At 64.7% G+C, this 98,929-nt stretch carries 85 protein-coding genes and 2 pseudogenes; 30 read left to right on the top strand and 57 right to left on the bottom strand.

The genetic code is table 11. The features are described 5' to 3' along the window. Positions 1-607: 607 nt before the first annotated feature. The 3 genes from AC0L21_RS08425 to AC0L21_RS08415 all read right to left on the bottom strand — a co-directional run bounded on the left by AC0L21_RS08425 (position 608) and on the right by AC0L21_RS08415 (position 2,988). Positions 608-820 (bottom strand): hypothetical protein, encoded by a 213-nt coding sequence (locus AC0L21_RS08425; RefSeq protein WP_473260079.1) that lies wholly within the window; start codon positions 818-820, stop codon positions 608-610. A 149-nt stretch (positions 821-969) separates the two neighbouring features. Beyond that, positions 970-1,146 (bottom strand): hypothetical protein, encoded by a 177-nt coding sequence (locus AC0L21_RS08420; RefSeq protein WP_007590638.1) that lies wholly within the window; start codon positions 1,144-1,146, stop codon positions 970-972. Positions 1,147-1,251: 105 nt separating this feature from the next. Beyond that, the gene (locus AC0L21_RS08415) at positions 1,252-2,988 is read right to left on the bottom strand and encodes an adenylate/guanylate cyclase domain-containing protein (RefSeq protein WP_473260077.1); all 1,737 of its coding nucleotides are present in this window, start codon (positions 2,986-2,988) and stop codon (positions 1,252-1,254) included. A gap of 322 nt (positions 2,989-3,310) precedes the next feature. Between AC0L21_RS08415 and AC0L21_RS08410 the strand changes: the two genes are divergently transcribed. Beyond that, on the top strand, positions 3,311-5,500 hold the full coding sequence (locus AC0L21_RS08410) for a transglycosylase SLT domain-containing protein (RefSeq protein ID WP_473260075.1): 2,190 nt from the start codon (positions 3,311-3,313) through the stop codon (positions 5,498-5,500). A 97-nt stretch (positions 5,501-5,597) separates the two neighbouring features. On the opposite strand, the gene AC0L21_RS08405 is transcribed toward AC0L21_RS08410, so the two are convergent. The 16 genes and pseudogenes from AC0L21_RS08405 to eno all read right to left on the bottom strand — a co-directional run bounded on the left by AC0L21_RS08405 (position 5,598) and on the right by eno (position 22,399). Next, on the bottom strand, positions 5,598-6,566 hold the full coding sequence (locus AC0L21_RS08405) for a tripartite tricarboxylate transporter substrate binding protein BugD (protein WP_473260073.1): 969 nt from the start codon (positions 6,564-6,566) through the stop codon (positions 5,598-5,600). A gap of 87 nt (positions 6,567-6,653) precedes the next feature. Next, positions 6,654-7,895 (bottom strand): threonine synthase, encoded by a 1,242-nt coding sequence (locus AC0L21_RS08400; protein ID WP_473260071.1) that lies wholly within the window; start codon positions 7,893-7,895, stop codon positions 6,654-6,656. A 191-nt stretch (positions 7,896-8,086) separates the two neighbouring features. Further along, a complete protein-coding gene (lpdA, locus tag AC0L21_RS08395; protein ID WP_473260069.1) occupies positions 8,087-9,505 on the bottom strand; it encodes a dihydrolipoyl dehydrogenase in 1,419 nt (472 codons plus the stop codon). Positions 9,506-9,523: 18 nt separating this feature from the next. Then, entirely contained in the window at positions 9,524-9,751 is a 228-nt protein-coding gene (locus AC0L21_RS08390; RefSeq protein ID WP_473260067.1) for a hypothetical protein, read from the bottom strand. Between the two features lie 20 nt (positions 9,752-9,771). Next, the gene (locus tag AC0L21_RS08385; RefSeq protein WP_473260065.1) at positions 9,772-11,115 is read right to left on the bottom strand and encodes a pyruvate dehydrogenase complex dihydrolipoamide acetyltransferase; all 1,344 of its coding nucleotides are present in this window, start codon (positions 11,113-11,115) and stop codon (positions 9,772-9,774) included. A gap of 60 nt (positions 11,116-11,175) precedes the next feature. After that, positions 11,176-11,628, bottom strand: a complete 453-nt coding sequence (locus tag AC0L21_RS08380; protein ID WP_007590624.1) for a nucleoside deaminase — start codon at positions 11,626-11,628, stop codon at positions 11,176-11,178. A 2-nt stretch (positions 11,629-11,630) separates the two neighbouring features. Continuing rightward, positions 11,631-11,933 (bottom strand): DUF5076 domain-containing protein, encoded by a 303-nt coding sequence (locus AC0L21_RS08375; RefSeq protein ID WP_007590623.1) that lies wholly within the window; start codon positions 11,931-11,933, stop codon positions 11,631-11,633. A gap of 3 nt (positions 11,934-11,936) precedes the next feature. Beyond that, positions 11,937-13,325 carry a pyruvate dehydrogenase complex E1 component subunit beta gene (locus tag AC0L21_RS08370; RefSeq protein WP_473260062.1) on the bottom strand — a complete coding sequence of 463 codons (1,389 nt, stop codon included), beginning with the start codon at positions 13,323-13,325 and terminating at the stop codon, positions 11,937-11,939. Positions 13,326-13,354: 29 nt separating this feature from the next. After that, positions 13,355-14,377, bottom strand: coding sequence for a pyruvate dehydrogenase (acetyl-transferring) E1 component subunit alpha (pdhA, locus tag AC0L21_RS08365; RefSeq protein WP_473260060.1), 1,023 nt, complete (start codon positions 14,375-14,377; stop codon positions 13,355-13,357). 267 nt (positions 14,378-14,644) lie between these two features. Further along, positions 14,645-16,161: pseudogene (gene adh, locus AC0L21_RS08360) on the bottom strand (aldehyde dehydrogenase). Positions 16,162-16,455: 294 nt separating this feature from the next. Then, positions 16,456-17,418 (bottom strand): helix-turn-helix domain-containing protein, encoded by a 963-nt coding sequence (locus AC0L21_RS08355; protein ID WP_473260058.1) that lies wholly within the window; start codon positions 17,416-17,418, stop codon positions 16,456-16,458. Positions 17,419-17,573: 155 nt separating this feature from the next. Continuing rightward, positions 17,574-17,891: an FtsB family cell division protein gene (locus tag AC0L21_RS08350; RefSeq protein ID WP_473260056.1), complete on the bottom strand. Its 318-nt coding sequence runs from the start codon at positions 17,889-17,891 to the stop codon at positions 17,574-17,576. 210 nt (positions 17,892-18,101) lie between these two features. Further along, positions 18,102-18,653, bottom strand: a complete 552-nt coding sequence (locus AC0L21_RS08345) for an NADPH-dependent FMN reductase (protein ID WP_473260054.1) — start codon at positions 18,651-18,653, stop codon at positions 18,102-18,104. Positions 18,654-18,828: 175 nt separating this feature from the next. Continuing rightward, a complete protein-coding gene (locus AC0L21_RS08340) occupies positions 18,829-19,827 on the bottom strand; it encodes an MBL fold metallo-hydrolase (RefSeq protein WP_473260052.1) in 999 nt (332 codons plus the stop codon). 120 nt (positions 19,828-19,947) lie between these two features. Continuing rightward, positions 19,948-21,081, bottom strand: a complete 1,134-nt coding sequence (locus AC0L21_RS08335; RefSeq protein WP_473260050.1) for a zinc-binding dehydrogenase — start codon at positions 21,079-21,081, stop codon at positions 19,948-19,950. Between the two features lie 34 nt (positions 21,082-21,115). After that, positions 21,116-22,399 (bottom strand): phosphopyruvate hydratase, encoded by a 1,284-nt coding sequence (gene eno / locus AC0L21_RS08330; RefSeq protein WP_473260048.1) that lies wholly within the window; start codon positions 22,397-22,399, stop codon positions 21,116-21,118. A 126-nt stretch (positions 22,400-22,525) separates the two neighbouring features. On the opposite strand from eno, the gene queF reads away from it, so the two are divergent. Continuing rightward, positions 22,526-23,002 (top strand): preQ(1) synthase, encoded by a 477-nt coding sequence (gene queF / locus AC0L21_RS08325; protein WP_473260045.1) that lies wholly within the window; start codon positions 22,526-22,528, stop codon positions 23,000-23,002. A gap of 34 nt (positions 23,003-23,036) precedes the next feature. Here the strand turns inward: queF and glsA are convergent, their stop codons facing one another. From glsA to AC0L21_RS08305, 4 genes are all read right to left on the bottom strand, one after another. Further along, on the bottom strand, positions 23,037-24,911 hold the full coding sequence (gene glsA, locus AC0L21_RS08320; protein WP_473260043.1) for a glutaminase A: 1,875 nt from the start codon (positions 24,909-24,911) through the stop codon (positions 23,037-23,039). 105 nt (positions 24,912-25,016) lie between these two features. Continuing rightward, positions 25,017-26,222, bottom strand: a complete 1,206-nt coding sequence (locus AC0L21_RS08315; RefSeq protein WP_473260041.1) for an MFS transporter — start codon at positions 26,220-26,222, stop codon at positions 25,017-25,019. Beyond that, complete coding sequence (gene kdsA / locus AC0L21_RS08310; RefSeq protein WP_473260039.1) at positions 26,222-27,085, bottom strand: 3-deoxy-8-phosphooctulonate synthase; 864 nt, start codon at positions 27,083-27,085, stop codon at positions 26,222-26,224. The genes AC0L21_RS08315 and kdsA overlap by 1 nt, the downstream gene beginning before the upstream one ends. A 125-nt stretch (positions 27,086-27,210) precedes the next feature. Beyond that, entirely contained in the window at positions 27,211-27,537 is a 327-nt protein-coding gene (locus AC0L21_RS08305) for an NIPSNAP family protein (protein ID WP_473260036.1), read from the bottom strand. Between the two features lie 195 nt (positions 27,538-27,732). On the opposite strand from AC0L21_RS08305, the gene AC0L21_RS08300 reads away from it, so the two are divergent. From AC0L21_RS08300 to AC0L21_RS08290, 3 genes are all read left to right on the top strand, one after another. After that, the gene (locus AC0L21_RS08300) at positions 27,733-28,407 is read left to right on the top strand and encodes a response regulator transcription factor (RefSeq protein WP_473260034.1); all 675 of its coding nucleotides are present in this window, start codon (positions 27,733-27,735) and stop codon (positions 28,405-28,407) included. Next, positions 28,404-29,780 carry a sensor histidine kinase gene (locus AC0L21_RS08295; protein WP_473260032.1) on the top strand — a complete coding sequence of 459 codons (1,377 nt, stop codon included), beginning with the start codon at positions 28,404-28,406 and terminating at the stop codon, positions 29,778-29,780. Before AC0L21_RS08300 ends, AC0L21_RS08295 begins: the two co-directional genes overlap by 4 nt. A gap of 103 nt (positions 29,781-29,883) precedes the next feature. Then, positions 29,884-30,546, top strand: a complete 663-nt coding sequence (locus AC0L21_RS08290; RefSeq protein ID WP_473260030.1) for a class I SAM-dependent methyltransferase — start codon at positions 29,884-29,886, stop codon at positions 30,544-30,546. 5 nt (positions 30,547-30,551) lie between these two features. Here AC0L21_RS08290 and AC0L21_RS08285 read toward each other — a convergent pair whose 3' ends face one another. The 3 genes from AC0L21_RS08285 to tpiA form a co-directional block, all read right to left on the bottom strand. Next, complete coding sequence (locus tag AC0L21_RS08285; protein WP_007590604.1) at positions 30,552-32,183, bottom strand: CTP synthase; 1,632 nt, start codon at positions 32,181-32,183, stop codon at positions 30,552-30,554. 166 nt (positions 32,184-32,349) lie between these two features. Beyond that, entirely contained in the window at positions 32,350-32,736 is a 387-nt protein-coding gene (secG, locus tag AC0L21_RS08280) for a preprotein translocase subunit SecG (protein WP_007590603.1), read from the bottom strand. Between the two features lie 140 nt (positions 32,737-32,876). Continuing rightward, positions 32,877-33,632, bottom strand: coding sequence for a triose-phosphate isomerase (gene tpiA / locus AC0L21_RS08275; protein WP_473260027.1), 756 nt, complete (start codon positions 33,630-33,632; stop codon positions 32,877-32,879). 223 nt (positions 33,633-33,855) lie between these two features. On the opposite strand from tpiA, the gene AC0L21_RS08270 reads away from it, so the two are divergent. From AC0L21_RS08270 to moaC, 4 genes are read left to right on the top strand one after another with little or no spacing between them, the layout of a single operon-like run. Then, positions 33,856-35,754, top strand: a complete 1,899-nt coding sequence (locus AC0L21_RS08270) for a peptidylprolyl isomerase (protein ID WP_473260024.1) — start codon at positions 33,856-33,858, stop codon at positions 35,752-35,754. A 14-nt stretch (positions 35,755-35,768) separates the two neighbouring features. Beyond that, positions 35,769-36,782, top strand: coding sequence for an anthranilate phosphoribosyltransferase (gene trpD / locus AC0L21_RS08265; protein ID WP_473260022.1), 1,014 nt, complete (start codon positions 35,769-35,771; stop codon positions 36,780-36,782). A 7-nt stretch (positions 36,783-36,789) separates the two neighbouring features. Beyond that, complete coding sequence (gene trpC, locus AC0L21_RS08260; protein ID WP_473260019.1) at positions 36,790-37,608, top strand: indole-3-glycerol phosphate synthase TrpC; 819 nt, start codon at positions 36,790-36,792, stop codon at positions 37,606-37,608. Then, positions 37,608-38,120, top strand: a complete 513-nt coding sequence (moaC, locus tag AC0L21_RS08255) for a cyclic pyranopterin monophosphate synthase MoaC (protein WP_473260017.1) — start codon at positions 37,608-37,610, stop codon at positions 38,118-38,120. The genes trpC and moaC overlap by 1 nt, the downstream gene beginning before the upstream one ends. Before the next feature lie 9 nt (positions 38,121-38,129). Here moaC and AC0L21_RS08250 read toward each other — a convergent pair. Further along, positions 38,130-38,272, bottom strand: a pseudogene (locus AC0L21_RS08250) (Flp family type IVb pilin). Positions 38,273-38,384: 112 nt separating this feature from the next. Here AC0L21_RS08250 and AC0L21_RS08245 point away from each other — a divergent pair. Further along, on the top strand, positions 38,385-41,117 hold the full coding sequence (locus AC0L21_RS08245) for a bifunctional diguanylate cyclase/phosphodiesterase (RefSeq protein ID WP_473260015.1): 2,733 nt from the start codon (positions 38,385-38,387) through the stop codon (positions 41,115-41,117). A gap of 144 nt (positions 41,118-41,261) precedes the next feature. On the opposite strand, the gene AC0L21_RS08240 is transcribed toward AC0L21_RS08245, so the two are convergent. Further along, positions 41,262-42,599 carry a S41 family peptidase gene (locus AC0L21_RS08240; RefSeq protein WP_473260013.1) on the bottom strand — a complete coding sequence of 446 codons (1,338 nt, stop codon included), beginning with the start codon at positions 42,597-42,599 and terminating at the stop codon, positions 41,262-41,264. A gap of 302 nt (positions 42,600-42,901) precedes the next feature. Here AC0L21_RS08240 and AC0L21_RS08235 point away from each other — a divergent pair, with 302 nt between their 5' ends. From AC0L21_RS08235 to AC0L21_RS08210, 6 genes are all read left to right on the top strand, one after another. Further along, positions 42,902-44,035 (top strand): alpha-hydroxy acid oxidase, encoded by a 1,134-nt coding sequence (locus AC0L21_RS08235; protein ID WP_473260011.1) that lies wholly within the window; start codon positions 42,902-42,904, stop codon positions 44,033-44,035. 8 nt (positions 44,036-44,043) lie between these two features. Beyond that, positions 44,044-44,676 carry an HAD family hydrolase gene (locus tag AC0L21_RS08230; RefSeq protein ID WP_473260009.1) on the top strand — a complete coding sequence of 211 codons (633 nt, stop codon included), beginning with the start codon at positions 44,044-44,046 and terminating at the stop codon, positions 44,674-44,676. A 154-nt stretch (positions 44,677-44,830) separates the two neighbouring features. Further along, complete coding sequence (locus AC0L21_RS08225; RefSeq protein ID WP_473260006.1) at positions 44,831-45,022, top strand: hypothetical protein; 192 nt, start codon at positions 44,831-44,833, stop codon at positions 45,020-45,022. Between the two features lie 209 nt (positions 45,023-45,231). Beyond that, positions 45,232-46,443 (top strand): molybdopterin molybdotransferase MoeA, encoded by a 1,212-nt coding sequence (locus AC0L21_RS08220; RefSeq protein ID WP_473260004.1) that lies wholly within the window; start codon positions 45,232-45,234, stop codon positions 46,441-46,443. 175 nt (positions 46,444-46,618) lie between these two features. Beyond that, positions 46,619-47,320, top strand: a complete 702-nt coding sequence (gene lexA / locus AC0L21_RS08215) for a transcriptional repressor LexA (protein ID WP_106945054.1) — start codon at positions 46,619-46,621, stop codon at positions 47,318-47,320. Positions 47,321-47,793: 473 nt separating this feature from the next. Further along, a complete protein-coding gene (locus AC0L21_RS08210; RefSeq protein WP_473260002.1) occupies positions 47,794-48,231 on the top strand; it encodes a hypothetical protein in 438 nt (145 codons plus the stop codon). A 138-nt stretch (positions 48,232-48,369) separates the two neighbouring features. On the opposite strand, the gene AC0L21_RS08205 is transcribed toward AC0L21_RS08210, so the two are convergent. From AC0L21_RS08205 to AC0L21_RS08190, 4 genes are all read right to left on the bottom strand, one after another. Then, a complete protein-coding gene (locus tag AC0L21_RS08205) occupies positions 48,370-50,649 on the bottom strand; it encodes a ComEC/Rec2 family competence protein (protein WP_473260000.1) in 2,280 nt (759 codons plus the stop codon). Positions 50,650-50,744: 95 nt separating this feature from the next. Continuing rightward, the gene (locus tag AC0L21_RS08200; RefSeq protein ID WP_007610829.1) at positions 50,745-50,978 is read right to left on the bottom strand and encodes a DUF2171 domain-containing protein; all 234 of its coding nucleotides are present in this window, start codon (positions 50,976-50,978) and stop codon (positions 50,745-50,747) included. A gap of 85 nt (positions 50,979-51,063) precedes the next feature. Next, entirely contained in the window at positions 51,064-51,450 is a 387-nt protein-coding gene (locus AC0L21_RS08195; protein WP_473259998.1) for a nuclear transport factor 2 family protein, read from the bottom strand. A gap of 9 nt (positions 51,451-51,459) precedes the next feature. Beyond that, positions 51,460-53,136, bottom strand: coding sequence for a glutamine--tRNA ligase/YqeY domain fusion protein (locus tag AC0L21_RS08190; RefSeq protein ID WP_473259995.1), 1,677 nt, complete (start codon positions 53,134-53,136; stop codon positions 51,460-51,462). 156 nt (positions 53,137-53,292) lie between these two features. Here AC0L21_RS08190 and gltX point away from each other — a divergent pair, with 156 nt between their 5' ends. The 8 genes from gltX (at position 53,293) to AC0L21_RS08150 (ending at position 62,564) form a co-directional block, all read left to right on the top strand. Next, a complete protein-coding gene (gene gltX / locus AC0L21_RS08185; protein ID WP_473259993.1) occupies positions 53,293-54,720 on the top strand; it encodes a glutamate--tRNA ligase in 1,428 nt (475 codons plus the stop codon). A 183-nt stretch (positions 54,721-54,903) separates the two neighbouring features. After that, a complete protein-coding gene (gene gltA / locus AC0L21_RS08180) occupies positions 54,904-56,208 on the top strand; it encodes a citrate synthase (protein WP_018458093.1) in 1,305 nt (434 codons plus the stop codon). A gap of 179 nt (positions 56,209-56,387) precedes the next feature. Further along, a complete protein-coding gene (locus AC0L21_RS08175) occupies positions 56,388-57,566 on the top strand; it encodes an ROK family transcriptional regulator (RefSeq protein WP_473259991.1) in 1,179 nt (392 codons plus the stop codon). Positions 57,567-57,623: 57 nt separating this feature from the next. Beyond that, the gene (locus AC0L21_RS08170; protein ID WP_473259989.1) at positions 57,624-58,910 is read left to right on the top strand and encodes an ABC transporter substrate-binding protein; all 1,287 of its coding nucleotides are present in this window, start codon (positions 57,624-57,626) and stop codon (positions 58,908-58,910) included. Beyond that, complete coding sequence (locus AC0L21_RS08165) at positions 58,907-59,830, top strand: carbohydrate ABC transporter permease (protein WP_473259987.1); 924 nt, start codon at positions 58,907-58,909, stop codon at positions 59,828-59,830. The genes AC0L21_RS08170 and AC0L21_RS08165 overlap by 4 nt, the downstream gene beginning before the upstream one ends. Further along, a complete protein-coding gene (locus tag AC0L21_RS08160; RefSeq protein ID WP_473259985.1) occupies positions 59,823-60,680 on the top strand; it encodes a carbohydrate ABC transporter permease in 858 nt (285 codons plus the stop codon). Before AC0L21_RS08165 ends, AC0L21_RS08160 begins: the two co-directional genes overlap by 8 nt. A 10-nt stretch (positions 60,681-60,690) precedes the next feature. Continuing rightward, on the top strand, positions 60,691-61,800 hold the full coding sequence (locus AC0L21_RS08155) for an ABC transporter ATP-binding protein (protein WP_473259982.1): 1,110 nt from the start codon (positions 60,691-60,693) through the stop codon (positions 61,798-61,800). Next, positions 61,797-62,564 carry an SDR family NAD(P)-dependent oxidoreductase gene (locus AC0L21_RS08150; RefSeq protein WP_473259980.1) on the top strand — a complete coding sequence of 256 codons (768 nt, stop codon included), beginning with the start codon at positions 61,797-61,799 and terminating at the stop codon, positions 62,562-62,564. The genes AC0L21_RS08155 and AC0L21_RS08150 overlap by 4 nt, the downstream gene beginning before the upstream one ends. Before the next feature lie 134 nt (positions 62,565-62,698). On the opposite strand, the gene AC0L21_RS08145 is transcribed toward AC0L21_RS08150, so the two are convergent. The 4 genes from AC0L21_RS08145 to lpxA all read right to left on the bottom strand — a co-directional run bounded on the left by AC0L21_RS08145 (position 62,699) and on the right by lpxA (position 66,660). Further along, positions 62,699-63,664: an alpha/beta hydrolase family protein gene (locus AC0L21_RS08145; protein ID WP_473259978.1), complete on the bottom strand. Its 966-nt coding sequence runs from the start codon at positions 63,662-63,664 to the stop codon at positions 62,699-62,701. A 146-nt stretch (positions 63,665-63,810) separates the two neighbouring features. Next, positions 63,811-64,995: a lipid-A-disaccharide synthase gene (lpxB, locus tag AC0L21_RS08140; RefSeq protein WP_473259976.1), complete on the bottom strand. Its 1,185-nt coding sequence runs from the start codon at positions 64,993-64,995 to the stop codon at positions 63,811-63,813. Next, complete coding sequence (locus AC0L21_RS08135) at positions 64,992-65,849, bottom strand: LpxI family protein (protein WP_473260118.1); 858 nt, start codon at positions 65,847-65,849, stop codon at positions 64,992-64,994. Before AC0L21_RS08135 ends, lpxB begins: the two co-directional genes overlap by 4 nt. 19 nt (positions 65,850-65,868) lie before the next feature. Beyond that, positions 65,869-66,660, bottom strand: a complete 792-nt coding sequence (lpxA, locus tag AC0L21_RS08130) for an acyl-ACP--UDP-N-acetylglucosamine O-acyltransferase (RefSeq protein ID WP_473259973.1) — start codon at positions 66,658-66,660, stop codon at positions 65,869-65,871. Between the two features lie 175 nt (positions 66,661-66,835). On the opposite strand from lpxA, the gene AC0L21_RS08125 reads away from it, so the two are divergent. Continuing rightward, entirely contained in the window at positions 66,836-67,180 is a 345-nt protein-coding gene (locus AC0L21_RS08125) for a KTSC domain-containing protein (protein WP_473259971.1), read from the top strand. Between the two features lie 6 nt (positions 67,181-67,186). Here AC0L21_RS08125 and fabZ read toward each other — a convergent pair whose 3' ends face one another. From fabZ to AC0L21_RS08045, 16 genes are all read right to left on the bottom strand, one after another. Next, positions 67,187-67,603 carry a 3-hydroxyacyl-ACP dehydratase FabZ gene (fabZ, locus tag AC0L21_RS08120; RefSeq protein WP_051058562.1) on the bottom strand — a complete coding sequence of 139 codons (417 nt, stop codon included), beginning with the start codon at positions 67,601-67,603 and terminating at the stop codon, positions 67,187-67,189. Between the two features lie 41 nt (positions 67,604-67,644). Then, on the bottom strand, positions 67,645-68,712 hold the full coding sequence (gene lpxD / locus AC0L21_RS08115; protein ID WP_473259969.1) for a UDP-3-O-(3-hydroxymyristoyl)glucosamine N-acyltransferase: 1,068 nt from the start codon (positions 68,710-68,712) through the stop codon (positions 67,645-67,647). 124 nt (positions 68,713-68,836) lie between these two features. Beyond that, positions 68,837-71,368, bottom strand: a complete 2,532-nt coding sequence (bamA, locus tag AC0L21_RS08110; protein ID WP_473259967.1) for an outer membrane protein assembly factor BamA — start codon at positions 71,366-71,368, stop codon at positions 68,837-68,839. Positions 71,369-71,555: 187 nt separating this feature from the next. Next, positions 71,556-72,707 carry an RIP metalloprotease RseP gene (gene rseP / locus AC0L21_RS08105; RefSeq protein ID WP_027567151.1) on the bottom strand — a complete coding sequence of 384 codons (1,152 nt, stop codon included), beginning with the start codon at positions 72,705-72,707 and terminating at the stop codon, positions 71,556-71,558. Positions 72,708-72,751: 44 nt separating this feature from the next. Continuing rightward, positions 72,752-73,975, bottom strand: coding sequence for a 1-deoxy-D-xylulose-5-phosphate reductoisomerase (gene dxr / locus AC0L21_RS08100; protein WP_473259965.1), 1,224 nt, complete (start codon positions 73,973-73,975; stop codon positions 72,752-72,754). 4 nt (positions 73,976-73,979) lie between these two features. Then, a complete protein-coding gene (locus tag AC0L21_RS08095; protein WP_473259963.1) occupies positions 73,980-74,765 on the bottom strand; it encodes a phosphatidate cytidylyltransferase in 786 nt (261 codons plus the stop codon). 53 nt (positions 74,766-74,818) lie between these two features. After that, positions 74,819-75,577, bottom strand: a complete 759-nt coding sequence (locus AC0L21_RS08090; RefSeq protein ID WP_473259961.1) for an isoprenyl transferase — start codon at positions 75,575-75,577, stop codon at positions 74,819-74,821. A gap of 114 nt (positions 75,578-75,691) precedes the next feature. After that, positions 75,692-76,255 (bottom strand): ribosome recycling factor, encoded by a 564-nt coding sequence (frr, locus tag AC0L21_RS08085; protein ID WP_007603628.1) that lies wholly within the window; start codon positions 76,253-76,255, stop codon positions 75,692-75,694. 67 nt (positions 76,256-76,322) lie between these two features. Then, positions 76,323-77,039, bottom strand: coding sequence for a UMP kinase (gene pyrH / locus AC0L21_RS08080; RefSeq protein WP_473259959.1), 717 nt, complete (start codon positions 77,037-77,039; stop codon positions 76,323-76,325). A 60-nt stretch (positions 77,040-77,099) separates the two neighbouring features. Next, positions 77,100-78,023, bottom strand: a complete 924-nt coding sequence (tsf, locus tag AC0L21_RS08075; protein ID WP_473259957.1) for a translation elongation factor Ts — start codon at positions 78,021-78,023, stop codon at positions 77,100-77,102. Positions 78,024-78,154: 131 nt separating this feature from the next. Next, positions 78,155-79,147, bottom strand: a complete 993-nt coding sequence (locus AC0L21_RS08070) for a 30S ribosomal protein S2 (RefSeq protein ID WP_007610895.1) — start codon at positions 79,145-79,147, stop codon at positions 78,155-78,157. A gap of 221 nt (positions 79,148-79,368) precedes the next feature. Continuing rightward, positions 79,369-81,861, bottom strand: coding sequence for a caspase family protein (locus tag AC0L21_RS08065; protein ID WP_473259955.1), 2,493 nt, complete (start codon positions 81,859-81,861; stop codon positions 79,369-79,371). Between the two features lie 191 nt (positions 81,862-82,052). After that, positions 82,053-82,793 carry a carbonic anhydrase gene (locus AC0L21_RS08060; RefSeq protein ID WP_473259953.1) on the bottom strand — a complete coding sequence of 247 codons (741 nt, stop codon included), beginning with the start codon at positions 82,791-82,793 and terminating at the stop codon, positions 82,053-82,055. A 109-nt stretch (positions 82,794-82,902) separates the two neighbouring features. Then, a complete protein-coding gene (locus AC0L21_RS08055; RefSeq protein WP_473260116.1) occupies positions 82,903-83,421 on the bottom strand; it encodes a hypothetical protein in 519 nt (172 codons plus the stop codon). Positions 83,422-83,535: 114 nt separating this feature from the next. Further along, complete coding sequence (dnaE, locus tag AC0L21_RS08050) at positions 83,536-87,039, bottom strand: DNA polymerase III subunit alpha (protein WP_473259951.1); 3,504 nt, start codon at positions 87,037-87,039, stop codon at positions 83,536-83,538. 452 nt (positions 87,040-87,491) lie between these two features. Continuing rightward, the gene (locus AC0L21_RS08045; RefSeq protein WP_473259949.1) at positions 87,492-88,217 is read right to left on the bottom strand and encodes an outer membrane protein; all 726 of its coding nucleotides are present in this window, start codon (positions 88,215-88,217) and stop codon (positions 87,492-87,494) included. Between the two features lie 253 nt (positions 88,218-88,470). Between AC0L21_RS08045 and AC0L21_RS08040 the strand changes: the two genes are divergently transcribed. Together AC0L21_RS08040 and AC0L21_RS08035 are read left to right on the top strand one after the other, a co-directional pair. Continuing rightward, positions 88,471-88,791: a DUF3551 domain-containing protein gene (locus AC0L21_RS08040; protein WP_473259947.1), complete on the top strand. Its 321-nt coding sequence runs from the start codon at positions 88,471-88,473 to the stop codon at positions 88,789-88,791. Between the two features lies 1 nt (position 88,792). Beyond that, positions 88,793-89,032 carry a DUF3551 domain-containing protein gene (locus AC0L21_RS08035; RefSeq protein WP_473259945.1) on the top strand — a complete coding sequence of 80 codons (240 nt, stop codon included), beginning with the start codon at positions 88,793-88,795 and terminating at the stop codon, positions 89,030-89,032. A gap of 154 nt (positions 89,033-89,186) precedes the next feature. On the opposite strand, the gene map is transcribed toward AC0L21_RS08035, so the two are convergent. Both map and AC0L21_RS08025 read right to left on the bottom strand, forming a co-directional pair. Beyond that, the gene (gene map / locus AC0L21_RS08030; RefSeq protein WP_473259943.1) at positions 89,187-89,936 is read right to left on the bottom strand and encodes a type I methionyl aminopeptidase; all 750 of its coding nucleotides are present in this window, start codon (positions 89,934-89,936) and stop codon (positions 89,187-89,189) included. Between the two features lie 78 nt (positions 89,937-90,014). Beyond that, complete coding sequence (locus tag AC0L21_RS08025) at positions 90,015-93,164, bottom strand: GAF domain-containing protein (protein WP_473259941.1); 3,150 nt, start codon at positions 93,162-93,164, stop codon at positions 90,015-90,017. A 326-nt stretch (positions 93,165-93,490) separates the two neighbouring features. On the opposite strand from AC0L21_RS08025, the gene AC0L21_RS08020 reads away from it, so the two are divergent. Further along, complete coding sequence (locus tag AC0L21_RS08020) at positions 93,491-94,300, top strand: hypothetical protein (protein WP_473259939.1); 810 nt, start codon at positions 93,491-93,493, stop codon at positions 94,298-94,300. Positions 94,301-94,329: 29 nt separating this feature from the next. Continuing rightward, on the top strand, positions 94,330-94,794 hold the full coding sequence (locus tag AC0L21_RS08015; protein WP_473259937.1) for a hypothetical protein: 465 nt from the start codon (positions 94,330-94,332) through the stop codon (positions 94,792-94,794). 36 nt (positions 94,795-94,830) lie between these two features. Here the strand turns inward: AC0L21_RS08015 and AC0L21_RS08010 are convergent, their stop codons facing one another. Continuing rightward, a complete protein-coding gene (locus AC0L21_RS08010) occupies positions 94,831-95,604 on the bottom strand; it encodes a helix-turn-helix transcriptional regulator (protein WP_473259935.1) in 774 nt (257 codons plus the stop codon). A 108-nt stretch (positions 95,605-95,712) separates the two neighbouring features. Between AC0L21_RS08010 and AC0L21_RS08005 the strand changes: the two genes are divergently transcribed. Continuing rightward, positions 95,713-96,792 carry a zinc-binding dehydrogenase gene (locus AC0L21_RS08005; RefSeq protein WP_473259933.1) on the top strand — a complete coding sequence of 360 codons (1,080 nt, stop codon included), beginning with the start codon at positions 95,713-95,715 and terminating at the stop codon, positions 96,790-96,792. Between the two features lie 78 nt (positions 96,793-96,870). On the opposite strand, the gene AC0L21_RS08000 is transcribed toward AC0L21_RS08005, so the two are convergent. After that, complete coding sequence (locus tag AC0L21_RS08000; protein ID WP_007603608.1) at positions 96,871-97,572, bottom strand: ABC transporter ATP-binding protein; 702 nt, start codon at positions 97,570-97,572, stop codon at positions 96,871-96,873. Between the two features lie 7 nt (positions 97,573-97,579). Then, positions 97,580-98,860: a lipoprotein-releasing ABC transporter permease subunit gene (locus tag AC0L21_RS07995; protein ID WP_473259931.1), complete on the bottom strand. Its 1,281-nt coding sequence runs from the start codon at positions 98,858-98,860 to the stop codon at positions 97,580-97,582. Positions 98,861-98,929: the final 69 nt, after the last annotated feature.

The following is a 98,929-nucleotide window of genomic DNA, read 5'->3' as shown; positions in this document are numbered from 1 at the left end:
ATCAAGACGACAACGAGATCGCCCCTCAAGGATGAGCCGGGATGAGCGACACATACGCCGTTTCCGAATTTCGGTAAAGTGGAATATTTTTGCGTGAGCGGATTGACACGGGCGCATCGAGAAATGGTCAGATGTTTTGCCCGACGGACAACCGCGACAGCTTCGTGGCGCCTGGCGGTTCGGATTCGTCGAGACGGCCCCGACGGTGCGTCGCCTCTTGTCCTTAAACGGGCGGGCTACGCTCGCCCTCTTGCGCGCTGGGCTTGAGCCCAAGCCGCGGTGACGTCGCGCGGCGGGACGTCGACGCGCCGGATCGGCGTCAACTCGCCGGAGGCGGAGATGATCGCAGTCTCCTCGCGACGGCAACGCGGGCACACGAAGCGGACCTCGTTAGGTGAAGCCGACCAGCTCGAACGTTTTACATTGGCCGCCATCGGCCAGGCTGCGCAGTGAGAGCATGACACCAGGAACCGACCGGGATCGAGCATACCCATTCCAAAGGACTCCGCGTCCTGCCATCCCCTTCAATGATTAATCCATGTGAATCGTTCCGGTGCCAAAACACCGCCAAAGAAACCGTCAGGCCCAAACCATGAGGCGGAGCGGCTCAGCGGGCGCCCTTGAGCGTGCAGGACGTGGTGCAGGTGACCGTGTTGCCGTGGTCGCACGCCTTGCAGGCGGCAACGCACTGGTTCATGTCGCGGGGATTGAAGGAGGTGTAGTTCCGCATCGCGCAGACCGGGGTCGAGCCTGTGATGTCCTGCTCCGGGTTGCAGGCTGCCGTCATGAGTCCAAACACGATGACCGCAAGGAGGCGCATGGGATCGCCCTGTGAGGCACGACAAAACAATCTCGCGAGGCGCCGCCGCACCGCAACAAGCCCGGCATTCCCACAGCGGAGAAGCCCAGCAAACGTCCCCGCATCTGCATTGAGGATGCGCGCCAAGTGTTAAGAACGGATTGCCGGCGTCAGGCCGCAGCTTTGCTCGCGATGGCCTGGCGCATGTCCACAGCCAATTGGCGGTACTGCTCCGAAAGCTTCAGATAAAACTCGCGCTTGGTGCTGTCGGTGGCGAGCCTGGCGATCAGCTCGCATTCGGCGGTGAGCGTCTCGAACCGTTCGAGCCTGTTCTCAAGTTCTGTCATCGGCGTGTCCCCGTCAAACGCCTCAAGGACACCAAACCTAAGCCCGGGAAATAGGTCACGGCGAACATCGTTATCGAGTAGAATCAATTTTTCCCGCGCCGCCAGCTATTTCTGCTCCAACCGCCAGGCGCCGTCCCAGCCCTCGTCCGGCGGATTGGCTTCGAACCGCGCGATACGGGCAAGCAGCGCGCGCGAGGGGCCGTCGGCGGGGACGGCTTCGAGTGCCGCGTTGAAGGCGGCACGGGCTTCGTCGAAGCGGCGGGCGCGATAGGCGGCGAGGCCTCCGGCGTAGTGCGAACGCAGGCCCTCATGCGCGGCAGTGAGCACGCCTGCCCGGCCCATCACCTCGAAGATCGCTTGCGGCGCGCTCTGGCCGGCGACCGCGAGACGGTCGACCTCGCGCAATTCGAGGTGCGAGCCGATCGCGTCCGCCGTCGCCTGCGAGATCAGAATACGGGTGCCATAGGTCTTGTTGACGGCCTCCAGCCGCGAGGCGAGATTCACCGCATCGCCCATCACGGTGAAGCTCATCATCAGCTCGGAGCCAATGCTCCCGGTGAGGACCTCTCCGGTCGCGATGCCGATGCGCAGATCGCAAAGCCCCGGCATGGCGCGGATGCCGAGGAGATCCGGCAATTGCTTCTGCAGCGCGGGCACCTGATCGGCCATGTCGATGGCGGCAAGCCCTGCGAGCAGCGCCGGCTCGTCCTCCTCGATGAAGGGCGGGCCCCAATAGGCCATGATGGCGTCGCCGATATATTTGTCGATGATGCCGCGGTTGCTCCTGATCGGACCGGACATCATCGTGAAATAATGGTTCATCACCCTGACCAGGCCGCGCGGGGTCATGCCCTCGCTCATCGCGGTGAAGCCGCTCATGTCGCAGAACATGATGGTCATCACTCGGCGCTGGCCGTCGATGGCGACCTCGGGCCGGTCGATCAGGCCTTGTACTACCTTGGGATCGATGTAGCGACCGAACGTCTCGCGGACGCGCTCGTTGTGCCTGAGCTGTTCGGTCATGCGGTTGAAGGCTGCAGCCAGCTCGCCGATCTCGTCCTGGGTGGAGACGGTGATGGTCTTGTCGAAGCGGCCGGCCTCGACCTCGCGGGTGCCGGCGAGCAGCAGCCGCACCGGGCGGGTAATGCCGCTGGACACCAGGAGCGCAAAGGCAAATCCGAGCACCGCTGCCAGCAAGGTCACGACTCCCGACACGATAATCGCCTGGTATTGCCGACTGATCACCTGCGACGTCGAGAAGAAGACCTGCGTCAGCATGTCGCCGCGGATCGCGTCGACCTTCCGGTTGAACGCATCGCGCAGCGAGTCGAGCTGTTCCAGCGTGCCGCGGGCCTCGGACATGTCCTTGGTCTCGATCTGCTTGAGCAGTTTCGTATTGCCCTCGTCCAGATTGCGCCGCAGCTCGGTGACAGCGCTCTCGATTCGAACGTCGAGCCGTGCCAGTGCGGCGTTGTCGGAAGGGGTCCTGGGGTCGTCGATGATGGCGTTGATGAGCTTGCGCGCGGTCTCGGCCTCCTCCTCGAACTTGCGGTCCAATGCCTCGAAGTCGCGAAGCCGCGCCGCGTAGGCCTCCTCGTCCGACGCCGATCCCATCCTGGTCATGACCATTCGCCGCAGCGCCAGCGCACGCTCCAGCGAGCGGATATTGGCGCGGGCGAGATGGCTATAGGCCGGAATGTAGCGGTTGGTCAGTTCGTCGAGGAGGACGCCGACCTGGCTCGACATCACCATCGACAGGATCGAGGTGACCAGCATCAGGACGATCAATCCGAGGGCGATGCCGACGATTTTGCGCCGGATCGACTGGTTGAAAAGCGGCATGGGTGTGAGGCAATGGGCTGCAGGAACGGCTATGGACCCCAATACACCGTATCTGGACCAGGGAACACGCACAATCAGGCCGCTGTGGCGCCAAGGAGCCGCCCGCAACCACCGCGCGAGCCTGAATGGTTAACAGAGGTTAAGAGCCCCCTCTATCCGCCGTTGCACAAGTTCCCTCGCTCCATCCGTATTTCGCCGCATTGTTGGAACAGCTTGAGGATGCGAAACGACGTCGTGTCACCGTTTTTGACGCCGTTTCGATTCTCGAGCCGCATACCGTCGCGGACTTTGGTTTGTACTGGTTTCGCAGGGGGACCACGGAATGAACCAGTGCCTACGCTCGCTCGCGTGTGTCGTTGCCGTGGCCGCTTTGGCCTTCATCCCTACCGAGCTGGCAGCGAAGAGCAGTCACAAATCGTCCGCGCCGAAGAAGTCGCATGAGGCGAAAACCGGCAAGCAGCGCCACGCCTCCGCCGGCAAGGCTCGACCCGGCAAGCATGCTGAGGCCAAGCGCAAGTCGAAGAAGCAGGACGACGCGCCCTCGGACAAGCCGGCAGCCCCGCCGCTGACCGGCGATCTCGCCGCGCTGAAGGATGCCATCGATCTCGCGCGGAAGGGCAAGACCGAGGATGCGAGCGCGGCGCGCGACCGCATTGCCGACCCGGCGGGGCAGAAGCTCGCCGACTGGTTCATGCTGCGCCATTCCGAAAGCACGGCGAATTTCAAGCGCTACGCCGCCTTCCTCGCCGCCAATCCGGACTGGCCGAGCAGCGCGCTGCTCCGCCGCCGCGCCGAGGCGCGGCTGTGGCAGGAGAAGGCCGACGCGGCGACCGTGCACAAATTCACGATGGACCGGCCGACCAGCGCCAAGGGCAAGTTCGCGCTCGCCCGCGTGCTGATGACCGAGGGCGATAGCGACAGGGCCGCGCGTCTGGTGCGCGATGCCTGGCGCACCGACGAATTGTCCGAGCGCAGCGAGGAAGATTCCTACGAAGCGTTTCGCGATCTCCTGACCACCGAGGATCATCGTGCCCGCATGGACAAGCGCCTCGGCGCCAAGGACTACGCAGGTGCGCGGCGCGCAGCCAAGCGGCTCGGCGAGGATGCGCTCGCGATCGTCAAGGCCTGCGCCGCCGTCACCGGCAAGGCCGGCAAGGCCAAGGATTATCTCGAGGACGTCTCGGCCGAGGCGCGCCGCGACCTCGGCTATGTGCTGTGCCGCGCGCAATGGCATCTCCAGAATGACCGCATCGACGACGCGGCCGAGGTGATCCTGGCCGCCGCGCCCGATACGATGGCGGCGCAAGACACCGACGCCTGGTGGCGCGAGCGCCGCCTGCTCGCGCGAAAGCTGCTCGACCAGGGCAAGTTCAAAACCGCCTATGATGTGGTGCGCTCGGCGGCCGTGCCCGCGATGGAAGTCTATCGCGTCGACTATCACTTCATGTGCGGCTGGATCGCGCTGCGCTATCTCGATGATCCCAAGGCGGCGATGACGCACTTCGCCGCGATCGACGAAGGCTCGGCCAACCCGATCGCGCTGTCGCGCGCGCATTATTGGCGCGGTCGCGCGGCGGAGGCGATGAACGCAACCGCCGATGCGCGCCTGAGCTATCAGGCCGCGGCGCGCTATCCGACCGCCTATTACGGCCAGCTCGCCCGCGCCAGGCTCGGCCTCGACCGCATCGAGCTGCGCGCGCCCTCGCCCGTGCTGGCAGCAGCCGACACGCCGCCCGCGGACGACCGCGTGCGCGCCGCCGACATGCTCTACGGCGTCGGTGAGCGCGACATGGTGTTTTACTACGCCGAGGATTTCGCCAAGGAGAGCACCGACGTGGCGGCACTCGAAGCGCTCGGCGAGCTCGCCGGCCGGCGCAATGATGCGCGCGTGATGCTGGAGGTCGGCAAGTCGGCGCTGGCGCGCGGGCTCGCACTCGATCACTACGCCTTCCCGACCATCGGCATCCCTGAACACAAGCAGGTCGCGCCTGCAATCGACCCCAGCGTGATCTATTCGGTGGCGCGCACCGAAAGCTCGTTCGACCAGCGCGACAAGTCGGCCGCCAACGCGGTCGGTCTGATGCAGGTGACGCCGGAAGCCGGCCGCGACACCGCAAAGCGCTTCGGCCTGACCTATGATTGGGACAAGATGGTCTCCGATCCCGTCTACAACACGCAGATGGGCGCGGCCGAGCTCAGCGCGCTGATGTCGGAATACCGCGGCAACCAGATCATGACCTTCGCCGGCTACAATGCCGGCCGTGGCCGCGTGCGCGAATGGGTGCAGGCGCGCGGCGACCCCAGGGATCCCAAGGTCGATCCGGTCGATTGGGTCGAGCGCATCCCGCTGTCGGAGACGCGCAACTACGTCCAGCGCGTGATCGAGAACGTTCTGGTCTACCGCGCCCGGTTCGAGGGCAGCGGCATGATCGCCGGCAAGAGCGACCAGCGCGTGGTGACGAAGGACGCGGCGGCCGTGGCGACGCCGGTGGGCTATACGGGAACGGAATAGCCGCAGCTTCGTAGGGTGGACTAGCGAAGCGTAATCCACCAGCCTTTTCGCCGCAAAGAGGTGGATTACGCTTCTCTAATCCACCTACCAGAACGCCTCAATCCACCTTGATGTTGGCCGCCTTGATCATCGGCCACCACTTTGCGATCTCCGCCTTCTGGCGCGCGCCGAGGGCCTCGGGCGTGAGCTGATCCTGCGGCGTCATCTCCAGCCCCTGGCTTTCGAGCTGCTTCTTCACGCCGGGATCGTTCAGCGCTTCCACGGCTGCGGCATTGAGTTTGGCGACGATCGCCTTCGGCGTGCCCTTCGGCACCCACATGCCGGACCACAGCGTCATGTTGAAACCCTTCAGGCCCGCCTCCTCCGCCGTCGGGATGTCGGGCGCCGACGACAGGCGCTTGTCGTCGGTGATGGCGTAAGCGCGAATGGTGCCGGCGCGGACCTGGTTGATGGAGTTCGACGTCTGGTCGACGATGACGTCGATCTGGCCGGCGATGAGATCGTTCAGGGCGGGCGCGGTGCCGCGATACGGCACGTATTGCAGCTTGATGCCGCTGATGCTCTCAAAATAGACCCCGGCGATGTGGCTGCCGGAACCCGCGCCGGCGGTGCCGGCGGTCGGCGGTGATGGCCGCGACTTCAGCCAGTCCAGCAACTCCTTCAGCGAGGTTGCGGGCACCGCGTTCTTGCTGACGACGATCATCGGATTGCTCGGCAGCAGCACCACCGGCTCCAGGTCCGCGACCAGGTCGTAATTGAGCTTGTAGACGGCGCCGTTGGCGACGTGGGTGCCGAGATGGCCGAACGAGATCGTGTAGCCGTCGGGGGCCGAATGCAGGGCACGGCCGACGCCAATCGAGCCGCCCGCGCCAGTGACGTTCTCGATCACCAGCGGCTGGCCGAGCGCCGTGCGCATCCGCTCGGCAAGCACGCGCGCCATCGCATCCGACGGCCCGCCGGCGGCGAAGGGCACGATGATGGTGATGGGACGTGACGGATAATCGTCGGCGCGCGCGGCGCCTGCAACAGCGAGAATAGCAAACAGCGCAGCCCAGGCGGCCTTCATTGTTGTCTCCCCAGCAATGTCATTGTTGTTCTTGTCCCTTCCCGCGTACGGGAAGAGGGATCGTTCGTGAAGAGACGAAATGCCGCGTTAGAACTGCGAATAGTCGATCGGCTTGTGGCGATCGAGCGTGCGGTTGACCGGCGGCAGCGGGTATTTCAGGCCGGTGGCGCAGTTGAACAGCATCACGCGGTCGGTCGTGCTGACGCGGCCGTCGGCGAGGCTGTCCTTGTAGGCGGCGTAGGTTGCAGCACCTTCGGGGCAGAGCAACAATCCCTCCTCGCGCGCGACCTCGTTCAGCGCCGACGAGATCTTGTCATCGTCGACCGCGATGGCAAAGCCCTTGCTCTCGCGGACAGCGCGCAAAATGAGAAAGTCGCCGATCGCCTGCGGCACGCGGATGCCTGACGCGATGGTGTGGGCATCTTCCCAGCGCGTGGCATGCTCGGTGCCGGCTTCATAGGCACGCACCATCGGCGCGCAGCCGGAGGCCTGCACCGCAACCATGCGCGGGCGCTTCGAGCCGATGAAGCCGATCTTCTCGAGCTCGTCGAAGGCCTTCCACATGCCAATCAGGCCGGTGCCGCCGCCGGTCGGATAGAAGATCACGTCGGGCACGTCCCAGCCGAGCTGCTCGGCGAGTTCGAGCCCCATCGTCTTCTTGCCTTCGATCCGGTACGGCTCCTTCAAGGTCGAGGTGTCGAACCAGCCGACTTTCGCCTTGCCCTCGCCGACGATCTTGCCGCAATCGTCGATATAGCCGTTGACGCGGTAGACGGTCGCGCCCTGAAGCTCGATCTCGCTGACGTTCACCTCGGGCGTATCGGCCGGGCAGAAGATCGTGGTCTTGATGCCGCAGGAGGTCGCATAGGCCGCGAGCGCCGCACCGGCATTGCCGTTGGTCGGCATCGCCATGTGCTTGATGCCGAGCGCCTTGCCCATCGACACCGCCATCACGAGGCCGCGCGCCTTGAACGAGCCGGTCGGCAGCCGCCCCTCGTCCTTGACGATGATCTCGCCGCCGCCGAGCTTCTTGCCGAGCTTGGGCAGCCGGATCAGCGGCGTCGTGACCTCGCCGAGCGAGACAATGTCCTGGCATTTGCGCACCGGCAGCAGCTCGCGGTAGCGCCACATGTCGGCGGGGCGCTGCGCAAGCGCGTCCCTGGTCAGCGCCTTCTTCACGCCGGCGAGGTCGTAGCGCACGAGGAGCGGCTTGCCGGCCTTGGAGAGGTTGTGGACCTGGTCGGCTGCATAATGATCGCCTTCCATCGCGCATTCGAGATGGGTGACGAAGCTCGGGCGTTCGATGGTGAGGTTGTCGTTGTCTTGCATGGGGTGGTTTCCTTCTTGTTCTGGTGTTCTCAATGTCTATCCCGTCACCCCTGCGCAACGGCGAAGCCGTTGTCGCTGGAGGTGCCGGAGCGAAGCGGAGGCCTCGAAGGGCGACGAGCCCGGCTGCTGTATCTCGGCCGTGCATCCTTCGAGGCTCGCTGCGCTCGCACCTCAGGATGACGGGTCTGATGTCAAATATTCAGTACCCGTCCATACGCATCCAGCACGGCTTCCTTCATCATCTCCGACAGGGTCGGATGCGGGAACACGGTGTGCATCAGCTCTTCTTCCGTGGTCTCCAGGTTCATGGCGACGACGTAGCCCTGGATCAGCTCGGTGACCTCGGCGCCGACCATGTGGGCGCCGAGCAGCTGACCGGTCTTCTTGTCGAAGATGACCTTGACCAGGCCCTGGTCCTCGCCGAGCGCGATCGCCTTGCCGTTGCCGACGAAGGGGAAGCGGCCAACGCGGATCTCGCGGCCATTCTCCTTGGCCTTGGCTTCGGTCAGGCCGACCGAGGCGACCTGCGGGTTGCAATAGGTGCAGCCGGGGATCATCAGCTTGTCCATGGGGTGCGGATGCAGGCCCTTGATGGCCTCGACGCAGATCACGCCCTCATGCTCGGCCTTGTGGGCCAGCATCGGGGGACCCGCGACGTCACCGATGGCATAGATGCCGGGAACGTTGGTCTTGCCGTAGCCGTCGATCACGATGCAGCCGCGCTCGGTTTTGACGCCGAGCTTTTCGAGACCGAGATTCTCGATGTTTCCGACGACGCCGACGGCAGAGATCACGCGCTCGAACTCGGCGGTCTGCTTCGCCTTGCCGTCATCGAGCGTCGCGACCACGCTGTCGCTCTTCTTCTCCAGCTTCGTCACGCCCGTATTGGTGAGGATCTTGATGCCCTGCTTCTCGAGGCGCTTGCGGGCAAGAGCGGCAATCTCGGCGTCTTCGACCGGCAGGATCTGCGGCAGCACCTCGACCACCGTGACGTCGGAGCCCATCGTCTTGAAGAAGGATGCGAACTCGATCCCGATCGCGCCCGAGCCCATCACCAGCAGCGATTTCGGCATCCGCTCCGGCACCATGGCTTCGAAGTAGGTCCAGATCAGCTTCTTGTCAGGCTCAAGTCCCGGCAGCACGCGCGGCCGCGCGCCGGTCGCAACAATGATGTGCTTGGCCTGATAAGCCCCCTCGCCCAGCGTGCCTTTGGGGCCGTCGACGTCGGACTTCTTCACCGTGACCTTGCCGGGCGCGTCGATCGAGGCCGCGCCCCAGATCACGCTGACCTTGTTCTTCTTCATCAGGAAGCCGACGCCGTCGTTCAGCCGCTTCGAGACGCCGCGCGAGCGCTGCACCACGGCCTTCGGATCGAACGAGACGTTGTCCGCCGACAGACCGTAATCCTTGGCGTGCTGCATGTAGTGGTAGATCTCGGCCGAGCGCAGCAGCGCCTTGGTCGGGATGCAGCCCCAGTTCAGGCAGATGCCGCCGAGATAGGATTTCTCGACGATCGCGACCTTGAAGCCGAGCTGGGCGGCGCGGATCGCGGTGACATAGCCGCCGGGACCGGAGCCGATGATGATGATGTCGAAGGATGTCTCGGCCATGGCGGCTCCCCATTCAACTCAAGAGGCGCCGCGGACGCGGCGCCTGGAAATCAAAACCCTGACCAGCCATTCGAGCAGGATCGCGCCGGCCATGATAGCCAGCGCGATCATAACGACCGCCTGGCCGATGCTCCGTGCCAGCTGCTCGCCGGCAAAGAACGCGGAATGCAGAATATCGAGCCCGACCGGATTGAGTGCAACCACGGCCGAGAGCAACAAGGAGATCCAGGGCCAACGCGTTCGCATTCACCCCGCGCCTCCCCGAGCTACACCATCATCATGACGGGATTTTCGATCAACTGCTTGAAGGCACCGATCAGCTCGGCGCCGAGCGCGCCGTCGATGGCGCGGTGATCGCACGACAATGTCACGCTCATCATGTTCGCGATCTCGATCTTGCCGCCGCGGACCACAGGCCGCTCCTCGCTGGTGCCGACTGCGAGGATGGTGGCATGCGGCGGATTGATCACGGCGGTGAAGTGGCTGATGCCGAACATGCCGAGGTTGGAGACCGCCGTCGTGCCGCCCTGGTACTCTTCGGGCTTCAGCTTGCGCGAACGCGCGCGGGTCGCAAAATCCTTCATCTCGTTGGAGATGGTCGACAGGGTCTTGGTCTCCGCCTTCCGGATGATCGGCGTGATCAGGCCGCCGGGCATCGCCACCGCAACGCCGACGTCGGAATGGTGGTGCTTGACCATGCCGCTTTCGGTCCAGCTCACATTGCAATTCGGAATTTTCTGCAGCGCGACCGCCATCGCCTTGATGACGAAATCGTTGACCGAGATCTTGTAGAGCGGCTTCTTCTCCTTGTCCTTGGGAGCAGCCGCATTGATCTCCTCGCGCGCGGCGAGCAGCTTGCCGATGTCGCAGTCGATGGTGAGGTAGAAGTGCGGGACGTTCTGAATCGACGCGGTCAAACGTTGGGCAATGGTGCGGCGCATCCCATCATGCGGGACGACCTCGTAAGAGCCCGGTTCGAACAGCGACAGAATCTGCTTGTCCGACATGGTCGGCGCGCTCGAGGGCGCGCCCGACGGCGCCGCGGCGGGTGCCTTGAGACCCTTGCCGGACTTGGCCTGCTCGACGTCGCGTGCCACCACACGGCCATGTGGGCCGGTGCCGGTCACCATCGCAACATCGACGCCGGCTTCCTTAGCGAGCCGGCGCGCCAGTGGTGAGGAGAACACGCGGCCGGCATGGCCGTTGCTCTGCGCAGCCGGCGCTGCGGCCTGCGGTGCAGGTGCGGTGGCGGGCGCCGGCGCAGCCTTGGTGGCTGCCGGCGTGGGCGCCGGTGCGGCAGCTTCAGCAGCTTTCGGAGGTGCGGCCGAAGCGCTCGGCTTGGCGGCACCTGCCGCCTTCACGTCCTCCCCCTCGCCGGCCAGCACCGCGATCACGTCATTGACCGGGACGTCCTGCGTGCCCTCTGGCACGAGGATCCTGGCGATCGTGCCCTCGTCGATCGCCTCGACCTCCATGGTCGCCTTGTCGGTCTCGATCTCGGCGATGACGTCGCCGGATTTGACCTTGTCGCCTTCCTTCTTCAGCCACTTGGCGAGGTTGCCCTTCTCCATCGTCGGCGAAAGAGCGGGCATCAGGATGTTGATGGGCATGCTGACCTCAAGAAGAACTTTGCAAAAATCCGTCTCCGGACCGAAGACAGACAGACCAGGTTAGTTGCCGATGTCGCCCTGCCACAGGCGCTCATTGGCAGGGATGGAACGCCAGTTCTTCATCATGGTGATGGAGCGGTCGTCCGCAAGATCGATCCAGGGGATGCCGAACTTGTCGAGGATGTCCTTGGAGCCCTCGAAAGTGACGGACTCTCCGATCACCACGAGCTTGACCTTGAACAGCGCGAGCGCACCGGCACACATCGCGCATGGCGACAGCGTGGTGTACATGACGGTATCGTGGAACGAAATCGCACCCGCCTCGCGCAGGCAACTCATCTCGCCGTGCAGGATCGGGTTGTTCTCCTGCACGCGGTTGTTGTGGCCGCGGGCGATCACCTTGTTGTCGCGGGTCAGCACGGCGCCGATCGGCAGACCGCCTTGCGCGATCGAGGCTTCCGCCTCGCGGATCGCCTCCAGCATAAAATCGAAATGATAGGATTCGATCGCCACGGTCAGTGCCCCTTCCCGCGCGGCGTCGTGGTGCCGGTGTCGGTGGGACGCTCGATCTCGGCCTGGAACATCTCGATGATCCGGTTCAGCGCGTCCTCCTCGGTGTATTCGCTCTCGCGCGCATAGGCGCGCGCGGCGTGACGCGCGAGATCGACGAGCAGCAGGCCCCACATGTCCGGCTCGTCGAAGGCCCGCTGGAATGCCATCGACAGCCCGCCGTCCAGCACGAACACGCGCAGGATCTCGACCGCATCATCGCGGACGAGGACGTCGGGTGGTAATGGCTGCTCCTTCGGACCCGCCATGGTCTACCTGTAGCAGACGGCTTTGGCCGCCTCGACAACTTCGGCAGCCGAAGGCAGCGCGAGCTTTTCCAGGTTCGCGGCATAGGGCATCGGCACGTCCTTGCCGGAGACGCGGGTTACAGGCGCATCCAGATAGTCGAAGGCATGCTCCATGATCCGCGCGGCGATCTCGGCGCCGACGCCGCTCTGGGCCCAGCCCTCTTCCACTGTGACGGCGCGGCCGGTCTTCTTGACCGAGTTGATGATGGTCTCGGTGTCCATCGGGCGCAGCGTGCGCAGATCGATCACTTCGGCCTCGATGCCGTCCTTGGCGAGTTCGTCGGCGGCCTTCAGCGCGTAGCTCATGCCGTTCGACCATGAGATGATCGTGACATGGCTGCCCGAGCGCACGATGCGCGCCTTGCCGATCGGAATCACGAAATCGTCGAGCTTCGGCACCTCGCCGGTGTGACCGTAGAGCATCTCGTTCTCAAGGAAGATCACCGGATTGGGATCGCGGATCGCAGCCTTGAGCAGGCCCTTGTAATCAGCGGCCGAGAACGGCGCGACGACCTTGAGGCCCGGAACGTTCGAATACCAGGACGAATAATCCTGGCTGTGCTGGGCGGCCACGCGGGAAGCGGCGCCGTTGGGCCCGCGGAACACGATCGAGCAGCCCATCTGGCCGCCGGACATGTAGAGCGTCTTGGCCGCGGAGTTGATGATCTGGTCGATTGCCTGCATGGCGAAGTTGAAGGTCATGAACTCGACGATCGGCTTCAACCCGCTCATCGCGGCGCCGACGCCGATGCCGGCAAAGCCGTGCTCGGTGATCGGCGTGTCGATGACGCGCTTGGCGCCGAATTCCTGAAGCAGGCCTTGCGTCACCTTGTAGGCGCCTTGGTATTCGGCGACTTCTTCGCCCATCACGAAGACGTCGGCGTCGCGGCGCATCTCTTCGGCCATGGCATCGCGGAGGGCTTCGCGGATGGTCTGCGTCACCATCTCGGTGCCGGCGGGCACTTCCGGATCGGGCTCTGCGACGACCTGCGGCGCCGGCGCAGCCTTGGGAGCTGGAGCCTCGGCCTTCGCGGCGGCGGGGGCGGCGGACTCAGCAGCCTTCTGCTGCTGGGCAGGCGCGGGCGCCTTGGCGAGATCGGCGGCACTCTCGCCATCGGCCAGAATCGTCGCGATCGGCGTGTTCACGGCCACGTCGGCGGTGCCCTCGGGGATCAGGATCTTGCCGAGCGTACCTTCATCGGTCGCCTCGACTTCCATGGTCGCCTTGTCGGTCTCGATCTCGGCGATGACGTCGCCGGACTTGATCGTCTCACCCTCTTTTTTCAGCCATTTGGAGAGGTTGCCCTTCTCCATCGTGGGCGACAACGCGGGCATCAGCACTTGAATTGGCATATCGACTCCAAAAGAAAGCTTGCGCGCGTTCAGCGGTAAATATCGGTCCAGAGCTCGGCGGCATCCGGCTCGGGATCATGCTGGGCGAAATCGGCAGACGCGTTGACGATGTCGCGCACCTCGGCGTCGATCGCCTTCAGATCCTGCTCGCTGACCTTGGCGGCCAACAGGCGGTTGCGTACCTGCTCGATCGGATCCTGGTCGTGGCGGACTTTTTCGACCTCCTCGCGCGTTCTGTACTTGGCGGGGTCGGACATCGAGTGGCCGCGATAACGGTAGGTCTGCATCTCCAGGATGAAGGGACCCTTGCCGGCCCGGCACCACGCCGCCGCCTCGTCGCCGGCGGCCTTGACGGCGCGGACGTCCATGCCGTCGACCTGCTTGCCGGGAATGTTGAAGGAGGCGCCGCGCTTGGAGAAATCCTGCTGCGCCGAGGCGCGCGAGACCGAAGTGCCCATGGCGTAGCGGTTGTTCTCGATGACGTAGATCACCGGCAGCTTCCAGAGCTCCGCCATGTTGAAGCTCTCATAGACCTGGCCCTGGTTGGCCGCGCCGTCGCCGAAATAGGTGACGCTGACATTGTCGTTGTCGCGATAATGATTGGCGAAAGCGAGCCCGGTGCCGAGCGAGACCTGCGCACCGACGATACCGTGGCCGCCATAAAAGTGCTTCTCCTTGCTGAACATGTGCATGGAGCCGCCCTTGCCCTTGGAATAGCCGCCGCGACGGCCGGTGAGCTCGGCCATGACGCCGTTGGCCTCCATGCCGGTGGCGAGCATATGGCCGTGATCGCGATAACCGGTGATGACCTGATCGCCCGGCTTCAGGGCCATCTGCATCCCGACTACCACGGCCTCCTGGCCGATATAAAGGTGGCAGAAGCCGCCGATCGCACCCATGCCGTAGAGCTGGCCGGCCTTTTCCTCGAACCGCCGGATCAGGAGCATGTCGCGGAGCGCCTTGAGCTCCTGCTCTCTGGTGAATTCCGGGGGCGAACCGCCGTCGGTCTTGTCCTGTGCAGTGCTTGCGGCGGCTTTCTTGGGTGCGGCCATGGGAATTCCGGGTCAGAGAAAACTTCAGCCCTCTCTAACCCAAGTCAAACGCCCTTGGAAAGCACCGCGGCGGCATGGCACGACTTTCATTATGCCGCACTGCAACGTGATCGTAATATTGCAAAATCTTTGACGCGGATCGGGCAACAAATCGACACGGTCGCCGCACCCGCAGATTCGTGCCCGCGTCAAGCAACGTTGAGCCAACGCGATCCCGACATTTGGAACGGGCGGCGCAGAACAGCGCCGCCCTCTCCGCCCGACCGATCAGAAGAAGCCGAGCTTCTTGGGGCTGTAGCTGACCAGCAGATTCTTGGTCTGCTGGTAGTGATCGAGCATCATTTTGTGGGTCTCGCGCCCGACGCCCGACTGCTTGTAGCCGCCGAAGGCCGCATGCGCGGGATAGGCATGGTAGCAGTTGGTCCAGACCCGGCCGGCCTGGATCGCCCGGCCGAAGCGATAGCAGCGGTTGGCGTCGCGGCTCCAGACGCCTGCCCCCAGGCCATAGAGCGTGTCGTTGGCGATCTCGAGCGCCTCTTCGTCGCTCTTGAAGGTCGCGACCGAAACCACCGGGCCGAAGATCTCCTCCTGGAAGACGCGCATCTTGTTGTGGCCCTCGAACACGGTCGGCTGGACGTAGAAGCCGCCGGCGAGATCGCCGCCGAGCTCGGCGCGTCCGCCGCCGGCCAGGACCTTTGCGCCCTCCTGTTTGCCGATGTCGATATAGGAGAGGATTTTTGCGAGCTGCTCGCCCGACGCCTGCGCACCAATCATGGTGTCGGCCGCACGCGGATCACCCTGCTTGATCGCGGCGACGCGCTTCAGCGCCCGCTCCATGAAGCGGTCATAGATGTCGGCATGGACCAGCGCCCGGCTCGGACAGGTGCAGACCTCGCCCTGGTTCAGCGCGAACATGACGAACCTTCGATCGCCTTGTCGAAGAAGTCGTCGTCTTCGGCGGTGACGTCGCTGAAGAAGATGTTCGGCGACTTGCCGCCGAGCTCGAGCGTGATGGGAATGAGGTTCTGGCTGGCATATTGCATGATCAGCCGGCCCGTCGTGGTCTCGCCGGTGAAGGCGATCTTGGCGATGCGCGGGCTGGACGCGAGCGGCTTGCCGGCTTCCAGGCCAAAGCCGTTGACAATGTTGAGGACACCGGGCGGCAGAATGTCACCGATGATCTCGGCCCAGACCATGATCGAGGCCGGGGTCTGCTCGGCCGGCTTGAGCACGACGCAATTGCCGGCGGCGAGCGCGGGCGCGAGCTTCCAGCAGGCCATCAGCAGCGGGAAGTTCCAGGGGATGATCTGACCGACCACGCCGAGCGGTTCGTGAAAATGATAGGCAACGGTGTCGTGATCGATCTCGCCGATCGAGCCTTCCTGGGCGCGGATGGCGCCGGCGAAATAGCGGAAATGATCGATGGCGAGCGGGATGTCCGCTGCGCGGGTCTCGCGGATCGGCTTGCCGTTGTCCCAGGTCTCGGCGATGGCGAGACGCTCGAGATTGTCTTCCATACGGTCGGCGATCCGGTTCAGCATCGCTGCGCGCTCGGCGACGCTGGTGCGGCCCCAGGCGGCCTTCGCGGCATGCGCAGCGTCGAGCGCTGCCTCGACATCCTGCGCGTCGGAGCGCGCGATCTTGCAGACGATCTGGCCGGTCACCGGCGAGGCGTTGTCGAAATACTTGCCGGAGATCGGCGCGACGAACTTGCCGCCGATGAAATTGTCGTAGCGTTCGGCGAAGGGAATTTTGCTGACGCTGAGGAATTCTACCTTGTTCATTGATCACTCCCGATGTTTGCTGTTTGCGCAATTCGTCGCGTGGTCGCGACTTGCGCCGACGATGTCGCGGGAGGGATCTTCTGTCAGCCCTGATAGGAGCGATGACGGAGCCGACCTGTCGCAGTTCTGCGACAGGTGACGAGGCTGCACGTCGTGCCGCCGCACATACTGACCTCATCCCGAGGAGCGCGCTCTTGCGCGCGTCTCGAAGGACGGCTGGGGATGACGTCAGGGCCTCTTGTGATTCCAGACGACCGCTTCGCGGTCTCCTCACCATGAAGATCTACCAGCAGCTCAATGCGCGTTCAGCTCGAACCGCTTGAGCTTCCTGTGCAGCGTTGCGCGGCTGACGCCGAGGGCCTTGGCGGCAGCCGAGACATTGCCGCCGGCGCGCAGGAGAGCCCGCTGCAACACGGCGCGCTGGCCGCCAGCGAGGTGGTCGTGCACAACATCGCCGCCGAGGAGATCGGCCGCAGGCGCTGGTCGCAACGCCCGGCCCGGCGCGAGCCCCAGTCCCGCCCGGGCAGTCCTGGTCGCGCCAATCACGAGATCGTCCGCATCGACCGCGACGAGGCCGCCGCATTGGCCGTCCGCCGCTTGCGTCAACACGATGCGGGCATGGGCGAAGGCCCTGCGAAACAGATCGGCCTCGATACGTCTGGCCGCCTCACCGGCCGCGAGCGCGATCAGATTGGAAAACACGTCGGTACGATCGGCGCGGCAGGAGGAGACGTCGAGCACGCCGGCGAACGCAGCCTCATGGTCGTAGATCGGAACGGCGGTGCAGCTCAGAAGCGTGTTGCGGGTGAAGAAATGCTGGTCGCGGTCGATCGTCAGCGGACGCTGCTCGACGAGGCAGGTACCGATGCCGTTGGTGCCCTCATGCTCCTCGCTCCAGAGCGCGCCGGTCCAGAGGCCCCAGGACTGAAATGTCGCATCGTCGGCCGGGGTGCCGCGACGATCGACCGGCACGCCCTCCCCGTCGGCGAGCAGCACGCAGCAGCCGCTGGCGCCGACCGCCTGGTAGAGCCGGTCCATCGCACCTCGCGCCGCGGCGAGCAGCGGCGCGACGCGCTCGCGCGCGCGGTGCAGTTCGGCTTCGCTCAGCCGGTTCGGCGAGCCACGGCCGGCGGGATCGAGACGATGCAATCTGGACGAACGGCGCCACGAGGCCACGAGCGACGAGCGTGCCGCCTGGCCTGACGCAATGGCGGCCTCGACACGGGCCGCGTGATGCCGGGGGCATTGCCCATTCATCACTGTGTTTCCTCCGGGTGGCAATCTAGAGCGTGCCGGCACGGCCTGGTTGATCTGCGTCAACCCAGGCCATGGTGATAGAAGCCATGAGCCGGTTGCCGCGATCCCGTCAAGGCGGCAATCCGGTTCCAGTCCTTCAACTTTAGGAAGAGTTGTCAGTTCGCCGGGATCGTCCGGACCAGATCGCGCGGATTGACGTAGTCGAGTTGGAAGCGCGCCCGCTCGTCCAGCATGTCGGGGTCGATCTTCGCGGAGCGCAGCAGCGAAACGCGCTGCTCGCTCCTGGCGCGCTCCCGCTTGAGCTGGGCCAGCTCGCTGGTCAGCGCCACGATCTCCTGGTCGAGCTCCTGACGGGCGTTGAGGCCGTATTTGCCGGTATAGGCGTTGACACCGAAATAACCGACGATGGCGACCGCCATCGCATAGAGGGCAAGACCGGTCAGGATCGATTTGAGGCGCGCGCGGGAGACCATCTTGGGAAGATGGGACAGGTTGGTTAAGGGCGTGCTAATGGCCCCCGCGCGCATCGCGTTCCCATGCCTGACTCAGCCGTCATGCCGGGCCTTGTGCCGGGCATCCACGTTCTTCGTCAGTTCAGCAAGGACGTGGATGGCCGGGACACTTAGCGCGAAGACGCGCTTCGCGCCTTTGCCCGGCCATGACGAAGTCCTGGGAATCGCGCCTCAGCCGTGATGCTTCGCGACGTGCACCGCAAACGCGTCGATATAGGCCTGGATCACAGGCTTCAGGGACTCCTTGGTCAGGTTGCCCTCAGCATCGAAGGCGTCGCCCACTCCGTTCAAATAGGCCTCCGGCTGCTGCATGATCGGGCCGGAAATACCCGGCAGGATGTTCTGCAGCGTCTTGGCGGCGCTGACGCCGCCGAGCGGGCCCGGCGAGTTCGCGATGATGCCGACCGGCTTGCCATTAAACGAGCTCTTGCCATAGGGCCGCGAGGCGACGTCGATGGCGTTCTTCAGCACGCCCGGGATCGCGCGATTGTATTCCGGCGTGACGAAGATGACGCCGTCCGATTTCTGGATCTTTTCGCGGAAAGACAGCCAATCGGCCGGCGGCGCGCCCTCGAGGTCCTGGTTGAAGAACGAGATGCCGGCCGGCGTGATGACCTCGAGCTTGAGCGAGGCCGGCGCGAGCTTGGCGAGCGCATGGGCGATCTTCAGCGAAAAGCTGTCCTTGCGCAGGCTGCCGGCGATCGTGACGATATTGTAGGCCATGGAGTGTCCTCGAAATCTTCAGCGGGAGTGCCGGGTCGGCACTTAAGCGATCCCGAGTGATGGATGCAAGTGCATGGACCAGTCGGATTTGGAAACGCTGCGTTTCTGAACGGTTGCCCAAACAATCAGGCCGCCAAGTGACGGCCTGATCCTCGGCAAAAATCTGCAAATCGGCTCAGATCGTCGGATTCCACGCCGACGGGATCAGGCGATACTTGGCGCCGTCCTTCTCGACATGCCCGACCGAGGCGAAGGTGAAGTGGAAGCCGATCACGGTCGCCTTCTCGGCCGCCGCCATGTCGTAGAACTTGTGACGCGTCTCCTGCGCCAGCGCAGCATCGGTGTCGAACACCACATGCCAGTCCGGATTGCGCAGGAAGAACTCGGGGATGTTGGTGACGTCGGACTGGATCAGCACCTTGGCATCGCCCGAGGCAACCGCGAATGAGGTGTGCCCGGGGGTGTGGCCGGGCGTCGCGATCGACGTGATGCCCGGCGCGACCTCCTTGCCCCACTGGTACTTCGTGACCTTGGACTCGAGTCCGGCAAAGGTCTTCTTCACATTGGCGAAGTAGTTCTTCATCATCCCGTTCGACTCGGCCTTGGCGGCGTTGTCCTCGCTGGTCCAGAACTCCCAGTCCTTGCCGGGCACCATGATCTCCGCATTGGGGAAGGCAAGCGCGCCGTCGGCGAGACGAATGCCGTTGGTGTGGTCGGGATGCAGATGCGAGAGCAGCACGACGTCGATGCTCTTGGGGTCGACGCCGGCGGCCTGGAGATTCTGCAGCGTGCGACCGACCGCGCCCTTGCTGGGCTCGAGATTGGCGACACCGTTGCCGGTATCGATCAGCACGAGCTTGGAGCCGGTGTTGATGAGCTGCGGGTTGAACGGCACCGTGACCATGCCCTTCGGCATGTAGGCCGCCTCGCCCGCGGCCAACGCTTCCTCCTTCGGCGCGTTGACGACGAACTTGTCCGGCATCGGGAAAGTGCGCGCACCGTCATTGATCGAGGTGCACTCGTAGCTGCCGACCTTGTAGCGATAGAAGCCCGGCGCCTGCGTGCCGGCTTGCGGCACCGCGGCATTGGCGGCGGTCGATCCAAGCTTGGTCACGGCCGCCGCACCGAGGACGGCAGCACCTGCGAGCAAATGGCGGCGATTGAGATCGGTCATGGAGAAGTCCCCTTCTGAGCGCGCCTTGCGGTTTTTCCGCTTTCAATGGCGGCGGAATAATCTCCCGCTTCGCTCAGAAGGCAAGACCTTCTTTGGGTGACGAGCCGTCGCACGTGCCGATTATTTATTTGGGTTGATGAGGAATTTTTCGCCAGTGGCGCGTTTGGCATAGACCGCGATGTTGGCAGGATCGAGCGCCTCGGAAAGCGACACCACCTTGGTGTAGTGGCTGGCAAACGTGGTCTTCAGTTCGTCGACCACGCGCTGGCGCAGCCTGGCCCCGTCCGCCTGCCCGATCTTCATGAGGAACGGAAACAGCAGCCAGCCGCCGACGCCCCAGGCCATGCCGAAGCCGCGCGGCAGCTCGATCGGGCGAACATCGAGCGCGCCATAGACGTAGACCTGCTTGTGCACGTTGGAGCCGTAGCGGCTGTATTCCTTCGCAGTCTTGTTGATCGCGACTTCCATGCAGTTAAGGATGTCGCCGGCGAGCTTGCCGCCGCCGATGGCGTCGAAGGCGATGGTGGCGCCGGTCTCGACCAGCGCGTCGGTGAGATCGCCGAGGAAGCTCGGCGCGGTGGAATTGACGACATATTTGGCGCCGATCTTGTGCAGGATGTCGGCCTGCTCCTTGCTGCGCACGATGTTGACCAGCGGGATGCCATCCTTGATGCAGATCTTGTTCAGCATCTGGCCGAGATTGGATGCGGCCGCGGTGTGCACCAGCGCCTTGTGACCCTCGCGCCGCATGGTCTCGGTCATGCCGAGCGCGGTGAGCGGATTGACGAAGCAGGAGGCACCTTCGGCCGGCGTGGTGCCTTCCGGCAGCGGCAGGCACTCGCGCACTTTCAACGTGCGATACTGGGTGTACATCGCGCCGCCGATCATGGCGACGGTCTTGCCCATCAGCGCCTTCGCGGCATCCGAGGAGCCGGTCCCGATCACGACTCCCGCGCCCTCGTTACCGACCGGCATGGACTCGTCGAGCCGGCCTGCCATCGCCCGCATCGCGCCCTCCGGCACCTTCGCGGTGATGACGGGAGCGCCCTTGTCGCCGGAAGCCTTTGCCGTGCTCATGTCGGCCGCGCCGATCAGGAGCCCGAGGTCGGACGGATTGATCGGCGCCGCCTCGACGCGGACGACGACCTCGTCCGCGGCGGGTTCGGGGGTCGGCACGTCGAGAAGCGAGATCTCGAGCTCACCGCTCGTCTTGATCAGCGAACGCAGTTGCAGTCCGGTCTTGCCGTCGCTCATGTCGATCCTCCCCTGTTTTTGTCCGACCGCCGGCTTATGCCAGCGCCTTCAGTGCCGCCTTGCCGCCGTAGAGCGCCTGCTTGCCGAGCTGCTGCTCGATACGCAGGAGCTGGTTGTATTTGGCGGTGCGATCGGAGCGTGCAAGGGAGCCGGTCTTGATCTGTCCGCAATTGGTGGCGACCGCGAGGTCCGCGATGGTGGAATCCTCGGTCTCGCCGGAGCGGTGCGACATCACCGAGGTGTAGCCGGCCTTGTGCGCCATTTCGACGGCGGCGAGCGTCTCGGTCAGCGTGCCGATCTGGTTGACCTTGATCAGGATCGAATTGGCCCGTCCGGCCTTGATGCCTTCGGCGAGGCGCTTGACGTTGGTGACGAAGAGATCGTCACCGACGAGCTGGCACTTCTTGCCGACGAGGTCGGTCAACTCCTTCCAGCCGTCCATGTCGTCTTCCGACATGCCGTCCTCGATGGTCACGATCGGATAGCGCGAGACGAGGTCAGCAAGGTACTTGGCCTGCTCGGAGATCGAGCGGGTCTTGCCCTCGCCTTCGTAGACGTATTTGCCATCCTTGAAGAACTCGGTCGAGGCGCAGTCGAGGCCGATCACGATGTCGGAGCCCGCCTTGTAGCCGGCCTTGCCGATCGCGTTCATGACGAATTCGAGCGCGGCGTCCGCCGACGGCAGGTTCGGGGCGAAGCCGCCCTCGTCGCCAACATTGGTGTTGTGGCCTGCCTTCTTCAGCTCGGACTTCAGCGTGTGGAACACTTCCGCGCCATAGCGCAGACCCTCGGCGAAGGAGGATGCGCCGACGGGCAGGATCATGAACTCCTGGAAGTCGATCGGGTTGTCGGCATGCATGCCGCCATTGATGATGTTCATCATCGGCACCGGCAAGAGACGCGCCGAGGTGCCGCCGACGTAACGGTAGAGCGGCATGTCGAGCGAGTTCGCGGCCGCCTTGGCGCAGGCGAGCGACACGCCGAGGATGGCGTTGGCGCCCAGCCGGCTCTTGTTCGGCGTGCCGTCGAGGTCGATCATGATCTGGTCGATCTGGGCCTGCTGCTCGACATCGAGGCCGCTCAGGGCCTCGAAGATCTCGCCGTTGACGGCGCCGACCGCCTTGGTGACGCCCTTGCCGAGATAGCGGGCCTTGTCGCCGTCGCGCAATTCCACCGCCTCATGGGCGCCGGTGGAGGCGCCTGACGGCACCGCGGCACGACCGAGCGCACCATCTTCCAGCACGACGTCGACCTCGACGGTGGGATTACCGCGGCTATCGAGGATTTCGCGGCCGATGATGTCGATGATGGCGGTCATGAGAGCCTCTTTTCGGGGACCAAAGGGGGCAGTTGGCGGTGCTTCTACCGCAATGCGTCGAAGTGGAAAAGGCCGGGTGACGGCCGGGTCGCGATTGGCTAAGAGGGCCGCTACGGAGGCGGCCCGATGTCGAAAAAACCCAGCAAATCGAACAACTCCCCTGCTTTGCAGCTCGGCCGCGCCGTGGAATGGCCGGATACGCCCGAGAAGGCGAAACTGGACCGCGTGCCCAATCCGCAAGGAGGCACCGATTATCTGGTCCGTTTCACCGTGCCCGAGTTCACCTCGCTCTGTCCGGTGACGGGCCAGCCGGATTTCGCGCATCTGATGATCGACTACGCGCCCGGCCAATGGCTGCTGGAGTCGAAATCGCTCAAGCTCTACATCGCGAGCTTCCGCAATCACGGCGCCTTCCACGAGGACTGCACCGTGATGATCGGCAAGCGCATCGCCAGCGAGATCAAGCCGAAATGGCTCCGCATCGGCGGCTATTGGTATCCGCGCGGCGGCATTCCGATCGACGTGTTCTGGCAGACCGGCCGCGTGCCGAAGGGCCTGTGGGTGCCGGAGCAAGGCGTCGCGCCCTATCGCGGCCGCGGCTGAACGTCTCCAGTCTCCAGGAAGCAGTGCGTTGCGGCTAATAAGCGCTGAGCAGGTCGACCTTGGCGTTGGCCGCCACCAGCCGCCGCGCCAGGATCGCGGCGAGGTTGCGCATGATCTTCAGCGCGGTCTCGGGATGCAGCCGGCGGTAGTCGGCAAAACTGTCGAGCGGCAGTTCGAGGCAGGTCACGAGCGTATCGGCGAAGACATCGGCGCTGCGGCTTCTCTCGAGGATTGCCATCTCGCCGAACTCCATGCCGGGGCCGAGCGAGGCCAGCCGCACGCCGCTTCGCAATTTGACGCTGACCATGCCGCTCTGGAGGAAGAACAGGGAATTGGCGAGCGTGCCGGCCGCGACGATGCGCTGGCCGGCATAGTAGTGGCGCGTGGTCGAGAGCTTGACGATGGCGGCGATCTCGTCGGCGTCGAGCTCGGCCAGCAGCGCTTGATCGCCGAGATGCACGCTCTCCTTCATGTCGGTAAAGCCGCCGAAGCGATAGATCACCCGGTCCTCGGCCCATTCGATCGCATCGTCGAGCAGCGCAAAGCGCCGCAGCCTTCGCGGATCCGCCGTGCGCGCGGAAATCGCGGCCCATACCGCGGACGTCTCCTCGATGCCTGATAGAACCGTGGTGATGCCTGCATTGTTGAGCGCCGTCAGCGTCTCACCCAGAAGCTCTGCGCCGGCTGCGGTGATGTCGGGGACGCGGCGGAAATCGATTATCAGGAGCGGCGCGTTCGGCGGCTCACTGGTGAGTCTTCGTGTGACGTAGTCAATGGTGCCGAAATTCAGCGCGCCGACGAGCTCGAGGATGCGGATATCGCTGTGGCGATCGTCGAGAATCTGCTGCTCGTGCGGCTGGCGGCTGCGACGCGACGAGATGCCGTAGATATCATAGTCGGCCATGACGCTGCTGCGTACGTCGGCGTTGCGGTTGAGCATGTGCAGGTCGAACCGCGCCGACAGCGCCTCGCAGACCTTGAGGCCGCGCACGCTGTTGAAATGATTGTCCAGCAGCGGCGAAAAGGTGCCGAGCCCAAGTTGCGAAGGTAGCGCCGCGACGATACCGCCGCCGACGCCGCTCTTGGCGGGGATGCCGACGCGGTAGGTCCACTCGCCGGCATAGTCGTACATGCCCGAGCTCGTCATCACCGACAACGTGCGCGCGACGATGTGCGGTGTGATCACCTGCACCCCCGTCACCGGATTGATGCCGCGGTTGGCGAGCGTGGCCGCCATCACCGCCAGATCGCGCGCAGTGACCAGGATCGCGCATTGGCGGAAATAGACGTCGAGGACCGCATCGACGTCGTCGGGCAGCACCGCGTAATTCCGCAGCAGCCAGGCAATGGCCCGGTTGCGGTTGCCGGTCGCGGTCTCGGAGACATGCACGGCCTCGTCGACGCCGAGCTCGCGGCCGGCGAACTGGCCGAGCTTCGAGCGGACGCGCTCGAAAGCGCCCTTCCCGTCCACCTCGTAGATCAGGCCCGAACAGGCGATGGCGCCGGCATTGACCATCGGGTTGAAAGGACGGTTGTCATTGGTAAGCCGGATCGAATTGAAAGCTTCGCCGCTCGGCTCGACGCCGATGGTGGCCGCGACGCGATCTTCGCCGACCATCTCCAGCGCCAGTGCGAACACGAAGGCCTTCGAGACCGATTGGATCGTGAACGGCACCGCGCTGTCGCCGACCTCGTAGACATGGCCGTCGATGGTGACGAGCGCGATGCCGGAATGGTCGGGGTTGGCGCGCTTCAGCTCGGGGATGTAGTCGGCAAGTTCGCCCGAATTGTCGGCCCGGAATTCTTCGTAACAAGAGGTCAGGAAGCGCCGGAGCGGGGGCTTGGTGGGATATCCCGTCGATCGGGGCACGCTGGCTGCACTGGGCGAACGGCTGGTCTGGGCGTCCACGATCTCACACCTCGCTTTGCCTAAAATCAAAGCAATTCGTGTGCCATGTATACGGGACCGGCGGTGTCGTGGTGGGGCCGATCCCAGTTGAGGGACCGAATAGCCTCAGCGCGCGTCGGACGGCGCGCGCTGCTTCAACAGGCGCGCGCAGACAAGGCCCAGCGCCACCATGATCGCGGCGCTCGTGAACAGGGTCGGCATCTTGCCGCCATGCTGCAGGCCAAGGCCATAGGCGAGCGGCCCGAGCGTCTGCCCCATGAAGAAGAAGAACGAATGCAGCGACAGCGCGGTGGCGCGTGCTTCGACCGAGAGTTCGCTGGCAAACATCTGAAGGCAGCCATGGGCGATGTAGAAGCCCCATCCCATCACGATGAGATTGAGTGCCTGCACTTCCCAGCGCGGGCCGAAGGCGACGACCACGAGCTGCGAGGCCACCAGCGTCATGCCCGCGATCATCATTCCCTTCATGCCCAGCCATGGCAGCAGGCGCGACACGGTCAGCGTGTAGAACAAGCCGCCGACCGCAAAGCCCGCGATAACGATGCCCGCGATCGAGAGCGAGGTCTGACCGAGCTCGAACAGGAACGAAGCGATGTAGGGAAACAGGCCGAGCACGCAGCAGCCTTCGATGAACACCGCCGAATAACAGACATAGGCGTTCGGGTTGGTGAAGATGGTGCGATAGCCGGCCTTCAGCGCCGACAGGCTCGTCTTCGGCGGATGCTTGACCTTGGCACCACGAAAACCGGCGGCGACCGCGACCGACGCAACGATCACGAGCCCCCCGAGCACCGCCAGCACGCCGCGCCAGCCGAGGAAATCGCCGATCAGGCCGGAAGCGGAGGCGCCGAGCAGATTGCCCGTCATCGCGCCGGCGAGCGTGCGGCTGATCGCGACCTGGCGTTTCTCCGGACCGACGAGGTCGCTGGTCAGGCTGAGCGCCACCGGAAACACGCCGCCGGAGCCGATGCCGGCGAGGATACGGGTCGCGAACAGAACCGAGAACGAGCTCGAGAGCGCCCCCAGGATGTTGGCAAGGCCGAGCAGCGCGAGGCAGCCGATCATCAGCCGCGTCTTGCCGAACAGATCGGCGGCGGCGCCGACGATCGGCTGGATGATCGAGAAGGTGAAGGCGAACACCGCGGCAAACCCGGCAGCTGTCGCGATGCTGACGCCAAAGTCCTCGGCGACGTGCGGCAGCACCGGATCAAGCGCGCGCGCGGAGAGTGCCGCGGCAAAGCTTGCACCGGAAATGACGTAGAGCGCGGCCGGCAGGCCATGATCGTGCGGCCGCGCTGCGCCTTGCTGCATCAGCGCGGGTCGGCTTTGGTCGAATCTTTGGCGAGCGCGTCGAACGCCATCAGTCTTCGGATCAGCGCCTCGAACTCGCGCAGCGGCACCATGTTGGGTCCGTCGGACGGCGCGCTGTCGGGGTCGGGATGGGTCTCGATGAAGACACCGGCAACACCGACAGCGACGGCTGCGCGTGCGAGCACCGGCACGAATTCGCGCTCACCTCCGGAAGAGGTCCCCTTTCCGCCCGGCTGCTGTACCGAATGAGTGGCGTCGAAGATCACGGGTGCGCCGGTGGTGCGCGCCAGGATCGGCAGTGCGCGCATGTCGGAGACCAGCGTGTTGTAGCCGAAGGACGCACCGCGTTCGGTCACGAGCACGTTGGGATTGTTCGCGCTCGTGATCTTGGACACGACGTTGCCCATGTCCCAGGGCGCAAGAAACTGGCCCTTCTTGACGTTGACGACCTTCCCGGTCGCAGCGGCTGCCAGCAGCAGATCGGTCTGGCGACACAGGAAGGCCGGGATCTGCAGGATGTCCACCGCCTGCGCCACCTCGGCGCACTGCGCGGCGTCATGCACGTCTGTCAGGACCGGCAGGCCGAGCGACGATCGGATTTCGGCGAAGATCGGCAGCGACTGGGCAAGCCCGAGGCCCCGCGCAGCCGACGCGCTGGTGCGATTGGCCTTGTCGAACGAGGTCTTGTAGACGAGGCCGATCTGCAGCCGCGCGGCGATCTCCTTCAGCGCGGAGGCCACTTCCAGCGCATGCTGGCGGCTTTCGAGCTGACACGGCCCGGCAATGATCGAGATCGGCAGATCATTGCCGAATTTGACCTTGCCAATGGTAACGACCGGCGCCGCTGACGTCGAAGAGCTCAAGGCAAATCCCTCGTTTCGGCGAGACCATAGCCGCGATGAAGGGCGGATCAACCCCATTCGGCCTGGGCTCTCAGAATATCAGGGTTGCGCCCAGGCCCTCAGCGATTGCCTCGCGCCGGCAGCCTCTACTTCACCGCCGAGAAGGCGGTCGGCGCCAGGATCTGGCTGACGATGTTGCCGACGATCTGGCCGTCCGCCTCGCTCTCGGCGCGCCCTTTCATCCAGTCCGGATCGGCCATGAAGGCGGCCCACTTCTTCTCGCGCTCGGCGAGCGACTCCCAAGCCAGGAAATAGGTCAGCTCCTGATTGGATTCACCGATCAGCGTAGTGAAAAACCCGGCCTGCTTGATGCCGTGCTTTTCCCACACCTTCAGCGTGACGGTCTCGAACCGCTTGAGCAGTGCCGGCAGGCGGCCGGGCACGCAGCGATAGATGCGCATTTCGTAAATCATATCGTTCCTCCCTGATCAGGTGCGGCGGTTATAACGGCTGGTCCCGACGGTGTCTTGAGGCCCGCTCGGCCGCCCCCGGTGGCGTTCCGCGCATGGCTAGAGTCCGCTCAAGCCGCTTCTCGAGAGCCGGTTCCCGCAATGCTGCCGCAATGATACGGCCGCTAGATTGGCGCGATTGAGGTTGAGGTGCGGATCATGCGGATTTTGCTCGTCGAGGACGAGGCCGAAATGGCCGACGCGCTGGCGTCTGCGCTGAGGCGTTACGACATGGTGGTGGACCACGCCCCCACGCTCGCCGAGGCGGAGGAGGCCATTTCTGCCGACGTCCACGCCGCCGTCCTGCTCGATCGCCAGCTTCCCGATGGCGACGGTCTCACCCTGATCCCGAAACTGCGGGCGCGTGCCGACGGCGTGCCGATCATCGTGTTGACGGCGCGCGGCGAACTCGCCGACCGGGTCGCCGGACTGGACTGCGGGGCGGATGATTATCTGTCCAAGCCGTTCGCGGTGGAGGAGTTGCTGGCGCGGCTGCGCGCCGTGCTGCGCCGGCCCGCCGGGATGCAGCCCGACATCATGCACGCCGGTCGCATCGCCTTCGATTTCGGCCATCGCGAGGCAAGCATCGACGGGGCTCCGCTCGAGCTGCCGCGCCGCGAGCTCCTCGTGCTGGAAGCCCTGGTCCGTCGCATGGGCCGAACCGTACTGCGCTCGGCACTGGAAGAAGCCGTCTACAGTTTCGACGACGAGATCCAGTCGAATGCGCTCGATACGCACGTGTCACGACTGCGCCGCAAACTCTCGGAAGCCGATGCGCGCGTGGAGATCCACGGCATCCGCGGCGTCGGCTATCTCTTGAAGAAGCTGCCATGAGCAAGCACCACGATCCCTATTGCCTGCGCTCGCGGCTGAGCTGGCGCCTGCTGTCGCTCCAGGCGGTGCTGCTGACGGCGCTCGTTGCCGTCGTCGTCGGGGCATTGAGCGCGTCGGGGTTCGTGATCGCCGGGCGCGACGAAGATCGCGTGATCGACATCGTCCAGCGCGCGCTCGCGCGCGACGCGCAAGGCGACCTGGTCCTGCGGTCGACGACCGAACTGAAACAATTGCGCAGCGAGACCCCCGATCTCTGGTTCCTGGTCCGCGACAGGCAGGGACATTCACTCAGCGAAGGCGCCGTGCCGGCCGAATTCGCCGCCATCGGCAGCAGCCTCGACCAGATCAGCCAGGCGCGGCTCGGTTGGCAGCTGTTGGAGGACGACCCGCGTAAGCCCCCGGCGCGGCTGAAGCGGGTCGACACCGACGCCGGCAATGTGCAGATCATCACGGCGACGCAAGGCAAGCTCACCGGCGCCAAGGCTTTGTTCATGACTTCGCTTGCATTGCTCGGCATCGCCCTGCCCGGCCTGCTCCTCATGGGAACGGCGACGTTCATCGCCACACCGATGATCGTGCGGCGCGCCTTCGAGGCGCTCGATGCAACGGCGGACCAGGCGCGGCGCATCGACATCCATCAACGCGGCGCCCGGCTGTCGCTGGACCGAATTCCGCTGGAGGTCGTACCGCTCGTGACCGCGGTCAACGACGCGCTGGCGCGACTAGACCAGGGCTATGCCCGCCACAAGCGATTCGTCGCCGATGCCGCACACGAGTTGCGCACGCCAATCGCAATCCTGAACACGCGACTGGAGTCGCTCCCCGCGGGGCCGGACAAGACCCGGCTGCTGGAGGATTCCGCGCGGCTGGCTACGCTTGCCGAGCAACTGCTGGACATTCAGCGGCTCGACCGCTGCGGCCATCCCTTCACGCGCGTCGACCTCGTTGCAATCGCGCAAAGCGCGGCCGCGGATCTCGCGCCGCTGGTCATTGCCGCCGGCTACGAGCTGGCGCTCGACGCCCCCTCCACGCCGGTCGAAACGATCGGCGATGCGGCGGCGCTGGAGCGCGCGCTGACGAACCTCGTGCAGAATGCGATCCAGCACGGCCCTCGCCGTGGTACCATCGGCATTCGTGTCAGCAGGCCCGCGAGCATCGAAGTCACGGACGAAGGCGCCGGCATCCCGGCCGATCAGCGCGAACAGATATTCGAGCCGTTCTACCGGCTGTCACCGCTCGATCGCGGTGCCGGCCTCGGCCTCAACATGGTGCGCGAGATCGTGCTCCTGCATGGCGGCCACATCTCGGTCGCGGACGCAGCGATCGGCGGCGCGTGCTTCAGCATGTCACTGCCGCCAGTCCGGGAGAATTGACGCAATCAGCGTGCGGCACGCAATGCTGTCGCAATGCACTCAAGCGATTGTTCGGCCGCCTCACCGCTGATCTGCGAGGCGCAACCAAGATGCCGGAGTGCGCATGCCCAACGATTTCCTCTCGTTCTTCCTGTCATGGATGTCAGCCCCGCGCCGCGTCGGCGCGATCGCGCCGTCAGGCGCGGCGCTGGCCGATCTCATCACCCGCGAGATCACCGCATCGACCGGTCCTGTTCTCGAGCTCGGCCCCGGCACGGGCGCATTTACCTACAAGCTGCTCAAACGCGGCGTGCGTCAGCAGGACCTCACGCTGATCGAATACGGCTCCGACTTCATGAAGGTGCTCCAGATGCGTTTCCCCAACGCGCGCGTCTTGTGGATGGATGCGGGGCGGCTGGCAACGGAGCGCCTCTATGAGGGCGCGCCCGTCGGCGCGGTCGTGAGCGGCCTGCCGCTGCTCAACATGTCGACGCGCAAGGTCGTCTCGATCGTCGGTGGCGCGTTCAGTCACGTCCGCCCCGGCGGCGCGTTCTACCAGTTCACCTACGGCATGAGTTGCCCGATCCCGCGGCCCGTGCTCGATCGGTTAGGCTTGCGCGCAAAGCTGGTGGATCGTGCCCTGCTGAACGTGCCGCCGGCCGCCGTCTACAAGCTGACGCGGCGGCCGCAGATGAAGCTCGTCACGGGATCGCTTGCGCCTGATACGTCCATGCCGGCCGCGCCGGAGCCGATACATCTCGGGCGTGACTGCACCGCCACGCCCTGAGCCGATTACACCAGGCGGCTCTGCACCATCGCTGCCCGAATGAACGACGCGAACAGCGGATGCGGCTCGAAGGGGCGCGACTTCAGTTCGGGATGGAACTGGACGCCGATGAACCAGGGGTGATCTTCGTACTCGACGATCTCCGGCAGCACGCCGTCGGGCGACAGGCCGGAGAATTTCAGCCCGTGCTGCTCGAGGCGATCCTTGTAGGCGGTGTTGACCTCGTAGCGATGGCGGTGGCGCTCGGAAATCTCGGTCGCGCCGCCATACACCTCGGAGACGCGGCTGCCGCGATTGAGCGCCGCGGGATAGGCGCCCAAGCGCATCGTGCCGCCGAGATCGCCGGCGTTGGTCCGCTTCTCAAGCTCGTTGCCGCGCAGCCATTCCGTCATCAGGCCGACCAGGGGCTCCTTGGTCGGGCCGAACTCGGTGGAGTTGGCCTCCTCGATCCCGACAAGATTCCGAGCGGCCTCGATCACCGCCATCTGCATGCCGAAGCAGATGCCGAAATACGGCACGTCGCGCTCGCGCGCGAACTGCGCCGCGCGAATCTTGCCTTCGGCGCCGCGCTGGCCGAATCCACCGGGCACCAGAATGCCGTTGACGTGCTCGAGGAACGGCGCGGGATCTTCCTTCTCGAAGATCTCGCTTTCGATCCAGTCGAGATTGACCTTCACCTTGTTGGCGATGCCGCCATGCGAGAGCGCCTCGATCAGCGACTTGTACGCATCCTTCATGCCGGTGTATTTGCCGACGATGGCGATGGTGACGTTGCCCTCGGGATTGCGGATGCGCTCGTTGATCTGCTGCCAGCTCCGCAGCTCCGGCGGAATCCGCGAGCCGATGCCGAAGGCGGCCAGCACTTCGTCGTCGAGGCCTGCCGCATGGTAAGCCTGAGGGACCGCGTAGATGCTGTCGGCGTCGCGCGCCTCGATGACGGCGCTCTCGCGCACGTTACAGAACAGCCCGAGCTTGCGCCGTTCCTCCTTGGGGATCTCGCGATCGGTACGGCAGAGCAGGATGTCCGGCTGGATGCCGATCGAGCGCAGCTCCTTGACGGAGTGCTGCGTCGGCTTTGTCTTCAGCTCACCGGCGCTCGGGATGTAAGGCAGCAGCGTCAGATGAATGTAGATGGCGTGATCGCGCGGCAGCTCGTTCTTGAGCTGGCGGATCGCCTCGAAGAACGGCAGGCCCTCGATGTCACCGACGGTGCCGCCGATCTCGACCAGCACGAAGTCGTAATCGTCATTGCCGTCGAGGACGAAATCCTTGATGGCGTTGGTGACATGCGGAACCACCTGGATAGTCGCGCCGAGATAATCCCCGCGCCGTTCCTTGGAGATGATGTCCTGATAGATACGCCCGGTCGTGATGTTGTCGGCCTTGGTCGCTGGCCGCCCGGTGAAGCGCTCATAGTGACCGAGATCGAGGTCGGTCTCCGCGCCGTCATCGGTCACGAACACTTCGCCGTGCTGATACGGCGACATCGTTCCGGGATCGAGGTTGAGATAGGGGTCGAGCTTGCGGAGGCGGACCTTGTAGCCCCGGGCTTGCAACAGGGCACCGAGTGCCGCTGAAGCCAGACCCTTGCCGAGCGAAGAAACCACGCCGCCGGTGATGAATATGTACCGCGCCATGGGGCTTAACCTCTAATCCCTCGAATTCGATTCGCCAAAGCGATTCGTATTCCGCCCCAAACATTTTGCGGGGCTGTGGGTGAGCCAGAACTGAGAGTGGTGACAGAGCCTTGATGGGGATTGTTGATGCAGGACGGTAGAAGCCGCCCTGCATGGCCCCCCTGCTTTATTGCGAACGCGGTACCTGCGGGCCGCTCGGTGCCGGCGCCTGCTGCTGCTCGTCGGCCTTCTTCAGCGAATCCAGGATGCCGCCCGAGGTCGGCGGCGCGATAGGCCCGCCACCGGCCGGCTGGGTCTGCGACGCCGGCGCGCCGATGATCGACGACGGCTTGCGGTCGTAGCCGGCATACCAGGACAGGAACAGGCTGGTGAGGAAGAAGCCGACCGCCAGGATCGCGGTGGTCCGCGTCAGAAGGTTCGCGGTGCCGCGGCTCGACATGAAGCCTGCGCCACCTCCCATGCCAAGGCCCCCGCCTTCGGACTTCTGGAGCAGGACGGCGCCGATCATGACGGTGACGATCATGAGGTGAATGACGATGACAACAGTCTGCATAGTGTCCTTCCGTCACAAGCCGACAGCGCCGAGACGGCGGCCAATCGTGCTTCGCGGGTTTTCCTGAAGTTGCGCGGTGTTACACGATCAGACGGGTCATTGCCACCCCCGATCGGCCGGGTCCTAAGGTTTGAAGTTAGCTAGGGACAGCCCTGCGCAATCGCAAGGAAATCGACCGCCTTCAGGCTGGCCCCGCCGACCAGCGCGCCATTGACGTTCTTCACGGCCATCAGCTCCGCCGCGTTCGACGGCTTGACCGAGCCGCCATAGAGGATCCGCATCCCGGCGCCGTCGGCCTTGAACCTGGAGGTCAAGAATTCCCGGATAAAGCCATGAATCTGCTCGACATCCCGGGATGTTGGGGTCAGGCCGGTGCCGATTGCCCAGACCGGCTCATAGGCCACGACCAGATTGGCGGCGGTCGAGCCAGCCGGCAGCGAGCCGTTGAGCTGGCCGCGCAGGATATCGAGGGTGTGCCCCGCATCGCGCTGGCCTTGCGTCTCGCCGATGCAGACGATCGCCGTCACCCCGGCGCGCCAGGCGGCCTCGGCCTTCTGCCGGATCAGGGCATCGCCCTCGCCATGGTCGGCGCGGCGCTCGGAATGGCCGACGATGATCGCGGTCGCACCCGAATCCACAAGCATTTCGGCGGCGATGTCGCCGGTATGGGCGCCGGAGGCCTTGGGGTGGCAATCCTGGGCTCCCACCGCGACCTTCTTGCCGCGGGCCTTTTCGGCGAAAGCTGCGATCAGGGTCGCCGGCGGGCAAACCAGCAGATCGGCTTTGCCGGCCACTTCTGCCGCACCATTGAGCATGGCGTCGAATTCGGCAGTCGAGGCCTTCAGGCCGTTCATTTTCCAATTGCCGGCGATCAGGGGGCGGATGGCATCGGTCATGTCAGATTCCAGCAAAATTTGGCTTGTTCATGCGCTAGCAGAGGTCCCGTGGCAGTTCCAGAGACCAGGGGCTTTTAACCGCAGGGATCGAAAGCCTGCCGGACCCGAGGTTGCGGGGGGAAAGCCACCACTTTATGATGATTGATCAATTTGGTGACGCGCTTTTGCGGAATCTGCATTAAGACGCGCTCCCGTTCCCCTCCTGCCAAACAAGTTGGACCAAATGCTTCGAGGAATGCGTAAGGCCTCATCAAACTGGCTCGGCAAGACCATTATGGCCGTTGTGATGGGCGTGCTGATCATCAGTTTCGGCGTTTGGGGCATTGCCGACATCTTCAAGGGCTTTGGACAATCCACCGTGGCCAAGGTCGGCGGCACCGAGATTTCGCTGAACGAGTTCCGCCAGATTTACACCGATCGCCTCCAGCAGATCAGCCGTCAGTTCGGCCGGCCGCTGTCGCCTGAACAGGCGCGCGCCTTCGGCCTTGACCGTCAGGTGCTCCAGCAGACGATCGCGGAAGCCGCCCTCGACGAAGAGGCGCGCCGGCTCGGGCTCGGCCAGTCCGACGACCAGATCCGCCAGCTCATCATGAACGACCCGAACTTCAAGGGCGTCGGCGGCAACTTCGATTCGAACCGCTTCCAGTCCGTGATCCGCAATTTCGGCTATACCGAGCTGCGCTACGTCTCGGAGCAGCGCAAGGTCTCGCTGCGCCGACAGATCACCGGCACGATCGGTGCCGGCCTCGAGCCGCCGAAGGCGATGCTCGACGTGCTGACGCGCTTCCAGAACGAGCAGCGCGCCATTGAATTCGTCAGGCTCGACGCAGCCCAGGCAGGCACCATCGACGCGCCATCGCCCGAGGCGCTCGCGGCCTATTTCGAGGATCACAAGGTCCAGTTCCGCGCGCCCGAATATCGCAAGATCGCGTTCGTCGTGGTCTCGCCGGAGGAGATCGGCAAGTGGAGCGAGGTGTCGGACGAGGACGCCAAGAAAGCGTTTGACCAGCGCAAGGACCGGCTCGGCACGCCGGAGAAGCGCCAGATCCAGCAGATCGTATTTCCCAACGCCGCCGAGGCGCAGGCCGCGCGCGAGCGGCTCACCAGCGGGACGTCGTTCGAGGACCTCGGCAAGGAGCGCGGACTGAGCGCGTCCGACGTCGATCTCGGGCTCGTGACCAAGTCGTCGCTCGATCCCGCAGTTGGAGACGCCGTCTTCGCGCTTCCCGCCGGTGAAATCAGCCAGCCGATCCAGGGCCGTCTCGGCACGTCGATCGTTAAGGTCGAAAAGATCGAGCCGGGCGTGGAGGCGAACTACGCGAGCGTTGCCGCCGACATCAAGCGCGAGATCGCCACCGAGCGCGCGCGCGTCAAGGTCGCCGATCTCCGCGACAAGATGGAAGACGAGCGCGGCGGCGGTGCCAGCGTGGTCGACGCGGCGCAGAAGCTCGGCCTCACTGCCGTGACCATCGACGCCGTCGACCGTTCCGGTCGCGCCCCGAGCGGTCAGCCGGTCACCGGCATTCCGCAGGGCCTCGACGTGGTGTCGCAAGCCTTCAACACCGATGTCGGGGTCGACAACGACTCGATCTCTTTCAAGGGCGGTTATGTCTGGTACGACGTGCTTGCCATCACGCCCTCGCGCGACCGCAATCTCGACGAGGTCCACGATCAGGTCGAGGCGCGCTGGCGCCAGGACCAGATCGCGACCAAGCTGAAGGCCAAGGCGACCGAGATGGTGCGGAAGCTCGAATCCGGCGCCAAGCTCGCCGACGAAGCAGCCGCGATCGGCGCCAAGGTCGAGACCGCCACCGGCTTCAAGCGCGACGACTCGCCCGCCAGCGTGCCCGCAGCCGTCGTGTCGGCCGCCTTCCGCGTCGCCAAGGACGGCGTCGGGCAGACGGCAGTGACCGGCGGCACCGAGGTGATCGTGTTCCGCGTTGCCGAGATCATCGATCCCACCGTCGATGCCGCTTCCGATGCCGTCAAGAAGCTGAAGGACAGTCTCGACCGCGCGCAGACCGAGGAGCAGGTCGCTTCCTACGTCAACAAGCTTGAAACCGACATCGGGACCACCATTAATCAGGCCGCCTTCGCGCAGGTGACCGGCGCGAACCAGTGAGTTGAAAGCACGCGATGGACGACCTGAAATCGATCATTGGAAAAGTGGCGACCGGCGCCAGCCTGTCGCGTGACGAAGCGGCTTCCGCCTTCGACGCCATGATGTCCGGCGAGGCTACGCCCTCGCAAATGGGCGGCCTGCTGATGGCGCTGCGGGTGCGCGGCGAGACCGTGGACGAGATCACCGGCGCTGTCTCGGCAATGCGCTCCAAGATGCTCACGGTCGATGCGCCCGCGGACGCGGTCGACATCGTCGGCACCGGCGGCGACGGCTCCGGCTCGGTCAATGTTTCGACCTGCGCCTCCTTCATTGTTTCGGGCGCCGGTCTGCCGGTGGCCAAGCACGGCAACCGCGCGCTGTCGTCGCGTTCGGGCGCCGCCGACGTGCTGGCTTCGCTCGGGGTGAAGATCGATCTGAGGCCCGAACAGGTCGGCCGCTGCATACGCGAATGCGGCATCGGCTTCATGTTCGCCCCCGCCCATCATCCCGCCATGAAGAACGTCGGCCCGACCCGGGTGGAGCTTGCGACACGCACGATCTTCAACCTGCTCGGTCCTTTGTCCAATCCGGCCGGCGTGAAACGGCAGATGGTCGGCGTGTTCTCCCGGCAATGGGTGCAGCCGCTGGCGCAAGTGCTCAAGAACCTTGGCTCCGAATCCGCTTGGGTCGTGCACGGTTCCGACGGCCTCGACGAAATCACCCTCACCGGCCCGACCTTCGTCTCCGCGCTCCACAATGGCGAGATCCGGAATTTCGAGGTGACGCCGGAGGACGCGGGCCTGCCGCGCTGCGAGGCCGGAGCACTCAAAGGCGGCGACGCCGACGCCAACGCTATCGCCTTGCAGAGCGTGCTCGACGGCAAGCCGAGCCCCTATCGCGACGTCGCGTTGATCAACGCCGCTGCCGCATTGGTCGTGGCGGGGCGTGCCAGGGATCTCAAGGAAGGTGTCGTGATCGGCGCAAAATCGCTCGACAGCGGCGCGGCGAGCGCGCGGCTGAAACATCTGATCGCGGTCTCGAACGGCTGAGCCTGACATGTCGGACATCTTGACCAAGATTGAAGCCTACAAGCGCGAGGAAATCGCGGCGGCCAAGCGCGCGCACCCGCTGTCGGCGGTGGAGGCGAAGGCCAGGGCGCAAGCAGCACCGCGCGGCTTCGTGCACGCGATCAAGGCCAAGCACGCCAATGGCGACTTCGCGCTGATCGCGGAGGTCAAGAAGGCCTCGCCGTCAAAGGGCCTGATCCGCGCCGATTTCGATCCGCCGCTGCTGGCCAGGGCCTATGAGGCCGGCGGCGCTGCCTGCCTGTCGGTGCTGACGGACACGCCCTCGTTCCAGGGCCATCTCGACTTCATGGTGGCGGCCCGCGCGGCAACGTCACTGCCGGTGCTGCGCAAGGATTTCATGTTCGACACTTATCAGGTGGCGGAGGCCCGCGCGCACGGCGCCGACTGCATCCTGATCATCATGGCGGCGCTCGATGATGCCACGGCCAAAGAGCTCGAGGATGCCGCCATCGCCTATGGCATGGACGTGCTGATCGAGATCCACGACCGCGCCGAGCTTGACCGCGCGCTGAAGCTACGTTCGCAGATGATCGGCGTCAACAATCGCAATTTGCGCACCTTCGAAACCACCCTTGCGACCAGCGAAACATTGGCGCCGCTGATTCCCGGCGACCGGCTGATGGTCGGCGAGAGCGGCATCTTCACGCCCGCCGATCTCGCCCGGCTCGAGCGCGTCGGCATGTCGACCTTCCTGGTCGGCGAGAGCCTGATGCGGCAAGCCGACATTGCCGCTGCGACCCGCACGCTGCTGGCGCGCGAGACCGCGCGCGCCACGGGCACGAACTGATGGCGCGTAAGCCCGCAAAGGCCAAACCGACCAAGGCCGGCCCTGCCCTCACCCATATCGGCGCCTCCGGCGAGGCGCGGATGGTTGACGTGTCGGACAAGCCCGCGAGCGAGCGGCTCGCGGTCGCGGAAGGACGTGTCGTGATGACCAGGGCGACGCTTGACCTGATCGTGTCCGGCAACGCCAAGAAGGGCGACGTGCTCGGCACCGCCCGCATCGCCGGCATCATGGCCGCCAAGCGCACCGCGGAACTGATCCCGCTCTGCCATCCGCTCGCGTTGTCGAAGGTGACGGTCGAGATCGAGCCCGACGCGAAGCTGCCGGGCTGCCTCGTCCGCGCCAGCGTGAAGGTCACCGGCCCGACCGGCGTCGAGATGGAAGCCCTCACCGCCGTCTCGGTCGCCTGCCTCACCATCTACGACATGATCAAGGCGGTGGAACGCGGCGTGCGGATCGAAGGCATCCACCTGGTCGAGAAGCTCGGCGGCAAGTCCGGCCACTACCGCGTCTGATTGGCGCTGCTACGTCAGCGACGCGCTGATCGAGCCGAATTTGAATTGAGCTTGCTGCCCAGGCAGTTCACGACAGCGGTAATCGCAAGCGCGATGCCGGCGGCGATCAGGCCATACTCGATCGCATATTGATTGCTTTTGTAAGCGTCCATTCACGGCGCATTAACCCAGCTTGCTAACTTCGCCTCCACTCCGTTCCCGTAAACCAACGGATGTTTCCGGGGCCAGGAATTGACCCTGACGTGTGCACGACAACGATCGATCATGATGACGGGATTCGGCAGTCGCCTTTTGGACCAGGCCTTCGTGCGCAGCGGACCAATCCGCTGGCTGGTGGTGGGCGGCACGCTGCTGATCGCTGCGATCGCCGTCGGCGCGACGCTGATGGCGCAGAATTTCCGCGAACGTGCGTTGCGCAGCTCCGGCCGCGAGCTGGAAAACACCGTGCTGATGCTGGCCCATCATTTCGACCAGCAATTGCAGGATTTCGCAGTCATCCAGAAAGATTTCGTCGACTACGTCCGCGCGAGCGGCATCACCAGTGCGGCGGACTATCGCAAACGCCTCTCCGGCCAGGACCTCCACCGGATGCTGCGTTCGAAGATCGAGGCGCTGCCCTACATAGGCGGACTCAATATCATCGATGCCGAAGGCAATTTGATCAATTCGTCGACGGCATGGCCGGCCCCGAACGTGAGCGTTGCCGATCGCGCCTATTTCCGGACCTTCCGGTACGATCCCAACGCTCCCGAAGTCCTGATCGAACCACTCTACAGCCGCATCTCCGGCGCCTGGACCATCCTGATCGTGCGCAAGGTCGTCGGACCGAACGGTGAATTCATGGGTGTGGTCGGACGCGGCATCGAGCCGGCAAACTTCGAAAAATTCTTCGAGTCCGCCGTGCTCGGCGAAAGCACGACGATCTCCATGCTGCACCGGGACGGCACGATGCTCGCGCGTTATCCCCATTCCAACGAATTGATGGGGCGGAATTTCAAGAACGGTCCGTTCGCGCATCAAAGGGTTTTCGGGCTCGACCATTTTGCCGGCCGCTTCATGAGCCCCGTCGACGGCGAGGACCGGCTGATTTCCTCACACGCCCTGCCTCACTTCCCGATCCTGATGATGGCCACCACGGCGCGCGCGACGGCCCTCACGGACTGGCGCGAGCAGATCGGCATCCTGATCTCGGTTGCCGCCTCTTCCGCGCTCGCCATCGCGGGCGTGCTGATCGCGATCGTACGCAAGCTCCTTGAGCAGCATCGCCTTTCGCGGGAACGGCTGACGCTGGAAAAGCAGCGCCTCGACCGCGCCGTCAACAACATGACCCAGGGCCTGCTGCTGTTCGACGCCTCGCAGCAGCTCGTGATCTGCAATCAGCGCTACATCGAGATGTACGGACTGTCGGCCGAAATCGTGAGACCCGGCAGCAGCTTCCACGACATCATTGCGCACCGCAAAGCCACCGGCTCGTTCACCGGCGATGTGGACCAATATGTCGCGCGGGTCCTGCGCGACATCCATGTGCGCAATTCCATGGTGGTCGAGACCTCCGACGGTCGCTCGATCCAGATCGTCAACGAACCGCTCACGGACGGCGGCTGGGTGGCGACGCATGAGGACATCACGGAGCGCCGGCGCATCGAGGAGCGCATCACCCATCTCGCTCATTACGACGCGCTGACCGACCTGCCCAACCGCACCATGTTCCACGAGCATCTGCGTCAGGAACTCAATCTGGTCGCCGGGGGCGAACAGCTCGCGGTGCACTACATCGACATCGACGAGTTCAAGGGCGTCAACGACGCGCTCGGACATCTCGTCGGCGACGAGCTCCTGAAGTCGGTCGCGCAGAGCCTCCGGCGGTGTGCGAGTCCGGCGGACTTCGTGGCGCGCCTCGGCGGCGACGAATTTGCCATCGTCCAGAGCGCGGTAACGTCGCTGGATCAGGTCAACGAGCTCGTCGCGCGGGTGTTCGAGGCCATCCGCGCGCCGTTCGACTGCATGGGACATCATCTTGCCACCGACGCCAGCATCGGCATCGCGCTGGCGCCGCAACATGGAACGGCGCTGGACCAGATCCTGAAGAACGCGGATATGGCGATGTACGCGGCCAAAGCCGCAGGGCGTCGCACCTATCGCTTTTTCGAACCGGAGATGGACGCCAAGATCCACGAGCGGCGGCAGCTCGAGATCGACCTGCGCCACGCCATCGCTCAAGGCGGGCGCGAAGGCGGCCTCGAAGTTTATTACCAGCCATGCCTCAGCCTGAAGGACGACCGCATCACCGGCTGCGAGGCGCTGGTGCGCTGGCGCCATCCCGTGCGCGGCATGGTCTCGCCGGCCGAGTTCATCCCGATCGCCGAGGACACGGGCCTGATCAACGAGATTGGCGAATGGGTGCTGGCGACCGCCTGCCGGGACGCGGCGAACTGGCCCGACGACATCCGCCTCGCCGTCAACGTCTCGCCGGTGCAGTTCAAGAGCGGCACGCTGGCGCTGAAGATCATGGCGGCGCTTGCCGCCTCCAATTTGCCGGCGAGCCGGCTCGAGCTCGAGATCACCGAGGCGGTGCTGATCCGCGACGACGACACCGCGCTTGCGATCCTGCATCAACTCCGCGCCATCGGCGTCCGCATCGCGCTCGACGATTTCGGCACCGGCTACTCCTCACTGAGCTATCTGCATCGCTTCCCGTTCGACAAGATCAAGATCGACCGCTGCTTCGTCGACGACATCGCCGGCCCCGATGGCTCCGCCAGCATCGTGCAGGCCGTCGTCAATCTCGCGGCCGCCCGCCGCATGACCACCACGGCCGAGGGTGTCGAGACCGAGGAGCAGCAGCGTCTGCTGCGCGCGCTCGGCTGCTCCGAGATGCAGGGCTATCTGTTCAGCGCGGCGAAGCCGGCCGACAAGGTGCTGGAGCTGTTCGCGGTCCATCGCAGCCGTCTCGCACAGCGCGGCGGCAACGAAGGCCGTCGCCGCGAGGCAAGCTAGTCATCCGTTGGAATGTGTGAGGAAGCGCTTCGTAGGTGGGCAAAGCGAAGCGTGCCCACCTCTTGTCTCGCCGCGGATGCAGAACCGGTGGGCACGGCGCTTACGCTCCTTTGCCCACCCTGCGGCATCTCGACAGGCGATCAATTAGTTCGGCACCGCAGCCTTCGACGCCGGCTTGGCGGCGACCGCATTCGCGGTTTGGCCGTGCAGGAAGTCGTAGGCCGTATGCAGGGCCTTGTCGTCTTTGGCTTCCGGCGGGACATAGGACTGCGACCCGGTCTGCTCGGTGCCATCGGCCGCCTGGAGATGACCGCGCATCTGGGACTCCGCCATGGTGTCCATCCGGCCCTTCAGCTCGGCCGGCACGTCCTGGAGGATCTCGATGTCGGGCGCGATGCCCTGGGCCTGGATCGAGCGGCCCGAAGGCGTGTAGTAGCGCGCCGTGGTCAGCGCCAGCGCGCCGTTGCCGGTGCCGAGCGGAATGATGGTCTGCACCGAGCCCTTGCCGAACGAGCGCGTGCCGATCAGCGTCGCGCGCTTGTGGTCATGCAGGGCGCCGGCCACGATCTCCGAGGCCGAGGCCGAGCCGCCGTTGACGAGAACCACCAGCGGCTTGCCCTTGGTGAGGTCGCCACCATGCGCGGTGAAGCGCTGGGTCTCTTCCGGATTGCGGCCGCGGGTCGAGACGACCTCGCCACGCTGCAGGAACGCGCTCGACACCGATACGGCCTGGTCGAGCAATCCGCCTGGATTGTTGCGCAGGTCCATCACGTAGCCCACCAGCTTCTCCGGCGGAACCTCCTTGGCGATCGATGCGATCGCCTTCTTCAGGCCATCGGTGGTCTGCTCGTTGAACGAGGTGACGCGGATATAGCCGATATCGCCGTTCTCGACATGGAAGCGCACCGGGCGCACATGGATGATCTCGCGCTTGATCGCGACGTCGAGCGGGGCGTCGGCCCCCTTGCGCACGATCGTGAGCTTGGTCTGGGTCTCGACCGGCCCCTTCATCTTGTTGACGGCCTGCTCGAGCGTCATGCCCTGCACGGCATCGCCGTCGATCTTGCTGATGAGGTCGCCGGACATGATGCCGGCCTTGGAGGCCGGCGTGTCGTCGATCGGCGAGACGACCTTGACCAGCCCCTCCTCCATCGTGACCTCGATGCCGAGCCCGCCGAACTCGCCGGAGGTGGTCTCCTGCATCTCGGTCCAGGCCTTGTCGTTCATGTAGCGCGAGTGCGGATCGAGCGAGGTCACCATGCCGGTGATCGCGCCTTCGATCAGCTTGGCATTGTCGGGCTTCTCGACATAGCTCGCCTTCACCCGCTCGAACACTTCGCCGAACAAATTGAGCTTGGAATAGGCGTCATCCGCGCTCGCTGCCGCCCGTGCCGCCCATACGCCGCCGTGCGGACTGGCTACCAAAAGGGTCAGACACGCTCCGGTGAGCGCGCCCAGTGGAAACAGCAGGGTTTTCCGCATGAATAGGCTGGCCTTTTTGCTTCGCGGTTCGGTGGGGCTGGAGAGCCGCCATGCAAATGGCGATCCAGCCTGCTTCTCACAATACCATTCTGGTTTCTTCAAGGCCGGGATGCCACGCCGGCGGGTACACCGTAAAAATCCCCTCGTCCGGACCTAAACTTTCGGCAACGTTGCAGGACCCGGTTCGTGCGCAGCGGGGGGCGGCCGGCCCACGCCTCGCAGCCATGCCATTTTAGGATGGTTTTGGCGCCCCGGACGGGTTAGGCGATGAGGGAAGGCTTCAAATTCTCGGGAGGATAACAATGAACGAGGCACCCCGCATCCAACCGGAAAGGAACGTCGAGCTCGGCGCCAGCACCGAGCCGTTCCAGAATCTGCATGAATTCATCCGGAAAGCCCGCGCCAACCTCAACCAGAATGCCTGGGACTATATCGTCGGCGCGGCCGAGACCGAGACCACGATGCGTCGCAACCGCACGGCGCTGGACGAGATCGCCTTCCGCCCGCGCGTGCTGCGCGATGTCCGCAAGGTCACCGGCTCGGTCGAGCAGTTCGGCCGCAAGATGCGCCTGCCGGTCTTGCTCGCCCCCGTCGGCGCGCTCGAGATCTTCGACCCGGATGGTGCGGCGAGCGTGGCACGCGCCTGCGGCACTTTCGGTGCGGCGCACATGCTCAGTTCGGTGTCCGAGCCCGGCCTGGAAAAGACCGCCGAAGCTGCGCCCGACGCGCTGCGCCTTTACCAGCTCTATGTGCGCGGCGACGACGCCTTCGTCGCCGACGTCGTCAGCCGGGCCGAGAAGAACGCCTATGCCGCCTTCTGCCTGACCGTCGACACCGCTCATTACAGCCGTCGCGAACGTGACATCGCCAAGCGCTACGTTCGCGAGAGCCGCCTGCGCGCCACCGGCGGCGACTACCAGAAGGGTCTGGAGTGGCGGACCGTGAAGATGATCAAGGACAAGTTCAAGATCCCGCTGATCCTCAAGGGCATCGCGACGTCAGAGGACGCACTGATCGCGATCGATCACGGCGTCGAATGGATCTACGTCTCCAACCATGGCGGCCGTCAGCTCGATCACGGTCGCGGCGCCTTGCATGTCCTGCCCGAGATCGTTGACGCCGTGAAGGGCCGCGCCAAGATCATGGTCGATGGTGGCGTCTGTCGCGGCACCGACATCGTCAAGGCAATCGCGGCGGGCGCCGACCTCGTCGGCATCGGCCGGCTGCAATGCTGGGCGTTGGCGGCCGCCGGCGAAGCCGGCGTGGCGCGCATGCTGGAGCTGCTCGAGGACGAAGTGCTGCGCTGTCTCGGCCTCCTGGGTGCGACCTCGTTCGCCGAGGTCAACAAATCCTGCCTGCACCAGGCGACCGCAACCAACGCGCCGAGTGTGTTCAGCGCGTTTCCGCTGTTCGACCACGAGCCATATCGATACTGAGTGAAAGGATGCAGGTGACATCGCTGTCTCCCGGAGCTGCGGATGCGCTCCTGTTCGATCTCGGCCGCGTGGTGCTCGATATCGATTTCTCCAAGGCAATCGCCTGCTGGGCGGGACATGCCGGTTGCGAGCCCGAATCCATCGTCGCGCGCTATGTGCGGGACAGCGAAGCCTATCGGTTGCACGAGATGGGGAAGATCAGCGATGAGGACTATTTCGCCTCATTGCGAGCCTCGCTCGGAATCGGCATTTCGGATGCGCAGTTCCTGGAAGGCTGGAACGCGATCTTCGCCGGCGAAATGCCTGATATCGCCGAGCTGCTGCCGCGGGCAGCGAAGCAGATCCCGCTCTACGCCTTCTCCAACACCAACCGGCCGCATGTGGACCATTTCTCGAGGGAATATGCCGACCTCCTCGGCCATTTCCGCGAGCTGTATTTGTCGTCCAGCATCGGCCTGCGCAAGCCGGACGCGAAGGCCTTCGACCACGTCGTTGCGGCGATCGGCGTGCCCGCCGGGCGTATCGTGTTCTTCGATGATCTTGCCGAAAATATCGAGGGAGCGCGGGCGCGCGGCTTGACGGCGGTGCATGTGACCTCGCCCCGGGACGTCGGGAACGCATTGAAGGCATTGGGCATCTGACGACTATCTGTCGTCGCGAAACCCGACGGGAACAATTTTGAAAAAATTGAGGAACCCGATCACTTTGTGCATTTTTGTACAGAGTTCCCGGAACGGAATACCGCCTTCCGGACTCTTAGAGTCCGCTGGGACTTCTACGGACGGATGCATCATCGTGTTGGGCAAGACCTACCTCACCAAGCAGGCCTCTCTTCTTCTTGAATTCGCCAGGACAACTTCAGATTCGGATCTTTCCGCCAAGCTTGTGAGCAAGGCCGCCGATCTGAAATCCCAGGCCGATCCGTTGCCCGACAAGGATAAGGGATCCAAGGCGCCCGACGTAACATCCGGGCAGGCAGGCAGCTGATCGATGCAGGCCGGTGATTTCGTGGCTTCGATGACCACTTTCCTGCCGATCTCTCACGTTCTTCGGATCATGCCGCGACGCGCTTGATCCCGGCTTCCGGAACGATGCGAAGCGGCGGGATGACTGCCCCCGTTTTTGCCTCTGCGCCCGCGCTCGGCTAGAAGACTTGCGGAACATTCGCCCGAACGTGCCGAGCAGGAGTTTTCGCCGTGGCCTTGATGCCGGTTTCCGACGCGCTCGCCGCGGTGCTGGCGGATGCAGAGCCACTGCCGGAAGAAATGATTTCGCTCGACGAGGCCTACCATCGCGTGCTCGCGCGTGACGTCGCGGCGCGGCGCACGCAGCCGCCGCAGGCGATGTCGGCGATGGACGGTTACGCGGTGCGGGCGGCCGACGCCGCGACGATCGATTCGGAGCTCACCGTCATCGGCGAAGTCGCGGCGGGCCGACCGTTCGCCGGGAGGGTCGGCGCCGGCGAGGCCGTACGGATCTTCACGGGCGGCGTCATTCCCGGTGGCGCGGATGCCGTCGTGATCCAGGAAGACACTGTTGTCGCCGGCAAACGTATCACGATCAAGGAAGCCGCGATCGCCGGACGGCACATCCGCCCAGCCGGTATCGATTTCCGCGAGGGCGACGTGCTCCTGCGCAAGGGAAGCCGTCTCACCGAGCGCGACCTCGCGCTCGCCGCCGGCATGAATCATCCGCACCTTGCCGTTTTCAGGCGTCCGAAAGTCGCGATTCTCGCCACGGGCGACGAGCTGGTGATGCCGGGCACCACGCCCGGCCACGGCCAGATCGTCTATTCCAACGGCTACGCCCTGCACGCGCTCGCCCGCAGCGAGGGCGCCGAGACCATCGACCTCGGTATTGCCGCCGACACGCTGGAGGCGACCACCGCCGGCATCCGCAGCGCCCGTGAGAGCGGCGCCGACGTCCTGATCACGACCGGCGGCGCATCGGTCGGCGACCACGATCTGGTCCAGCAGGCGCTGCGGGACGAAGGCATCGCGATAGCGTTCTGGAAGATCGCGATGCGGCCAGGCAAGCCGATGATGCACGGACGGCTCGGCGCAATGGGTGTGATCGGCCTGCCGGGCAATCCCGTGTCGTCCTATGTGTGCGCTTTCCTGTTCATGGTGCCGCTGATTCGCGCCCTGTCGGGCCGTTCGGTGATTCACCATCACCGTGAACGCGCCGTGCTCGGCCGCGACGTCGGCACCAACGACCAGCGCGAGGACTATCTGCGCGCGCATCTGGAGGAGCGTGACGATGGCACGCGCGTCGTTCTTCCCGTCAATCATCAGGACTCTTCGCTGCTTGCGAATCTCGCTGCAGCACAGGTACTTCTCGTGCGCGCACCGTTCGCGCCGAAGGCCGAAGCCGGCACGGCTTGCGAAGTGTTGCGGCTCCCCGTCTGAGCGTCCGGCAATGCGCGTTCCGCGAACTTTGCTCTGTTCACGGTAAATTAAGCAGTTGCGGAACATGTATCGAACATATAGTGTCCGTTCATGATTTGTTTCGAGCATGTAGCGGCTTATAGCCGAATTCAGCGTCTCGGAATCGGACGACATCAACCGGGGGACTTTGGTCGAGATGTTAACGCGCAAACAATACGAGCTTCTGCGGTTCATCAGTGAACGTCTGAAGGAAAGCGGCGTGCCGCCCTCCTTCGACGAGATGAAGGATGCGCTCGATCTGCGCTCGAAGTCGGGCATCCATCGCCTGATCACGGCGCTCGAGGAGCGTGGCTTCATCCGACGCCTGCCCAACCGCGCCCGTGCGATTGAAGTCATCAAGCTGCCGGAGCTCCAGGCAGCCGCAGGCAGCCGACGCGGCTTCACGCCGAGCGTCATCGAGGGCAATCTCGGCAAGGTGCGTGCGAGCTCCAGCCTGCCGGCTGACGAGGGCGAGCGTCCCGTGGCGGTGCCGGTGATGGGCCGCATCGCGGCCGGCACGCCGATCGAGGCGTTGCAGACCCGCAGCCATACTATCAGCGTACCGCCTGACATGCTCGGCTCCGGCGAGCATTACGCGCTCGAAGTGCGCGGCGATTCCATGGTCGAGGCCGGCATCCTCGACGGCGACATGGCGCTGATCCAGCGCAACGAGAGCGCCGATACCGGTGACATCGTGGTGGCGCTGATCGACGACGAGGAAGCGACGCTGAAGCGCTTCCGCCGTCGCGGCGCCTCGATCGCGCTCGAGCCCGCCAACGCAGCCTATGAGGTCCGCATCCTGCCGCCCAACCGGGTGAAGATTCAGGGCAAGCTGATCGGGCTTTACCGGAAGTACTGATACCGGAAGTGCTTCATACCTGAAGTGCTTGGCGCCTCGCGCGCTTCCGACCGGCATCGCCGGTCAGAGATTGGAGCGGATCATCGTCCGCTCCGGCTGGATAGTCGTTCTGGTTCTGCACAGACTATCCGGCCCCTCCTCCGGCGCTGGCTCCTCGCGACGCCCAGGAAACAGCACCGAAACAGCACCGCTTCAAATGGCACCGCGTCGCGGCTCGCGTGTTCGAGGAAACACCATCCAGCGATCAAGTTCGCCCGCCGCAGCCAAGCCGGCAATATTCGCGCATGCGCCTCCCGAATGCATCGCAACGGGCTTTGTTCCTATTGAATTCGGGAAAGATAATGTGATCGCGGCTTGCGGAAGCCAGCCGCAGATTTGCCCACAACCAAGCAGAGCTTTCGTGCTTCCACTCTGATAGAGGCCTGCGCCTCGATAAGAGACGCGGGTTGCTATCCCAGCATGAGGAGCACCCGATGTGTGACTACAGCCTACATGCCGTCGCGTCGCGCCCCGCCGAAGTCGGCGAGACGATCGTCACGACAAGCTTCCGCGGCACCTCGACGCGCGGCTTCGCCTCCGCAGCCGATCCGTCCGTTGCCGTCTGCCTGCTGCCGGGAACGGAGCTCGCCTTCGCCGACGACGTCCGCTACGACAATCGCTGGATCTGGACGCGCACCATCAATTCCCGCGTGGGCAAGTTCGGCAAAATCGATCCGCACGTTCCCGACCGCCATCACGACGCGATCGAATTCCCCGACGGCAAATATGTCCTGGTGACGCAGCTCGTCGAAGGCCAGCGGGCGACCGTGCTGCAACTGCCGGTGACTCAGTCGGTCACCGAGCGCGAGCACAAGGCGCAGATCATCGCCGACAGCAGGCAGCCTACCGTCACGCACCTGCCGATCGGCTGAAACAGCCGCCCTCCGGCTACGAGGTCGGAGGTCAGGATTGAATCGCCATCGCCGGCCGTGGCCGGCGAGATGGTGTAGTTTGCGCCCAGCGAATCCGAGCGGACGCACCGATCCACTGCGTTGCTCCGCACCATCAGATCAATCGTCGGCCTGCAAGTCCGTCTCCGCCGGCGTTGCGTCCTTGATGCGGGACGCGGTCGTCTTTGGCGCGAGGCTGCCGTCGAAATCACCCTCGCCGGCGCCGGCCGGCAACCAGGGGCGGCTCGTGCCTCTCGCCCTCACCGCCTGAACCGCAAAACCGTCGCCACGCTGCGCCAGCGCCAGCGCGCTCTGGCTGGCGAGCCGCCGCCGATCGACCACCATCGCGGCGCAATCGGGCGGCGCGGGACGTGTCGTCACCACCAGCACGGCCCGACTGCAATCGTCCGCGAGAGCGTCGACGCGGAGTGCCAGCGCGACCAGCCTCCCGTCGGCCAGTGGCGTCACGCAGCCGGATTCGTCACAGGACACGCCATCGGCCAGCGAGGCTCTGCCCGCATCGCGGGGATCGGCGTCGGCAGCGAGCCATTCCCTCAGCAGAAAGCTGTCCTTGTTCGTCCTGATCAGGTGCAGATATCCGTCCTTGCCCCGCACGGCGACGCTCGCGCCATCCCCGGCAATCAGGATGTCGGGCTGCCGCGCCGACAGTCCCCAGAGGATCGCTGCCAGCAGCACCAGGGCGCCGGACCAGCGTAGCGGCGTCCGCAACAAGCCCAGCACGATGATTCCCAGGCTCGCCACGATCAGCGGCGCGATTCCGAACGCCGGGATGCGGCCGACCGCGCCCGGCAAGGCCGCGACCCAGCGCGAGACCGCGACCATCCAGTCGATGCCGATCCCCATCAGCCACCAGAACACGCTGTCCAGCCCGAACGGAGCAGCAAGCAGCCCCAACAGTCCCGCCGGCATCACCAGCGCCGAGACCACCGGCATCGCGCCGAGATTGGCGAGCACGCCGAACGGCGTGACACGGTGGAAGTGGAAAGCGGCGTAGGGTGTGGTCGCAAGTCCCGCAATCAGCGAAGCCATGAACAGCATCGCGATCTCGCGGCCGCCCCACATCGCAATGCGCGCGGTCGCCGAATGGTCCGGCGAGGCAAACAAATTCGGCATGCCGATCTGCACCAGCGCCACCAGGCCGAGGGTTGCCGCAAACGACATCTGAAAACTCGGATGCACCAGCGCTTCCGGCGCGACCGCCAGCACGATCAGCGCAGCCACAGCAAGCGTGCGGAAGGTGATGGCGCGGCGATCGACCATCACCGCAATCAGCACCACCGCCGTCATGAAGAGCGATCTTTGCGTCGCGACCTCCGCGCCCGACAGCAGCAGGTAGAACGCAGCAGCGACCAGCGCGGCGGCGGCCGACCATTTCTTGATGGCGAAGCCCGCCGCCAGTCCCGGAATCAGAGCGAGCAGCGCGCGTACCGCGAAGAACACGACACCGGCAACGACGGCCATGTGATAACCGGAGATCGAGAGCACGTGGCCGAGGCCGGAGATGAACATGGCGTCGTTGACCGGCGTGGTGATCGCATCGCGCCGCCCGGTGAGCAGCGCGGTCGCGATCGCCCTGTTGTCACCGTCGAGCGTCGCGCGGATGCGGGCATCGATCGCATCGCGCAGGCCTTGCATGAAGGCCGCGTAACGCAGCCGCAAGCCGCCGGTCTCAGGCGGCGGCGCCACCGTGATTGCGCCCATTGCAAAACCGGAGGCGCCGATGCCCTGGAAGAACATGTCACGCGAAAAATCGTAGCTGCCGGGTCGCACCGGCGCGAGCGGCGGCATCAGCCGCGCCTTCAGCTGAACGAAGCTACCGACCTCCGGTGCGGTGCCTTTGCGGACCGACAGGCGCACGCGCTCGAGCCTGACGTCGCTGCGTTGCGCCTCCATCGCGGTGACGCGCAGCACGAAACGATCTGTCCGCTCGCGGATGTCACGAGCCTCGACGAAGCCCGACAACGACACCGAATAGAGCGACTTTGCCAGCACCGGGTGGGCGATGCGCGCCGTCTTCCAGGTCGCGACGGCAAAGCCGGCCGCGACCGCTGCGATCATGATGGCCGGGGCGAACAGCCGGCTCCGCCGCAACAGAGCCGCGCCAAGCAAGAGCGCGCTGGCGGTCGTTGCAACGACCCACAGCACCGGCTCGTGATCGGCAGAGAAATAAAGCGCGATGCCGCAGCCAAACGCCACGGGCACCCACGGCAATAGCCGCCCAGCGCCAGCCTCGGCGCGTAGCCACGCGCGCAAGGTCTCGGCGAGCGATGTCCAGAGGTCGAGGCCTGCAGGCGCGAGGCCGCCCGCGGACGCGGCGCGGCCCGCGGGCCACGTCCCCGCGATCCCCTGCGACCGTAGCGGCCGGCCCGGCTCCGCCATTCTCTGCACTCGGTGATACGCAACGAAGTCAGAAGCTACCGGAACGTGCAGGCGGGCGGATAGCGGTACGGATCAGGAACGAAAGGGCGCGATCGCTACTTTTCCTCTTCCATCGTCACGGCCACGTCCGCCTTGGCCGAGAGCCGGACCTTGTTGCCCTCGATATCGGCGACGAGGCCCTTGTCGATGAAGTGATGATGCCCCTTGTGGCTGCCCTCGCCGCTGTCCTTCTTGGTCAGTTTGATGCGATTGCCTTCGACCTTGTCGACTGTGCCGATATGGACGCCGTCGGCGCCGATGACTTCCATATGTTCTGCGATGTTCTGCATGGTGGGTTCCTTGTTGGGCCCACCCCAACGCGCGAGGTGCATGTTCGTTCTCTCACGAGAATGACGATGCCGTGTGCCCCACGGGTCAGACCAGCGGCGCCTGCGACGAGGCGTGGTGATTGACGATCTTCCAGTCGCCGTCCTCGCGAATGATGACCCAGCTCATCTTGACCGAGAAACCGGGGCGTTCGCCGGCGAGATCGAACGAGATGGTCGCGGCCATATTGATCAGATCAGGACCTGCCTGCGCCGCCTTCACCTCGGAAAACAACGCGCTCGGCTGACGCCAGCGCGGCAGGCCGTTGAAATAGTCTGCGACGCCATCCCTGCCCCGGTAGAGCTTCGGGTTGGAGCCGAAGAAGAACGTATTTTTCCCATAAAGCGACGACAGCGCGGCCGCATCGAGCGTGGCGAAGCCGGCGCACCATTTCGCGATGATGGCGGAAACGATCGCGTCGGCTTCGTCGCTCATTGTGGTCCCTCAGCCTTTGGCAACTTCCTTCGCGAACGTGTCGCGCAGGCCGATGGTGCGCGAAAACACCGGCTTGCCGGGCGTCGAGTCCTTGTCGCGGACGAAATAGCCTTGGCGCTCGAACTGCATCGGCTCGGTCGAATTGCTTTCCGCAACCGATGCCTCGACCCGGCCATCAGCGAGAATTTCCAGCGACTGCGGATTGAGGTCGGCCGCGAAGTTCGAGGCGTCCGGGCTCGGATTGGCAAATAGCTGGTTGTAGACGCGGATTTCCGCAGGCACGGATGTTGCCGCCGACAGCCAGTGCATTGTCGCCTTGACCTTGCGGCCATCGGGCGCGTTGCCGCCCTTGGTCGCGGGATCGTAAGTGCAGCGCAGCTCCACCACTTCGCCGGCATCGTTCTTGATCACGCCGGTGCACTTGACGAAATAGGCATAGCGCAGCCGCACCTCGTTGCCCGGCGACAGACGGAAGAACTTTTTCGGCGGGTTCTCCATGAAGTCGTCCTGCTCGATATAGAGCTCGCGGCCGAACGTGATCTTCCGGGTGCCGGCCGAGGGATCGTCCGGATGATTGATCGCCTCGAGCTCCTCGGTCTGCCCTTCCGGATAGTTCTCGATCACGACCTTGAGCGGCTTCAGCACCGCCATCCGCCGCTGCGACGTGCGGTTCAGCTCCTCGCGGATGCAGAACTCGAGCATGCCGACGTCGACGACGCTGTTGGCCTTCGCCACGCCGATGCGCTTGACGAATTCGCGAAGGGCGGCCGGCGGCACGCCGCGGCGGCGCATCCCCGCCATGGTCGGCATGCGCGGATCGTCCCAGCCCGCGACATGGCCTTCGCGGACGAGCTGGGTCAGCACGCGCTTGGACAGCAGCGTGTAGGTCAGGTTGAGCCGCGCGAATTCGTACTGGTGCGGCTTCGACGGCACCGGCAGCTTCTCGATGAACCAGTCGTAGAGCGGCCGGTGGTCCTCGAATTCCAGCGTGCAGATCGAGTGCGTGATACCCTCGATGGCGTCCGACTGGCCATGAGCATAGTCGTAGCTCGGATAGATGCTCCACTTGGTCCCGGTGCGCGGATGGTGCGCATGCAGGATGCGGTACAGCACGGGGTCGCGCAGATTGATGTTGCCCGCACCCATGTCGATCTTGGCCCGCAGCACGCGCGCGCCGTTCGGGAATTCGCCCGCCTTCATGCGTCGGAAGAGATCGAGATTTTCATCCACGCTGCGATCGCGGAACGGCGAGTTCTTGCCGGGCTCGGTCAGCGTGCCGCGCGAGGCGCGGATCTCCTCCTGGGTCTGGTCGTCGACATAGGCGAGCCCGTCGCGGATCAGCTGCTCCGCCCATTCGTAGAGGCGGTCGAAATAGTCCGAGGCGAAGAACAGGTTCTTGCCCCAGTCGAAGCCGAGCCAGCGCACGTCGGCCTGGATGGAATCGATATATTCCTGCTCTTCCTTCACCGGGTTGGTGTCGTCGAAGCGCAAATGGCAGCGGCCCGGAAACTCCTGGGCGATGCCGAAATTGAGCGCGATCGACTTGGCGTGGCCGATATGCAGGTAACCGTTCGGCTCCGGCGGGAACCGGGTCACGATCTCCTTGTATTTGGCCTGCTCGAGGTCGGCCTGGATGATGTCACGAATGAAATCGCGCCCAACCTCGTTCGCCACCGGTTCTGTCATTACGAAAATCCTGTAGGGAAATCAGCGGCCCTTCTGCCAAATTCGGGACGCTGAGCCAAGGGCTTAAGCAAGGCCTTAAGCCGTCCGCTGCCGGGCTTTAGTTATGTACCGGTCCTGTTATATACCACCGCCTCCAATGCATAGGCCTTGCCAAGAATGACCTCTCCCGTCGTCACCCGCTTCGCTCCCTCGCCGACCGGCTTCCTCCATATCGGGGGCGCGCGCACGGCCCTGTTCAACTGGCTCTATGCGAAGAAGCACGGCGGCAAGATGCTGCTCCGGATCGAGGACACCGACCGGGAGCGCTCCACCGAGGCCGCGATCGGCGCCATCCTCGACGGCCTGAAATGGCTGGAGCTCGGCTGGGATGGCGACGTCATCTACCAGTTCAGCCGCGCCGCCCGCCACCGCGAGGTCGCCGAGCAGCTGCTCGCCGACGGCAAGGCCTATCGCTGCTACGCCACCGCCGAGGAGCTGACCGCGATGCGCGAGAAGGCGCGCGCAGAGGGGCGTACCCGCCTCTATGACGGTCTGTGGCGCGACCGCGATCCGGCGACGGCCCCAACCGACGTGAAGCCCACCATCCGGCTCCGCGCGCCGCAGACCGGCGAGACCGTGATCGACGATCAGGTCCAGGGCCGCGTGGTCTGGCAGAACGAGAATCTCGACGACCTCGTCCTGCTGCGCGGCGATGGCAACCCGACCTACATGCTCGCCGTGGTGGTCGACGACCACGACATGGGCGTCACCCATGTCATCCGCGGCGACGACCATTTGATCAACGCGGCCCGCCAAAAGCAGATCTACGATGCGATGGGATGGACGCTGCCGAGCATGTCCCACATCCCCCTGATCCATGGCCCGGACGGTTCGAAGCTCTCCAAGAGGCACGGCGCGCTCGGCGTCGATGCCTACCGCGCCATGGGATACCTCCCGTCCGCGCTCCGCAACTATCTCGTCCGGCTCGGCTGGAGCCATGGCGACCAGGAAATCTTCTCGACGGAGGAGATGATCGCGGCGTTCGACCTCGCCAGCGTCGGCCGCGCAGCTGCGCGCTTCGATTTCGCCAAGCTGGAAAACCTCAACGGCCACTACATCCGCAATGCCGACGATCAATCACTCGTGAAGATGTTCGAGGACGTGCTCGACCACGTCGTGCCCAGCCGTGACGAGCTTAAGGCCAAGTTAAACGACACCACGCGCGCGCAGCTCCTGAAGGCCATGCCGGCCCTGAAGGAGCGCGCCAAGACGCTGATCGAGCTGATCGACGGCGCCTATTTCATCTTCGCCGACCGGCCGCTGGAGCTCGATCCGAAGGCGGCAGCGCTGCTGACGCCCGAGAACCGCAAGCTGATCGGCCAGCTTCATTCCGCGCTGGAGAAAGTCGAGACGTGGAGCGCGGCCGATGCGGAAGCCGCGCTGCGCGCCTTTGCCGAGGAAAATGGTCTCAAGCTCGGCGCGGTTGCCCAGCCGCTGCGGGCGGCGCTGACCGGCCGGACCACGTCGCCCGGCATATTCGAGGTTTTGGACGTCCTGGGACGCCAGGAAAGCCTGGGCCGGCTTAAGGATCAGGCCAAGGACTAGGCCAAGGACCGGGGCCAAGAACCAGGCTACGACGTAAGTCGACCATGCGTGGCGCCATCTTGCAGCGCACACAGCAATAATATACCCATCTCACCCGTACCTTCTGGAACATCCGGCCTGCCCCGCGATATCTCATCGGGGCCTCCGGGTCCGGCCCGTTTCACCATACATCGGGGACCTCTGATGGACGCAAAACCAAGCAATAAGACCGCCACACTGACGGTCGGAAACAAGAATTTCGATCTTCCGATCCACAGCGGCAGCGTCGGGCCCGACGTCATCGATATCGGCAAGCTCTACGGCCAGTCCGGCCTGTTCACCTACGACCCGGGCTTCACCTCGACCGCGAGCTGCCAGTCCAAGATCACCTATATCGACGGTGACGCGGGCGTGCTGGAATACCGCGGCTATCCGATCGAGCAGCTCGCCGAGAACGGCGACTTCCTCGAGACCTGCTATCTGCTGCTGTTCGGGGAGCTTCCGACCGCCGCCCAGAAGAAGGATTTCGACGACCGCGTGATCCATCACACGATGGTGCACGAGCAGATGGCCCGCTTCTTCCAGGGCTTCCGGCGCGATGCCCATCCGATGGCGATCATGGTGGCGGCTGTCGGCGCGCTCGCCGCGTTCTATCACGACTCGACCGACATCAACGATCCGAAGCAGCGCATGATCGCCTCCATGCGCATGATCGCCAAGATCCCGACGCTGGCTGCGATGGCCTACAAGTACACGGTCGGCCAGCCCTTCGTGTATCCGAAGAACTCGCTGAAGTTCGCCGAGAACTTCCTGCATATGTGCTTCGCCGTGCCGTGCGAGGACTACAAGATCAACCCGGTGCTGGCTGACGCGCTGGACAAGATCTTCATCCTGCACGCCGACCACGAGCAGAATGCCTCGACCTCGACGGTGCGTATCGCGGGCTCCTCCGGCGCCAACCCGTTCGCCTGCATCGCCGCCGGCATCGCCTGCCTGTGGGGCCCGGCGCATGGCGGCGCCAACGAAGCAGCGCTCGCAATGCTCGCCGAGATCGGCTCGGTCGACAAGATCCCCGAGTTCATCGCCAAGGTGAAGGACAAGAACTCTGAAGTCCGCCTGATGGGCTTTGGTCACCGCGTCTACAAGAACTATGATCCGCGCGCCAAGATCATGCAGAAGATGTGTCACGCCGTGCTCAAGGAGACCGGCCATGGCGACGATCCGATGCTGAAGGTGGCGCTCGAGCTCGAGAAGATCGCGCTCAGCGACCAGTACTTCATCGACCGCAAGCTCTACCCGAACGTCGACTTCTATTCGGGCATCACGCTGAAGGCGATGGGCTTCCCGGTCTCGATGTTCACCGTGCTGTTCGCGGTCGCCCGCACCGTCGGCTGGATCAGCCAGTGGAGCGAGATGATCGAGGATCCGCAGCAGAAGATCGGCCGGCCGCGCCAGCTCTACACCGGCGTCACCCGCCGCGACTACGTCGCGATCAACAACCGGAAGTAAGGTCGAGCCCATCACGGCTTTCGAAGCGGCGCCATCTCCGGATGGCGCCGTTTTTATTTTTGCGCCGACACAATCTTGCTGCCGCGCACAACAACAAGTCGGCGCAAAGCGTCGGCCGACGCTTGACGTCGAAACGCTTCGCGCGCAAATTCTTACACTAAGTAAGAATGACGACAGGGATGGAAATGCCGGAGCAGCCGAGAAGTCGGCGGCAGACGCGTGCTGCCATTTTGACTCATCTGCTTCAGTCAGGCGGGTCGTTTCGCCCGCCGCTGGCCAAGGCCGTGCGGCTGTCGGAAGCGAGCCTGTCGCGCATCCTGTTCGACCTGAAGGCCGAAGGCCTGATCGAAGAGGTGCGGCGCCCTGCCCCTTATGTCGGTGGCCCGACCGGCCTCGTGTCGCTCGATGGGGCGGTGGCGCTCGCGGCTTTCGAGCTGACCAGCCAGCGGCTCAGCGTCGGCATCGGGGGCCTGTCGGGCGAACTGCACGACGTCGGGCATGTGCCGCTGCCGGCCGCGCCGACCGCCGCGACGGTCGGCCGGGCGTTTCGCGAGGCCATGACATTGCTGCGCGACTGGACGCGGCACCGGCGCATCCCCCTCGCGCAGATCGGCGTCTCCATTCCGGGCCTCGGCCGGCTGGGCGCGTCAGGCAATCCGATCATTCCCTGCGACATCGGGCGTATCAGCGAGATGTTCGGCGGGACGTTTGCCGGCGTGCCGGTCGAGTTCACCAATTCGGTCGTCGCGCACGCCATCTTTCACCGTTGCCGCACGGAGAACTATCCATTCAGCGGCGCGCATCTGTTCGTCTTCGTCGGCCAGGGCGTCGCGGGCACCTGGATGGATGATCCGATCGAGGACGATGCCCTCCAGCCGGTCGAGCTCGGCCACATGGTGTTCGGAGCCGACGGACCAATTTGCCGCTGTGGTCATCATGGCTGCGTCGAAGCCTATACGTCGCTTCCCGCCCTGGCCGGACTTCTTGGCGTCGCCGAAGCGGAGTTGCTTCAACTCGGCAGCGAATGGGTAACCGCAATACTGCTCTCGTCGCGCGTGCGGCAGGAATTGCGCCGGCGGCTGTTCCGGCTGGGGCTTGCGATCGGCAACACGCTGAACGTGAAGCCATGCAAGGGCGTCGCGATCAGCGGCTGGCCATCGCTTCTCGCCGAGGACGATCGCAACGCGCTCGTCGAGGGGATCGACGCCTGCCTGTTGGGCGGCCGCAAGCACGCGCAAGTGTCGCTCGCTTTCGTGCCGCCGTCGCATGGCAACGATCCGCGGGCGGCGCTGGCATTCGCGGCTTTCTGCCTCGCTTGCCGCGGCGGCATGCCGGCCGCATCGATCGAGGCCGCCTGAGATACCTGATGCCGCGCGGCTCTCGCGCGAAAGAGTTCACACCGGGAGGAACTTGCCATGCCGATCACGACAACAAGGCGCCAACTGCTCGCCGGATCTGCCGCCGCGCTCGGGCTGCCGGCATTTGCCCGCGCACAAGGCGGGATCAAGCCGCGTCTGACTGCGATCTCGCAATGGTCCGCAGGTAGCGATGGGGCCGCCATCACGGCGCTCGGCAAGAAATTCGAGGAGAAGGGCGGGGTTTGGCAGCACTCGCCCGTCCCCGGCTTCACTACCGAGATGATGAACAAGCTGCGTGCCCAGATCATGGCCGGCGATCCACCGGCCTGCTCGCAGCTCAAGGGCCCCGAGATCGCGGCCTGGTCGAAGATTGCCCCAACCGTCGATCTCGATGCCGTCGTCGCTGCCGCCGGATACGAAAAGGTTGTCGCTCCGGACCTTGCAAAATTGCACAAGCCGGCGGGCAAGTGGATTGCGCTGCCGTTGCAGATCTACAGCACCAACATGCTGTTTCTCTCCAAACGCGCGATGGACAAGGCCAAGACCGACAAGGTCCCCGTCACATGGGCTGAGTTCAACGACCTCGCCGAAAAGATGAAAGCAGGCGGAGTCCCCTATCCCATCGCCAACGGTGGCACCCGCCCGGACGACGGCCAGAAATTCGAGGCCGCTTTGGCAGGCATCAGTCCCACTGCATATCGCGCAGCCATCATGAATCTCGACAAGAAGGCCCTGGAGGGCCCCGAGATAAAGGCTGCCTTCGTCCAGGTGCGCAAGATCGCCGACTGGATGGACCCCAATGTCGGCGCCCAGCACTTTTCAACCAACCTGAAGCGCTTCGTCGACGGCGACATGGGCATGATGATCATGGGCGGGTGGGCGCAGGGCGTTTTGCGCAACGCCGGCTTCAAGTTCGAGGACTTCATGATCGCTCCGGGCCCGAGCGACAATAGCAAGCCGGTCTTCCTGTTGAATGCCGATGCCTTCATATTCTGGCAGCGCAAGGAGGCCGACCTGCAAGCCGGCCAGACGCTGATGGCCCAGCTCGTGATGGATCCAGCGATCCAGACCATGTATTCGCAGATCACGGGATCGATCCCCGTGCGCACCGATGTCGATCTGTCGGGCGAAGGCTGGTCGGACGGTCAACGGCGGACGGCAGCAGCCCTGAAAGACGCGATCGCCAGCAATCAGGCCGTCCTCAGCCTCGCGCACAACATGGCGCAGGAAAACGGCATGACCGCAGCGATGATCGACGTGATCACGGAGTACGTGAAGAACAAGACGATCAAGCCCGAGCAAGCGGCCATACGCCTCGCCGAGGCCGTCGAGAGCTCACGTTGACCATCGCCGTCTCGACAACACCGGGCCGGCCGGCGGCCTTTGACTGGGTACGCCGGCTGCCGGAATATTTGACGATCTGGGTGCCGCTGCTGCTGTCCGCCGCGCACCTCATTGCGTTTACGCTCTGGACGATCTGGATATCGTTCACGCCGTCCACTCTGGTCCCGGTCTCGGGCTGGGTCGGTTTGCGCAACTATTCTTCGGTTGCAGCATCGCGGAACTGGCAGATTGCCTTGGACAATCTGCTGCTGTTTGGCTGCGCCTTCGTGTTGCTGAGTCTGGCGGCCGGCCTCATCCTTGCAATCCTGCTCGATCAGCGCATTCGCGGCGAGAACCTGCTGCGGTCCATCTTCCTCTATCCTCTGGCGGTGTCATTCGTGGTCACCGGCACGGTCTGGAGTTGGCTGCTCAATCCTGGCCTCGGGATCCAGAAGCTGGTCCGCGATCTCGGCTGGACCTCGTTCCGGTTCGACTGGCTGATCGATCGCGACATGGCGATTTGGACCATTGTCATCGCTGCGATCTGGCAGTCCTCCGGTTTTGCCATGGCGCTGTTCCTCGCCGGTCTCCGCTCCGTCGACGCCGACCTGATCAAGGCCGCGCAGATCGACGGCGCCGGACCGATCCGAATGTACCGGCGGGTCATCCTGCCGACCCTCTGGCCGATCACGATCACCGTCATCGTCATCCAGCTGCAGTTCGCGATTTCGACCTTCGACCTCGTCCGCGCGCTCACCAATGGTGGGCCCGGGATCGCCACCCAGCTGCCGGCTCTCGTCGTCTACGACCTGATGTTCCAGCGCAGCCTGCTCGGACGGGGAGCGGCGGCGGCAGTGCTCATGTTGCTCATTCTTCTCGCGGTTTTGCTGCCCTATGCAGCGTGGCGTTACGTCCAGCGGCGGCGGGCGATCCATGCGTGAGCGAACCATCGCACCAGGCCGGATACTGATCTATCTCGTGGTGTCGCTGGTCGCTGCAGCGTGGCTCGCGCCACTGGCTGTTGTCGTGCTGAATTCGCTCCGTACCAATGAGGAGATCGCACAGGCCTCGATGATCGGCTGGCCGAAGCAATGGGCATGGAGCAACTACGCCGCCGCCTGGAGCGGCTTCTGCGTCGCCGAGACCTGCGCCGGCATCCGGCCGTACATGCTGAACTCCGCGCTCGTCACGATTCCCGCGACGATCTTCTCGACTCTGCTGGGTGCTGTCGCCGGTTACGCCGTATCGCTCTGGCGTTTTCGCGGCGATAGCTGGATCTACGGCATCGTGACCCTTGGCCTCTTCCTTCCCCAGCAGATGCGCTTGCTTCCCTGGACCATCGTGTTGCGCGACACGGGCCTGATGAACACGCTAACTGGCCTGGTCGTGATCCACACGATCCAGGGACTCTCCTTTACCGTCTTGTTCTGCCGAAACTACTACACTGCCATCCCGCAGGATTTGATAAGAGCTGCGCGCATCGATGGCGCAGGGTTCTTTCGTATTTTCTGGCGCATCATCCTGCCACTCTCGCCGCCCATTCTGGTCGTCACCGTGATCTGGCAGTTCACGCATATCTGGAACGAGCTTCTCTACGGCGTGACATTCACGACCGGTCAGCAGCAGCCGGTCACCGCCGCACTGATCGCGCTATCGGCCGCCGTTGCCGACATCCCGCAGCATGGCGTGCAAAGCGCGGCGGTGATGATCGCCGCCTTGCCAACCCTGCTGATCTATCTGATCGGTGGCAAGTATTTCGTACGCGGCCTCACCGCCGGGGCCGTGAAATGATCGGATTGTCATGGCAGCACTAAGCATTCGCTCCCTTTCCAAGCGCTACGCCAATCTGGAGGTGCTCAAGGGCATCGATCTCGACATCGAGAGCGGTGAATTCACCGTGCTCGTCGGCCCATCCGGCTGCGGCAAATCCACGCTGCTCAACATTATCGCAGGGCTCGACCTTCCGAGCGCAGGCACCGTGGAAATCGGCGGACGTGTCGTCAACGACATTCCGCCGAAGGACCGCGACATCGCCATGGTGTTCCAGTCCTACGCGCTCTATCCATCGATGACAGTGCGCCAGAACATCACCTTCGGCATGGAATGCCGCCACGTACCGAAGCCGGAGCAGGAAAAGGCGCTGGCGAATGTCGCCAAGCTGCTCCAGATCGAGCCGCTGCTCGGTCGCAAGCCCTCGCAGCTCTCCGGCGGCCAGCGCCAGCGTGTGGCAATGGGCCGGGCGCTGGTGCGCGATCCCCTGCTCTTCCTATTCGACGAGCCGCTTTCCAATCTCGACGCCAAGCTGCGCGTCGAGATGCGGATGGAAATCAAGCGGCTGCACCAGCGCATCGGCGCCACCATCGTCTATGTCACCCATGACCAGATCGAGGCGATGACGATGGCGACGCGCATCGCCGTGATGCATCGGGGCGTGGTGCAGCAGTTTGCCGACCCTGACACCGTGTATCGCTATCCCGCCAATCTGTTCGTGGCCCGTTTCATGGGTTCGCCGCCGATGAACACGATGCCGGCGCGGCTCGAGGCCGATGCCGGCGGCCCGGTGATCGTGATCGGCGCGGGGCGGCCGGACGAGGTCCGCCTCCGCCTTGGCCAATACGACGCGGCGGCCCCCTTCGTCGGCCGTGACGTGGTGGTCGGGATCAGGCCGGAATGCATCGCCGAGGGCAGCCGCGTGTTCTCCGCCGATCCGCCCGTCGTCGTCAATGCGCCGGTGGAGATGGTCGAGCCGACCGGAGCCGAAACGATCGTGCTGCTGCGGCTTGGCGGCGAGCCTGCGCTGGCGCGCATCACGCCGGACATCCGCCCCACACCGGGCGCCGCCGCCCCGTTCGCGCTCGACACGCGCCGCATCTGCCTGTTCGACCCCGAGACGGAGCGACTGATCGCATGACAAGAACGAGCTATGCCGGTCTTAGGGATCGCGTGGTGTTGATCACCGGTGGCGCCAGCGGCATCGGTGCCGCCTTCGTGCGGGCGTTCGCAGCCCAGGGGGCTCGCGTCGCGTTCCTGGATCTCGATGAAGCAGCCGGCCGGGCGCTGGTCGCGGAAGTGAAGGCCGCGGCTGGAACCGCACCCTTGTTCGTGCCCTGCGACCTCCTCGACATCGACGCCTTGCGCGGCGCCATGGCGCAGGTGCACAGATCGCTTGGCGATGCCGCGGTTCTCGTCAACAACGCCGCCAATGATCAGCGTCAGGTGCTGGCCGAGGTCACCCCGGCCGAGTTCGACTGGATGATCGGCGTCAACCTCAAGCACGTCTTCTTTGCCGCGCAAGCGGTGGTGCCGCAGATGCAGGCGCGCGGCGGCGGTTCGATCATCAACATGTCGTCGATTGCCTGGATGCGCGGCGCGCCGGGGCTGCCGGTCTACGCCGCGGCGAAGGCCGCGATCGTCGGCTTCACCAACTCCCTGGCCCGGTCGCTCGGGCCCGACCGCATCCGCGTCAATGCGATAGCGCCGGGGATGGTGATCACGGAGCGTCAGCGCCGGCTGTGGTATCCGGACGACCAGGCGATCGCCGAGCTGCGCACGCGTCAGGCCATTCCCGACGCGGTGACGCCCGACGACATCGCCAACATGGCGCTGTTCCTCGCCTCCGACGACAGCCAGCGCATCACGCGCCAATGTTTTCAGGTCGATGCTGGTCTCGGCTAGAGCGTGTACTCACAACCGGAGCTGCCTCGTAGAGGTCCGCTCCGTATCCGATAGCGGTCGCGTTGGCGTACCTCTCCCTGAGTCCGAGATGGGCCCAGAAGCCGACTTGCTCTACAGAGCCTTAGCGGTAGCTGTCAGTTGCCTTCAGGCAGTTGCTCATGGAAAAATCGCGCGACGCTCACGTTAAATTCACGATGGAACGCTGACCTATCAAATCCAGCGGGCTTGTCGGTGCAGGGGCGAGGCAGCGCGGCCGTGAGTTGCGGCGAGCATGGCGCTAGGAACGCAAAGTGGCTAGCAGGCACGTTGTGAATTTCCGGCGTTCCGGGCAGCGCACGGGCTACCCGCGCCGTGCCTTGCGGATCGATAATCCCGATTCCGACCTCCGCTCGCCAGAACTGCACCGGAATCTTGATCGCGGCGAGATTTGATTGCGTGAAGAAGGCTGGTACCGGATCGACGATCACAGCGGCGCGAATGCGCGCATCCTGCGCTACAGCGGGAATGACGTCGCTACGAAGTTGCTCGCAGATCTTCGACGCATCCGTGCAGCCTTGCGCATAACGGTCGAAGTCGGGTGCTGCCCCGATCAGCGCCAGACCAGTGTAACCACCCATAGAGAATCCGAACAGTCCGATCCTTGTCGGATCGACAACGGCCCAATCTTTCCAGTCATGCAGCATAAAATCGAGCAGACGGACCATGTCTGCTGGGCGCGACGAGAAAGTCGACAGATCGTATTTCTTCGAGGAGTCCTTCGCGCTGTCGCCCGGATGATTGATTGCCGCGACGACAAAGCCGGCATCAGCTAGCGCAACTGCTGTATCATGATGCCCACCGAACCATCCGACATTACCATGGGAGACGATGACTAGCGGCAGCTTCGCGCCTGTGACCTGGCAATCCTTCACGCCGATGAGACCATAATCGACGCCCACTCCTAGGTCGCCGAGCTCAACATCTTTCGGTTGGGCCTTGCATGGATACCAGATCGCGCCCGACAAGTTCGGGCCATGGTTGAAAAGCTGGATACCAGCGGCGTCGGCGGAAGAAGCCGAGCAGAGAACCACAACAACTAAACACCAAAAGGCCTTGCGCAAATAAGCCCCCCAATCTTTGAAAGGTAGGAACAAGGGAAGCAACGCGGGCTAAATTATGTCCGCAACGGGTCACAAACCGCCGATCACGCCCAAGGTTAGGAGGCTTCCGCTTTGCGCTGGCAAGCCGACGTTTATGAGTACACGTTCTAGCTAGCCTGCCTGCCCTTGCGCATCGTCGCCAATACGATATCCGCTGCGAGTACGCTCGGCGACTTGTTGCCGGTCGACATGATCGTATCGAGCTGCGCGAACGCTTCCACCTGCTGCCGGCGCAGCGGTGAATCCGTCAGAAGCTGCGAGAGCGCAGGCGCCAGCTTCTCCGGCGTGCAGTCTTCCTGCAGGAACTCCGGGATGACATCCTTGCCGATCACGAGATTGGCGAGAATCACCGAGGAGACGCGGATCGCGCGGCGCAGGATGAAGGCTTCGATCGCGCCGACGCGATAGGCCGTCACCATCGGAATGCCCGACAGCGCGAGCTCCAGCGTCACCGTGCCGGATTTTGCCAGTGCCGCGCGCGCGATGCGGAAGGCGGCGCGCTTCTCGTTCTCGCCGACCACGATTTGAGGCTTGACCGGCCAGTTCGCGATGCCTTCGCGGATGGTGGCCTCGAGATGCGGCATGGTCGGCAACATCAGTTCGAACCCGCGGCCGTCCGTCTGCAATCGGCCGAGCGTCGCGCCGAACACGTCGAGATGGTGCCTGATCTCGCTGCGGCGGCTGCCGGGCAGCACCAGCAAGACCGGCGGCTCGCCGTCGCGGCGCGCCTGCTCCTCAGCGTTCGGCCGCAGCGAGGGCAATTGCTCGATCAGGGGATGGCCGACATAGCTGCATGGTGGCCCGCCGAGCTTGCGATATTCCTCCGGCTCGAACGGCAGCAGGCCGAGCACATGGTCGACATAGCCGAGCATGGTCCGCGCCCGTCCCGGCCGCCAGGCCCAGAGCTGCGGCGAGACGTAGTCGACGATCGGGATCGCCGGATTCCGCGCCCGCACGCGGCGGGCGACACGATGGGTGAAGTCGGGACTGTCGATGATGACGAGCGCGTCCGGCGCGGCTTCGGTCACGGCCTCCGCGGTCTCGCGGATCAGCCGCAGGATTTTCGGCAATTGCTGCACGACCGCGGCGAAGCCGACGATCGAGAGCTGCTCGATCGGAAACAGCGTCTCCAGCCCCTGGCGCGCCATGGTGTGGCCGCCGACGCCCACGAATTGCACGCCGTCGCCGAGGCGCTGGCGCAGCACCTTCATCAAGGCGCTGCCGAGCCGGTCGCCGGATTCCTCCGTGGCGATCAGGAATATCTTGCGCTTGGGATCGCGACCCTGCATCACGCCGGCAGGCCGATGACAAAGAGATATTTGGCGTCGGCGAGCGCGATCATCGCCTCCGGCTCGGCGGCGATGGTGTTGCCGGCAACGACGGCGATGCCGGCCAGCCCTGCGGCGGCGACGCCCTCGATAGTGCGTGGTCCGATCGTCGGCAGGTCGAAGCGCAGATCCTGCCCGCTCTTTGGGACCTTCACCAGCACGCCCCGCCCGGTGGCAGCGCGGATGCGGCCCTCCTCGCGCAGCCGTGCCACGCGCGCGAGCAGCGCATCGGTGCCCTCGATATCCTCGACCGCCACCACATGACCATCGATCACGACCGCGGCCTGACCGATGTCGAACGGACCGAGCGCGGTCAGCACCGCGCGTCCGCGCTCGATGTCGGTCTTGCCGGTGTCGCTCGGCCAGGCGCGGCTGATGCAGCCCTCGGGCATCAAGAGGTCGGGCGCGACATCCTTGATGCCGACCATGCGAAAGCCGCCTTGCTCGAGAATGCGCCCGACGCCGGACAACAAATGATCGTCGCCGCCGCGGAAGGCGCGGATGACATTGCCGAGCAGCCGGAGCGTCGTGAAGTCGACCCGAACCTCCGAGAGCGAAGGCCGTACCAGCGTGCCGATGAAGATCAGGTCGCGGCAGCCCTCCTCGCGAAACAGCCGCATGGCGCGGCCGAGCTGGCCGACCGAGATCCAGCGATGACGGAATTTTTCCACCCGTGCCGGATCGCAGGCCCCCCGAAGGGGAAACAGCACTGGTGTAATGCCGCGGGCCGCGAGCGAGTCGGCAACCGCGAACGGCATCGCGCCGCCGCCCGCGACCACGCCGACCGGCGATGAAATCTCCGAAGCCACCGATGTCATGCCCGGGGCCATCGCATCATCACTTCGCGATGGCAGGAAGACAGAGCGGGCGCTTGCCCTTGCCGATGAAGTCGAGGATTTCGCCGATCGCAGGATCTTCGCCGGCGAGCGGTCGCGCCGCCTCCAGGCGTTCGGCAAAGGTAGCGGGGCCATGGAAGAGTTTCTGATAGAACGCGCGCACGGTCGCAAGCCGCTGCTTTGTGAACTTGCGCCGCTTCATGCCGATCAGGTTGAGGCCTTCGAGCACGGCATACTGGCCGTTGACGAGACCGAACGGAATGACGTCGTCGCGCACGCCGCACACGCCGCCGACCATAACTTGCGGGCCGATGCGGGTGAACTGGTGCACGGCGGACAGACCGCCGATGAAGACGAAATCACCTATCTCGCAGTGACCGCCAAGCGTGGCCGAGGTCGCGAAGATCACGTCGTTGCCGACATGGCAGTCATGGCCGACATGGCTGCAGTTCATGAAGTAGTTGCGGTCGCCGACCTCTGTGATGCCGCCGCCTGCGGCCGTGCCGGCGTTCATGGTCACGGACTCGCGGATGGTGCAGCCCGAACCGATCTTGAGCTTCGTCAACTCGCCACGATAGCTGAGCGATTGCGGCGGCGTGCCGAGCGAGGCGAACGGATAGATGGTGCAATCGTCACCGATCGTGGTCTGCGCGGTGATATGCACATGCCCGATCAGCTTGCAGTTCGTGCCGATCACGACATGCGGGCCGATGATGCAATAGGGTCCGATCTCGGTGCCCTCGCCGATCACGGCGCCGTCCGCGACCCGTGCGGTGGGATCAATCTTACTCATCAAGCAATCTGACTCATCAAGAAGGTCTGATTAGGTGTTGAAGTCGCTCGGTTTTCCGCTGGTTAGCGCGACTATGCCCGATCTGTCCAGTGACGTATGATCTCTCCCTGTTTCAAGTGCCGGATGAGGCAGCCTTCCCGGCGCATCAACAAGTTCACGCGGAGCTTCAGGTATCGTGGTCAGGGCCCTGGCACTTCTGCTCGCACAGCTCGCCGCCGCGCCGATCGTGTCCGAGACGATCGAGACCGGCGAAAACCGCCTCGTCGATCTCAAGACATTCGAATGCCGCGACATTACCCGCAGCACGGTGCTCCAGCGGGTCTGTTACGACCGGGCGCAGCAGGCCCTCGTCGTGGCAGTGGACGGCGTTTATGACCGCTATTGCGGCGTGCCAATCGACACGGTCGAGCGCCTGCTGGGCGCACCGTCCATGGGCCAGTTCTTCAAGCAGAACATCAAGCGCGAGGTCAGCGGTGGCCGGTACGCGTGTGCTGCACGCGAGCGTATCCAGAGAAGTTGATCCCGCTCAGTCGGTCAGCATGGCGCCGACGTCGGCCTCCGCAACCACCTGGCCATTGACCTTGGCGTCGCCGTGAAACCACCACATGGCCTTGCGGCGGCCGATCGAGCGCATGTGGTATTCGATGGTATCGCCGGGCAGCACCGGCTTGCGGAACTTGCACTTGTCGATGGTCAGGAAATAGACCGCGCGCGGCTTGTCGGTGCCCTCGACCGACTTGATGCCGATCACACCCGCGGTCTGCGCCATCGCTTCGATCATCATGACGCCGGGATAGACCGGGCGATCGGGAAAGTGGCCCTGGAACGGCGGTTCGTTGAAGGTGACGTTCTTGATGCCGATGCCGCTGTAATCGGTGCGGATGTTGATCACGCGATCGATCAGCAGCATCGGAAAACGGTGCGGCAGCGTTTGCAGGATCATGTTGATGTCCACAAGCTCGAACCTGACCGGTGCTTCGTCCGTCACTCCCGTTCCTCCTGCTTCGGATCGGCCTTGCTGTCGCGCGCCAGGCGCTCGACGGCCAAGATTTCCTTGAACCATTGCCTGGTCGGCTTGGCGAAAAAACCACCCCAGCGTCCGTTGGGAGGAACGTCGTCCTTGACGCCGCTCATGGCAGTCACCTGAGCTCCATCCCCGATCTTGACGTGATTGTTGATGCCCACCTTCGCTCCCAGCGCCACGTTGTCGCCGAGGGTCAGGCTGCCGGCAAGGCCGATCTGGGCTGCCAGCAGGCAGTGCCGGCCAATGGTCACATTGTGGCCGATCTGGACCTGATTGTCGATTTTGGTCCCCTCGCCGATCACGGTGTCGCGCAAGGAGCCCCGATCAATGGTGGTGCCGGCGCCGACCTCCACGTTGTTCTGAATCAGCACGCGGCCGGTCTGGGGCACCTTCAGATGGCCCTCGGGGCCGAAGAAGATGAAGCCGTAGCCGTCCTGGCCGATCGAGCAGCCGGGGTGGATCAGCACGTCGTTGCCGATCAGCGCGCACTGGATGGCGGTGCGTGCGCCGACATTGCAGTCCCGGCCGATCTTGACGCCGGGGCCGATCACGGCCCCCACACCGACCACCGTGCCGCTGCCGATCTCCACGTCGGGGCCGATCACGGCCAAGGGATCGACGATCACGCCGTCCTCGAGCCTGGCCGTCGGATCGATGATGGCCGACGGCGCGATGCCGTCGTTGCCGGTCCAGGATTGCGGCCGGAGCGCGTCGCCATGCCACTCCCGCGCGATCCTCACGAAGGCGCGGAACGGCTGTGGCGCCCGCAGCACGGCGACATGCGCGGGCACCCGGGCCTCGAAGCGCGGGCTCACCAGGCAAGCACCGGCCTTGGTCGCCTTGAGCTCATCGGCATATTTGAGATTGTCGAAGAACGTCAGGTGCATAGGGCCCGCTTCGTCGACCGAAGCAAGACCCCTGATGATTTGGCCGCCTCTGGCGGGATCGACCAGCTCCGCCTTGGTCAGCGTGGCTATGTCGGCCAGCGCTGAGGCGGGCGGCTGTGTGAAGAAGGTCGGCTGCGCCATTCCACCCCGTCGCGGTCCGGCTTCGGCATGAAGCGGCCAAGCCGCATCATGCCTCATCTCCTGGATTGGCACGATCCCTTTCGGAAACCGGCTCCGTAGTCCGGATCGTGCCGTGCTGTTCGAATTAGAACGAGGTGCCGCCGCCGAACCGGAACTCCTGCGTACGGTCGTTCTTGCCCTTGGTCAGCGGCACGGCATAGTCGAAGCGCAGCGGACCGAACGGCGAGGCCCAGATCAAGCCGACGCCGACCGACGAGCGGACCGCATTGCCGTTGTCATACACCAGGCCGGTGCAGGTTCCAGCCGAGGCTGGATTGACGGTCGACGGCGTGCACGTCGAATTCTTGGTCGTGGTCATTTCGTTCGTCACCGACCACGTCGTCGGGCCCTGATAGTCGAACAGCCCGCCAGCGTCGGCGTAGACGGCGCCCTTCAGACCCACTTCCTTCGGCAGGAACCAGAACGGCATCTGCAATTCGAGCGAAGCACCCCAATATTTGGTGCCGCCAAGCGCGTCCTGCGTACCGAAGGGGTTCAAATCGCGCGGTCCGATACCGTTCGGGGCAAAGCCGCGGACGAGGTTCGGACCCATCTGGAAATGATCGAGCATGCGCAGATCGCTGCCCATCTTGTTCAGCATGCCGCCCTGGAGGCGAACGAGACCGACGATATCCGACACCAGAGGAGTGTAGTACTTCGCGTCGACCACAGTCTTCAGATAGGAGACGTCGCCGCCGACGCCGGCGAAGTCCTGCCGGAAATCGACCAACAGACCGTCGGTGGGGTTCTTGTTGTTGTCGAGCGTGTTGTAGGTCAGCGTGTAGCCGAGCGCCGAGGTCAGGGTCTTGCCGTTGGCAAGCTCCTTGCGCACCGGCAGCGAAGCTTCGCCATCGCTGTAGCAGCCGAGGCCGTTCGTCGAGCTCAGGTCGATCCCATTTGCATTGGCGAAGGCCGGGCTCGGGTTAAAAGCCGCCGTGCCCAAATTGTTGTTACAGTTCGCCAGGTAGGACGGCAGCGTGATTTCCTGCCTGTAGATCGAGTAGCGCACCTGCAGCGACAGATCTTCACGCAGGGAGAAACCGAGGCGCGGCGAGAAGCCGAGCGTCTTGGTGCCGTAGGAGATGTAGCTGTTGGACTTCTGCTCACGCTGATAGAGGTCGAGACCGAGCGCGACCCGGTAGTCGAGCAGATAGGGTTCGACGAACGACAGCGAGTAGCCGCGGGCATACTGGCCGTAGGTCACCGCCGCCTTGGCGAACAGGCCGCGGCCGAGCAAATTGCGCTCGGAGACCGAGACTTCGGCCAGCGCGCCGTCGGTGGTGGAGTAACCACCCGAGACCGAGAAGTCGCCGGTCGATTTCTCTTCCATGTCGACGAGCAGGATCACGCGGTCGCTCGACGAGCCGGGCTCCGTCGTAATCTTCACGCTCTTGAAATAGTCGAGGTTCTTCAAGCGGCGCTCGGCACGGTCGACCAGCGCGCGGTTGTAGGCATCGCCTTCGGAGACGTCGAACTCGCGACGAATCACGTAGTCGCGCGTGCGGGTGTTGCCGCGAAGGTTGATACGCTCGATATAGGTGCGCGGACCCTCGTCGATGTTGAACACGACCGACACGGTGTGCGCCTCGAAATTGCGGTCGCCGCCGGGACGGACCACGGCGAAGGCATAACCGCGCCGCGAGGCTTCGATCTGCATCTCCTCGACCGATTTCTCGACCGATTCGACGTTGTAGAGCGAACCGACATTGACGCGCGAATAGTTGCGCATCGATGTGGGATCGAAGTTCGGAATGCTGGAGCGGAAGTCGATCGAGCCGACCCGGTATTGCGAGCCTTCCTCGATCTTGAAGGTGACGTTGAAGCCCTTCTTCTCCGGATCGTATTCGGTGAGCGCGGCGACGACCTGGACGTCGGCGAAACCGTTCTTGAGATAGAAGCGGCGGATCAGGTCGCGGTCGGCCTCGACCCGATCGGGATCGTAGATGTCGCTGCTGGCGAGGAAGCTCAGCAGATTCGATTCATGCGTCTTGATGACGTCGCGCAGGCGGTAGGACGAGTACGCGTTGTTGCCGACGAACTCGATCGACTTGACGCCGGTCTTGGCGCCCTCCTCGACCGTGAAGATGAGATCGACGCGGTTGTTCGGCTGCTCGATGACTTCAGGCGTGACGCGGACGTCGTAGCGGCCGGAACGGCGATAGATTTCGGCGATTCGCAGCGTGTCGGACTGCACCATGGCGCGGGAGAAGGTGCCGCGCGCCTTGGACTGGACTTCACCGGTGAGCTGCTCGTCCTTGATCTTCTTGTTGCCCTCGAAGGCAATGCGGCCGATCACCGGGTTTTCCACCACGGAGACGACGATCTGGCCACCGGCGCCGCGGTTGATCCTGACGTCCTGGAACAGGCCGGTCTCGATCAGCGCCTTGAGGCCGTCGTCGATGGCACCCTGATCCAGGCGACCGCCGGGACCCGGCTTGAAGTAGGAGCGGATCGTCTCCACCTCGACCCGGCGATTTCCTTCGACGGAAATCGACTGCACGGTCTGAGCAAGCGCAGACGAAGACACAAAGGCAGCCCCAACCGGGGCAAGCACCGGCGCGCCGAACATGATCAGGGTTGCGAGCAAGCCCCCCCGGAGTCGCAGTCCAAACTTCATTGCGCAACGCGCCCTTATCATTCCGTACCAGACCCAACCCCAACGCCGGTCTGGAGATTCCCCAAGTTCAAGCCGCTTGTAGACAATTTCACCGACGCCGCAAACGGTCGAGCGCGCCGTAATTTCATTTTCATTCCAAGACGTTGCCCAAGAGCAACGCCCGGGCAACGCCACAAAAAAGCCCCTATCAGGATGCGGCCATCCGCAGGATGTCGTTGTAGGTCGCAAACACCATCAACATCAGCACCAAGCCCAGCCCGATTCGGAATCCCATCTCTTGAGTCCGCTCGGACAGGGGCCGACCACGGGCAACCTCCGCCGCATAGAACATAAGGTGACCGCCATCGAGCAACGGGATCGGGAACAGATTCAGCAGGCCGATCGACACCGAGAGCACTGCGCAGAGGTTGATCACGAACTGGAACCCGGCGCTGGCCGCCTGCCCCGACATCTTGGCAATGCCGAGCACGCCGCTGACCTCGTTCGGATTGCCGTTGCCGACGAACAACGAGCCCAGGAACTTGAAGGTGCTGGTGATGATGAACCAGACCTGCTCCACCCCGATCTTGAGCGCTTCGCCGACGCCGACCGGCGATGTCGAGGCCTCACCGGCCTGAGACTTGTGCTCGACGCCGAGCACGCCGAGACGGTGGCTGTTGCCGAAGGGATCCTTGCGCTCGAGCAGCGCCGGCGTCGCGGTCAGCGACACGATGGCGCCGTCACGCTTGACCTGGAAGGCAAGCGGCGAACCGGCATTCATTGCAACCATGCGCTGCATGTCGGCAAAGCTTTCGATCGGCTTGCCGTCGATCTGGACGACGACGTCGCCGATCTTGAAGCCGGCTGCCGCCGCAGCGCCGTCGGCGACGACACCGTCGACGCGCGCGATCGTGCTCGGCTTGCCGTAATACAGCGCCATGCCGGCAAAGATCAGCGCTCCCAGGATGAAATTGGCGATCGGTCCGGCGGCAACGATAGCGGCGCGCGGGCCGACCTTCTTGTGATGGAAGCTGCCGGCGCGCTCCTCGGCCGTCATGGCCGCGAGCTTCTCGGACGACGGCGTCGAAGCCTCGCTCTCGTCGCCGAAAAACTTGACGTAGCCGCCGAGCGGGATCGCCGAGATCTTCCAGCGGGTGCCATGGCGGTCGTTGAAGCCCACCAGCTCAGGTCCGAAACCGAGCGAAAAAGTTAACACGCGGACGCCCGCCCAGCGCGCGACCAGGAAATGGCCGAGCTCATGGAAGAACACGACGATGGTCAGGACGAACAGGAAGGGAACCGCGTAGCCGAGGAGCCCATGGCTCAACGTATTGAAACTATGGACGAAAAAGTCGATCATCGAATTCCCTCATCCAGCGCCGCTAGGCCCTGGCCCCGAACCATCTAGGATGCCTTTAAGGCAATTTGAGGCAATAGGGCGGCAGCCCTATTTCGCGCAACATGGTCAACAGCGATTGCATCGTCCGCCGACGTCAGCGGGGCCTGGTTCCCGCCACGAACCCAGTCGTCCAGCGTCGCCTCCACCAGCCGGGCAATCGCGCCAAACCGGATCTTGCCCGCGATGAAGGCGGCGACCGCGACCTCGTTGGCGGCGTTGTAGACCGTGGTCGCCCCCTTCCCGGTCCGGAGCGAATCGAAGGCCAGGCGCAGCCCGGGGAAGCGCTCGAAATCCGGTGCCTCGAACGTCAACTGGCCGATCTTGGCCAGATCGAGCTTGGCGGCCGGACCCTTGATGCGGTCGGGCCAGCCGAGGCAATGCGCGATCGGCGTGCGCATGTCGGGGGCGCCGAGCTGGGCCACGACCGAGCGATCGGAGAACTCGACCATGCCGTGGATGATCGACTGCGGATGAACGAGGACGTCGATCTCGTCGGGCGAGAGCGCAAACAGATAGGAGGCCTCGATCACCTCGAGCCCCTTGTTCATCATCGAGGCGGAATCGATCGTGATCTTCTGGCCCATGCTCCAGTTCGGATGCTTCAGGGCTTGCTCGAGTGTCGCCTGCTCGATGTCGGCAGGCTTCCAGGTGCGGAACGGGCCGCCGGAAGCCGTGATGATGACACGGACGAGCTCGTCGCGATTGCCCGAGGCGAGCGCCTGGAACAGCGCATTGTGCTCGGAATCCGCAGGCAGGATGCAGGCGCCCGCTTTCGCCGCGCGCTGCATGAAGAAATCACCGGCGCAGACGAGACATTCCTTGTTGGCGAGCGCGACATGCGCGCCGCGATCGACCGCCGCCAGTGCCGGCTTCAGCCCGGCGGCGCCACTTACGGCGGCCATCACCCAATCGGCCGGACGCGCGCCGGCCTCGATCACCGCGCTTTCGCCGGCGCCGCATTCGGTGCTGGTGCCCGCGAGCGCAGCCTTGAGCTCGGCAAATTTTGAGGTGTCGGCGATCGCGACGAAGCGCGCGGAAAACTCCTTCGCGAGCTTTGTCAGCGCCTCGACATTGCTGTTCGCCGTCAGCGCCTCGACACGGTAGCGCTCCGGAGAGGCGCGCAGCAGATCCATCGTGCTGTCGCCGATCGAGCCGGTGGCGCCGAGAACCGTGACGCTGCGAACGGTCGATGCCGCAGCCTTGTTGTTACGCAAAGGAACCGCGCTCATATGTTCACCAAACCATAAGACCGCTTCCGGCGCTATGCACACCATGGCGGAGGAAGCCGATAATCCATGCCACCAGGATGGCGGCGACAAAACCGTCCAGGCGGTCCAATAGCCCGCCGTGGCCGGGAATTAAGTGACTGGAATCCTTGACATCGAAGCGCCGCTTGACCGCGGATTCGAACAGATCGCCGCAGGCCGACACGACCGACAGGACCGCGCTCACGAGCAGCAATGGAACTATCTTTCCGATCCCGCAAGCGGCAAAGCCGACCGCGACCAAAAGGCTCGCGACAAAGCCGCCGAGCGCCCCTGCCCAGGTCTTCTTCGGGCTGACGCGCGGCCACAGCTTCGGTCCGCCGATGCCGCGGCCGGCGAAATAGCCGCCGATATCGGTCGCCCACACCACGAGCAGCACGAACATCAGCGCGGCGAAGCCGTTCACGAGATCCTTCCGCAGCAGGATCGAGGCGAGTAGCGCCGCCGACGCATAGGCGAATCCGGAGGCCGCCCAGACGAACTTGCCCCGCGCGATCACCGTCACGATCGCACCGCCAATGAGGCCGGTGATGATGGCGGTCTTCAGCGCGCCGAAGGCAACGCACAAGCCCATCGTGGCGATGATGATCGTCCCCGTCCCGGTCAGCGCGGTCGAGCCTGCGCCCACGACCATCAGCCATTCCGCGAACAGTCCGATCGACACCAGAGTGACGAGAAGCGCCCACAGCCAGCCGCCGGCATAAGCGAGCGCAATGGCGAGCGGCGCCAGCACCAGCGCTGCGAGGATTCGCATCACAAGATTGCTCGGGGCAGGCTGAGCGCCGGCCGGTGCGGAGTCGGGCTCGCTCACGAGGCGGTTTTCGAAACCAGGCCGCCGAAACGGCGCTCGCGCCTGGCGAATTCGGCGATTGCGCCTTCCAGCGCCGCCTTGTCGAAATCGGGCCAGTGAATCGGCACGAAGACGAGCTCGCTATAGGCGGCCTGCCACATCAGGAAGTTGGACAGGCGCTGCTCGCCGCTGGTGCGGATGATGAGATCGGGATCGGGAATGTCGGGCGCGTCGAGATGCGTCCCCAGTGTCTCGGCATCGATCGTGTCGGGCGTGCGCCGGCCCTCGGCGACTTCGCGCGCGAGCTTCTGCGCCGCCTTCGCGATCTCCTGCCGGGAGCCGTAATTGAAGGCGACGACGAGCGTGAGGCGCGTGTTATCGCGCGTCAGCTCCTCCGCCTCGTTGAGAAGTGCGCAGATGTCGCCCTCCAGCCCGTCCCGCTCGCCGATGATGCGGACCTTGACGCCGTCGCGATGCAGGCTCGCCAGATCGTTGCGGATGAAGCGGCGCAACAGGCCGAACAGATCGCCGATCTCGCTCGCCGGACGCGACCAGTTTTCCGAGCTGAAGGAGAAGATGGTGAGATAACGGATGCCAAGCTCATGCGACGCGCGAACCACGCGGCGCAGGGCCTCCACGCCGCGGCGATGGCCTTCCGCCCGGGGCAAGCCGCGCGCGGCCGCCCAACGTCCGTTGCCATCCATGATGATGGCGACATGCGCAGGCGCATCAGACCGATCTGGTCCTTCCGTTGCGGGCGCGGCGGCGTTGGACATGAGGCTGCCTTAAAGCATGATCCGGACCCGAAGGGCCGCGTTAGCGCGAAGTGCGAAGCGGTTTTCCGAAAAGATCATGCGCGAACAATAACCTAGAGCGCGATCCATCGCGCTTTAGACGGTGAGGATTTCTTTTTCCTTGGCGGCGAGCAACTGGTCGATCTCGGAGATGGTGCCGTCGGTCGCCTTCTGCACCTCGTCGGCGTGGCGCTTCTGATCGTCCTCGGACATCTCGTGATTCTTCTCGAGCTTCTTGAGAACGTCGAGACCGTCGCGGCGGACATGGCGCGCGGCGACCTTGGCGGCTTCCGCGTATTTGTGCGCGACCTTGACGAGCTCCTTGCGGCGCTCCTCGTTGAGCTCGGGGATGCGCAGGCGCAGCACCTGGCCTTCGGTCGCCGGCGACAGGCCGAGATTGGAATCGACGATCGCCTTCTCCACGGCCTTGACCATCGACTTGTCCCAGACCTGCACCGAGATCAGGCGCGGCTCCGGCACGCTGACGGTGGCGAGCTGGTTCAGCGGCATGTGGCTGCCATAGGCATCGACCTGCACCGGATCTAGCATCGAGGCGGAGGCGCGACCGGTGCGCAGGCCGCCAAGTTCGTGCTTGAGCGACTGGATCGCCCCCTGCATGCGGCGCTTCACTTCGTTGAGATCGAAATTATCCGTGGCCATCACGTTTCTCCTTCAAAATCCCGGCGACCTCTCCGCGCCCCTTCCTAAAGGGCGCAACGACAAGCCGTCAGCCGGCGACAATGGTTCCGTGGCCGCCGCCACGCAGTACAGCGCCGATCGAGCCCGGCTCCGCGATCGAGAACACGATGATAGGCAGCGACGTCTCGCGGGCAAGTGCGAAGGCGGTCGCATCCATCACCTTGTAGCCGCCCTCGATCGCCTGCGAATGCGTCAGACGGTCGAATCGCGTCGCCGTCGGGTCCTTCTTCGGGTCGGCCGAGTAGACGCCGTCGACATTGGTCGCCTTCAGCACCGCCTGGGCGCCGATCTCGGCGGCGCGCAGCACTGCGGTCGTGTCGGTGGTGAAGAACGGATTACCGGTTCCGCCGCCGAGCAGCACGATTTGGCCCTCGGCGAGGTATTTGTGTGCCGCGGTGCGGGTGAACAGCTCGGAAATCTCGGGCATGACGAAGGCCGACAGCGTGCGCGCAGGCGTGCCCTTGCGCTCGATCGTGGCTTCGAGCGCGAGGCAGTTCATCATCGTGGCAAGCATGCCCATGGTGTCGCCGGTCGGGCGCGACACGCCGCGCGAAGAGACCTCGACGCCGCGAAAGAGGTTGCCGCCGCCGATCACGACGGCGATTTCGGTGCCGAGATGGCGGGCTGCGATCAGATCGTCGGCGACCCGGTCGATGGTCGGCTGATCAATGCCAAAACCCTGCGGTCCCGCGAGATATTCGCCGGACAGCTTGATCACGACGCGACGATAGACCGGATCAGTCATGAGCACTTTCCTTGTCCGGGCGCCGCTTCCGGCGGCACGCCGGAGGGAACGTTCCGGCGCTTACTTCTTGCCGCTGGCCGCCGCGACCTCGGCCGCGAAGTCGCTTTCCTGCTTCTCGATTCCCTCACCGAGAGCATAGCGCACAAAGCCCGCGATCTTCACCGCGCCGCCGATCTTGCCTTCGGCTTCCTTCACCGCCTGCGCCACCGACTTGCCGGTGTCGTGGATGAAGGCCTGCTCGAGCAGGCAGACTTCCTTGTAATAGGTCTTTAGGCCGGACTCGACGATCTTCTCGATCACGTTCTCGGGCTTGCCCTGCTGGCGATATTTGTCGGCGAGCACGTCCTTTTCGCGCTTGACGACCGCCGGATCGAGACCGGACGGATCGAGCGCCAGGGGGTTGGCGGCCGCGACATGCATCGCGATCTGACGGCCAAGCGTTGCGAGCTCATCGGCCTTGCCGGGCGATTCCAGTGCCACGATCACGCCCATCTTGCCGGCGCCCTCGACGACCGCGCCATGGACGTAGCTCGACACCACGCCCTGGCTGACCTCGAGCGAATCTGCGCGGCGCAGCGTCATGTTCTCGCCGATGGTGGCAATCGCGTCATTGATCGCAGTTTCGATCGTGACGTCGCCGACCTTGGCGGCCTTGATCTTCTCGACATCGGCGCCGACGTTGAATGCGACCTGGGCGACCATCTTGACGAGGCCCTGAAACTGGCCGTTGCGCGCCACGAAATCGGTCTCTGAATTAACCTCGACCACGACGCCCTTGTTGCCCTTGGTGAGCGCGCCGATCAGCCCCTCGGCAGCGACGCGGCCCGACTTCTTGGCGGCCTTCGACAGGCCCTTCTTGCGCAGCCAATCCTGCGCCGCTTCCATGTTGCCGTCGTTTTCGGTCAGCGCGGCCTTGCAGTCCATCATGCCTGCGCCGGTCGACTCGCGCAGGTCCTTGACCATCGCAGCTGTGATCGTTGCCATCGTTCAAAATCCTTTTTGCCTGCCGGTTTGCCGCGGCGCGGCCAGATCGCCTCGCCGCGGTCCATCTCAGGAATTCGCGTCAACTGAAATGGTGGCCGGAACTTGTCCGGCCAACCCATCGCTCTTTTTGACTATTCCGCTTCCGCGGTCAGCGCCTTGGCCTTGGCCACCCAGGCGTCCGCGCGGCTCGGCAGCCCGACTTCTTCGCCGATCTTGTGCGCGGTGTCGTGATCGAGCTCGGCCAGCTGCCAGAAGTGGAAGATGCCGAGGTCGTTGAACTTCTTCTCGATCGCGCCCGACACGCCCGGGAGCTTCTTGAGGTCGTCGGAGGTGCCGCGCGGACCGGCAAGGCCCTGGAAGCCGCTCGTGGCGGCGGGCAGCTCTTCTGCGACCGGCCGAACCGAAGCGCCGACGTCGATTCCGGAATCGCCCTGGGCGCGCGAAATGCCGTCAATGGCTGCGCGCGCGATCAGATCGCAATAGAGCGCGATCGCGCGGCCGGCGTCGTCATTTCCCGGCACCACATAGGTGATGCCCTTCGGATCCGAATTGGTGTCGACGATCGCCGCGACCGGGATGTTGAGCCGCTGGGCTTCCTGGATCGCGATGTCTTCCTTGTTGGTGTCGATCACGAAGATCAGGTCGGGCAGACCGCCCATGTCCTTGATGCCGCCGAGCGAGCGGTCGAGCTTGTCGCGCTCGCGCTGAAGCGTCAGGCGCTCCTTCTTGGTGTAGGAGGAGGCATCGCCGCCGGCGAGCACGTCGTCGAGATGACGCAGGCGCTTGATCGAGCCCGAGATCGTCTTCCAGTTGGTCAGCGTGCCGCCGAGCCAGCGCGAATTGACGAAGTACTGAGCGCAGCGCTTGGCCGCGTCGGCAACGCCGTCCTGCGCCTGGCGCTTGGTGCCGACGAACAGGATGCGGCCGCCCTTGGCGACGGTGTCGCTGACCGCCTGCAAGGCGTTGTGCAGCAACGGCACGGTCTGCGCGAGGTCGACGATGTGGATGTTGTTGCGGGCGCCGAAAATGAACGGCGCCATTTTCGGATTCCAGCGGTGAGACTGGTGACCAAAGTGCACGCCGGCTTCGAGGAGCTGACGCATAGTGAAATCGGGTAGTGCCATCGTTCTAATTCTCCGGTTGGTTCCTCCGGAAGCGTGTGAGCAGGACAGAGCGTTGTCGCCCCGGCTGCCACCGGACGGCCTTGTGAGCCATGCTTCCGTGTGAGATGGCGCGGTGTATAGCGCGATTTCGACCAGAAGCAAGGAAATAAGGGCCTTTCGGGGCGGCTTTCGCCCGCGAGAGGCCCCCTTCCGTAAAGACCACGCTGCGGCCTAGCCCCTGCCTAGCATCTGGGCTGGTTCGGCGGGCACTTCTTTGCCGCCGGCGGCGGCGCCGGAGGACGCGGCGGAGGTGCTGCCGGGCGTGGCGGCGGCGGTGGCGCGACGGCCACCCGGGGCGGCGGAGGCGGTGCCGGCCGGGCGACCGGCGGCGGCGGCGCGGGTCGCGCCATCGGCGGCGGCGCCGGCCGAGCGACCGCCGCGGGGGGAGCCGGCCGTGCCGGTGGCGGCGGCGCAACACGCGGTGGAGGCGGAGGCGTCGGCCTCGCCACGGCCTGAGGCCGCGGTGGTGGTGCCGACGGCCGGGCAGCCTGGGCGGGAGCAGCGGTCGGCTGATGTTGCGGCCTGATCGGCTCCCGCGCCGCCTGGGGCGGCGGCGTGACCGGTCGTCCAGCTAGGCCAGGAGGCGGAGGCATGCGGGCAGCCGGCGAACCAGCCGGCTCGCGGGTCGCGGACTTGCCATGCTCCCCAGGCCCGGTCCCGGGCGGGGCCTGGGCCACTGGCGCCTTCGGCAGTTGGCCGGGCACGGCGGCCGGGTTTGTCGCCGTGGGCGCAGTCGTCGGCGCGCCGGTCGGTGCACCGGGATGCGCTTTCGGCGTGGTGCCAGCAGCAGTCGTCGGCGCCCCCGCAGGCGCCCCGGAATGGGTCGGCAGCGGCGCGCCGGGTGCAGTGGCCGTCGGCTGCCCGGGTCTGCCGCCTTGCAGTGGCCCGGCTCCCGCTGACGGTACAGGTGGGCCGCCTTGAGTGCCGGGAACCGGCAGCGTGTTGGCTTGGGGCAGCCTGGCCGGTGGGATGCCAGGTGGACTGGCAGGTGGAGTGGCAGGTGGCGTACCGGTCGGTGCGACATTGGCGGGCCTCGCCGGAGGCGTTCCTGGCCTCGTCGTCGGCTGCACCGTCGCGCTCGGCGGCATCGGCGCCTTGCCCTGCTGGATCAGGGCGGCGCGCTGCACGGCCGCCTGCGGCATGGCTGGACCAGCCGGATTGATGCGCCCGGCAATGGCCGGCGTGAGATTGCCCGGTCCGGCACCCGCCCCCACCGGCGCTGCCGGCGGCTGGTTGATCACCGTGTTGATGACCGTCCTGTTATGGATGTTCTGATAGATGATATTGTTCGGCGGCGGAGCGACATAGACCGGCGGCCTGACGAACACAGGAATCGGCACGAACATCGGCTGCGGCAGCACGAACAGGCCGATCACCGGCATCGGCGGCGACAGCACGACGAAATCCGGCGGCGGCGGCGGCAGATAGTAGACCGGCGGCGGCGGTGGCGGCGCGAAGCCAAAATCCGGATCGCTGAAATACAGCACCGGACGGTCGACATAGACCACCTCCTCCGGCGGCGGTGGCGGCACGTCGTAGTCGATCATCGCGAAGCTCGGCGGCGGCTCGGCCGGCGCGGTGAGAATCGCCAGGCGCCGGCGCGCATCTGCCGCATGCGGACCGCGCGAATAGCGACGCAGATACGACCAATAGGCTTCCGGCGTGTCGGTGCGATAGGTTCGCCGCCAGGTGATGGCCTCACGGCGCGCCGCGACGATCGCCATCACGCGCTTCGACAGCGGGTCGCCGGGATAGGCGGTGAGAAACTCTTCATAGGCCGGCAGCGTGTCGCGCGTGAGCGCGGCGGCATAGGCATCCTGCACGCCGAGATCGCGGATCGGCTTGTTGCGGATCGCGGCGACCTGGTCGGGTGCGGCCTCAGGCGGCGGCGCGTCGGGCCCGCGCTCGAAGAACGAGAATTGAGCGGAAATCTTCTGCTCGTTCCAGGGCACTTGCGCGCCCTTGCTGGCCTCGTTGACGCGCAGGCGAACGCGGTCGAACACCTCGGGCAGCGGCAGGCCGCCGGTGCGGATCATCTCCGCCAGCGACTGCGCATAGATGCCGTAAGGTCCGGGCTCCTCGAGCGCCACCGTGCCGGGCGCGGCATTGAACGCGATCAGCATGTTGGCGTCGGGCTCGACCAGCGCAAGTCCGCTCGCGATCTGCTGGCCGCCCTCCACGAAGGGCTGCGCCCGCGCAGCGTCGAGCACGACGATGTTGGCCTTGAGCGGAACGGAAGCCAGCTGGCGGAGATAGTCGCCGATGCGCAGGCCTTCGGTCGGAATGTCGGTGTCGCGGGTGATGTTGGAATCGACCGGGATGAAGTAGTTCTCACCCGCAAGCTGCACGCCATAGCCGGCGAGATAGACCATTGCGACGGTGCCCGGGCCTGAGGCCTGCGCCTTCTGGATGAAATCGCGAAAGCTCTTGCGCAGCGTGTCGCCGTCGAGGTCGCGGGCGCCGACGACGTCGAAGCCCGCCGCCTGCAGCGTCTGCGCGATCAGGCCGGCATCGTTTGCCGTCGTCGCCAGCGGCGACTTGGCATAGGCGCCGTTGCCGACCACGAGCGCGATACGCTTTTCCTGCTGCTGCGCACGCGCCGGATCCGGCGCGCCCGCGGCAAGGACCGCGATCGGCAGGAGAAGGCAAATGAAGGCTCTGAGCGTCCCACGCATGGCTTGCTTGCCCGTTTTTGTTGTTGAGGTGCCGCCACGCATCAGACGCGCGGCCAGCTGAATGGCACTTGAACGAAAGGCTTCCAAATAACGAAGGCTTGGATTGAGGCGGCGGCATGGCCACCCCGCTCCGGTGTCAGCTCCGCGTAAGTGACGCGGCGACGCACCGGCGCGAGGCGAAGTCAGCCGGTTCAGCCCTGCGCAATCAGGTCGACCGTTCCCGTCGTGAGCCGATAGATGCCGCCGACGACCTTCAGCTTGCCCTGCTCCACCGCCGCATTGAGGATCGGCGTTGCCGACTTCAGCTTCGTGACGTTGTCGATGACGTTCTGCCGGATCGCCTTGTCGAGGACGTCCCCACCCTGCTGCATCGCAGCCTTGGCTGCGGGCGTGATCGCATCGACCAGCGAGGGAATATGGCCCGGCGGCGGCTTGTTGTCCTTGATCGCCTTGAGCGTCGCATCGACCGCGCCGCAAGCGTCATGGCCGAGCACGAGGATCAGCGGCGTATTCAACACGGCCACCGCGTATTCCATGCTGGCGATGGTTTCGGTGCCGGCAAAATTTCCGGCGACGCGGCAAACGAACAGATCGCCGCGGCCGGTGTCGAAGGCATATTCCGGCGCGATGCGCGAATCGGCACAGCTCAGCACGGCCGCGAACGGATTCTGTCCGCCGACCAATGCCTCGCGCTCGTGCTTGAAATCGTGCCGCCGCGACACGCCGTCGACATAGCGCGCATTGCCTTCCGTCAGCCGCTTCAATGATGCGTCGGGCGACAGCACGTTCTGCGGCTTGGGCGGCGCCTTGGTCTCCTTGGCGAAGGCTCTGCCAGTGAGGGCGAGGCCGAGCGCCGAGGCACCAAACAACATCGCGGATCGTCGCGACGGCGCGATCCTCTCATGTGGGGATTCATTGCACTTGTCGCACATGTCACGTTCCCTCCCGGCACGATGGACGAACGGCCTTACTGCGATCATAGCCGCAACAATGTGACGACACCACAAATGACGGTGCGGGCGGGGCCGAATTCGCGCGGGGCTATTCCGCCAACCGAAGCTCTGCGATCGTCGTCCTGGCGGCCGGTTCATCCAAGGGCAGGAAATCCAGCGGCCCCTGATTTTTATAGCCGGACGTCATCGCAAGCGTGAGACCCCAGCCCAGCACCCCCGTGCTCGCGTTCGCGATCATGGCGCTCTTGCGCTGACTGAAGCGCGCTACGAAGAACACGGTCTGCCCCGACTGAGCCGAGAAGTCCACGCGCGTGACGCCGAGCGCCGCCTCCTCTGCTACGAACTGGTGCTGGCCTGCCGGGCGATCGACATAGACATATGTCCCGGTCTTCAGACCCTTGATCGGCGTACCGTCGAGGGAAAATTCCCAGTCCGGATCGCCGATGCCGCCGAAACCTTTCTCGCGAAACACGACGACGCGGGCCTGCCCGGCTTTCGGCGGACCCAGCTTTCGTACCGTCTCCGAATATCCGAGCCCGCTCCTCGCCGTCTCACAGCCGCACAGCAGTGCCGCAGCCACGAGCAATATCAGCCCACGCAATAGCATCACGCCCCCAGATTTTCCCCGAGTGCATGCTAACCGAAAACAGCGACAGGTTGCAACAGGGCCGCAGCATGTCCCGCGCAAGACATGCAACTGCCTGCAACACCGTGCGCGTTGCTAGAGCTGCTGCACGTCCACGACGCCCGCGACCGCCTTGATGGCGCCGGCGATCTGCGGCGAGACCTTGAAGCGGCCGGGCAGCTTCATCTCGACCTCGGTCTCGAGGTCGAGCATCATGACCAGCGAGACCTCGCCGTCGCCGTTGGAGCGGGGCGCGATGCCCGGACTGCCGACCTTCGGCGCGGCGCCGTTCGAAGCGGCCATGTCGGGGCCGGCGAGACGCTTGGCGATCGATTCCAGCGGCTTGGTGTCGCGCACGAAGATGCGCAGGCCCTTCTGCGTCTTGGCCGCGGCCTCGTCCAGCGGTTCGGCGTGCAGCACGCGCGCGCGGACGTCCTCGCCCTGGAGCTCGGCGCCGAGCTGGAGCAGCACCGCGGCGCCCGGCTCCAGCACGTCGCGATATTGCGCGAGTCCTTCGGAGAACAGCACCGCCTCAAAGTGACCCGTGGGATCAGAGAGCCCCATGATGCCCATCTTGTTGCCGGTCTTGGTCCGCCGCTCCATGCGCGACACCACGGTGGCCGCGACCTTGCCGGCGGTGGCGCCGGTCTTCACCGCGCGCGAGAACTCGGCCCAGGACTGCACCCGCAGCCGCTTCAGCACGGTGGCGTAATCGTCGAGCGGATGTCCCGACAGGAAGAAGCCGATCGCGTCGTATTCGCGGCGCAGCCGCTCGGCCGGCAACCAGGGCTCGATCTGCGGCAGCATGATCGTCGGCGCGTCGGCCGAGCTGCCGAACATGTCGTTCTGGCCGATGGTTGCAGCTTCGTTCGCCCGCTGGCACGCGGCGAGAATCGAGTCGGCGCCGGCGAAGACCCGCGCCCTGTTGGGCTCCAGCGTGTCGAAGGCGCCCGCGGCGGCGAGGCTTTCGATGATGCGCTTGTTGATCGCGCGCGGCGACACCCGCGCGGCAAAGTCGGCGAGCGAGGTGAACAGGCCGTTCTTGGTCCGCTCCGCGATGATCTGCTCGACGGCCGCGATCCCGACGCCCTTCAGCGCCGCGAGCGCGTAGTAGATGGTCTTGTCGCCGACCTCGAAAGTCGCGCCGGAGCGGTTGACGTTGGGCGGCTCGACCTTGATGCCGAGGCGCTGCGCCTCGGCGCGGAATTCGGACAGCTTGTCGGTATTGTTGAGATCGAGCGTCATCGACGCCGCGATGAACTCCACCGGGTAATGCGCCTTCATGTAGGCGGTGTGGTAAGATACCAGCGCATAGGCCGCCGCGTGGCTCTTGTTGAAGCCGTAGTCGGCGAATTTCGCCAGCAGTTCGAAGATGGTGTCGGCCTGCCCCTTCGGCACGCCGTTCTTCACTGCGCCTGCGACGAAGATCTCGCGCTGCTTCTCCATCTCGGCGCGGATCTTCTTGCCCATGGCGCGGCGCAGCAGGTCGGCGTCGCCGAGCGAATAGCCCGACATCACCTGCGCGATCTGCATCACCTGTTCCTGGTAGATGATGACGCCGAAGGTCTCTTTGAGAATCGGCTCCAGCACGGGGTGGAGATATTCCGGCTCCTCGTCGCCGTGCTTGCGCGCGCAATAGGTCGGGATGTTCGCCATCGGACCCGGTCGATAGAGCGCGACCAGCGCGATGATATCCTCGAAACGGTCGGGACGCATGTCGACCAGCGCGCGCCGCATGCCCTGGCTTTCAACCTGGAACACGCCGACCACCTCGCCGCGCGCCAGCATCTGGTAGCTTTCGGCATCGTCGATCGGCAGCGTCGCGAGGTCGACATGGATGTCGCGCGGCTTGAGCAGTTTGCACGCGACGTCGAGCACGGTCAGCGTCTTCAGGCCGAGGAAGTCGAACTTCACGAGGCCGGCCGGCTCGACCCATTTCATGTTGAACTGGGTCACCGGCATGTCGGATTTGGGATCGCGATACATCGGTACGAGTTCGCTCAAGGGGCGATCGCCGATCACGATGCCGGCCGCGTGCGTCGAGGCGTGACGGGTTAGGCCTTCGAGGCGCTGCGCGATGTCGAAGGCGCGCGCCACCACCGGGTCCTCGTCGCGGAATGCCTGGAGTTTCGGCTCGCTCTCGATCGCAGCCGCAAGCGTCACCGGCGCGGCCGGATTCTGCGGCACGAGCTTGGTGAGCTTGTCGACCTGGCCATAGGGCATCTGCAGCACGCGGCCGACGTCGCGGAGCACGCCACGCGCCTGCAGCGTACCGAAGGTGATGATCTGCGCGACCTGGTCGCGACCGTAGCGCTCCTGGACGTACCTGATCACCTCGCCGCGGCGGTCCTGGCAGAAGTCGATGTCGAAATCCGGCATCGAGACGCGTTCCGGATTGAGGAAGCGCTCGAACAGCAGGCCGAACTTGATCGGGTCGAGGTCGGTGATGGTCAGCGCCCACGCCACCAGCGACCCTGCGCCGGAGCCGCGGCCCGGCCCGACCGGGATGCCCTGGCCCTTAGCCCATTTGATGAAGTCGGAGACGATCAGGAAGTAGCCCGCGTATTTCATGCGCATGATGACGTCGAGCTCGAACGCCAGCCGCGCGCTGTAATCTTCTTCCGTCGTGCCTTGCGACAGTCCGTGCACGCGCAAGCGGTTGGCGAGCCCCTCCTCCGCCTGCCGCTTCAATTCGGCCGCCTCGACCGCGGCGGCATCGGAGCTTGCGGCGGCGCCGACCGTGAAGAACGGCAGGATCGGCTTGCGCGTCATCGGCCGGAACGAGCAGCGCTCGGCGATCTCGACCGTCGAGGCCAGCGCCTCCGGAATGTCGGCGAACAGCACCGCCATCTCGGCGCGGGTCTTGAAGCGGTGATCGGGCGTAAGCTGCTCGCGCTCGGTCTCCGCGATCAGCCGCCCGCCGGCGATGCAGAGCAGCGCGTCATGGGCTTCGTAATCGTCGGTCGCGGCGAAATACGGCTCGTTGGTGGCGACCAGCGGCAGGCCCTTGGTATAGGCGATGTCGATCAGGCTGCTTTCGACCCGCCGCTCCTTCTCGATGTTGTGGCGCTGCAATTCGATGTAGAGGCGGTCCCCGAACAGGCTGGCCAGACGCTCGCAGCGCGCCGCCGCGAGCTCGGTATACCCGCCCGCAAGCGCCAGCGAGATCGGCCCGTCCGGACCGCCCGTCAGCGCGATCAGGCCTTCGGTCTCGCCTTCGAGCCAGTCGAACTTGATGTGGGGAGCATGAGTGTCGGGCGTCTCCATGAACGCGCGCGAGTTCAGCCGCATCAGGCTGCGATAGCCGCGCTCCTGCGCGGCCAGCAGCACCACGCGCGAGGGCAGAAGCGCGTTGCGGGCAGTGGGGTCCTGGTCGCCGAACTCGATCGCGATTTCGCAGCCGACGATCGGCTGGATTCCGGAGCCCGCCATCTTGTCGGAGAACTCCAGCGCGCCGAACATGTTATCGGTGTCGGTCAGCGCCAGCGCCGGCTGATGGTCTTTCTTGGCAAGCTCCGCGAGCTTGGCGATCTTGATCGAGCCCTTGAGCAGCGAATAGGCCGAGTGAACGTGAAGGTGGACAAATCCGGCGCTCGGCATGGTCGCGTGACGGCCTCTTGCAGATGAGATGGAGCGGTCACCGGCACGGGAGGCATCCTGCACTCGCCCGGCCGACTCGCCTCACAATGGTGGGGCGTCATGGTGCCAGAGTCCACGCCGGAACGGCCGATCGGCCGCGTCGTCCTGCTTTTCCCCAACCTGGCCGCGCCTAGAGCTGCGGGAGCACCTGGGCCCAGATCGCGATCATCCCGACAAACAGCGCGATCGAGGCTAGCGCGGCGGCTTCTTCGACGAAAATCCTGAACATGGCTTACTCCATGGTGAGAACGTATGAAGAACATTGTTCTCATTTCGTTCTCGGGATCAAGCCATCTTCGCCATCTCGAAAGCGAATGGTTAACCTGCTGAACTTGAACAACAAAAAAGCCCCGGCCGATGGCCGGGGCTTTCGCCGACCGCTCGAAGTCGAGCGATCGATATCAGGCTTCTGCTCAGTAACGGCCGAGGCTCGGGCCGCCGAACTTGTAGTTCAGGCGGACGAGGCCCATGTCGACGTCCTGACGGATGCGGTCGGTCGAGGGCACCAGCGCGAAGGTGACGTCCTTGTCCTGCAGGAAGATGTGGTTGTACTCGACGCCGACTGACCAGTTCGGCGCGAAGCCGTACTCGAGGCCTGCACCGACCGTACCACCCCAGCGGGTCTGGTCGGCCGACGAGAGCAGCGCACCGCCAATGGTCGAGACTTCGTACTTGCCGCCGACGACAGCCGCACCGCCCTTGGCGTAAACGAGGACGTTGTTCCAGGCGTAGCCGATCTGACCGGTGATCAGACCAAACGAGTCGATCTTCGAGCGGTTGCGAGTCCCGAACCCCGGGATCGCGCTGACGTTGTCGCCCGAGAAGTCAGCCCAGTTGCCCTGACCTTCGATGCCGAACACCCACTGGCCCGACTGCATGCGGTAGCCGATCTGACCGCCGACCGTGCCGCCGGTCGCGTCGTGCGAACCCTCGCGGCCACCGCCGACGAGATCCCAAGTCGAATGGGCGGAACCGCCGCCGCCGTTGACGCCGATGTAGAAGCCGCTCCAGTCGTAGATCGCGGCAACCATCGCCGGCGCCTTGGTATAAGGCCGCGCAGCGAGGTCAGCAGCCACTGCCGGTGCAGCCGCGCCGAGCGCGACAAGGCTCACAGCAGCAAGCAACAGATTCTTGTTCATTTGATTCCCGTTCCAGTTTCGTCGTTAGGCCCCCGGGCCGTGGCGTCGTCATAAACAGCGCTCGACGGAATTGCTGTAACCTCGACGCCACAGTCCGCGCCAAAGGATCGCGCTTCATTAATGAAGATTTACCAGCGCGCGCGGGAAACCCTTTGAAACAAGTGTTTTCATGAGTTCCATCGTCGGCTACACGACATCTGCAGCGCGAGCGCGTGACAACGTCGCGCGCACCTTCGCGTGATTGGAGAATTGAATGCGCAGACGAACTGCTCTCCCCATTGTCGCCACATTTTCGCTCGCACTCGCCACATTTGCGCTAACGCTCGACGCAAGCACGCCGGCGCGCGCGTTCGGCACTCACCATGCCTTTTGTCTCACCGGCGATGAATGGCCGGGGCTGAGCAATTGCACGTTCGACACTTACGCGCAGTGCCAAGCGAGTTCGTCAGGCCGCGCCCTCACCTGCATCGCGAACCCGTATTTCGCGGGCCAGAGCGACGATCCCTATGCGTATCAGAACCGGCCGCGCGCGCAGGTGCCGGGTTATTCACCCGGCTACTACGTGCCGCGCTGAGATGCGCCTCGCGCTCCTTGCAACTGGCCTGCTCCTCGCGGGCGCGCCTGCGCACGCGCAGACCTACGATCCGAGCTATCCGGTCTGCATGCATATCTACGGTCCCGTCGGCTATTTCGATTGCCGCTACACCTCGCTCGAGCAGTGCAGATTTTTAGCCGTCGGTCGGTCGGCGGCGTGCGAGGCGAACCCGTATTTTGCGCAGAAGAAGCCCCCTCGCCGCTCGCGGCGCGTCAATTAGATCGGGACGCTGATATGCGGCCCGCCTCGCGTTGAGCTTCCGGCGCCACGCTCGGCAATCTGGTCGGCGAGACTAAGCACCGCCGCTGGCGCGGGATAATCGAAGTCGAAGCCATTCGGATGCTGCCCGAGATCCGGTGGCTTGAGGACGCCTCTTAACCAGCCATCGTAACGATCAACGGTCCGCTTCGGGTTGCGATCACGGTGTGCTCGTATTGAACGGTCGGCGCCTCGGGGCTGCTGTAGAGCGTCCACGGATCATCGCCATCCTGTGCCCATTCGGCGCCAAGGGACAGGAACGGCTCGACGGTGAACACCAGGCCTTCGCTCATGACGCGGCGTTCGGAGCGGTCCGGCCATGTTGCGATCTCCGTCGGCTCCTCGTGGAGCGACAGGCCGACGCCGTGACTGGCAAGGTTCCTGACCAGGCTGTAACCGTTCTTCCGCGCAAAGGTCCCGATGGCTTGGCCGATACCGGCGATCGGCTTGCCGGCTCCAACCTGCTGCAGGCCCGTCCACATCGCGCGCCGGCCATCCCTGCAAAGACGTTCGACCGCGCGGGTTGCGGGTGGAACGGCGAATGAGGCTCCCGTATCCGCAAAGAAGCCGTTCTTCTCGGCTGACACGTCGATGTTCACGAGGTCCCCACGCGCGATCCGCCGATCGCCCGGGATGCCATGAGCGATCTCCTCGTTCACGCTGATGCAGGTCGCCCCGGGGAAGTCGTAGGCCAGCTCCGGAGCCGAACGTGCGCCGGCAGCCTCCAGCAGCGTTCGGCCAATCCGGTCGAGCTCGGAGGTGGTCATGCCCGGCTCGAGCGCCTTTCCCATTGCCTCCAGGATATTGGCGACGATGCGCCCGATTTCTTTCAGGCGCGCGAGGTCGTTGTCGTCCGAGATTGTCATGTCGTGCTCTTCCGAAAGCCGGGACATAGCCCTTGTGGAGGCGGCTTGCAAACGGGAGAGATCGTTTGCAAAGCGCGTTCAGATCTCGTCGAGCAAGATGCGGACCTTGGCAGCCAGGTCTTCGATAGCGAAGGGCTTCGGAAGCAGATGCTTGCCGGCATCGAGCACGCCATCGTGAACGATTGCATTGCGTGTGTAGCCGGTGGTGAACAGCACCTTCAGCCCCGGGTATCGTCTCGACAGCTCGGCCGCAAGCTCGGCGCCGGTCATATCGGGCATGACGACATCCGTGAACAGCAGATCTGGAACGAAGCCATTCTCGATCGTCCTGATCGCGTCTTTGGCGCTGGCTGCCTCGATGACGGTGTAGCCGAGTTCGCGCAGGCTTTCGGACGACATGCTGCGGACGCGCTCATCGTCTTCCACGACGAGAATGGTTTCGTTCTGATGGCTTGCACCGGCAGGTATCGCTTCCAGCGACAGATCTTCGCCCGCCTCCTCGCCGGCGAAGCGTGGAAGGTAGATCTTCACGGTCGTGCCAACATCGACTTCCGAGTCGATTTTGACATGGCCGCCCGACTGCCGCACGAAACCGTAGACCTGACTGAGGCCGAGGCCGGTCCCCTTGCCCACGACCTTGGTCGTGAAAAACGGATCGAACACCTTGCCGAGCACATCGGCCGGAATTCCGGTGCCGTTGTCCGTCACGACGACGAGAACGTACTGCCCAGGTGCGAGCGCATACTCGCGAGCATATTTTCGATCGATCGAGGCGTTGCTGGTTTCTATCGTCAGCCTGCCCCCCTTTGGCATGGCATCGCGCGCGTTGACCGCGAGATTGATCATGGCGCTTTCGAGCTGGGCCGGGTCCGCCTTGACCCGCCAGAGGCCAGCCGCCAGCACCGTCTCGAGGCGGATCAGCTCGCCAAGCGAGCGCTCGAGCAGCTCGCTCATCCCGCCGACCATCTTGTTGATGTCCACGATTTCAGGCGCGAGCGGCTGTTGGCGCGAGAACGCGAGGAGCCTCTGCGTCAACGTGGCTGCGCGATTTGCGCCGTCGATGGCGCCCTCGATGAAGCGGTCTATGCTGACCTCTCCCCTGCCGAGCCGCCGCTTGGCAAGGTTCAGGCTGCCGAGAATAACGGCCAGCATATTGTTGAAGTCGTGGGCAATGCCGCCGGTCAATTGCCCGACGGCTTCCATCTTCTGGGATTGCCGCAGCTGCTCTTCGGCTTTCATGCGCTCGGCAATTTCGTCGGCAACACGTTGCTCCAATCCGGCATTGAGCGCCTCCAGCCGGGTCAAGAGCTGGGCGTTGTCTATAGCGGTTGCGGCATGGCCCGCAATACCAAGCAATGCGGCCTCATGCTCGGCCTGGAATTTGCCCGTCTCGGCGTGACCGAAGAAAAGTCCGCCGAGGACTTCGCCGGTTCGCGAGATCACGGGGACCGCCAGGTAGGATCGGACCGGAAGATGCCCCGCGGGCATGCCTTTCCGCGGCGCGTTCTTGCCGTAGCGCGGGTCCTGCAGGATGTCATCGGACCTCATCACACCCGTGCCCTTGAACGTCGGCTCGAACACGGCGGTGTTGCGGGGCATCGGAAAGTTCTCGAAAGCCGACCGCGGCACACCGGACAGCGAATACAGCATGTAGCTGCCGCCATCCGGCGCAACGACATTGTAGAAGAAGGCCCCGAACTGAGCGCCAGTCAGCTCGACGCCGGCATCCGTTACGATCTGGACGATCTTCTCGAGATCGCGTTCGCGAGAGACCGAAGCCCCGGTATCATTCAGCAGTCTAAGATGACGCTCGGTTTTCTTTTGCGCGGTGATGTCCAGAACCGTTCCGATGAACCGAACAGCCTGGCCATTGGCAAAGATGGCTTGACCCGTCGCGGCGATCCAGCGTTCGACCCCATCCTCGATGCCGATGGTTCGGTATTCCATATTGTAGGTCGTCGGCGCGTGCGGCGTCAGGGCTGCGGAGACGGCCTCGTGGGCGCGCTGCCTGTCCTCGGGATGAAGGCCCTTCAGGAACGACCCTTCATAGCTGACTTCGGCGTCCGGCCGTAGACCGAACACCTCCCTGCAGCGGCTATCCCATCGAAGGACGTTGTTGACCGGGTCGTAGTCCCAGGTGCCGATACCGGCCGCCTTGTTTGCAAGCGTCAGTCGTTCGGCGGCCTCCCGCGCCGCCTGTTCCGATCGGACGCGCTCGATGTGGGCCCACGATCGCTCGGTCACTTCGGTGAGCAAGGCGAGTTCGCGCGGCGTCCACCGGTGCGGGCCGCGGTGATGAATCGCCATCAGGGCTGTCAGTCGTCCTTCCTTCACCAAGGGCATACAGATCGTCGAACCGATCCCGATGTTCTGGAAAGTGGCGGCTTCGTCCGGCGCAATCTCCCTCAAATTGTCATTGATGATGAGCGGCCTGCCCGCGCCCAACTCTCGCACCGCCTTCTTGCCAAAGTCGGCCAGACTGTAGTGACCGAGGATATGCATTGCGCCGGGCGCGGCCCAATCGCCGCGTATCGTGAAGCCGTCCTGGTCCGGGTCCATGTCGGCATAGGCGCAGTTCGAGACGCCGAGATGCTCGCCGACCATTTTGGTCGTGACCGCCATCACGCCGTCGGCATCGCGAGTCCTGGCCGTCTCCTTGTTGAGTGCGTCCAGGAAAACCAGCCGGGCTTCGTTCTCCCGCACGGCCGTCTCCGCACGGCGGCGCTCGACCGCCGTGCGCGTGCGCTCGGCAACGTCGCGAATAAGCTCCAGCTCTTCAGGGCTCCATTCGCGCGGCCCGACATTGTTCAAATACAGCAGCGCCACGACCCCATCGGGCTCCGAGATCGGCATGTTGACCAGCGCGCGCGCCGAGATCGCCTCGAGAGCTTCGGCACGATCGCCGACGCGAGGGTCTTTTTCCGCATCGGCACAGATGACGGTCTCGCCCCGCTTGAGATCTTCGATGTAGCTGCCATAGTCGCGGAAGCGCAGGACGCCTGCGAGGCTCAGGATGCCCGGTGCGTTCCAGTCGCGGACAATGGTGATGGTCTCGGCTGAGGTGTCGACCGTGCCGTAGCCCGCCCGGCTGACGTTGAGGCTACGGCCGAGCAGTTCCGCCGCAGCATAGGCGAGATCGTCGGGATTGCTGATCTCTCGGATGTAATCGCCGAGTGTGGCTAAGACGGAATTGCGATCGGCCGAGCGGACCCCGGTCGCTGTCGTCATTGGTCTTCCCCTGCCACTTCCCTAGCTCCACGATGAGCTAGCTGCCTGATCGTCCCGCTGCTGTTCGCTTCAGTTAGCCCGCCTGAACTTCGAGTGATGCAGACGGGTCGCGCAGATTGTCTGCGCGATAACCGCATGATGGCATTTAGGTTCCCGTCATCACTGTCCCTGGCAGATTGCCGTTCTGCCTGCTTCCACGTGGCCGCCCGATTGCCAATCCAGGCCCCGTGGACAGAGCCGCGCGGACGCGCCACTTCAAGTTGTGGCAGTGCGGATCGTCGTGTAGCATCCATCTCTGCTTTTCACCGCGTGGTCCCCGTCGTTTCATGCTCGCCCGTAGTCTGCTTGTCCTGGCCTCGCTGTTGCTTCCCGGCGCATTGCATGCCGAAGGGACGCCGGCCGAGAAGGCTGGATTTGCGTCCAGGCTGACGATCTATCTTGCCAAGGGGTCACCTGACGCGTGCGGGCCGGGCTGCGACCGCTGGATCGCCATCGAGGGCGATATCGACCAGGACGCTGCGCCGCGCATTCGCCGCTTCCTCGCCGGCGTCAAGGACACGCAGCGTCCGATCTACCTCTATTCGCCCGGCGGAAACGTGGAGCAGTCCTATGTCATCGGGCGGCTGTTGCGCAGCCGCAAGGCGATCGCCCGGGTCGGCCGAACCATCGCGACGGCGTGCGCCGCGGGCACGCAGCTGGACGCCGCGTGCCTGAAAATCAAAAACGCCGGCGGTGAGGTGGAAGCCGAACTCACCACTTACCATGCGATGTGCAACTCGGCCTGCGGCTACCTGTTTCTCGGAGCGACATCGCGCGAGGTCGCCCCCGACGCCGCGCTGGCGGTCCATAATTCCAGGCTGGTCCTTGCCTTTCACGGGCATCCGCCTCCGGCGGCCGTCGCGGAATACAGGCAGCGCCGGATCGCCAGGGCCGATCGCGATCGCGCTGAGTTCATCGCGGCGATGGGGATCAGCCGCGAGCTTGACGATCTGATCCGGACTGTGAAGTTCGAAAACCTGCACATGCTGACGCGCGACGAGCTCTATCGTTTCGGCATCGACACGCGTCGCTTGCCGAGACAGCGTGGAAACTGGAAAAGGAGGCGCGCCCCTTCGTCCGGAAGTTCGCGATACTGAAGAAGGAGAACGGCGCTTCGTTCCGGACGATGGAATGGCGCCTGTCCTGCGAAAGCGGGAAGCGCGTTCCGCTGACATTCGCCAGCGAAGTCGACGAGACGGCTGCCGGCAAGAGCACCATCCTGGTGACGGCGGACGCCGAGCCGGACAAGACGGCCGGGGGATCTCCGCTGCGGGCCGGAAAATACGAAGTGTGGCGCGGCAGCATCGATCCTGACATGGTCAGGGTGATACTGGCGTCCCGCTCGCTGCATGTCCGCGAAACCACGCTGATGCCCGATGACGAGGCGGATATCTCGCAGTTCAACATCGACTTGACGGGCCTGACGTCGCTGTGGACGCAACTTGTCGCCTCGTGCGCGTCAGTAGCATCGGCTCCGAAAGGCTCCTGGCCGGCAGTCCCTTGGCAATCGACTGCCTGGCCGGTGACAGCCAATCCTGTCCCGAGCGGCGGGACAACGCCTTCGGCAACGCCGTCGCAAGGGGCGCGATGAGCAGCCTTGTTGGTACTCAGCTCATCGTCAACTCCCTTACACCGGCGTGTAGATCACGAGCTTCAGCGCCGGATCGTCATTGGCCTGAAAGCTGGTGTGCTCGAACCGGAGCACGCCCTTGGTCGGATGGTTCATGATCTTGAGGCCCGCGGCGGTGCTGCGGATCTCGTGTGCTTCCCACCATTTGACGAATTCCGGACTGCCCTCACGCAGCCGCGTCAGCAATTCCGCAAAGGCGGGATCGCCGGCCCAGACGTCGTGAGTGGCGCGAAACATCGCCACCATGCTTTTGGCGACATCAGCCCAGCCGGCACCGTAGAATTTTCGCGTCTGCTTGTTCGTCATCACCAGCAGCAGCGTGTTGCGGTCCTGCTCGGGCAACTGTCCAAACCCGAAGATCTCCTCGGCCGCCGCGTTCCAGGCCAGCACGTCCCAGCGCCGCCCCGTGATGTAGGCCGGCTGCGCCAGGCTCTCGATCATCCGCCGAACCGGCGGCGGCACGATCTCGCGCGTGAACGCGCGCCTGTCGCCGTCGCGCGCCAGCGCCTTGAGATGGGCGTGCTCGGTCTTGCTGAGGCGGAGCGCGCGCGCCAGCGCGTCGACCGTGGTGACCGAGGGGCTGACGGTGCGGCCCTGCTCGAGCCGGATGTACCAGTCGACACCGATGCCGGCGAGCTGCGCGACCTCCTCGCGGCGCAGGCCCGCGGTGCGGCGCCGTCGGCCGGCAGGAAGCCCGACCGTCTTCGGCGACAGCTTTTCGCGGCGAGACCTGAGAAAGTCGCCGAATTCGACGCGGCGTGGATCGGCCATGGTGACGTGCCTCGATGGAGGGCCCGCGGAATACTAGGATAATACCAGGCCTTCCTGGGCCTGGGAAGGCGGTGCATATGGGCATCACCCGAATATGAGGTGACCACCATGAAAGCCGCCGTACTCAAATCCCTGGGATCTCCGCTCGTCATCGAGAATGCACCCGAACCAGTGCTCGGCACGGGCGAGGTCATCGTGGACGTCATCGCAACGCGGGTGCTGTCCTACATGAACGAGGTCTTCAGCGGGGTGCGCAACTATGCGCTCCAGCTGCCGATCATCCCCGGGCCTGGCGGCATTGGCCGGGTCCGCGCCATCGGCCCGGACGCGACGAAGCTCAGCGTTGGCGATTGGGTGTTCTGCGATCCGACGGTGCGCTCGCGCGACGACTCCGTAGCGCCCGACATTGCCCTGCAAGGACTCACCGCCCCCGGTGCCGGCGCGATGCGCCTGCAACAGCATTTTCGCCACGGCTCGTTTGCCGAGCAGATGCGAGTGCCGACGGAGAACGTAAAGCCCCTAGGCCAAATCACGTCCGACGAAGCCACGCGATGGTGCGCGCTGGGGACGCTGCTGGTGCCCTATGGCGGTTTCCTCGCCGCCAACCTTCAGCCCGGCGAGACCGTGCTGGTGAGCGGAGCCACCGGCAATTTCGGCAGCGCAGCCGTCTCGGTCGCGCTCGCGATGGGCGCCGCCTGCGTAGTCGCGCCCGGCCGCAACGACAAGATCTTGGCCGACCTCGTCCGCCGCTTCGGCGATCGCGTCAAGCCGGTCAGGCTCTCCGGCAACGAGGACGACGACCGCGAGAGCATGAAGCGCGCGGCGCGAGGGCCCATCGACTGCGTGCTCGACATCATGCCGCCCTCGGTGAGCACGAATGTGGTGCGCGCGGCGATCATGACGGTGCGTCCTTACGGCCGTGTCGTGCTGATGGGCGGCGTCGGCATGGCCGGCGGCGCGGGGCTCGAACTGCCCTACCCCTGGATCATGCGCAACTGCATCAGCATCCACGGCGTCTGGATGTACCCGCCGGATGCGGCAGGCCGCCTGATCGCGCTGGTGCGCGCGGGACTGCTGAGGCTGGAGGAGTACGAGGCCACCGCCTTCGATCTCGACCACACCAACGAGGCGGTGGACCATGCCGCCGCCAATGGCGGACCGTTCAAATTGACGGTGATCCGGCCTTGAGGGCTCCGGGGGGCGCCATTTTTTTCGTCAGTCCGGCCAAGCACTTGGCTACTGTGCATGGGGTTGTTTTCGCGTTTCTTACTCGAGCTCGACCACCTGGCCGTTCGACAGCGACACGCGACGGTCCATGCGGCCGGCGAGCTCCATGTTGTGGGTCGCGATCAGCATGGAGACCTTGGTCGCCTTGACGAGCTGCATCAGCGCCTGGAAGACGTGGTCCGCGGTGTGCGGATCGAGATTGCCGGTCGGCTCGTCCGCAAACAGCACCCGCGGAGCATTGGCCACCGCGCGCGCGATTGCAACGCGCTGCTGCTCGCCGCCCGACAGCTCGGACGGACGGTGCGTGATGCGCTCGCCGAGGCCGAGATAGCCAAGGATCTCCTTGGCGCGCTTGACGCTCTCTGATTTCTTGAGGCCGCGGATCATCTGCGGCATCATCACGTTCTCCAGCGCCGAGAACTCCGGCAGCAGCCGGTGCGACTGGTAGACGAAGCCGATATCGGTGCGGCGAAGCTGGGTGCGCTCGATGTCGGGCAGTTGCGAGGTCGGCGCGCCATTGACGTAGACCTCGCCGGAATCGGGCGCTTCCAACAGTCCCGCGATATGCAGCAGCGTCGACTTGCCCGAGCCGGACGGCGCCACCAGCGCGACGGACTGGCCTGCCCACAGCGCGAGCTTGGCGCCGTCGAGGATCGTCAGCGGCACCTCACCCTGCAAGTACTGTCGCTTTATCTCGTGGAGATAAATGACCGGTACATCTTCCGCCCCCTGGCTCTCCATCAGCCCCTCACTCGTACCGCAGCGCTTCGACGGGATCGAGGCGCGCGGCGCGCCAGGACGGATACAGCGTCGCCAGGAACGACAGCGTCAGCGCCATGATGACGACGGCCGAGGTTTCGCCGATGTCGATCTCGGCGGGCAGCTTCGACAGGAAATACAGCTCTGGCGAAAACAGTTCGGTGCTGGTCAGCCAGGACAGGAATTGCCGGATCGACTCGATGTTGAGGCAGATCACCAGCCCGACGATGAAGCCGACCATCGTACCCACCACGCCGATCGAGGCGCCCGTGATCAGGAAGATGCGCATGATCGAGCCTTGCGAGGCCCCCATCGTGCGCAGGATCGCGATGTCGCTGCCCTTGTCCTTCACCAGCATGATCAGGCCGGACACGATGTTGAGCGCCGCGACAAGCACGATCATGGTGAGGATCAGGAACATCACGTTGCGCTCGACCTGCAGCGCGTTGAAGAAGGTCGAGTTGCGCTGACGCCAATCGACCAGGAACACCGGCCGCCCCGCCGCCTCCGTCACGGCCTGACGGAACGCGACGATCTGATCCGGATTGGTGGTGAAGACCTCGATCGAGGTGACGTCGTTGCTGCGGTTGAAATAGGCCTGCGCCTCCGCGAGCGGCATGAACACGAAGCCGAGATCATACTCCGACATGCCGATCTCGAACACCGCTGCGATCTTGTACGGCTTGATGCGCGGTGTCGTGCCCATCGGCGTGACCGCGCCCTTCGGCGCCACCAGCGTGATGCTGTCGCCGGCGTGCAGCGACAGCTGGTCAGCGAGGCGCCGGCCGATCGCGACCCCCTGCCCGTCGTCAAAACCCTCGAGCGAGCCCTGCTTGATGTTCTTGGCGATCGAGGTGAGGTTGTTGAGGTCGTCGGAGCGGATGCCGCGCACCAGGACGCCGGAGGCGTTCCACGGCGATGACGCCAGCGCCTGACCGTCCACCACGGGCGCTGCGAGCCGGATGCCCTGGACCTGGCTGAGGCGGTCGGCGACGTCCTTCCAGTCGGTCAGCGGCGATTCCAGCGGCTGCACCAGGATGTGGCCGTTGAGCCCGAGGATCTTGTCGAGCAGCTCCTTGCGGAAGCCGTTCATGACGGCCATGACGATGATCAGCGTCGCCACGCCCAGCATGATCCCGAGGAAGGAGAACCCGGCAATGACCGAGATGAATCCCTCCTTGCGGCGCGCGCGTAAGTAACGCGCCGACAGCATCCACTCGAATGGCGCAAAAGGCGCGGTTTGAACGGTTTCGGTCATGGGTTCATCCATCGCTTGATAGTCCCATGATTCGGGGTCAAATGTGGCCGGATTGGCGGCCGCGATCTCGGGCGATGAACA

It is taken from the genome of Bradyrhizobium sp. WSM4873 (assembly GCF_055811355.1).
This window is presented reverse-complemented; position numbering and strand designations above follow the sequence as displayed.

Bases quoted from the DNA above. Each gene is read 5' to 3' on its own strand.
- AC0L21_RS08425 (WP_473260079.1), bottom strand. From the start codon at position 820: ATGCGCCTCCTTGCGGTCATCGTGTTTGGACTCATGACGGCAGCCTGC.
- AC0L21_RS08420 (WP_007590638.1), bottom strand. From the start codon at position 1,146: ATGACAGAACTTGAGAACAGGCTCGAACGGTTCGAGACGCTCACCGCC.
- AC0L21_RS08415 (WP_473260077.1), bottom strand. From the start codon at position 2,988: ATGCCGCTTTTCAACCAGTCGATCCGGCGCAAAATCGTCGGCATCGCC.
- AC0L21_RS08410 (WP_473260075.1), top strand. From the start codon at position 3,311: ATGAACCAGTGCCTACGCTCGCTCGCGTGTGTCGTTGCCGTGGCCGCT.
- AC0L21_RS08405 (WP_473260073.1), bottom strand. From the start codon at position 6,566: ATGAAGGCCGCCTGGGCTGCGCTGTTTGCTATTCTCGCTGTTGCAGGC.
- AC0L21_RS08400 (WP_473260071.1), bottom strand. From the start codon at position 7,895: ATGCAAGACAACGACAACCTCACCATCGAACGCCCGAGCTTCGTCACC.
- lpdA (WP_473260069.1), bottom strand. From the start codon at position 9,505: ATGGCCGAGACATCCTTCGACATCATCATCATCGGCTCCGGTCCCGGC.
- AC0L21_RS08390 (WP_473260067.1), bottom strand. From the start codon at position 9,751: ATGCGAACGCGTTGGCCCTGGATCTCCTTGTTGCTCTCGGCCGTGGTT.
- AC0L21_RS08385 (WP_473260065.1), bottom strand. From the start codon at position 11,115: ATGCCCATCAACATCCTGATGCCCGCTCTTTCGCCGACGATGGAGAAG.
- AC0L21_RS08375 (WP_007590623.1), bottom strand. From the start codon at position 11,933: ATGGCGGGTCCGAAGGAGCAGCCATTACCACCCGACGTCCTCGTCCGC.
- AC0L21_RS08370 (WP_473260062.1), bottom strand. From the start codon at position 13,325: ATGCCAATTCAAGTGCTGATGCCCGCGTTGTCGCCCACGATGGAGAAG.
- pdhA (WP_473260060.1), bottom strand. From the start codon at position 14,377: ATGGCCGCACCCAAGAAAGCCGCCGCAAGCACTGCACAGGACAAGACC.
- AC0L21_RS08355 (WP_473260058.1), bottom strand. From the start codon at position 17,418: ATGAATGGGCAATGCCCCCGGCATCACGCGGCCCGTGTCGAGGCCGCC.
- AC0L21_RS08350 (WP_473260056.1), bottom strand. From the start codon at position 17,891: ATGGTCTCCCGCGCGCGCCTCAAATCGATCCTGACCGGTCTTGCCCTC.
- AC0L21_RS08345 (WP_473260054.1), bottom strand. From the start codon at position 18,653: ATGGCCTACAATATCGTCACGATCGCCGGCAGCCTGCGCAAGGACAGC.
- AC0L21_RS08340 (WP_473260052.1), bottom strand. From the start codon at position 19,827: ATGACCGATCTCAATCGCCGCCATTTGCTCGCAGGTGCTGCCGTCCTC.
- AC0L21_RS08335 (WP_473260050.1), bottom strand. From the start codon at position 21,081: ATGAGCGACGGCAAGACCGGACTGCAACTGCGTTCGCTGATCAAGACG.
- eno (WP_473260048.1), bottom strand. From the start codon at position 22,399: ATGACCGCCATCATCGACATCATCGGCCGCGAAATCCTCGATAGCCGC.
- queF (WP_473260045.1), top strand. From the start codon at position 22,526: ATGTCGAAAAAACCCAGCAAATCGAACAACTCCCCTGCTTTGCAGCTC.
- AC0L21_RS08315 (WP_473260041.1), bottom strand. From the start codon at position 26,222: ATGCAGCAAGGCGCAGCGCGGCCGCACGATCATGGCCTGCCGGCCGCG.
- AC0L21_RS08305 (WP_473260036.1), bottom strand. From the start codon at position 27,537: ATGATTTACGAAATGCGCATCTATCGCTGCGTGCCCGGCCGCCTGCCG.
- AC0L21_RS08300 (WP_473260034.1), top strand. From the start codon at position 27,733: ATGCGGATTTTGCTCGTCGAGGACGAGGCCGAAATGGCCGACGCGCTG.
- AC0L21_RS08295 (WP_473260032.1), top strand. From the start codon at position 28,404: ATGAGCAAGCACCACGATCCCTATTGCCTGCGCTCGCGGCTGAGCTGG.
- AC0L21_RS08290 (WP_473260030.1), top strand. From the start codon at position 29,884: ATGCCCAACGATTTCCTCTCGTTCTTCCTGTCATGGATGTCAGCCCCG.
- AC0L21_RS08285 (WP_007590604.1), bottom strand. From the start codon at position 32,183: ATGGCGCGGTACATATTCATCACCGGCGGCGTGGTTTCTTCGCTCGGC.
- secG (WP_007590603.1), bottom strand. From the start codon at position 32,736: ATGCAGACTGTTGTCATCGTCATTCACCTCATGATCGTCACCGTCATG.
- tpiA (WP_473260027.1), bottom strand. From the start codon at position 33,632: ATGACCGATGCCATCCGCCCCCTGATCGCCGGCAATTGGAAAATGAAC.
- AC0L21_RS08270 (WP_473260024.1), top strand. From the start codon at position 33,856: ATGCTTCGAGGAATGCGTAAGGCCTCATCAAACTGGCTCGGCAAGACC.
- trpD (WP_473260022.1), top strand. From the start codon at position 35,769: ATGGACGACCTGAAATCGATCATTGGAAAAGTGGCGACCGGCGCCAGC.
- trpC (WP_473260019.1), top strand. From the start codon at position 36,790: ATGTCGGACATCTTGACCAAGATTGAAGCCTACAAGCGCGAGGAAATC.
- moaC (WP_473260017.1), top strand. From the start codon at position 37,608: ATGGCGCGTAAGCCCGCAAAGGCCAAACCGACCAAGGCCGGCCCTGCC.
- AC0L21_RS08245 (WP_473260015.1), top strand. From the start codon at position 38,385: ATGATGACGGGATTCGGCAGTCGCCTTTTGGACCAGGCCTTCGTGCGC.
- AC0L21_RS08240 (WP_473260013.1), bottom strand. From the start codon at position 42,599: ATGCGGAAAACCCTGCTGTTTCCACTGGGCGCGCTCACCGGAGCGTGT.
- AC0L21_RS08235 (WP_473260011.1), top strand. From the start codon at position 42,902: ATGAACGAGGCACCCCGCATCCAACCGGAAAGGAACGTCGAGCTCGGC.
- AC0L21_RS08230 (WP_473260009.1), top strand. From the start codon at position 44,044: ATGCAGGTGACATCGCTGTCTCCCGGAGCTGCGGATGCGCTCCTGTTC.
- lexA (WP_106945054.1), top strand. From the start codon at position 46,619: ATGTTAACGCGCAAACAATACGAGCTTCTGCGGTTCATCAGTGAACGT.
- AC0L21_RS08210 (WP_473260002.1), top strand. From the start codon at position 47,794: ATGTGTGACTACAGCCTACATGCCGTCGCGTCGCGCCCCGCCGAAGTC.
- AC0L21_RS08205 (WP_473260000.1), bottom strand. From the start codon at position 50,649: ATGGCGGAGCCGGGCCGGCCGCTACGGTCGCAGGGGATCGCGGGGACG.
- AC0L21_RS08200 (WP_007610829.1), bottom strand. From the start codon at position 50,978: ATGCAGAACATCGCAGAACATATGGAAGTCATCGGCGCCGACGGCGTC.
- AC0L21_RS08195 (WP_473259998.1), bottom strand. From the start codon at position 51,450: ATGAGCGACGAAGCCGACGCGATCGTTTCCGCCATCATCGCGAAATGG.
- AC0L21_RS08190 (WP_473259995.1), bottom strand. From the start codon at position 53,136: ATGACAGAACCGGTGGCGAACGAGGTTGGGCGCGATTTCATTCGTGAC.
- gltX (WP_473259993.1), top strand. From the start codon at position 53,293: ATGACCTCTCCCGTCGTCACCCGCTTCGCTCCCTCGCCGACCGGCTTC.
- gltA (WP_018458093.1), top strand. From the start codon at position 54,904: ATGGACGCAAAACCAAGCAATAAGACCGCCACACTGACGGTCGGAAAC.
- AC0L21_RS08175 (WP_473259991.1), top strand. From the start codon at position 56,388: ATGGAAATGCCGGAGCAGCCGAGAAGTCGGCGGCAGACGCGTGCTGCC.
- AC0L21_RS08170 (WP_473259989.1), top strand. From the start codon at position 57,624: ATGCCGATCACGACAACAAGGCGCCAACTGCTCGCCGGATCTGCCGCC.
- AC0L21_RS08160 (WP_473259985.1), top strand. From the start codon at position 59,823: ATGCGTGAGCGAACCATCGCACCAGGCCGGATACTGATCTATCTCGTG.
- AC0L21_RS08155 (WP_473259982.1), top strand. From the start codon at position 60,691: ATGGCAGCACTAAGCATTCGCTCCCTTTCCAAGCGCTACGCCAATCTG.
- AC0L21_RS08150 (WP_473259980.1), top strand. From the start codon at position 61,797: ATGACAAGAACGAGCTATGCCGGTCTTAGGGATCGCGTGGTGTTGATC.
- AC0L21_RS08135 (WP_473260118.1), bottom strand. From the start codon at position 65,849: ATGACATCGGTGGCTTCGGAGATTTCATCGCCGGTCGGCGTGGTCGCG.
- lpxA (WP_473259973.1), bottom strand. From the start codon at position 66,660: ATGAGTAAGATTGATCCCACCGCACGGGTCGCGGACGGCGCCGTGATC.
- fabZ (WP_051058562.1), bottom strand. From the start codon at position 67,603: ATGATCCTGCAAACGCTGCCGCACCGTTTTCCGATGCTGCTGATCGAT.
- lpxD (WP_473259969.1), bottom strand. From the start codon at position 68,712: ATGGCGCAGCCGACCTTCTTCACACAGCCGCCCGCCTCAGCGCTGGCC.
- bamA (WP_473259967.1), bottom strand. From the start codon at position 71,368: ATGAAGTTTGGACTGCGACTCCGGGGGGGCTTGCTCGCAACCCTGATC.
- rseP (WP_027567151.1), bottom strand. From the start codon at position 72,707: ATGATCGACTTTTTCGTCCATAGTTTCAATACGTTGAGCCATGGGCTC.
- dxr (WP_473259965.1), bottom strand. From the start codon at position 73,975: ATGAGCGCGGTTCCTTTGCGTAACAACAAGGCTGCGGCATCGACCGTT.
- AC0L21_RS08095 (WP_473259963.1), bottom strand. From the start codon at position 74,765: ATGCGAATCCTCGCAGCGCTGGTGCTGGCGCCGCTCGCCATTGCGCTC.
- AC0L21_RS08090 (WP_473259961.1), bottom strand. From the start codon at position 75,577: ATGTCCAACGCCGCCGCGCCCGCAACGGAAGGACCAGATCGGTCTGAT.
- frr (WP_007603628.1), bottom strand. From the start codon at position 76,255: ATGGCCACGGATAATTTCGATCTCAACGAAGTGAAGCGCCGCATGCAG.
- pyrH (WP_473259959.1), bottom strand. From the start codon at position 77,039: ATGACTGATCCGGTCTATCGTCGCGTCGTGATCAAGCTGTCCGGCGAA.
- tsf (WP_473259957.1), bottom strand. From the start codon at position 78,023: ATGGCAACGATCACAGCTGCGATGGTCAAGGACCTGCGCGAGTCGACC.
- AC0L21_RS08070 (WP_007610895.1), bottom strand. From the start codon at position 79,147: ATGGCACTACCCGATTTCACTATGCGTCAGCTCCTCGAAGCCGGCGTG.
- AC0L21_RS08065 (WP_473259955.1), bottom strand. From the start codon at position 81,861: ATGCGTGGGACGCTCAGAGCCTTCATTTGCCTTCTCCTGCCGATCGCG.
- AC0L21_RS08060 (WP_473259953.1), bottom strand. From the start codon at position 82,793: ATGTGCGACAAGTGCAATGAATCCCCACATGAGAGGATCGCGCCGTCG.
- AC0L21_RS08055 (WP_473260116.1), bottom strand. From the start codon at position 83,421: ATGCTATTGCGTGGGCTGATATTGCTCGTGGCTGCGGCACTGCTGTGC.
- dnaE (WP_473259951.1), bottom strand. From the start codon at position 87,039: ATGCCGAGCGCCGGATTTGTCCACCTTCACGTTCACTCGGCCTATTCG.
- AC0L21_RS08045 (WP_473259949.1), bottom strand. From the start codon at position 88,217: ATGAACAAGAATCTGTTGCTTGCTGCTGTGAGCCTTGTCGCGCTCGGC.
- AC0L21_RS08040 (WP_473259947.1), top strand. From the start codon at position 88,471: ATGCGCAGACGAACTGCTCTCCCCATTGTCGCCACATTTTCGCTCGCA.
- AC0L21_RS08035 (WP_473259945.1), top strand. From the start codon at position 88,793: ATGCGCCTCGCGCTCCTTGCAACTGGCCTGCTCCTCGCGGGCGCGCCT.
- map (WP_473259943.1), bottom strand. From the start codon at position 89,936: ATGACAATCTCGGACGACAACGACCTCGCGCGCCTGAAAGAAATCGGG.
- AC0L21_RS08025 (WP_473259941.1), bottom strand. From the start codon at position 93,164: ATGACGACAGCGACCGGGGTCCGCTCGGCCGATCGCAATTCCGTCTTA.
- AC0L21_RS08020 (WP_473259939.1), top strand. From the start codon at position 93,491: ATGCTCGCCCGTAGTCTGCTTGTCCTGGCCTCGCTGTTGCTTCCCGGC.
- AC0L21_RS08015 (WP_473259937.1), top strand. From the start codon at position 94,330: ATGGAATGGCGCCTGTCCTGCGAAAGCGGGAAGCGCGTTCCGCTGACA.
- AC0L21_RS08010 (WP_473259935.1), bottom strand. From the start codon at position 95,604: ATGGCCGATCCACGCCGCGTCGAATTCGGCGACTTTCTCAGGTCTCGC.
- AC0L21_RS08005 (WP_473259933.1), top strand. From the start codon at position 95,713: ATGAAAGCCGCCGTACTCAAATCCCTGGGATCTCCGCTCGTCATCGAG.
- AC0L21_RS08000 (WP_007603608.1), bottom strand. From the start codon at position 97,572: ATGGAGAGCCAGGGGGCGGAAGATGTACCGGTCATTTATCTCCACGAG.
- AC0L21_RS07995 (WP_473259931.1), bottom strand. From the start codon at position 98,860: ATGGATGAACCCATGACCGAAACCGTTCAAACCGCGCCTTTTGCGCCA.